Annotated in this window: 106 protein-coding genes, 1 tRNA gene and 5 pseudogenes (2 of these 112 cut by a window edge); 52 read left to right on the forward strand and 60 right to left on the reverse strand. The window is 62.9% G+C overall.

The window, feature by feature from the left end:
• Together DSM43276_RS04235 and DSM43276_RS04240 are read right to left on the reverse strand one after the other, a co-directional pair.
• A protein-coding gene (locus DSM43276_RS04235; RefSeq protein ID WP_078296884.1) for an MlaE family ABC transporter permease crosses the window boundary here: on the reverse strand, positions 1-803 show its 5' portion. 55 nt of this gene lie to the left of the window's left edge; 803 of the gene's 858 nt are visible here — the first part of the coding sequence; the start codon lies at positions 801-803; the stop codon falls past the left edge of the window.
• Position 804: 1 nt separating this feature from the next.
• Complete coding sequence (locus DSM43276_RS04240; RefSeq protein ID WP_078296887.1) at positions 805-1,662, reverse strand: MlaE family ABC transporter permease; 858 nt, start codon at positions 1,660-1,662, stop codon at positions 805-807.
• 431 nt (positions 1,663-2,093) lie between these two features.
• Here DSM43276_RS04240 and DSM43276_RS04245 point away from each other — a divergent pair.
• Positions 2,094-4,479: pseudogene (locus DSM43276_RS04245) on the forward strand (hypothetical protein).
• A gap of 49 nt (positions 4,480-4,528) precedes the next feature.
• Here the strand turns inward: DSM43276_RS04245 and DSM43276_RS24060 are convergent.
• A pseudogene (locus tag DSM43276_RS24060) lies at positions 4,529-4,666 on the reverse strand (glycosyltransferase); the annotation flags it as partial.
• Positions 4,667-5,010: 344 nt separating this feature from the next.
• Between DSM43276_RS24060 and DSM43276_RS04255 the strand changes: the two are divergent.
• Entirely contained in the window at positions 5,011-7,851 is a 2,841-nt protein-coding gene (locus DSM43276_RS04255; RefSeq protein ID WP_078330803.1) for a hypothetical protein, read from the forward strand.
• Here the strand turns inward: DSM43276_RS04255 and DSM43276_RS04260 are convergent.
• From DSM43276_RS04260 to DSM43276_RS04285, 6 genes are read right to left on the reverse strand one after another with little or no spacing between them, the layout of a single operon-like run.
• On the reverse strand, positions 7,848-8,993 hold the full coding sequence (locus DSM43276_RS04260; RefSeq protein ID WP_078330804.1) for a glycosyltransferase: 1,146 nt from the start codon (positions 8,991-8,993) through the stop codon (positions 7,848-7,850). The genes DSM43276_RS04255 and DSM43276_RS04260 overlap by 4 nt on opposite strands.
• 11 nt (positions 8,994-9,004) lie before the next feature.
• Positions 9,005-9,586: a YdcF family protein gene (locus DSM43276_RS04265; protein WP_078330805.1), complete on the reverse strand. Its 582-nt coding sequence runs from the start codon at positions 9,584-9,586 to the stop codon at positions 9,005-9,007.
• Entirely contained in the window at positions 9,573-10,577 is a 1,005-nt protein-coding gene (locus DSM43276_RS04270) for a CgeB family protein (RefSeq protein ID WP_078330806.1), read from the reverse strand. The genes DSM43276_RS04265 and DSM43276_RS04270 overlap by 14 nt, the downstream gene beginning before the upstream one ends.
• Entirely contained in the window at positions 10,574-11,872 is a 1,299-nt protein-coding gene (locus DSM43276_RS04275; protein WP_078330807.1) for a lipopolysaccharide biosynthesis protein, read from the reverse strand. Before DSM43276_RS04275 ends, DSM43276_RS04270 begins: the two co-directional genes overlap by 4 nt.
• A complete protein-coding gene (locus DSM43276_RS04280; RefSeq protein ID WP_078330808.1) occupies positions 11,865-13,049 on the reverse strand; it encodes a glycosyltransferase family 4 protein in 1,185 nt (394 codons plus the stop codon). Before DSM43276_RS04280 ends, DSM43276_RS04275 begins: the two co-directional genes overlap by 8 nt.
• A complete protein-coding gene (locus DSM43276_RS04285) occupies positions 13,046-14,116 on the reverse strand; it encodes a glycosyltransferase family 4 protein (protein WP_078330809.1) in 1,071 nt (356 codons plus the stop codon). Before DSM43276_RS04285 ends, DSM43276_RS04280 begins: the two co-directional genes overlap by 4 nt.
• Positions 14,117-14,921: 805 nt before the next feature.
• Here DSM43276_RS04285 and DSM43276_RS04290 point away from each other — a divergent pair.
• The 4 genes from DSM43276_RS04290 to DSM43276_RS04305 all read left to right on the forward strand — a co-directional run bounded on the left by DSM43276_RS04290 (position 14,922) and on the right by DSM43276_RS04305 (position 19,105).
• Positions 14,922-16,388, forward strand: a complete 1,467-nt coding sequence (locus DSM43276_RS04290) for a sugar transferase (RefSeq protein ID WP_078330810.1) — start codon at positions 14,922-14,924, stop codon at positions 16,386-16,388.
• Positions 16,389-16,809: 421 nt separating this feature from the next.
• Positions 16,810-17,667 carry a glycerophosphodiester phosphodiesterase family protein gene (locus DSM43276_RS04295; RefSeq protein ID WP_234803088.1) on the forward strand — a complete coding sequence of 286 codons (858 nt, stop codon included), beginning with the start codon at positions 16,810-16,812 and terminating at the stop codon, positions 17,665-17,667.
• 42 nt (positions 17,668-17,709) lie between these two features.
• Positions 17,710-18,087 (forward strand): hypothetical protein, encoded by a 378-nt coding sequence (locus tag DSM43276_RS23680; RefSeq protein WP_169899977.1) that lies wholly within the window; start codon positions 17,710-17,712, stop codon positions 18,085-18,087.
• 244 nt (positions 18,088-18,331) lie between these two features.
• Positions 18,332-19,105, forward strand: coding sequence for a hypothetical protein (locus DSM43276_RS04305; RefSeq protein ID WP_157896054.1), 774 nt, complete (start codon positions 18,332-18,334; stop codon positions 19,103-19,105).
• Positions 19,106-19,378: 273 nt separating this feature from the next.
• Here DSM43276_RS04305 and DSM43276_RS04310 read toward each other — a convergent pair whose 3' ends face one another.
• The 7 genes and pseudogenes from DSM43276_RS04310 to DSM43276_RS04340 form a co-directional block, all read right to left on the reverse strand.
• On the reverse strand, positions 19,379-20,335 hold the full coding sequence (locus DSM43276_RS04310) for a GGDEF domain-containing protein (RefSeq protein WP_078330813.1): 957 nt from the start codon (positions 20,333-20,335) through the stop codon (positions 19,379-19,381).
• Positions 20,336-21,015: 680 nt separating this feature from the next.
• Positions 21,016-21,603 (reverse strand): hypothetical protein, encoded by a 588-nt coding sequence (locus DSM43276_RS04315; RefSeq protein WP_078330814.1) that lies wholly within the window; start codon positions 21,601-21,603, stop codon positions 21,016-21,018.
• The gene (locus DSM43276_RS04320; RefSeq protein WP_136628988.1) at positions 21,600-23,162 is read right to left on the reverse strand and encodes a hypothetical protein; all 1,563 of its coding nucleotides are present in this window, start codon (positions 23,160-23,162) and stop codon (positions 21,600-21,602) included. Before DSM43276_RS04320 ends, DSM43276_RS04315 begins: the two co-directional genes overlap by 4 nt.
• An 81-nt stretch (positions 23,163-23,243) precedes the next feature.
• Entirely contained in the window at positions 23,244-23,546 is a 303-nt protein-coding gene (locus DSM43276_RS04325; protein ID WP_157896055.1) for a WXG100 family type VII secretion target, read from the reverse strand.
• Positions 23,547-23,559: 13 nt separating this feature from the next.
• Positions 23,560-23,856 carry a WXG100 family type VII secretion target gene (locus DSM43276_RS04330; protein WP_078330817.1) on the reverse strand — a complete coding sequence of 99 codons (297 nt, stop codon included), beginning with the start codon at positions 23,854-23,856 and terminating at the stop codon, positions 23,560-23,562.
• 153 nt (positions 23,857-24,009) lie between these two features.
• Positions 24,010-24,216, reverse strand: a pseudogene (locus tag DSM43276_RS23970) (hypothetical protein); the annotation flags it as partial.
• 153 nt (positions 24,217-24,369) lie between these two features.
• Positions 24,370-25,056, reverse strand: coding sequence for a hypothetical protein (locus DSM43276_RS04340; RefSeq protein ID WP_136628989.1), 687 nt, complete (start codon positions 25,054-25,056; stop codon positions 24,370-24,372).
• Positions 25,057-25,105: 49 nt separating this feature from the next.
• Between DSM43276_RS04340 and DSM43276_RS23520 the strand changes: the two genes are divergently transcribed.
• The 3 genes and pseudogenes from DSM43276_RS23520 to DSM43276_RS04350 all read left to right on the forward strand — a co-directional run bounded on the left by DSM43276_RS23520 (position 25,106) and on the right by DSM43276_RS04350 (position 26,714).
• Entirely contained in the window at positions 25,106-25,267 is a 162-nt protein-coding gene (locus DSM43276_RS23520) for a hypothetical protein (protein ID WP_157896056.1), read from the forward strand.
• Between the two features lie 69 nt (positions 25,268-25,336).
• Complete coding sequence (locus tag DSM43276_RS04345; protein ID WP_078330819.1) at positions 25,337-25,540, forward strand: hypothetical protein; 204 nt, start codon at positions 25,337-25,339, stop codon at positions 25,538-25,540.
• Positions 25,533-26,714, forward strand: a pseudogene (locus DSM43276_RS04350) (tyrosine-type recombinase/integrase). Before DSM43276_RS04345 ends, DSM43276_RS04350 begins: the two are co-directional and overlap by 8 nt.
• 83 nt (positions 26,715-26,797) lie before the next feature.
• Here the strand turns inward: DSM43276_RS04350 and DSM43276_RS04355 are convergent.
• From DSM43276_RS04355 to DSM43276_RS04370, 3 genes are all read right to left on the reverse strand, one after another.
• A tRNA-Arg gene (locus tag DSM43276_RS04355) sits at positions 26,798-26,870 on the reverse strand.
• Between the two features lie 160 nt (positions 26,871-27,030).
• The gene (locus tag DSM43276_RS23750; protein WP_234803086.1) at positions 27,031-28,446 is read right to left on the reverse strand and encodes a hypothetical protein; all 1,416 of its coding nucleotides are present in this window, start codon (positions 28,444-28,446) and stop codon (positions 27,031-27,033) included.
• Between the two features lie 6 nt (positions 28,447-28,452).
• Positions 28,453-29,385, reverse strand: coding sequence for a tyrosine-type recombinase/integrase (locus DSM43276_RS04370; protein ID WP_078330821.1), 933 nt, complete (start codon positions 29,383-29,385; stop codon positions 28,453-28,455).
• Between the two features lie 638 nt (positions 29,386-30,023).
• On the opposite strand from DSM43276_RS04370, the gene DSM43276_RS04380 reads away from it, so the two are divergent.
• The 4 genes from DSM43276_RS04380 to DSM43276_RS04395 all read left to right on the forward strand — a co-directional run bounded on the left by DSM43276_RS04380 (position 30,024) and on the right by DSM43276_RS04395 (position 34,506).
• Positions 30,024-30,614, forward strand: a complete 591-nt coding sequence (locus DSM43276_RS04380) for a hypothetical protein (protein ID WP_078330822.1) — start codon at positions 30,024-30,026, stop codon at positions 30,612-30,614.
• Between the two features lie 42 nt (positions 30,615-30,656).
• The gene (locus DSM43276_RS04385; protein WP_078330823.1) at positions 30,657-31,205 is read left to right on the forward strand and encodes a DUF6932 family protein; all 549 of its coding nucleotides are present in this window, start codon (positions 30,657-30,659) and stop codon (positions 31,203-31,205) included.
• Positions 31,192-32,187, forward strand: coding sequence for a hypothetical protein (locus DSM43276_RS04390; RefSeq protein WP_169053035.1), 996 nt, complete (start codon positions 31,192-31,194; stop codon positions 32,185-32,187). The genes DSM43276_RS04385 and DSM43276_RS04390 overlap by 14 nt, the downstream gene beginning before the upstream one ends.
• A 216-nt stretch (positions 32,188-32,403) precedes the next feature.
• Positions 32,404-34,506, forward strand: a complete 2,103-nt coding sequence (locus DSM43276_RS04395) for a BbrUII/HgiDII family restriction enzyme (protein ID WP_136628990.1) — start codon at positions 32,404-32,406, stop codon at positions 34,504-34,506.
• A gap of 151 nt (positions 34,507-34,657) precedes the next feature.
• Here DSM43276_RS04395 and DSM43276_RS04400 read toward each other — a convergent pair whose 3' ends face one another.
• The gene (locus DSM43276_RS04400) at positions 34,658-35,713 is read right to left on the reverse strand and encodes a DNA cytosine methyltransferase (protein ID WP_211196707.1); all 1,056 of its coding nucleotides are present in this window, start codon (positions 35,711-35,713) and stop codon (positions 34,658-34,660) included.
• 338 nt (positions 35,714-36,051) lie between these two features.
• Between DSM43276_RS04400 and DSM43276_RS04405 the strand changes: the two genes are divergently transcribed.
• The gene (locus DSM43276_RS04405) at positions 36,052-36,477 is read left to right on the forward strand and encodes a very short patch repair endonuclease (protein WP_078330826.1); all 426 of its coding nucleotides are present in this window, start codon (positions 36,052-36,054) and stop codon (positions 36,475-36,477) included.
• Between the two features lie 26 nt (positions 36,478-36,503).
• On the opposite strand, the gene DSM43276_RS04410 is transcribed toward DSM43276_RS04405, so the two are convergent.
• Positions 36,504-37,511, reverse strand: a complete 1,008-nt coding sequence (locus tag DSM43276_RS04410; RefSeq protein WP_078330827.1) for an HNH endonuclease — start codon at positions 37,509-37,511, stop codon at positions 36,504-36,506.
• Between the two features lie 461 nt (positions 37,512-37,972).
• On the opposite strand from DSM43276_RS04410, the gene DSM43276_RS04415 reads away from it, so the two are divergent.
• Positions 37,973-38,845 carry a PIN domain-containing protein gene (locus tag DSM43276_RS04415; RefSeq protein WP_136628991.1) on the forward strand — a complete coding sequence of 291 codons (873 nt, stop codon included), beginning with the start codon at positions 37,973-37,975 and terminating at the stop codon, positions 38,843-38,845.
• Positions 38,846-39,370: 525 nt separating this feature from the next.
• On the opposite strand, the gene DSM43276_RS04420 is transcribed toward DSM43276_RS04415, so the two are convergent.
• The 4 genes from DSM43276_RS04420 to DSM43276_RS04435 form a co-directional block, all read right to left on the reverse strand.
• Positions 39,371-40,024 carry an NUDIX domain-containing protein gene (locus tag DSM43276_RS04420; RefSeq protein ID WP_078330829.1) on the reverse strand — a complete coding sequence of 218 codons (654 nt, stop codon included), beginning with the start codon at positions 40,022-40,024 and terminating at the stop codon, positions 39,371-39,373.
• Complete coding sequence (locus tag DSM43276_RS04425; protein ID WP_078330830.1) at positions 40,021-41,544, reverse strand: nicotinate phosphoribosyltransferase; 1,524 nt, start codon at positions 41,542-41,544, stop codon at positions 40,021-40,023. Before DSM43276_RS04425 ends, DSM43276_RS04420 begins: the two co-directional genes overlap by 4 nt.
• A gap of 14 nt (positions 41,545-41,558) precedes the next feature.
• A complete protein-coding gene (locus tag DSM43276_RS04430; protein ID WP_078330831.1) occupies positions 41,559-42,443 on the reverse strand; it encodes a phosphoribosyltransferase family protein in 885 nt (294 codons plus the stop codon).
• A 152-nt stretch (positions 42,444-42,595) separates the two neighbouring features.
• Positions 42,596-44,689 (reverse strand): NHL repeat-containing protein, encoded by a 2,094-nt coding sequence (locus DSM43276_RS04435; RefSeq protein WP_078330832.1) that lies wholly within the window; start codon positions 44,687-44,689, stop codon positions 42,596-42,598.
• Positions 44,690-45,211: 522 nt separating this feature from the next.
• Between DSM43276_RS04435 and DSM43276_RS04440 the strand changes: the two genes are divergently transcribed.
• Positions 45,212-45,529, forward strand: coding sequence for a hypothetical protein (locus DSM43276_RS04440; protein WP_078331443.1), 318 nt, complete (start codon positions 45,212-45,214; stop codon positions 45,527-45,529).
• A 99-nt stretch (positions 45,530-45,628) separates the two neighbouring features.
• Here DSM43276_RS04440 and DSM43276_RS04445 read toward each other — a convergent pair whose 3' ends face one another.
• Together DSM43276_RS04445 and DSM43276_RS04450 are read right to left on the reverse strand one after the other, a co-directional pair.
• Positions 45,629-46,156: a hypothetical protein gene (locus DSM43276_RS04445; RefSeq protein WP_078331444.1), complete on the reverse strand. Its 528-nt coding sequence runs from the start codon at positions 46,154-46,156 to the stop codon at positions 45,629-45,631.
• A 318-nt stretch (positions 46,157-46,474) separates the two neighbouring features.
• On the reverse strand, positions 46,475-47,575 hold the full coding sequence (locus DSM43276_RS04450; RefSeq protein WP_078331445.1) for an oxygenase MpaB family protein: 1,101 nt from the start codon (positions 47,573-47,575) through the stop codon (positions 46,475-46,477).
• 87 nt (positions 47,576-47,662) lie between these two features.
• Between DSM43276_RS04450 and DSM43276_RS04455 the strand changes: the two genes are divergently transcribed.
• Both DSM43276_RS04455 and DSM43276_RS04460 read left to right on the forward strand, forming a co-directional pair.
• A complete protein-coding gene (locus DSM43276_RS04455; protein WP_078331446.1) occupies positions 47,663-48,265 on the forward strand; it encodes a TetR/AcrR family transcriptional regulator in 603 nt (200 codons plus the stop codon).
• 98 nt (positions 48,266-48,363) lie between these two features.
• Entirely contained in the window at positions 48,364-49,263 is a 900-nt protein-coding gene (locus DSM43276_RS04460; protein ID WP_078331447.1) for a hypothetical protein, read from the forward strand.
• A gap of 64 nt (positions 49,264-49,327) precedes the next feature.
• Here DSM43276_RS04460 and DSM43276_RS04465 read toward each other — a convergent pair whose 3' ends face one another.
• Complete coding sequence (locus DSM43276_RS04465; RefSeq protein WP_078331487.1) at positions 49,328-50,254, reverse strand: MPT63 family protein; 927 nt, start codon at positions 50,252-50,254, stop codon at positions 49,328-49,330.
• Positions 50,255-50,373: 119 nt separating this feature from the next.
• Between DSM43276_RS04465 and DSM43276_RS04470 the strand changes: the two genes are divergently transcribed.
• The gene (locus DSM43276_RS04470) at positions 50,374-51,369 is read left to right on the forward strand and encodes an immunity 63 family protein (RefSeq protein WP_078331448.1); all 996 of its coding nucleotides are present in this window, start codon (positions 50,374-50,376) and stop codon (positions 51,367-51,369) included.
• 4 nt (positions 51,370-51,373) lie between these two features.
• On the opposite strand, the gene cynS is transcribed toward DSM43276_RS04470, so the two are convergent.
• The 3 genes from cynS to DSM43276_RS04480 form a co-directional block, all read right to left on the reverse strand.
• Positions 51,374-51,814 (reverse strand): cyanase, encoded by a 441-nt coding sequence (cynS, locus tag DSM43276_RS04475; RefSeq protein WP_078331449.1) that lies wholly within the window; start codon positions 51,812-51,814, stop codon positions 51,374-51,376.
• A 36-nt stretch (positions 51,815-51,850) separates the two neighbouring features.
• Positions 51,851-51,979 (reverse strand): hypothetical protein, encoded by a 129-nt coding sequence (locus DSM43276_RS23925; RefSeq protein WP_268807894.1) that lies wholly within the window; start codon positions 51,977-51,979, stop codon positions 51,851-51,853.
• 102 nt (positions 51,980-52,081) lie between these two features.
• The gene (locus DSM43276_RS04480) at positions 52,082-52,576 is read right to left on the reverse strand and encodes a MarR family winged helix-turn-helix transcriptional regulator (RefSeq protein WP_078331450.1); all 495 of its coding nucleotides are present in this window, start codon (positions 52,574-52,576) and stop codon (positions 52,082-52,084) included.
• 54 nt (positions 52,577-52,630) lie between these two features.
• Here DSM43276_RS04480 and DSM43276_RS04485 point away from each other — a divergent pair, with 54 nt between their 5' ends.
• Complete coding sequence (locus DSM43276_RS04485) at positions 52,631-53,041, forward strand: DUF5313 domain-containing protein (protein WP_078331451.1); 411 nt, start codon at positions 52,631-52,633, stop codon at positions 53,039-53,041.
• A gap of 54 nt (positions 53,042-53,095) precedes the next feature.
• Here DSM43276_RS04485 and DSM43276_RS04490 read toward each other — a convergent pair whose 3' ends face one another.
• From DSM43276_RS04490 to ku, 3 genes are all read right to left on the reverse strand, one after another.
• The gene (locus tag DSM43276_RS04490) at positions 53,096-53,287 is read right to left on the reverse strand and encodes a hypothetical protein (RefSeq protein WP_078310421.1); all 192 of its coding nucleotides are present in this window, start codon (positions 53,285-53,287) and stop codon (positions 53,096-53,098) included.
• 77 nt (positions 53,288-53,364) lie between these two features.
• Entirely contained in the window at positions 53,365-54,594 is a 1,230-nt protein-coding gene (locus DSM43276_RS04495) for an Nramp family divalent metal transporter (RefSeq protein WP_078331452.1), read from the reverse strand.
• A gap of 96 nt (positions 54,595-54,690) precedes the next feature.
• Complete coding sequence (gene ku / locus DSM43276_RS04500; RefSeq protein ID WP_078331453.1) at positions 54,691-55,500, reverse strand: non-homologous end joining protein Ku; 810 nt, start codon at positions 55,498-55,500, stop codon at positions 54,691-54,693.
• Between ku and DSM43276_RS04505 the strand changes: the two genes are divergently transcribed.
• Positions 55,490-57,817 carry an ATP-dependent DNA ligase gene (locus DSM43276_RS04505; protein ID WP_078331454.1) on the forward strand — a complete coding sequence of 776 codons (2,328 nt, stop codon included), beginning with the start codon at positions 55,490-55,492 and terminating at the stop codon, positions 57,815-57,817. The genes ku and DSM43276_RS04505 overlap by 11 nt on opposite strands.
• Here DSM43276_RS04505 and DSM43276_RS04510 read toward each other — a convergent pair.
• Both DSM43276_RS04510 and DSM43276_RS04515 read right to left on the reverse strand, forming a co-directional pair.
• Entirely contained in the window at positions 57,785-58,093 is a 309-nt protein-coding gene (locus DSM43276_RS04510; protein ID WP_078310407.1) for a DUF4873 domain-containing protein, read from the reverse strand. The two genes, DSM43276_RS04505 and DSM43276_RS04510, sit on opposite strands and share 33 nt — an antisense overlap.
• Positions 58,090-58,992 (reverse strand): AurF N-oxygenase family protein, encoded by a 903-nt coding sequence (locus DSM43276_RS04515; RefSeq protein WP_078296945.1) that lies wholly within the window; start codon positions 58,990-58,992, stop codon positions 58,090-58,092. The genes DSM43276_RS04510 and DSM43276_RS04515 overlap by 4 nt, the downstream gene beginning before the upstream one ends.
• A gap of 109 nt (positions 58,993-59,101) precedes the next feature.
• On the opposite strand from DSM43276_RS04515, the gene DSM43276_RS04520 reads away from it, so the two are divergent.
• The 5 genes from DSM43276_RS04520 to ppk2 are packed head-to-tail and all read left to right on the forward strand — an operon-like array spanning position 59,102 to position 63,109.
• Positions 59,102-59,752: a TetR/AcrR family transcriptional regulator gene (locus DSM43276_RS04520; RefSeq protein ID WP_078331455.1), complete on the forward strand. Its 651-nt coding sequence runs from the start codon at positions 59,102-59,104 to the stop codon at positions 59,750-59,752.
• Between the two features lie 6 nt (positions 59,753-59,758).
• Positions 59,759-60,508: a precorrin-6A synthase (deacetylating) gene (cobF, locus tag DSM43276_RS04525; RefSeq protein ID WP_078331456.1), complete on the forward strand. Its 750-nt coding sequence runs from the start codon at positions 59,759-59,761 to the stop codon at positions 60,506-60,508.
• A 15-nt stretch (positions 60,509-60,523) separates the two neighbouring features.
• Positions 60,524-61,387, forward strand: coding sequence for an Fpg/Nei family DNA glycosylase (locus tag DSM43276_RS04530; RefSeq protein WP_078331457.1), 864 nt, complete (start codon positions 60,524-60,526; stop codon positions 61,385-61,387).
• 9 nt (positions 61,388-61,396) lie between these two features.
• Positions 61,397-62,146, forward strand: coding sequence for an SDR family oxidoreductase (locus tag DSM43276_RS04535; protein ID WP_078331458.1), 750 nt, complete (start codon positions 61,397-61,399; stop codon positions 62,144-62,146).
• A 54-nt stretch (positions 62,147-62,200) separates the two neighbouring features.
• Positions 62,201-63,109: a polyphosphate kinase 2 gene (ppk2, locus tag DSM43276_RS04540; protein WP_078331459.1), complete on the forward strand. Its 909-nt coding sequence runs from the start codon at positions 62,201-62,203 to the stop codon at positions 63,107-63,109.
• 195 nt (positions 63,110-63,304) lie between these two features.
• Here the strand turns inward: ppk2 and DSM43276_RS04545 are convergent, their stop codons facing one another.
• Positions 63,305-64,357 (reverse strand): NAD(P)H-dependent amine dehydrogenase family protein, encoded by a 1,053-nt coding sequence (locus DSM43276_RS04545; RefSeq protein ID WP_078331460.1) that lies wholly within the window; start codon positions 64,355-64,357, stop codon positions 63,305-63,307.
• 86 nt (positions 64,358-64,443) lie between these two features.
• Here DSM43276_RS04545 and DSM43276_RS04550 point away from each other — a divergent pair, with 86 nt between their 5' ends.
• Both DSM43276_RS04550 and DSM43276_RS04555 read left to right on the forward strand, forming a co-directional pair.
• Complete coding sequence (locus DSM43276_RS04550) at positions 64,444-65,292, forward strand: TIGR03621 family F420-dependent LLM class oxidoreductase (protein WP_234803124.1); 849 nt, start codon at positions 64,444-64,446, stop codon at positions 65,290-65,292.
• A 49-nt stretch (positions 65,293-65,341) separates the two neighbouring features.
• The gene (locus DSM43276_RS04555) at positions 65,342-65,776 is read left to right on the forward strand and encodes a pyridoxamine 5'-phosphate oxidase family protein (RefSeq protein ID WP_078331489.1); all 435 of its coding nucleotides are present in this window, start codon (positions 65,342-65,344) and stop codon (positions 65,774-65,776) included.
• Here the strand turns inward: DSM43276_RS04555 and ctaD are convergent.
• The 3 genes from ctaD to DSM43276_RS04570 form a co-directional block, all read right to left on the reverse strand.
• Positions 65,773-67,452 carry an aa3-type cytochrome oxidase subunit I gene (gene ctaD, locus DSM43276_RS04560; RefSeq protein ID WP_078331461.1) on the reverse strand — a complete coding sequence of 560 codons (1,680 nt, stop codon included), beginning with the start codon at positions 67,450-67,452 and terminating at the stop codon, positions 65,773-65,775. The two genes, DSM43276_RS04555 and ctaD, sit on opposite strands and share 4 nt — an antisense overlap.
• 72 nt (positions 67,453-67,524) lie before the next feature.
• Positions 67,525-68,397 carry an NAD(P)-dependent oxidoreductase gene (locus DSM43276_RS04565; RefSeq protein WP_078331462.1) on the reverse strand — a complete coding sequence of 291 codons (873 nt, stop codon included), beginning with the start codon at positions 68,395-68,397 and terminating at the stop codon, positions 67,525-67,527.
• Positions 68,394-68,888: a VOC family protein gene (locus tag DSM43276_RS04570; protein WP_078331463.1), complete on the reverse strand. Its 495-nt coding sequence runs from the start codon at positions 68,886-68,888 to the stop codon at positions 68,394-68,396. Before DSM43276_RS04570 ends, DSM43276_RS04565 begins: the two co-directional genes overlap by 4 nt.
• A gap of 85 nt (positions 68,889-68,973) precedes the next feature.
• On the opposite strand from DSM43276_RS04570, the gene DSM43276_RS04575 reads away from it, so the two are divergent.
• Positions 68,974-69,543, forward strand: a complete 570-nt coding sequence (locus DSM43276_RS04575; protein WP_078331464.1) for a CGNR zinc finger domain-containing protein — start codon at positions 68,974-68,976, stop codon at positions 69,541-69,543.
• A 51-nt stretch (positions 69,544-69,594) separates the two neighbouring features.
• Here DSM43276_RS04575 and DSM43276_RS04580 read toward each other — a convergent pair whose 3' ends face one another.
• The 3 genes from DSM43276_RS04580 to DSM43276_RS04590 are packed head-to-tail and all read right to left on the reverse strand — an operon-like array spanning position 69,595 to position 72,429.
• Entirely contained in the window at positions 69,595-70,731 is a 1,137-nt protein-coding gene (locus tag DSM43276_RS04580) for a GTP-binding protein (RefSeq protein WP_078331465.1), read from the reverse strand.
• A gap of 22 nt (positions 70,732-70,753) precedes the next feature.
• Positions 70,754-71,641 carry a dihydrodipicolinate synthase family protein gene (locus tag DSM43276_RS04585; protein WP_078331466.1) on the reverse strand — a complete coding sequence of 296 codons (888 nt, stop codon included), beginning with the start codon at positions 71,639-71,641 and terminating at the stop codon, positions 70,754-70,756.
• The gene (locus DSM43276_RS04590) at positions 71,638-72,429 is read right to left on the reverse strand and encodes an aldolase (protein ID WP_078331467.1); all 792 of its coding nucleotides are present in this window, start codon (positions 72,427-72,429) and stop codon (positions 71,638-71,640) included. The genes DSM43276_RS04585 and DSM43276_RS04590 overlap by 4 nt, the downstream gene beginning before the upstream one ends.
• A 128-nt stretch (positions 72,430-72,557) precedes the next feature.
• On the opposite strand from DSM43276_RS04590, the gene DSM43276_RS04595 reads away from it, so the two are divergent.
• The gene (locus DSM43276_RS04595) at positions 72,558-73,067 is read left to right on the forward strand and encodes a helix-turn-helix domain-containing protein (RefSeq protein ID WP_078331468.1); all 510 of its coding nucleotides are present in this window, start codon (positions 72,558-72,560) and stop codon (positions 73,065-73,067) included.
• A 3-nt stretch (positions 73,068-73,070) separates the two neighbouring features.
• Here DSM43276_RS04595 and msrB read toward each other — a convergent pair whose 3' ends face one another.
• Genes msrB through DSM43276_RS04615 form a run of 4 tightly spaced genes read right to left on the reverse strand, consistent with a single transcriptional unit; the run spans position 73,071 to position 76,529 of the window.
• The gene (gene msrB, locus DSM43276_RS04600) at positions 73,071-73,601 is read right to left on the reverse strand and encodes a peptide-methionine (R)-S-oxide reductase MsrB (RefSeq protein WP_078331469.1); all 531 of its coding nucleotides are present in this window, start codon (positions 73,599-73,601) and stop codon (positions 73,071-73,073) included.
• A gap of 45 nt (positions 73,602-73,646) precedes the next feature.
• Positions 73,647-75,284, reverse strand: a complete 1,638-nt coding sequence (pgi, locus tag DSM43276_RS04605) for a glucose-6-phosphate isomerase (RefSeq protein WP_078331470.1) — start codon at positions 75,282-75,284, stop codon at positions 73,647-73,649.
• Positions 75,285-75,326: 42 nt separating this feature from the next.
• Positions 75,327-76,208 carry a hypothetical protein gene (locus DSM43276_RS04610; RefSeq protein WP_234803125.1) on the reverse strand — a complete coding sequence of 294 codons (882 nt, stop codon included), beginning with the start codon at positions 76,206-76,208 and terminating at the stop codon, positions 75,327-75,329.
• A gap of 30 nt (positions 76,209-76,238) precedes the next feature.
• Positions 76,239-76,529, reverse strand: a complete 291-nt coding sequence (locus DSM43276_RS04615) for a chorismate mutase (protein ID WP_078331471.1) — start codon at positions 76,527-76,529, stop codon at positions 76,239-76,241.
• A gap of 340 nt (positions 76,530-76,869) precedes the next feature.
• Here DSM43276_RS04615 and pcrA point away from each other — a divergent pair, with 340 nt between their 5' ends.
• On the forward strand, positions 76,870-79,212 hold the full coding sequence (gene pcrA / locus DSM43276_RS04620; protein ID WP_211196752.1) for a DNA helicase PcrA: 2,343 nt from the start codon (positions 76,870-76,872) through the stop codon (positions 79,210-79,212).
• A 55-nt stretch (positions 79,213-79,267) separates the two neighbouring features.
• Here the strand turns inward: pcrA and DSM43276_RS04625 are convergent, their stop codons facing one another.
• Positions 79,268-80,314, reverse strand: coding sequence for a M23 family metallopeptidase (locus DSM43276_RS04625; RefSeq protein ID WP_078331473.1), 1,047 nt, complete (start codon positions 80,312-80,314; stop codon positions 79,268-79,270).
• A gap of 409 nt (positions 80,315-80,723) precedes the next feature.
• Here DSM43276_RS04625 and sucC point away from each other — a divergent pair, with 409 nt between their 5' ends.
• The 3 genes from sucC to DSM43276_RS04640 all read left to right on the forward strand — a co-directional run bounded on the left by sucC (position 80,724) and on the right by DSM43276_RS04640 (position 83,673).
• Positions 80,724-81,887 (forward strand): ADP-forming succinate--CoA ligase subunit beta, encoded by a 1,164-nt coding sequence (sucC, locus tag DSM43276_RS04630; protein WP_078327467.1) that lies wholly within the window; start codon positions 80,724-80,726, stop codon positions 81,885-81,887.
• A 14-nt stretch (positions 81,888-81,901) separates the two neighbouring features.
• On the forward strand, positions 81,902-82,804 hold the full coding sequence (sucD, locus tag DSM43276_RS04635; protein WP_078327466.1) for a succinate--CoA ligase subunit alpha: 903 nt from the start codon (positions 81,902-81,904) through the stop codon (positions 82,802-82,804).
• Positions 82,805-83,070: 266 nt separating this feature from the next.
• Entirely contained in the window at positions 83,071-83,673 is a 603-nt protein-coding gene (locus DSM43276_RS04640; protein WP_078331474.1) for a hypothetical protein, read from the forward strand.
• Here the strand turns inward: DSM43276_RS04640 and DSM43276_RS04645 are convergent.
• Positions 83,670-84,518: an LLM class F420-dependent oxidoreductase gene (locus DSM43276_RS04645; RefSeq protein ID WP_078327464.1), complete on the reverse strand. Its 849-nt coding sequence runs from the start codon at positions 84,516-84,518 to the stop codon at positions 83,670-83,672. The genes DSM43276_RS04640 and DSM43276_RS04645 overlap by 4 nt on opposite strands.
• 119 nt (positions 84,519-84,637) lie before the next feature.
• Between DSM43276_RS04645 and sfnG the strand changes: the two genes are divergently transcribed.
• The 7 genes from sfnG (at position 84,638) to DSM43276_RS04685 (ending at position 93,854) form a co-directional block, all read left to right on the forward strand.
• Complete coding sequence (sfnG, locus tag DSM43276_RS04650; protein ID WP_078327463.1) at positions 84,638-85,759, forward strand: dimethylsulfone monooxygenase SfnG; 1,122 nt, start codon at positions 84,638-84,640, stop codon at positions 85,757-85,759.
• A 115-nt stretch (positions 85,760-85,874) separates the two neighbouring features.
• Positions 85,875-86,888: a DUF5336 domain-containing protein gene (locus tag DSM43276_RS04655; RefSeq protein ID WP_078331475.1), complete on the forward strand. Its 1,014-nt coding sequence runs from the start codon at positions 85,875-85,877 to the stop codon at positions 86,886-86,888.
• Between the two features lie 26 nt (positions 86,889-86,914).
• A complete protein-coding gene (locus DSM43276_RS04660) occupies positions 86,915-88,198 on the forward strand; it encodes a cell division protein PerM (RefSeq protein WP_078331476.1) in 1,284 nt (427 codons plus the stop codon).
• The gene (gene purN / locus DSM43276_RS04665; protein WP_078331477.1) at positions 88,195-88,893 is read left to right on the forward strand and encodes a phosphoribosylglycinamide formyltransferase; all 699 of its coding nucleotides are present in this window, start codon (positions 88,195-88,197) and stop codon (positions 88,891-88,893) included. The genes DSM43276_RS04660 and purN overlap by 4 nt, the downstream gene beginning before the upstream one ends.
• Positions 88,863-90,443: a bifunctional phosphoribosylaminoimidazolecarboxamide formyltransferase/IMP cyclohydrolase gene (gene purH, locus DSM43276_RS04670; RefSeq protein ID WP_136628992.1), complete on the forward strand. Its 1,581-nt coding sequence runs from the start codon at positions 88,863-88,865 to the stop codon at positions 90,441-90,443. The genes purN and purH overlap by 31 nt, the downstream gene beginning before the upstream one ends.
• A gap of 22 nt (positions 90,444-90,465) precedes the next feature.
• Positions 90,466-92,313 carry an ABC transporter ATP-binding protein/permease gene (locus DSM43276_RS04675; protein ID WP_078331478.1) on the forward strand — a complete coding sequence of 616 codons (1,848 nt, stop codon included), beginning with the start codon at positions 90,466-90,468 and terminating at the stop codon, positions 92,311-92,313.
• 308 nt (positions 92,314-92,621) lie between these two features.
• A complete protein-coding gene (locus DSM43276_RS04685; RefSeq protein WP_078331490.1) occupies positions 92,622-93,854 on the forward strand; it encodes a hypothetical protein in 1,233 nt (410 codons plus the stop codon).
• Here DSM43276_RS04685 and DSM43276_RS04690 read toward each other — a convergent pair.
• The 7 genes from DSM43276_RS04690 to DSM43276_RS04720 form a co-directional block, all read right to left on the reverse strand.
• Positions 93,808-94,410, reverse strand: a complete 603-nt coding sequence (locus DSM43276_RS04690) for a DUF1707 SHOCT-like domain-containing protein (protein WP_078327457.1) — start codon at positions 94,408-94,410, stop codon at positions 93,808-93,810. The two genes, DSM43276_RS04685 and DSM43276_RS04690, sit on opposite strands and share 47 nt — an antisense overlap.
• A gap of 86 nt (positions 94,411-94,496) precedes the next feature.
• A complete protein-coding gene (locus DSM43276_RS04695; protein ID WP_078331479.1) occupies positions 94,497-95,285 on the reverse strand; it encodes an enoyl-CoA hydratase family protein in 789 nt (262 codons plus the stop codon).
• A gap of 18 nt (positions 95,286-95,303) precedes the next feature.
• Positions 95,304-96,473, reverse strand: a complete 1,170-nt coding sequence (locus DSM43276_RS04700) for an acyl-CoA dehydrogenase family protein (protein WP_078310301.1) — start codon at positions 96,471-96,473, stop codon at positions 95,304-95,306.
• A complete protein-coding gene (locus tag DSM43276_RS04705) occupies positions 96,470-98,461 on the reverse strand; it encodes an acetyl/propionyl/methylcrotonyl-CoA carboxylase subunit alpha (RefSeq protein WP_078331480.1) in 1,992 nt (663 codons plus the stop codon). Before DSM43276_RS04705 ends, DSM43276_RS04700 begins: the two co-directional genes overlap by 4 nt.
• 12 nt (positions 98,462-98,473) lie before the next feature.
• Entirely contained in the window at positions 98,474-100,069 is a 1,596-nt protein-coding gene (locus tag DSM43276_RS04710) for an acyl-CoA carboxylase subunit beta (RefSeq protein WP_078331481.1), read from the reverse strand.
• The gene (locus tag DSM43276_RS04715) at positions 100,066-101,214 is read right to left on the reverse strand and encodes an acyl-CoA dehydrogenase family protein (RefSeq protein ID WP_078331482.1); all 1,149 of its coding nucleotides are present in this window, start codon (positions 101,212-101,214) and stop codon (positions 100,066-100,068) included. The genes DSM43276_RS04710 and DSM43276_RS04715 overlap by 4 nt, the downstream gene beginning before the upstream one ends.
• Positions 101,211-102,929 (reverse strand): acyclic terpene utilization AtuA family protein, encoded by a 1,719-nt coding sequence (locus DSM43276_RS04720; protein ID WP_078331483.1) that lies wholly within the window; start codon positions 102,927-102,929, stop codon positions 101,211-101,213. The genes DSM43276_RS04715 and DSM43276_RS04720 overlap by 4 nt, the downstream gene beginning before the upstream one ends.
• Before the next feature lie 312 nt (positions 102,930-103,241).
• Here DSM43276_RS04720 and rpmF point away from each other — a divergent pair, with 312 nt between their 5' ends.
• The 9 genes and pseudogenes from rpmF (at position 103,242) to DSM43276_RS04765 (ending at position 110,470) form a co-directional block, all read left to right on the forward strand.
• Entirely contained in the window at positions 103,242-103,415 is a 174-nt protein-coding gene (gene rpmF / locus DSM43276_RS04725) for a 50S ribosomal protein L32 (protein ID WP_078297068.1), read from the forward strand.
• A gap of 67 nt (positions 103,416-103,482) precedes the next feature.
• Positions 103,483-104,169 (forward strand): response regulator transcription factor, encoded by a 687-nt coding sequence (locus DSM43276_RS04730; RefSeq protein ID WP_078327449.1) that lies wholly within the window; start codon positions 103,483-103,485, stop codon positions 104,167-104,169.
• A 20-nt stretch (positions 104,170-104,189) separates the two neighbouring features.
• A complete protein-coding gene (locus DSM43276_RS04735) occupies positions 104,190-105,725 on the forward strand; it encodes a HAMP domain-containing sensor histidine kinase (protein WP_078331484.1) in 1,536 nt (511 codons plus the stop codon).
• Between the two features lie 41 nt (positions 105,726-105,766).
• Positions 105,767-107,074 (forward strand): S1C family serine protease, encoded by a 1,308-nt coding sequence (locus DSM43276_RS04740; RefSeq protein WP_078331485.1) that lies wholly within the window; start codon positions 105,767-105,769, stop codon positions 107,072-107,074.
• 35 nt (positions 107,075-107,109) lie between these two features.
• Positions 107,110-107,607 carry a MogA/MoaB family molybdenum cofactor biosynthesis protein gene (locus tag DSM43276_RS04745; RefSeq protein WP_078297529.1) on the forward strand — a complete coding sequence of 166 codons (498 nt, stop codon included), beginning with the start codon at positions 107,110-107,112 and terminating at the stop codon, positions 107,605-107,607.
• A 4-nt stretch (positions 107,608-107,611) separates the two neighbouring features.
• A complete protein-coding gene (locus DSM43276_RS23975; RefSeq protein ID WP_078331486.1) occupies positions 107,612-107,815 on the forward strand; it encodes a hypothetical protein in 204 nt (67 codons plus the stop codon).
• 303 nt (positions 107,816-108,118) lie between these two features.
• Positions 108,119-108,790 carry a porin MspA gene (locus DSM43276_RS04755; RefSeq protein ID WP_136628993.1) on the forward strand — a complete coding sequence of 224 codons (672 nt, stop codon included), beginning with the start codon at positions 108,119-108,121 and terminating at the stop codon, positions 108,788-108,790.
• A gap of 171 nt (positions 108,791-108,961) precedes the next feature.
• A pseudogene (locus DSM43276_RS04760) lies at positions 108,962-109,555 on the forward strand (MspA family porin).
• A gap of 285 nt (positions 109,556-109,840) precedes the next feature.
• Positions 109,841-110,470 carry a porin MspA gene (locus tag DSM43276_RS04765; RefSeq protein WP_234879381.1) on the forward strand — a complete coding sequence of 210 codons (630 nt, stop codon included), beginning with the start codon at positions 109,841-109,843 and terminating at the stop codon, positions 110,468-110,470.
• Between the two features lie 26 nt (positions 110,471-110,496).
• On the opposite strand, the gene mscL is transcribed toward DSM43276_RS04765, so the two are convergent.
• The 4 genes from mscL to DSM43276_RS04785 form a co-directional block, all read right to left on the reverse strand.
• Positions 110,497-110,892 carry a large-conductance mechanosensitive channel protein MscL gene (gene mscL, locus DSM43276_RS04770; RefSeq protein ID WP_078329330.1) on the reverse strand — a complete coding sequence of 132 codons (396 nt, stop codon included), beginning with the start codon at positions 110,890-110,892 and terminating at the stop codon, positions 110,497-110,499.
• 9 nt (positions 110,893-110,901) lie between these two features.
• On the reverse strand, positions 110,902-111,576 hold the full coding sequence (locus tag DSM43276_RS04775; protein ID WP_078329331.1) for an SAF domain-containing protein: 675 nt from the start codon (positions 111,574-111,576) through the stop codon (positions 110,902-110,904).
• 63 nt (positions 111,577-111,639) lie between these two features.
• Positions 111,640-111,966 carry an FmdB family zinc ribbon protein gene (locus DSM43276_RS04780; RefSeq protein ID WP_078290535.1) on the reverse strand — a complete coding sequence of 109 codons (327 nt, stop codon included), beginning with the start codon at positions 111,964-111,966 and terminating at the stop codon, positions 111,640-111,642.
• 90 nt (positions 111,967-112,056) lie between these two features.
• The gene (locus DSM43276_RS04785) at positions 112,057-112,626 is read right to left on the reverse strand and encodes a 5-formyltetrahydrofolate cyclo-ligase (RefSeq protein WP_412458660.1); all 570 of its coding nucleotides are present in this window, start codon (positions 112,624-112,626) and stop codon (positions 112,057-112,059) included.
• An 89-nt stretch (positions 112,627-112,715) separates the two neighbouring features.
• On the opposite strand from DSM43276_RS04785, the gene DSM43276_RS04790 reads away from it, so the two are divergent.
• Positions 112,716-113,645: a UTP--glucose-1-phosphate uridylyltransferase gene (locus DSM43276_RS04790; protein WP_078329333.1), complete on the forward strand. Its 930-nt coding sequence runs from the start codon at positions 112,716-112,718 to the stop codon at positions 113,643-113,645.
• Between the two features lie 11 nt (positions 113,646-113,656).
• Positions 113,657-114,544, forward strand: partial view of a molybdotransferase-like divisome protein Glp gene (glp, locus tag DSM43276_RS04795; protein WP_078329334.1) — the 5' portion only. Its footprint extends 420 nt past the window's final position; 888 of the gene's 1,308 nt are visible here — the first part of the coding sequence; it begins with the start codon at positions 113,657-113,659; its stop codon lies off the right edge, out of view.

Raw genomic sequence — 114,544 nt, forward strand, 5'->3', positions numbered from 1 at the left:
ATGTTGACGATGATCACGATCGTGATCGCGGCGCGTATGGCGTGCCCAGCAGCTACGCCCACGCCCTCAGGGCCGCCGCTGGCGTAGAAGCCGTAGTAGCACTGGATGGTCGAGGCGAGCCACACAAAGATGATCGCTTTGATGATGGAGTAGACAATGTCGATACCGCTGACGCCGATACCGAAGTAGTGCAGGTACGAGCCGATGGATCCACCGCTCATGATGCCCACCATGATCTGGCAGGACAGGTAGCTGATGGCAAGGCATGCGACGTACAGGGGAATGGTGACGACGGTGGCCGCCATCAGCCGGGTGGTCACCAGGTAGGGGATCGGGCGGATCGCGATGGAGTCCATGGCGTCGATCTCTTCGGAGATGCGCATGGCGCCGAGTTGTGCGGTGAAGCGGCAGCCGGCCTGTACGGCGAAGGCGAGCGCGGCCATGATCGGGGCCAGTTCGCGGGTGTTCACCAGGGACGAGATGATGCCGGTCGCCGGTCCCAGGCCCAGCAGGTCCAGGAAGTTGTAGCCCTCGATGGCCACCAGTCCGCCAGCGATGATGCCGAGGACGATCATGACGCCGGCGGTACCGCCACCGACCACCAGGGAGCCGTTGCCCCAGGCGACATCGGACAGGTGCCGCAAGAACTCTTTCCGGTAGTGGCGCAGCACGATCGGGACGCCGGCGATCGCGCGGAAGAAGAAGGCGACCATGTGGCCCAGCCGGGTGATCGGCTTCTGCGCCTTGTTGTAGATCCCGACGAAGGGCCGAGCAATCGGGGGTACATAAGTTGATGCGGTCATGTCACAGCCCCGTCCGCGGGAACATCATGATGTAGAGCTGGCTGATGGCGAGGTTGACGGTCATCAGCAGCAGGATCGATTCGACCACCGCCGCGTTGACGGAGTTGGCCACGCCGATCGGGCCGCCCTTGGTGGAGAGACCCTTCTGACAGGCCACCACCGCCACGATGGCGCCGTAGATGACGGCCTTGATGAGAGCCAGGATCATGTCGCCGGGGGTCGCGAAGGCGGAGAAGGTCGTGACGAAGCTGCCTGGGGCGCCGTTCTGCCAATAGACATTGAAGAGGTACGCGCCGAGGAAGCCGACGAAGCAGACGACGCCGGTCAGGGCGATACCGATCATGATGGCGGCGGCGAAACGCGGGACGACGAGCCTGCGGATGACGGAGACGCCCATGACCTCCATCGCGTCGGTCTCTTCGCGCATGGTGCGCGAGCCCAGGTCGGCGGTGATGGCCGAGCCGACCGCGGCGGACATGAGCACCGCGGCCACCAGGGAGGCGGCCTGCCGAATGATCGCGATGCCACTGGCGGCGCCGGCCAGCGAGGTCGCACCGACCTGGCCGGCCAGCAGCGCGAACTGGATCGAGAGGGTGACACCGATGGGCAGGGTCACCAGGATGACAGGGACAACGGCGGTGCCGGCCTGGAAGGCGCCCTGTCTCACGAACTCCTGCCATTGGAACTGGCCGGTGAACAGGTCGATGAAGAACCATTGAATGGTGCGGACGCCGAGCATGAACTGCTCACCGACTGTCTTGAGTGATTCAAGAGGGTGACGCTTGACGTATCCGGTGGTCCAATCCTGGATGGCCGCGACGCCATCAGTGGTGGCGTGGCGCTCGTCCTGTGTGGTCATCGCAGGCGGCCCACACAGACGCAGCTCAGAGTGGTTGCGGCTACGGCGATCAATACAGCTCCCTGTGTGACCTGGAACACAAATCCCAGCAATCTACGAGTACGTCTCGGCCATCATGGGCTATCCGGTTCCTGGATGCACACGAATCGCGAAAATGGATTCACGTGTGAACGTAAATTGACGGTCGTCTACTGGGCTTGTAGTACCCCGTTAGCCGGTCGGTTCGAGTGTTTGCTTTCGGCGTTTAGTTGCTCGCCGTAAACGCTTGTTGACGCATCTAGCAAACTTTCGTCAACCACTTTGCGTGAGTATGGCCCCTGCTGGCGCTGAGCGCAGCGACCGAGGCGACTCTGGGCACGCAGTGTTACCAGACAAATCGCTGGTAGACACGATTTTCAAATGTTCGCTATGAGCTGGGTCACACGTTTACAGTGCTGCTCACGTTGGTAGGTTTCCTCAAAGGAGAGGGTTGCGGTCTTGTCTAAGCGGCATCGGAAGTCATCTAAAAAGGTCGTTGTCCAACGCACCGTCACGGCGGCGGGGGCCGTCGCCGCGACTGCCAGCTTGGCGTTCGCAGGACCAACCGCGCAGGCCGCCGCTGCGGCGCCGGACTACAAGGGTGCGGTCACGGACTATAAGGACGCGCTCAATAACTCCTTATCCGGGACTAATGTGATCGGGTCGGCGGCCGGGGGCGTCTGGAATCCCCTCGCCCAGGGGTCCGGTGGGCTGCTCCCCACGTTCGGGACGAGCCTGACGCACTCAAATCTGACCAAGATCGCTGATCTTCCCGATGTGCTGCGGAACCTCGCGAGCACCCCGCTCCCGACGGCCGTTCCCGGGGTCATTCCGGCGATCAAGATACCCGGACAGGGTTTCGTAGACCTTCCGCTACCGACGACCATTCCAGGTGCGAACCTGGTCAATGGTCTGGCCAACGCGCTGGACACCGTGTTCAACAACCCGATCATCGGACCAATCGTCAACCAGCTGCCGCCCCTGAGCGACATCGTCGACGGGCTGATTGCCGAGCAGGACAAGTTCACGGCAGGTTACAACTGGCCGCTGTTGCAGGCCAGTGGTCTGACGACCATCACGAACACCTTTGTGCAGACGCCGAGTGGACTCAACATCAAAATCCCGGCCGCGCTGGACCCCTTGCATATCTTGCCTGATTCGGTGCGAATCTTGCCCGATGGCACCCTGCCCAACGTGACGGCCTGGGTCCCGATGGGCGCGGGCAACTACACATTCCCGCTCGGAATGGAGACGGGGTGGTGGGCGACAGCCCCCACCCTGGTCGTCGACGGCGGGGCGGTGAACGTTCCGCAGACCGTGCTGTCGATCCCGATGTGGGCCAACGGCATCAAGGCACCGCTTGGGCTGGGACAAGCCGGTCAGTTCAACGCGCACGTTCTCATCCCGACGCAGAACGGCATCTACTCGCCGATCGGCACGACGCTGTCGAACTTCTCCATTCCGATGCTCGGGCTCGGCATGACGAATCTCAACGTGACGACCGGAAACTACATCGGCACCAACGGATTCAACATCAACAACGGGCAGAACGTCATGGTGTTGCAGACGCCGCTCTCTGGGGCGCTGCCGATACCGATCGTCTACTCGTTGGGTGGGTTCAACATGGGGACCGAGGGGATGGGCTTCACTCTGCCATCGCTCTTCGGTGTGGGTCTCATGCCGACATTCCAGCTGGGAACGGCACCCGGAGCCAATACGCCACTCGGAATCATCCCGCCCAATCTGATTCCGACGGGCGGCATCGTGCCAACCCAGCTGATCACCGTCTCTGGCTTGATCAGCACGGCGCTCGGGATCCCTGATCCGACGGTCGAACTCGCGAAGGCGCTCACCCCGCTCTACAAGGGGTTGGTCACGCCCGTCATGACACCGATCTCGGACCTGCTGACTCAGCAGTACGGGAACCTGTTCAACGGAGCGGCATCGAATACCTTGCAGGCATCGAAGTTCTACAAGGACGTGATGACGCAGCTCGGCAGCCTGATCGGCGCGGCCCCGGCGCCGCTCTCGTCTCCGGCGCCGAATGCCCTGGCGGCCGCGGACGCACCCGCGCCGGCGGCCAAACACATTGAGGCTGCCGCGCCGACCGCCAGGGACCTGGGCACCCCGACGGTTCCTGACGTCAAGCAGCTCGACGCCCCGAAACTGGATCTCTCGTCGAACCTCGTCACCGCCAAGGACAAGGTCGTCGAGAAGGCCACGCCTGCGCCACTTTCTGCGCAGGCACCGAGCGCTCTGGAGTTGAGTGCGTCCCCGGTCGGTGAGCCCGCAGCTCAACCCGCCGCCGATCCCACGAAGGACATCGCGAAGGAAGCCGTCAAAGAAGCCCCCAAGGCCGAGGCGAAGGATGATTCCAAAGATAAGGACAAGCCCGCCAAGCCGGTGGTCAAGGAGAAGCTGCAGGACAAGGTCGACAAGGCGAACAGTGCGCTCAAGGATTCGGCGACCGGTGCCATCAAACAGACCCGGGGTGCGATCACCTCAACGGTCACCAACACCGTCGAATCCGTGACATCCGCACAGACCGAATCCAAGGCCGCCGAGGCGAACAAGGATTCCGGCAAGTCGTCCGTGGCCAAGAGCGACTCCGCCAGTGAAAAGCACCACGAGGACTCCTCGGATACTTCGAACAAGGTCACGGCGCCCAGCGATTCGGGCGGTAAGCATCGTGCTCCCGATGGCGGCTCTCATGGATCGAACGCTGGTGGTGGCTCGGACGGTTCGGGTTCTCATAGCGGATCCGGTTCGAGCGGTGGGAAGCACTCGGCGGGCGATTAGGCGCGCACGGCCCCCGGCACGGTGTCGGCGATCCGGGACCGGAACGCCTCACCGTGTCCGGGATTCCTCCGGCGCCTAACGCCAGAACTGTTGTCCCGCAGGCCATTGCCTCGATGGGAACGATCTCGAAGTCCTCGTCGCCCAACATCGCCAGTCGGCAGCTGGCCCGTTGGGCTGCTCGAATGGCGGACAAACGTCCACGACCAGAAGGCAACTCCGGAAGGTGTGGGACTTAGTTAGGTAAGGATAAGTCGAGTATCTGGGCACGGGGAGCTCCTGCAAATTCACTGTGGGTAGACGGTATCGATTTTTCAACTACCAGTTGGGCCGCTCACTTACAGTGCTGCTCAAGTTCCCAAGGAGAGGTGTTGTGTGCTCATGTCGCGTCGGCATAGTCGGTCGTCGAAAGATGTTCCCCATCGGTCAGGGAAGCGCTTCCCCGGCGGTACGTCGCTGGGGTCTGTGCGTGTGATCGCAGAGGCGGGTGGGGGGTCGGCGCCTGTTCGTCTGCCACTTCCTACCTCGCGGGCGATGTTGACGACGACGGCGTTGGTGACCGCGACGGCACTGGCCGTCAGTGTGGCGGCGCCCACCACCGTCAATCTCCCGCGCCCCGATTTCCAAGCCGCCGCAACGCTGGCTCCACGCGCGATGAATCTGGACATTCAACTCGCCTCGATGGTGGGCATGTATGGGGTGGGGCCTGTCTTCCAGGCGTTGCGCCTCGCCGGGGTCGGCAGCCCAGACGCAGTGCTGACCAATGCGGTCGGGCTGCTCAACAATCCCCATCTGTCTTCGGCGGTGAAAACGCTGCTCGACGTGCTCAACACCGTGAGCCCTCTCGAGGCCAAGGTGCCCGGTTTTGGGCCGGCAGGTGTTTACGATTCCGTGAACGAGCTGGGCTACAGCTTGGGCGCATTCAGTGGGCTTGAAGGCGTTGTCGACACCATCAATAGCCCGTGGATCAACTGGATTCCCGGTATCGGGGCGATCAGCAATAACTTGCTGACACTCCTCAACCAGCGGCGCGCATTCATTCTCGGCGATGGTCTCGGCGGCACCGATACTGCGCTCGCGCTACGCCAGATGATCAAAGATGTCGAGTCCGATAGTGCCCTGTGGGGCGACGACAAGCACGGCGTGACCGGGGTTGTCGCCGTGCTGTTCCGCAACACGTCCCGCCCGGGCGGCGGCCTGATGGCGATGGTCACCCCCATCTCGGAGTTGTTCGGGCTGAATCTCAGTAATCCCGACGCAGGCAGCTACACGAATGCGGGTGCCAACGCTGGTCTTGCCACCAAGGTTCTCAACATTTCCGTTACCGATGTCGGGTGGAAATACGACCTGCTTTCGGATGCTCCGTCGACGCTCAACCCACTTGCCTGGGCGAATTCTGTCGCGGGTGTGGTCATGCCTACCTACCTGATCCCGGATAAAGACAAGGCAGTGCCGGTGGTCGCCAACTTGGTCGGCCAGTTGCTTCCCGGGCTCATCAATGCAGGGCTGGTCACTACTGACCCGACGGGCGGGCAGGGGCTTCACCTGCTTACCCAGGGCACGATTCTCGACGCGGTTAACGGCCCACTGAACAGCGCGCTGAATGCGGTTTTGGGTCCGGTCTTCCAGTCGATCCTCGGCGCCGAATTCAAGTTCCCGGTAGAGGGTACTTCCACCTACGTCACCTATGACTCGGGCAATCTTCCGCTGCTGGAGCCTTTCCATATGTTGCCTCGGTTGCTCGGATACGCGGGTCTGGCGGATATCACCACACCCGTTGCCGACTCCTTTGAGAGTGCGCTCACTCAGCTGGTTGCGCTTGGTTATCAAGATGTCAAGGGCACTACCGACGCCAATGGCGTGATGACCTTTACGCGCGGTATGGATATGGCCGGTATGCAAACGGACGTCTTCAGGGCCCCGACCAACATCAACTGGGCGCAGCGCTTTGAAGTCCCGCAGACGGTGTTCAACGCGCTGATCGACGGGTTCAGTAACAATCTGCTGAGCCCGGAGAAGCAGAAACTCACGTTGTTCGGTAACACGGCTCTCGGGGATGCCATCTACAAGAACGCGCTGGTCGTCTCCGTGGCCCATGCGGTGCGCGATGGGCTGGCCCAGCTCAAGAGCCTTGCGAACCCCATGTTCAACCAGGTACAGGCCATGCTCACACCGGTAGCCGACGCACTCGACGTCGCCACAGTTCAGGTGAACAAGGTCATCGATCAGGGGCGCGCCGCGATAAAGGGCCTGAACATCGACGTGAGCAAGCCGCTGTTCGATGCCAATCGCGCGATCAACGAATCAACCAAGTCGTTGGACAACGGCGTCCTTGGCGCAGTGCAGAGTGCGGGTGCTCACGCGTTGGCGGCGCGCTCGCCGGCTGCTCTGATCGCGCTGCCGGAAAGTCTGCCCGCGCCTCAGCAGCTCACCGCAGGAACACCGGATCTTGCGTCACACCTGCTGGGCATCAGCGGACCAGGCAAGGAAAAGGAAGCGGTCGTCGTCAATGCCGACCCCGCGCCGGAGCTCGAGAAGATCGCGTCCGCGCCGCTTTCCCTGCCGAAACCAAGCGTGGTTCCGGACGGTGAGCCCTCGGCACGGTCCGCTACCGAACCGGTCAAGGACATCGCGAAGGAAGGCACCAAGGCCGACGCGAAGGATGACGCGAAAGACAAGGACAGGCCGATCAAGCCTGTGGCGAAGGAGGGGTCGCAGGACAAGGTAGATCAGGTCGACCCGTCACTCAAGAAGCAGGCTACCCACACCCAGAACATCGGCAGTGCCGCCGCTTCCACGATCACCAACACCGATGAATCCGCCACGTCTACGAAGACTGACAGTGCGAAGCCGGCTACCGCGGCTGATAGGCCTAAGGATCCTAAGGGTAAGCAGGACAATGACTCTGGTCAGCATCGCGACGATTCGAAAGGCAAAGACAGGCCCGCCAAACCGGTGGTGAAGGAGAACCTGCAGGACAAGGTCGATAAGGCGAACCGGTCGCTCGCGGATTCGGCGAAGGGCGGCATTAAGCAGACCAGGGGTGCGATCACCTCGACGGTAACTAACACCGATGAATCCGCCATGTCCACGAAGACTGATGGTGCGAAGTCGGCTACCGGGGCCGATGAGGCTGGTTCGTCCAAGGGAACCAAGACCAAGCAGGACAACGACTCCGGTAAGCACCACGACGATGGGTCCACTGCCAACTCCAGCAAGGTGAAGGTCAAGGTCACGGCGCCCAGTGAGTCGGGCGGTAAGCATCGCGCATCCGATGGCGGCTCCACTGGATCGAACGCTGGTGGTGGCCCGGATGGTTCGGGTTCCCATGGTGGATCCGGTTCGAGCGGAGGGAAGCACGCCGCGGGCGACTAGGTGCGTACGGCCCCCAGCACGGTGTCGGCAATCCGGGAGCGGAATGCCTCGGGTGAGAATCCGCATGCTTGTGCGCGGATGGCATCGGTGTTGTAGTCGGCCGGGTTGAAGTCCCGCATCAGCGCGGCCAGCTGTGCCACCACGGCGTCATCCGGGCCGGCCTGCACGTGCTCACCGGTGACACCCGGATCCACCGTGTCCAGGGCTCCTCCCGCGCCCAAGGCCAAGACCGGTGTCCCGCAGGCCATTGCCTCGACGGGGACGATCCCGAAGTCCTCCACGCCGGGCATGAGCAGGGCTCGGCATCGCCGGTACATGTCGAGGAGGACCTCGTCAGATGCGGCACCGAGGAAGGTGGTCTCGGGCCCCGCGATGGCCTCAAGATGTTCGCGGAACCGTCCCTCGCCCAACACCACCAGGCGGCAATTGGCCCGTTGGGCCGCTCGGATGGCCAGGTCTGCGCGCTTGTACGGGACCAGCCTTCCTGCGCACAGGTAGAAGTCCTCCCGGGGTATCGAAGGATCGGGAGAGAACCGGTCGATGCGCACAGGCGGGCTGATCACGGTGGACGGCAGCCCCCACCACTCGCGAATCCGCTCGGCCACGGCGTGTGAGTTGGCGACGACGTGCGACAGGCGAGGTGCTGCGCGTAGTTCTCCACGGCGCGCGAGCCTTCCTAACGCGGACAGGGCGATTCGACCTGCACGGCTTGCCATCTCGTGATCACGAAATGTGCGATCCCATGCCCAGCGGGCCGGGCTGTGCACGTACGCGACGACGGGGGCCTCAGTGGCGAATGCCGCCTGGGTGGCGAACGAGTGATGACTGATCAGCACCGCATCAAGATCATTGCCGAGCGGCAGTTTCCCCAGGGCACTGGGAACCAGGGGAAGCAGTGGTGCGTGCGACCTGCGTCCGGTGAGGGCATATGCATTATCGAGCCAGGTCCCGTGGATCGGCTCGTGCGCTGTGCCGTCCAGTCGGCCCGCGGCCTCCATCACCTGTCGGCGGCACTGGGGTTCGGTGATGGGCGCGAAGACTTTGGCCTGTGGCCAGGTCTTCATGAACTCGGCGACGACCAATTCCGAGCCGCCGAACTCGGTGAAGCGTTCGTGCACGATCGCGATACGCGATGAGTTCATGTGATGGCTCCTCAACATCCGGGGGTCAAAAAGGCCTTCACGTAACTGCCCGACTGGCGGACGAACATCCATGACCAGAAGGCAACTCCGGAAGGTGCGGGACTGGCGACCATGGTGAGCTCGCCATCGAAGCACTTTCCGACGATGTAGCGGGCACGCGAAACATGCGGCGTGAAGGTGATGACGATGATGTGATGCCAGCCGAATTCCTGTGCCTTGGCGCGTATTTCCTGGGCTTCGCCCTCGGTTGTCCAGGGATCGGGGATGAAGCAGCTCACCGTGAAGGTGAAATGACCCTTGCAGTATTTGTCCATGTTGCGGTCATTTGCCCCGGTCGACTGCGCGATCAGCAGGTACGGCGCGTATCCACGCTTCGCGAGGTCCAGCCCGACATCAAAGCGCTCGTAGGGAGTGCCGCCCAGTACGACGATCGCATCGGCGGGCCGTAGCGGATCGGTCTGCGGATTCATGTACACCCGCCAACCAGCTGTCACGAATGCCGCGATGAGCACCGTGATCGTGATGCAGGCCATGAGGATCCGCCTGCGCCACCGTCGTCTGTGGGGTGCTTCCTTCGTGTCACTGAAGCTCATCGATGATCTCCCTGGCACGGTCGACGTATCGGTGCGGTTCCTGCGTCACGCGCAGGTGGCCCGCCTCGGCGATCTTGGCGGCTTGCGCGGGGTGGCACGCACACCAGTGCAGAATCTCGCGAAGTTCGGCCTCGTCGGAGAACAGCAGACATTCGGTTCCCTCATTGAGCAGTTCGCTGTGTTCGTCGGTGCGTTCCCCGACGAACAGCCCTCCGCACGCAGGTATTTCGAAGGTTCGGCAGGTGTGAGTGTCACGGTTGTCGGAGTTCAGCAAGACCAGGTTCGCGGTCACCGATGCCACGGTGGTCGCGAAGTGATCGCCGTAGACGGCCCCGCCAATCGTGGCTCCGGTGGTCCGCAGCGAGGGCATCCGTCGCCAGCCCGGACCACGAACCAGCAGATCCTTTCCATGCTCGCTGCCGAGTTGAGCGATCAGGCCGGATCGGTCCGGGCGTCTGGCTCCGATGAATCCCACAAGGTATTGCTGCACAACTCGTTTGGCGCAGGGGCGATGCCATGCGGGGTCATAGGCGCTGCGTACGAACTTCACCCGACGCGCACCCCGGGCCTGTAACTCGGGCATGTTGTGTTGTTTAGTGGTGACCACCAGATCCCACGCGCTTTCGTGCGTTAGGTAATCGGTCGTCGTGTTGTAGGGGTTCCCAACGTCATCCGGGCTGTAGTGCACGCGGATGGCTGCCGGAACCTGAAGCAGGCGGGCCTGGTCCAGGTGGACGGTCTTGAACCCGAAGAGCAGGTCGGGGGCGAAATCTCGCGCGATACCGTCGATATGGTCATGTACGGAGTTCTGCAGCCAGGGTGCACGTCGGCGCATTCCCTTCGAGTACACCCACGCCGGTGACAACCGGGTGGGCAAGGTGACCCGCGTGGTGTCGACGACGACTACGTCATGGCCGGCCTGGCGGAATCCGTCTGCCATCGACCGAGCGTTACTGCCGACCCAGTCATCTCCGATAAAGAGGATCTTCATCGCGCAACACCTTCTTGTGCCATGTCGGCCTCGACGTCCACGGTCCGCTCCTGTCCTGACAGATGCCTAACGCGGACCAGATACCAGATGGCGACACAGAATTCGGCGCCAATGACACCGCCGATCAATGCCCACACGGAGTGGCTCCAGGACGCAGTGATCAGCCCTGCCACCGAGGCGGCCGTCCCTACCACCGACGCGATGAGAACTCCATGCGTGTCCTGACGCACGGGTAGCAGCGCGGTGCTGATGTATGAACTGATCGTGCTCGCCGGAAGAATGAGAAGCTCGGCGCGTAACAAGCCGACGGCCCCGAGGAATTCACTTCCGAAGATGAGGTGAACGATCGGTGCGGCCAGTGCCCAGAGCAGGGCCGAGGCCAGCACAGCCACCGCGACGGCGCCGCGCAATCCCTGAAAACCGCTGCGCCAGAAGTGCTCGTGCCCGCTGCGCTTGGCCATCCGGGGCAGCAGGACCAACCCGATCATGTCCAGAAGCGATTGCATCGCCCTGACAAGACGGTCGCTCGCCGAGAAGAGGCCCAGCGACACGGCGTCCAGCATGGCGGAGTAGATCGCCGGCGCTCCTTGCCCGTACCCAGTGGTGAGAAGTCGTGAGGTCACGATCGGCCAACTGGTGCGGAGGATCTGGCTAGGTGTGTACGGACGGCAGAGAGCGCCGAAGGTCCGCAGGCTATCCCACCAGGTGCCCGCGACCGTCAAGATGGAGGAGCCCAGCAGGCACAGGATCGCGGTGGAGGCATGGGGGGAGTGCGGTAGCAGCACGATGAGGAGTATGAGATAGGCGATGCGCCCGGAACCCTGGTAGATCGCCGACGCGACAAATCGCCCCTGCCCGATGAGCAGCCAGTCGTCGGAGGTGGCCCAGAGCCCACCGGCGAAGAGCCCCAACAGAATCATGTGGACGTACGGAGGCGCTCCGGCGATCGAACCGGCGCCGAACGCGGCTCCGAGTATGGCCAGGGTCGTAAGCCTCAGGGCCAGGTAGTCGGTACGGACCTGTTGGAGTTCGGCAGGAGTTTCGCGCAGGGTGGGGAGCCGCGCGGCGAGAAATGGTGTCATGCCCAAGTCGACGAGAATAGAGCCGAAGAAGTACGCGGCCATCCCCACCGCCAGCAGACCCATTCCCGCGGGGCCCAGAATTCGGGCGAGCAGTGGCACCGTCGCGAACGTCACGACGTATTGGCCGTACTTGCCGAAGACCACCGCCCCGAAATCCCTGGCCAATCTCAGTATCCGGGGGAGCGTTGGGCTACGTCGGGGCCTCTTAGACACGGCGCTCTTCCATCGATGTTGCCGTGCGGAGGTTGAGGACCTCCGAAAGGAATGACGCGACGGTGTGCGCCGAGTCGGCGATATCGAATCTTCTGGCCCGGGACCGTCCGGCCTGCGCCAACCGGATTCGAAGGTCACGGTCTTCGATAAGACGATCGAGGGCCTCGGTTAGTTGACGGGTATCGCCGGCGTCTACCAGTAGCCCGTGAACTTCCGATTCGATCGTCTCCGCGGGGCCGCCGGGCTGGGTGGCGATCACTGCGCAGCCCGCACGCAGGCCTTCGACGACGACCTGCCCGAACGGCTCGGCGATGACCGAACAATGCACCAGAATGTCGGCGATGGACAGGATGTCGGTGGGGTCATCGATATGGCCGGTGAATGTCACGGGTAGCTGTAGTTCGCTTGCCAGGTCTTCCAATTCGGTGCGAAATGGCTCCTCGCCGAAGAACGTGCCACCGACGAGATATACACGGTGGGGTCGGACCCTGGTGTTGGCCAGGGCACGTAGGAAGACGTCTTGTCCCTTCCACTGAGTCAGCCTGCCGACGACGGCGATAACAGTTTCAGAGGAAGGCCGCTGCGGCGCGTGTTCGGCGTCAGGTGTCCGCAGAAAGTCCAGTCCGGGATATGCCACGACACCCGGACGGCGCCGTGGCCGCAGGGAATCTTCGGTGGACCGGCTGTTGGCGATGTATCCGTCGGCGACGATCGTGCCGAGTGTGCGGACAAGGAATGCCAGTGTGGCACCGAAGTATTCGGCGGATATCCGGTCGTGCACGTGCCATATCAAGGGGATTCGTGCTCGTTTGGCGGCAACGGCCGACATGATGAGCGCCTTCGTGCTCCCCGCGACCAGTACGTCGGCTCCGCGCTCGCGTACGGCCGCACCCAGATGCCACCCAAGGCGAATCAGTGCCACGGCGCCGATGAGCCGGCGCAACCATCCGGAATCACGGATTGTGACGCTCCGGCTATCGAAAGTGTTGGCCAACACTGAAGTTGGTATGCCCTGCGACCTCATCGCACTCACCATCGGACCGTCTTCGGTGTAGATCACCGACGGCTCGATCGTGTGCTCGGCGGGTACGTTACGTAGCGCTGACAGCAATCGCGAGGTCGCCAGCTCCGCGCCGGATGGGGCCGCGGTGTGAGCGACGAATATCGCTCGGATCATGCGCTCAGCTCCGAGTACACGGCGTGGTGACGCTGCGCTGCGGTGGACCAGGAGAAGGTCTCGGCATGCCGGCGGCATTGCTGCGGGGTGGGGAGCACGCCGTCGAGCGCCGAGATAAGGCGTGCCGCGAGTGCTTCGGCATTATCGGAGGGCACGATCAACGAGGGGTCCAGGCCGCGCACCGCATCGGGGAGCCCGCCGCAGTCGGTGACCACGGCCGGCCGGCCGGTGGCCAGGGATTCGAGTGCGATCAGTCCGAAACCCTCAAGAGCCACCGAGGGCACGACGGTGAAATCGGCGAGCGTGTAGAGCTGCGTCAGGGTCAGGTCGTCAACGCGCCCGGTGAACTGGATGCTGTCGTTCAGACGCGCGGCCGCGACTTGTGCCCTCAGGTCGCTCTCGGCAGTGCCCGTGCCCACGATCATGAGGCAGGCATCCGGATGCGCCGATACGACCGACTGCCAGGATTCGATCAGACGGTGTATTCCCATGCGGTGTTCGAGCCTGCGCACGCACAGCACGGTCCGACGGCCGGTGGGTGCATCTAGTCGTGGCAGCAGGCCGAATCTGTCGAGGTCGACACCGGGCGGGATGACCTCGATGCGGTGCGCGGGTATCCGGTAGTCCTCGATGAGAACGTCCCGGAATCGATCCGACAGCACGATCAACCGCTCGGCTCCGGCGTACCGGAGACGCTCGATGACGTACTTGGCGTGTGAGCGGAGGGCCCCCGCCCCCGCGAACCTGCTCTCGGCCGCCCACGGTCCGTGAAAATGCACAACCAGTCGGCTGCGGGTGCGCCATCCGGCGGCCGACGGTCCATAGAGACAGAAGTGGCGATCCAGAATGCCGGGTGGCCGTAGCCCGGATCGGTCGTTGAATGCGGTGAGAACCCGGGAGCGCGTGGGCCCACCCGTGGGGCCCCAGGACCGTCCGCCGTCGGACGGCACCCCGAATGCGGCGGCCGACAGTTCGATGTTGTCGCGGTGTCGCAGCGCCGCGAAAAGGTCTGTGAAGTAGCGATTCAGCCCGCCGGGCAGCGATGAGAACCACTCAGATCCGGTCATGTGCACTCTGATGGGCGGCATGTCAGACCTCGCCTCCGCTGTTGACAGTCCTTGTTCTCGACGGTCGGTGCGACACCTGGGTGACGTCACGCGTCAACCACCGCCACCCACGCCTTCGCCGCCGTGCGCGTTCTCGCTCGGGGGCCGGGCCCCGCGTCTCATGTTTGTTCACTATTCAACCCACACCGCACACATGTACGTGATCAGCGGTAGGTTCATTATCCATGGATACTCATAATGCCCGAGTAGGCCAAATAGCATTCGCGAGTAGCGCGATGCCATTCAGATCTGAAATTCTATGGCGCACCCAACGTTAGATGTGCCCAGCTTTCATCGCCAGACGGCCGACCCATCTCTAGCCTGCAACACGTGGTGCATGGTCCGCAACCCGAGGGCAGAGGCCGCGCCCATTCACGGCTGGATCCGAGCATGTCCTGGTTTTGCCCGCAACTGCGGAGAGGGTAACGGGTGCGGTAGCGCTGTAGTGGGCGACAGCTGGCGAGTTCCACGTTGCTCGTCTCAGCTTGACCTGGCCATGTTATGAAAATGTTACTTGCCGGTGAGCGTTGCGTGATTGGCGTAAAGATTAGCAAAGAGCCACGATCGGAGATGTTTGTTAGATGATTCTTATTTCCCGGCAATAAAACCTTCATTTGTGGCCCTGCAGAGCGTGAAGTAGCGTGACTGTCATCACGTGGAATGTTTCTGCTCGTTATGGAAATCTCAACACGGAAATAGGTCGGGCTCAATTGCCGAAATCGTCCATATGAATCAGCCGATATGAACGAACGGGTCAAGTGCACTTATGGTTTTGAAGAGCATCGTTAGTGACGGAATTCAACGGAGGGTAGAAACACGCCCTGGGGGGCTGTTCTACCTGCACCGACGATGGGCGCCGGCGGCTGACTTGGTGGCCATCGCGCTCACCTCCCTGGTGTCGTACCAGCTGGCGCATCATCTCCTGTCCGGGAGGCAGGACCTGGGTGGCTGGTACGTGGCTACGGATATTGGCATCGCGGTCATTTGGTTTGCTGCGCTATCGCTGCATACGGTGGGGCCCGGTAAAGCCCTGCGGGCAGTGCTCCAGCAGTGGCAGACGGTCTTCAGTGTCACGTTCCAGCTGTTCACGATCGTGCTTCTGACCTATCTCATCTCACGCATCGAGCTACTCGACATGCGGCATCTCGTCATCGAGATACCGCTGGGATTGCTCGGCATACTCCTTGCCCGATATGTGCTGCGGCGTTTTTGGGGCTCGGAGGGTAAGACTTCCGTGCTGTTGGCGGGCGACGACGACGCCGTACGCGAGATGGTCGCCGTGTTCAGCCGACACCGGGGCAGTGGTTTCGAGGTTGTCGGCGTGTGCACCCCGGGAGCTGACCGATGGCTCGGTGAACCGGCGATCGAAGTGGGCGATCATCGGGTGCCGGTGGTCGGCGATGACCGTCACGTTGTCGAGGCGGCGCAGCGGACATCTGCGCAGATCGTCGCCGTCGCCATGACGGATAACCTTGGGCGTAAGGAGCTTTCCCGCCTGGCCTCTGAACTCGGGGATCTGGGAATTGAGCTCGCGGTCTCACCTGGGGACGTGGACGAGACCGCCGTGACGACAGCCGATCGGGGTCTGGAGCGGGTCCACATGTTGGAGATGCTGGCCCCGGGTTATCGCCGTGCGCGTTCGATGTCCAAGGAAGCATTCGACATGGCGTTCGCGGCCGCCGCCATCATGGCCACCGCGCCAGTGATGATCGCGATTGCGACGGCCATCAAGCTCACCAGCACGGGGCCGGTGTTCTACGTGTCCGAGCGAATTGGTTTGGACGGTATGCCGTTTCGGATGATCAAGTTCCGCAGCATGTACACGGGTGCCGACCGTGATACCGCGGCGATGATCGACTCGGCGGGGAGCACACCCGTCTTCTTCAAGGCGAAGGAAGACCCGCGCGTCACCCCGGTGGGGGCGTTCATCCGGAAGTACAGCCTCGATGAGCTTCCCCAGTTCTTCAACGTGCTGTTCGGTGACATGAGCGTTGTCGGGCCGCGGCCTCAGGTGCAGCGGGAGGTCGACGCCTACGACGAGACCATGCGGCGGCGACTACTCGTAAAGCCGGGTGTCACCGGACAATGGCAGGTGAGCGGTCGTAACGACCTTTCGGTCGACGAGTCCATCCGCCACGACATTTCGTATGTCGACAACTGGTCCATGGGCCTCGACATCCGCATCATTTCTCGGACCGTCGGCGCGGTGGTGCGCAGCGAGGGTGCTTACTGACATTCCGCGCGCTCCTGCGTGTCGCGAAGTCCTTACTGGTAAGGCATTCAGCCACCCGTTGCCGTACTGCACGTACGGGTTGTTTCGATGCGGCGACGATAGTCGGCCACCGGCAAATCGGCAGCGTCTCTTTGCGGACCGAATGGTTTCAGCATTCAATCGTTCGATCCACATTAGCGCGAAGTCAATGCGCCGAGTAATCAGTGAGCGTAAGAGGCTTACGTCGAAAACACGGTGTTGACAGTATGACACCCGGTGTCCTACACTTTCCACAAGTGAATTCCTGGCGCAGTGTTAAAGAGGTGAGTTGTCAGTGCTCGGTGCTTGGTCATTAACGTCTGGTTTTGTGGTGGCGGCATTGGCAGTGACTGGATGCGGGCATTATCCCAGTGATGAAAATGGACACGCGACATTTGCAGAAATAGTAGCGCCATCGGTCGGCGATGAGATTCCCTCGGATGCGGGTTCCAGGCCAATGCTGATTGCGCACCGTGGCGGCACGGCTGATTATCCAGAGAACACACTCTTGGCAATTACCAACGCCGAAAAGTCGGGCGTGGATGGGATGTGGATAACCGTCCAGGTCAGTAGCGATGGGATACCGGTATTGTACCGTCCGGTTGACCTGTCGGTATTGACAAACGGTAGTGGCCGGGTGGACTCCAAGACGGTAAAGCAATTGAAAGAGCTAAATGCGGCGTGGAATTTTATCAAAGGCGATATCAACCCCTATCGCCGACAAGCTGTCCGGATACCGACGCTAGAGGAAGCACTCACCACGATCCCGCCGAATATGCCGCTATTCCTCGATCTGAAGCAGACGCCAGCTCAGCCCTTAGTGGATGCGGTTTCCCGAGTATTATTCAGAGCAGCAGCTGTAGAGCGATCAATTATCTATTCGACAGATGCGGAAGTCACTGCATTAGCGGCTCGAAGTGGCCTAGAAGTCGCCGAAAGTCGTGATATGACGCGTCAGCGGCTTTTGAACATGGCGCTGAATCATCGATGCGAGCCAGTCCCAAATATCGGGAGATGGGCGGGCTTTGAGCTCCATCGCGATGTCGTCGTGACCGAGAAGTTCACGTTGGGCACGGGCGCGTCTCATGTTGACGCCGAGCTCTGGGACCCTGCCTCTATCGAGTGCTTCAGCTCGCGGCAGTCTGGCATGAAAACAATTGGATTTTCCGTGAACACCGAAGATGATTTTCGCCTGGCCCGCAAGATCGGCTTGAGTGCCGTGTTAGTTGATTCGCCCCGGGCAGCACGACGATGGCAATAGATGCTGTTCCGCACGGCGACGTTTGGAAGAAATGTTCGCACAATGTCTGACATTCACGTCGACCCATTACATGCTGAACTAACTGAACTACGTTTTATGGCCGGTCGGCCCAGCTTTCGCAGTATCAGTCGGGCTATCGGGTGCAGTCACACAACAGTTGCGAAGGTCTTCGCGCCGGGAGCCTTGCCGTCGTGGGAGATTCTCGATCTGGTTGTGCGTCAGCTCAACGGCGACGTGGAGACCTTCCGTAAGCTGTGGTGTGATGCTGCCCGTAAACAGGAAAATGCAGTCAGCGAGGCCCAAAAGACTGCTTCGGCGTCAACGTGGAGAATCGCCTCCGGGCTCATCCTCGCGGCCGTCGCCGTGGGTGCGGGAACGCTATTGATAGTCATCTACCCGTCGATACGCCATCGGCGCTGAATCGCGACTCGCCGTCTTCCATCTATGCCCTGAAGCAGATTCCCCAGAACTCAATAAACAACCCGTGAGGGTCTGGCGCTCTGCGTGACCCTCGCGGCTCGCAAGAAGCGTGGATCCGATCTGCATCCGCCGCGCGTCCATCGTCTGCCGGAGCCGACTTCTATTAATGCCCCAGATTCATGTGGCACTGAATGGACGCGGTTGGCAATTTGTGGATAGTCATGGCGCTAATCTGTAAAGCTGGATGCAGAATGTGCGCCATAGCAAGAATAATAAGCTGCATGGTCGATCGCAGCGCTATGTCAGGAAGCGGCCTGAAGGCGCACGGTCATCTATGATTAATGCAGTACTAGGTTGGAGCGCTGCCGCACTTCACTGGTCTGAGGCGATGAAATTACTCCTAGGGGTTTCATTAGTCGTATTCTTCTTCATAGCTCCGCTGCTACCAACGGATATCGCTACGGAGAGCGCTTGGGATAATCCCGATCAAGCGCACCTGCCGTTGCAAAACTCTGTAGATCAATCGGCGAGTTTAGTGAGTACCGTTGATATCGGTGATGCCGAAGTCAAAGGTAATGTACTAAGCGATTTGGCTCCGAAATCCGGTGCGCCGTTAGCGCTGGGGCGGACGCAGACCAACCCTATGATTTCGCCCTTAAGTGCTGATGGCGCGCATTTGCCGGCCGTGGTTCCCGGAATGGCGGTCGTACTGTACTTATCTCACGAACGTGAACCCGAGGGTTTGACGTTCAGGTTACGCATGCCTCGGGGAACCCATATGCGTATGGCTGGAGACACGTGGCAGATTGAAAGAGATGTGGTGCCGGGCGGTGCTCCAAGGAGTATTGCGACCGTGTCGGCTCAGCTGACGAATACCGAAGGTGCCGCGGTGCCTATTACGGCAAAAGCTTATTCCTATTTTCGTTTCCGTAAGTTGAATTTACGACCGCGGGCCAAACACTTCGATGTGCAAAGTTTCGGTATATCGATACGTCTCACGTTCAGAGCTGAGGAGTAAATTGAGCACGTATTATCGGCTGTGTATCTCGGATTACGGCCTGGATGGAAATACATCCGTATATGTGGCTAACTGGGACGAAGGACAAGGTCTTGCGGCCGCGTTCGCGGCAGATCATCACTGTTCGATGGTGTCGCGGAAGAAGGAGCCTGACTATGCGGATTGGTGGATGTACAGGGGCTCGTTGCTGGTAGGGATCGTGTCTTTAGAACGGCGCTATCAAATCAGCGATGATCACATTGATGGCTAGTGGCCGCGTGGGACGTGTCCTTATCAGGCCGTGGATCCGCGCGGTGCGCGGTCGCGTTTTGCTTCGTAGAGCCTGAAATCTGCCTCCCGAGCTAGGGATTCGAAGCTGAAATCCTCCTCGTCGGTGGATGACCACGCGATGCCTATGCTCAGGGACGTCTCGGGAGCGCCGGAGGTTATCGATGCATTGCGGATTCGCGCGTTGATCGCGGCGATATCGTCGGGGTTGTCCACGAGGGCGACGACCATGAACTCGTCACCGCCGATGCGGGCGGCGATATCGCCGTCCCGGGTGTTTGCGAACAGTGTGTCCGCGATGGCCTGCAATGTTCTGTCGCCGGCTTCGTGGCCGTAGGTGTCGTTGAGCTCTTTGAACCTGTCCACATCGGCCACCATCACGACAACCGTTGCTGGATCCGTCCGCTTGCGCAGCTCGAACTCAAACATGGATTGCACGCCCCGGCGGTTGAGCAGGCCGGTCAGCGGGTCTCGGTTGGCGGCCCTGACAGCGGCCCGGATCGAGCGTCTACCCCCTTCGATTACCGCCTGGATGAGGATCGGCAGCAGGACCACGGTGGTGAATGCCGGGGCGTTGTAGAGGAACTGATCCAGGAAGGTCGCCGCGCCGGTGTGGATGTTCCAGAACGTGATCGAGCCGAGCACGGCTGACGCGAAGACACAGTGGACGCCAAGCACCCGCCAACCCAGCAGAAACGCGGCGAAGACGCCGACCGTGCTCATGTACAGAATCGGCGCGAGTCGCATCATCGGCCCGGCGTACATCCAGGCAGATACCGCGAATGAGAGGTCCGCCCACACGACAAAGGAGATTGCCCAGCGTCTGCTTGGCCACGGGCGGACCATCCAGCACACACCCACCAGGAACGAGACCGCGATGAGCGATTGGTGGATGATGCGCCCGGTCCCCTGTGGGCCCAGGGGGTGCATATTGACGATGGTCCCCAAGGGGAGGATGGACATACACAGCAACCCGATGGTGACCTTCAAATGCCTCAGGTTTCGTGGGCCGAGAGCGCCTGTGACGAACCGGTATTCCTGCTCGGGGGTTCGACAGCGTCGCGGCCTATGTCTTCGGTTGCTGGGCACGGGCTCATTGTGTGGCAAGAGTCGCGCTGAGTGTTCCGGATGTGGAACTGAGTATTGCAGGCACAGCAATAGTGCGGCCTCGGCGGCAGCTGACTGCGTGCGATCGGTCCGCCAGTTGGCAGTTGTGTGCCCTCGGCAGGATTCGAACCTGCGACACCGGCTTATAGCTCATGGGGTTGGGGCGTTACGCCAGAGTCCGTTAAAGTATTGCAGCACTGGGCAATGCGGGAGTATGCGGTACGGAAGGGTGCATACAAGTACGCGGCGTGTCGCGGACGTTTATACGGGGAAAGTACGGGGTGACCGCTACCCGCCCCCGACGCGGTTGCGGGATTCCGCAAACGGGTTCCTTGAGGAGGTTTTTCGGTGTAGCCCGGAGAACTAGCCGCGCCGGTACTGCCATGGCGGTGGGGTGGCCCGGATGACGTACACCTCGCCGCGGGCTCGGGTCTCAGCGATCAGTTCGCCGGTGACGAATCGGATCCGCACCTCGACGCCACGCTCGACCTGAAACGGTGAGTCGTGTCTGTTCTGAACACAGTTGTGAGAACCGGTCAGCTAGTAGAGAACTTTCCCTCTTCTGGAAGTGAGGATTCCTCGCTGCGCCGCACAGTGTCAGGCTTAGTCGATGCCGCGGGGCTCGACTGCGCCGCCGTGTCGCCTTTCGTGGCTGAGGCGCCGCCGCTGGCTGGTTGTACATCAGGGGCCGTGTCTTGGGTGAGGGGGATCTCGCGAAGTGCCCAGCCTGAGGTGTCGATGGACTGGGTGTTGTGGTACTCGATGAAGAGGTCAGCGACGGCGTCCGGCGAAAGAACCTCATTCTTGTTGACCTCGACGGTCGTACCGTCCTGACGGGCAAGTTGCAGCGGCTCGGTACCACCGCTCGGGTGCCCAAGAGTGAACAGGCGTCCGTCCTTCATCCACTCAACAGTCAAACCATCTGCCGTGCCAGTGGATTGAAGGAAGTTGTCTTCGGGCTCCGCGTACTCGAACTTTGAAACGTTATCCGGCCACTTGAACAGAATGATGAAGAGCGAATCATCGCCGATGCCACGAATAAGGTGACCAAGCTGCATCGGCGCACGACCCGGCTCCTCACCGAGCGGAATGATCGCGGACTCATCCTGAATTGCAAACCTCACGGCACCCTCACCTCTACAACGTCCGTAATCTTGACTGGAACTACGCTACCGTCAGGCAGCTTCGCCGTTCCGTAGGCGGGCGTCTCAGCGCTGACATGCGGATCGAAACCTTTCTGATTTCCAGAGAGTCCTGCTGTTCCGCTCTTAACCTCTACGCCCTTTGCCTCTACATATCCATCCGCTCCTGGTTTTGGGTCTTTGGGCATGTCATAGCCGTCGAACTTGCGTACACGTGGATCACCGTTCGGCTTGGTAGGTCCGGTTCCTTCGGGGAACTTCGCCTGACTCTGATTTGGCACCACTGTGCGATCCGGGTTCGTCTTCCCGTATGACCTAATGCCAGCAGCTTCCTTGTCAGCGGACGGCGCGTCATGCCCTTGGTAGCGCCCCCTGGAGTCGCGTACTTGTTGGTGCATGATGGTGACGCCGTCTGCACCGAGGGCGGCTTGCGAGAGATCAAGGCTAGCGGCGGTGGACATTACAGCGCCGGTGCCGATGATGGCGACTCCTGCGACGTTTGCGGGTACACCGACAATGGCGCCGACCCCCGTGAGGTCTAGGGCGACGCCGCCGACCTCCACTCCCGACCCGAGCGCCATGAGCGCGGCCCCACCGATGAGTGCGGCAGTATCTCCTGGGTGGTGGACCATCGCGTTGCCGTAGGACGCGACGGCGTTCACGACGTCGGCCCCCACGTTGCAGAGGTCGTCACCGATGTCCTGGAGCTCAGCGCCTGCCCAGTCAGCCATGACTTTCCCGAATGCTTCCACCGCAGCAACGATCGGGGCAAGCAACTGGCCGACAGCGTCGGCCTCAGTTTTCAAGTCCCGCAAGACCTGCAGGGCTTCATGTGCGATCTTCTGAAGCTGCTCACCCTTGCCGGTGATGAGACTGATTCCCTCTTGGAACAGTCCGGAAGGAGTCGCAAGGTGCAGCGCTTCACCGATCAGCTTCTTTAGATGGGTGTGGGCATCATCGACGTGCTGGGCGTAGGCGTTGAGCTGCTTGGCGATATCCCCTGCAGCTTTGGACATCCCGGCGGCAGCCTTGGCCGAATCGCTGAATCCAGTACTGACATTGCCCTTTTCGGGGATGTCCTGGCCCTTGGCTTGATTCTCTGGCCCGACTAGGGCGCCGTCGAACGTGTTGGCGGCATTGGAAATGGCCGTCCACTGGCTGGCTGCTGCCCGCATCTTGCCGATATCGCCGTTGGGCCACACCATGCCGATCACGGATTGGATTAAGCCCCACCCGAACGGCGCCTCTGAAAGGCTGCCTTCGCCCTTTGGCGGAACGTGTGACGAGATGGGTTTGGTTGCAGTGGGTTTGGTAGGCGGTCCTCCACCAGGTTTGATCGCCGAGTAGTGGTTGGCGATGGCGTAGTTATAGGCGCTCATCTTCAATAGGTCACCGATGCGGCTGGTGCCGTTGCCGGTGTCCACCAGGGCCACCACCACCGCCGAGGCGGCATCGTCGTACTTCTCACCAACCACCAACCCAGCAGGGTCGGTACCGTTCATCCCACCTGAAGCGGAAAGCGCGTTGAGCGCATTCTGCACCGCCGTGGTGAAAGTGGTGCTCGCGGAAACCGTCGCGCCGCCGGCGGCATCGAGTACCGCGGGGTCAACGGTGACCACAACTCACCCGCGTTTCCACATCGAGGAGTTCGTGTTGATTGCGGCGGTGTAGTTTCCATGCGCGCCGTGGGTGATCTTGCGCAATTCGGCGACAGCTTGACGCATCTCTGCGGCCCCGACTGCCCACTTCTTTTGGGCCTCAAGGTGCCCCGCGGCTGCCGCGCCTTTCCAGTCGATATGCATATCGTTGACCCGCTGGTCCACGTCGCCGATGAATTGCTCCGTCGACCTCTCGAATTTGTCGAGGATCTCGATTACCGACGCCAATGCCGCTGGATCGACGTGGAAGCTGTTATCGCCGCCCATTTCGATTCCCTTCTCAGAGGTGTCCGCTGGCCCGGTGCAAAGTGGCCGCAACTTCATGGACCTTGGACGCCAGCAGCGTCATTCCGTCTACGACGTCCGATGCGCCTTCGTGCCAGTCGGCGAACGCATTGTGAAACTGGCTACCCGGGTCGCCCTTCCATCCGGCCCCAAGGAGCGTGCGGACCTCGTCATCGACCTGGCTGAGCTGCCCTTTGAAACCCTGCGTCGCTGACGTGATCTGATTCGCCAGGGCATACACACGTTCGGGGGTTAGCTGCAATACCTCGCCCGATGAACCCTCAGTGCCCATAGTTAACCCCTCGCACGCTCCGGTCAGATAGCCCGGACACTACATGGCTGCTCGCTGGAGAGCCGCGCGAAGCGAGTAGCTGGGAAGTGGCTGTGGATACGCTGAATGTGTAATCCAAATGCCCGCCACAAGGGGGGCTGCACCCCTCAACCAGCCGCGCCGGTACTGCCATGGCGGTGGGGTGGCCCGGATGATGTACACCTCACCGCGGGCTCGGGTCTCAGCGATCAGTTCGCCGTCCATGAACCGGACGCGGACCTCTAGGCCCAGGCTCGACCTGGAACCGGGCGTACTCCTTGCCCTCGCGCAGGTCGCCGGTGATGGTCTCGGTCCAGACCCCGCGCGGCCCCAGTTGTGCATGACCGTGCAGACTGTCTGGCCGGTGGTGAGCTTGTTGACGTGGAGCTTGACCTCGGACCGGACGTTAGACCTGGGGTCCGACAGGTCGTCGGGCAGCAGTTCTAAAAATGGTGTGGGGAAAGGAACTCACGGCTCAACCAGCGCTGGTCGCGCCTAGTCCACCTCTGTCCACCTGTTGTGTGACGGTGCGTAGTTGCGTTTAACTCCGATGTAGTCGTAGGGAATGGTGATCCATTCAAAGTCGGGTTCCCGCCACAGGGTTGGTTTCCCATCGATAACCATCGAAATCTCCAGGTTCCATAGCATCGCCCTTGTAGTCGCTCGGCCAGATACCCTGAACACGAGGGGATCTCCGGACGAGACGCTGAAAAGTGTGTCCACTTCGACTTCGCTCCCGATCTGGCGGGAGTCGATACACCAAACCCGATTCGCGTCCAGATCGGCTTCGAGGGACAGTGCACGTATTGGTCCCGCAAGTGCCTGGCGTAGGGCTACGCCGGGCACCGCCTCTGCTTCTCTCGCATTCACGGTAATGCCGTCGATCACAGCGGATGTGGTTCCCTTCGCCTGAACAACCAAGAGGAACTCTCCGAGTCCAATTGGCAGTGCCTGACGCTGCTTGATCCACCTGGCCGCAGCGCTCGTTTGATGCACGATCTCATCCGGGTTAGGCGGCGAGCACTCTTGTATGTCAATGACATTGGGCACAAAGAGCGAATAAGTCGGCGACCACTCGCGAACGGTGATCGTGACATTTCGGCTAGGTGTTGCAGCACGATGAAGGTACGACACGGCAGCACCGAACGCCTTGGCGCCCGAAATAATTGTCGCTGGTTCCACAGATTGAACAGTAGGCGTAACCCAAGGGTATGGCGGTGATGAGGGGGCCGTGATCTCAGATCTGGAGACGGGACGCAAGCAGACGCTCGATATCAGTGAGTTGTTATCGCTCGCCGCAGCGCATTGTGTACCGCCAGCGTCATTGCTGTTTCCGGATGACGCGAGTGTGGAAGTCTTACCCGGCAAGTCCGTCTCTGGGCTGGTGGGGTAAGGGTGGTTCATCGGCGCCAAGGGTCATGTTCCCGAAGGTGTCACCTCTGACGAATCTCTGCATGCTCCTTTGCATCTCTTTGAAATTGCAGAGAAAATCGACGAACGTCAGATCATTCTTTATCAGCTGGGTGGCCGCGACCCGGACGTGGAAGTACTGAACGACGAGTCTGCAGCGATCGGCAAGGCCCTTGAGTGCTTCCAGAAGGATTACCGGATCCTGCTCGACTATTGGCAGCGGCGAAAGTCCAGCAAGCGGCAAGGCGATGCCTAGGCAGCGGCTCGCGCCCGGCGAGCATGGCAAGGTCACGTGCACTCGGCGCGATGGGAAGCACTACGCCACAACGTATTTGCGACTGCACACCGGCAGGCGTGTGGAGCGTGAGGCGACGGGCAAGTCTGCGGAGGATGTGCGACGGAACCTTACGGCCAGGATCGCTGTCGAGTTGGCGACCGGCACCGGCGCGGGGGTAGTCAATGGCAAGACGACGCTTGATGACCTATTTGAGGCGTGGGTTGCCGACAAAGTCGCGCAAGGCTCGCTGAGCCCTCAATCAGAGGAGCAGTATCGCCGGGTATGGCGCGGCCACGGTTCTGAACAGCTTGGGCGCTGCGTATCACAGAGCTGACGACCAGCAGAGCTGATGCGCATTTGAAGACCGCTCCCGCGCGGCAGTCATCGCTCCTGCGGACAATCCTCGTTGGCATGTTTTCGATGGCGGTCCGCTTCGACGTGTTGCACCACAATCCGATTCGTGAGGCGCAATCAGCGCCGCGGGGTGAACGTAGGCCAGTGCGCGCGCTGACCGCTGTGGAGCTTGAGCAGGTGCGGCGGGCCGTGGGGGCATACGCGACTCCGTCGGGTCGATCGGGCCCTCCAAGGGGTGTGATGCTGCCGGCGTTCGTGGAGTTGTTGGCCGCGACCGGTGCCCGGCCAGGGGAGGTGCTGGCGATCAGATGGCAGGACGCGGATCTGCTTGCGGATCCACCAGTGGTGACGGTCAACGGGACGGTGATGGATCACGACCGTGTGCCGGGTAAGCCAATCCACAGGCAGGATTCCCGCAAGGGTGGGGCACCACCGATCACGGCACTGCTGCCGAAATTCGGCGTCGAGGCGCTGACGGCTCTAGTCGGGGAGACGTTGTCCACAACACCGTCAGCCACGGTCCTGACCAACCGTGACGGGGGCCTGGTGTCGTTGTCGAATGTCCGCAGCGCTGCGTGAAGCACTAGCGCCGCACGAGGCGTTGCGATGGGTTACACCGCACAGCTTCAGGCGCTCGGTGGCCACGGCGGTTCGTGACGGCTTGGGCATTGAGGCCGCGCAGCGGCAGCTTGGGCACGCCGAGATGGCGACGACCGAGCAGCATTACGCGCAGCGCTGCACCACCGGGCCGGACGCAGGTGCAGTGCTGGAGGAATGGGCAGGTCAGGCCAGGAAGTAGGGCAATGTATGGGGAAAGTGAGGAGTTTGAGACCATGCGGATTAGCTGGCTACCTCAGAAACATCTCTGAACTGCAATCTTTGTGCCCTCGGCAGGATTCGAACCTGCGACACCGGCTTTAGGAGAGCCGTGCTCTATCCCCTGAGCTACGAGGGCGGGGGACCTATGTGAATAGGTGTCTAAAACTCTAGCGGGTCGGCGGACCTGCTCCGAACGTCGGTTGGTAGCGAGTCGAGGGCGTTTCCGATGTTGCTCACGGGGCTCGTCGAGTCCCGTGGGACGCGTGTGACTAATCAGTGGGTAGACGCGTCCCTGGTTAGGCCATGCTGGTTTTTTGACTGCGCCGATGTAGATAGTGGGCGATCGCATTGCGGCCCAGGGCGAATCCGATCATGACAGCGTGTTGGCGCGTGGGGCTGTGCGCGGTAATGCGCCCGCCGTAGAGGGTGCGGTCGAGAGTGTTGTTGAGTGATTCGGCGTCTTCGCGCCAGCCGTAGCAGCGGTCATAGACGCCGTGGCTGCTTTCGGTTTTGGTGTGTTGGCGCAGGTGTTCGGCACGGTTGTAGCCCGTCTTGAGGTCCTTATCGGTGTTGTCGATGCGACCGGACTGGACGGTGCCGCACGTGGTGGCGAAGTCGATGTACCAGCGGTGGGTACCGCCTTGGTTGCGGCGCGGGTAGATCTTGGCGACCGGGAGTGGTTCGTAGGCCATTTCGCCGGTGTCGATGATGCTGCGTTCGTGCAGGCGACCGTCGACGGTCCAGATGGCGTGGGTATCGCGGCATGTGCAGTTGATTTGGGTGAAGAAGGTGGGCTTGGCAGTGCCAGCGTGTGTCGGCACGAGGACGGTCAGGCCCTGCTTCATGGCGTGGTCGATGTGTGTGCCACGAAAGGCTCCGTCGTAGCAGATTCCGTCGACGCGCAGGTCTGGGTGGGCGATGACTTTGTCGAGCATCTTTATCGCGATGCCGGCTTCGCCTTTGTAGCCTTTGCCGTGCGGGACGGGTTCGGTGCCGAGGATAGCGCGCAGATTTCGGGTGTTGTCTGGCCGGGTGGACAGGGTGGCGAACTTGGCTCCGTAGCGGAATTCTGGTGCACCGTCACCGTTTTGGACTTCGTTGTGAGCGACGATCCGGCAGCGGCCCTCAGCGGTGAGTTTCTCGACGGTTTTCTTGCGGAATGGAGGTGGCACGACGGTGCCGTCCCCGACGACGAACTGGCCGCGGGCGGGGTCGGCGTGCGATACCCGCTTGTCGGGGTTCAGGCAGCCAAGGCGGCGGGCCAATTCCGCTCCGGTCTCGCGCAGGCCGTCTTGCAGTTGCTCGATATGCCGGTCGAGCTTGGGCTGGGCGTAGGTGTGATGGTGGCGTCTGGGCGGTTCGGGCCGTGCGCTCTTGCCGTGGTCGGTGGCGTGTTCGCAGATGATGTCCCAGTAGTCGGGGTTGTTCATGATCCGGCTTGCGGCATTGGCCGAGCCGAACGCGCCGTGCAGGGAGGTGTGCAGGATGTGAACCCAGTTGGGATACATCGGTGGCCGCCCGGGCGTGCCTGGTTCACGATCGGGAATGCGGTCGGCGATGGTGTATTGCGCTGGGTCGGAGGCGATCGCGTGGACCTTCTCGATCTCTACCAGGGTGTGATCACCCGGGATTTGAAGCTGCTGACGGCGCCACTGGTCGATCCGGCCAGCACCATAGGTGGTGCGACGACGGCGGTGCGGCGGCAGGGACATGTGTGGTCAGTCGTCCTGGCGCCACTGGTAACCGATAAGTGCCGCAGTGCCATCGAGTGATCCCGAGCCGATCAGCTTGGCCGCCAACTCGATTCGACCGGTCTCCTCGAAGACTTGCCGGGCCGCATATGCGGTCAGCGAGGACGGCTTAATCCCGGTGGTGGCGCTTAAGCCGGCGCGGGTCAGGACATCGCGGACAGTGACACACACCCGGGCCTGACGTTGCGCGTCGGAGCCGTCTGAGCCGGTGCAAACGATCGTCTCGCCAGTGGCACCGTGTTCGGTCAGGTGCGCGATCCGTTGGTCGATGACCCGGCGCGCCCAAGTGTCCAAGGCCAGGCGCCGGGCACGGTGCTTGGTCGAGCCGCGCGCCCATACCGTACGCGCGTCGACATCGACATCACTGATGCGGATATGGCCGAGCTCGCTCGTATGCGCACCAGCCAGCAGCAGTGCGGTTGTAGCGGCATGCCGGGTGGGTGTGCCGTGTTCGCAGAAGAGCCGGACCAGCACCGCCTCATTGTCGGTGAGTGGCCGCAGCGCGGCGGCTTGCCGGTCCGGCACGTCGATATCTGCGGTCGGATCATGCAAGACCAGTCCGAGTCGGCGGGCGGTGCGAAAGTATGCGCGCAAGGCTGCGCGGCGGTTGTGCATCGTGGCTATCGCTGCCGGTGCCACCATGCCGTGACGGGAGCGGCCCTTGGCCGCAACGAATTTCGTCACTAAACCGTGGTCAATCGCGTCGAGCGTGGTGACATCGTGCGCCGCGGCGAAGCGAATGAACCGACGGGCGAGCAGCGTGAATTTGTCGAGTGTCTGTGTCGACATGGCGCCGTCGAGCGCCCAGTCCGCGACGACGAGGTCAACGGTGGTGGCCACGCTGTTCTCAGCCATGGCCGGCCCCCACGGCAGCAGCAGCTCTAGCTGTGCGCTGCTCATCGCACACATCCCGTGTGTGGTGCTGGTCCATCGGTGATCCTTCCGCCATGCTGGTGCGTAAATGCACCAGCATGGTACGGGTCACCCGCGGACGGGCTGTCGAGTGCCGCTTCGGGCGTTATCGTCAGGTGGTGTCGCGCAGCCATGGCGTTCGACCACCCGCCGAGTACGTGTCCGCTGGCATATGGCCAGATGGACAGTTGGTGGCCGACGCGCCACCGGCAGCTGCTGTCGCGCAGCACGTGGCGAGAGCGTTGCGGGCGGCGATGATCGAAACGGGAACTGGTCAACGGCCACTTGCGCTGGCTAGCGGGGTGTCTCACACCACGATCGGGCGCATCCTGGCCGGCACGGTCCTCTGCGATATCGGGACGCTCGCGCACCTCGAACACACGCTCAGTCGACCGCTGTGGCCCCGGACGTCGGCGCGACAGAGCGCCCGATCCGCACGACATGTCGATCGAGCTACGCGACCGACATCTATTGACTCGTGACACGTGTGGCACGTTACAAACCTTGAGTGACATTGCCGCGCATTTGCATCGGCGGGTTGCGCTTGACTCACGTTACAAGTGTCGGAACAATGGGTAGCGCAGGCGCATACGCGCCGAACTGGGACTGACACGGACAGGTGGGCCATGGGCGCAACCAGCAGATCGTTGGTCGAGTTGATCGAGTCGGCGGTGCGACGCCACGATGGGGCGTCCGGGCGGCGATTAGCGGAGATCGCCCAACGCGGCGGACATGAGGTGTCTCACGCGACCTTGAACCGGCTGCGGCAAGGCACTTATGCGTCGCGCCCTTCGGATACATCGATTCGTGCGATCGCCTACCTGGCAGAGGTGCCTGAGACGGTTGCCTTCGCCGCGGCAGGGGTACGCCCACCGATGGCCGATCGATACGAGCCGCCAGCTGAAGCTCAAAGGATGACCACGCCGCAGCGCAAAGCGATCGACCAATTGCTTCGCGCCTTCGTCGGCGACCAGGTTCCAGTGAATCGTGTCGATGGAGTGGACTTCTCCAAACTTCTGGCCGTCCGAGAACAACTTGCCACGGCTGTCGCCGACGACGATGCGGTCGCACTGTTGGAAACAGGTCGCTGTGCCGTACAGGTGATCGACGAGGTGACCGCGGCGGTATTTGCCGCGGCCGACGGTGACAACAGTGCAGATCATGAACAGCAATGGCCGCCTATGGATTCGGCGGCGCTGATAGCGGTCGCGCCGTAGCGTTATTCCCGCGATGGTGAACAACCAGGGGGAGGTGGATCGTTGATACCCGAGTTGAGTTCCGAGCACGGTCTGTTACCAGCCGGACGGTACGGGGCCACTCGCGACGAAGTACATGCCCGATTCGTACATGGACGCGGCGAGCGCCGCACTCAATTGTGGAACCACTGGGAACTGGCCACGAACCTGCTCGGCCAACACGTGCCCATCAACGCCGTGTGGTTGCACGGCACGTTCCTGTCGGATGCGGCCCAGCCGCAGCCGGTGCAGTGCCTGTACTGGGTCGAAGACCTGGAACTTGGGAAGGCACGCCTTGATTCGGTCAGCGGGCCGCTACTGCGTGCGTTCGCTATGCCTGGAGAAGTGCGCAGGATTGTCGGTGTCCAGGTGGACACTCAACTAGTGCCCTGGCACTGTCAGCCCGACCCACAGGACCCCGACGATTACTATGCCCCATATCTACAACGTCGCGGCATGGTCGATGATTTGCTGCAACGCGTCGCCTCGAGACCGGCGGGCGCGATCCGTACCCGTATCGACGCGCTGCCCCGACGTGGCTATTTGGAGGTGATTATCGATGGCTACTCCTAGCGAGGAACTCGACCGTATGCAGGCTGCGATCGTCGCCGCGATGACTGGCCCCAATGCAGATACACAGGTGCCGGACTGGAGTACCCCCGATGATCTGGCGCGTATCGGCATCGAAGCCCTGATTGCCGCCGACCCGTTAGGTCGCACCCTCGCTTCCCGAGGCAACATCCGAATCACCGGCGACGGCGTTACCGGTTCCTCTGCCCGCGTCAACGACGTCGCCCGGATCATGACGGGATTTCAACGCCTGGCCACAGCCGTTGGCGCGGCTCATCAAGGCGACAAAACTCTTGGACGCCAACCCAACGCGGACGTCAAACGCCGCACCGATCTGCTGCTGACCGCTGCACCCGGCCCCGGCTCCATCATCTTGACCGTCACGCCCCGCACGTCGCCCATCGCCGAAACAGGGCACGCCGGCGGAAAAGTAGGCATGTTCGCCGAACTCGAAACCGACGACCAGATGCTCGACACCGCTGTCGCCGCCGCGATCGAGGTTTTCACTGCTGGCAACGACATCGGTGCTGCACCGCAGGACTCGACTTTTGTGCGCCGACTCGGCGACATGGGGCCACGCACCGCGTCGGCCGTGCGTGACCTCGCCAAAACCCTTGATCGCGCCCAATTCGACGTCGATATCACCTGGCGTCAACCCGCCTGCGCCACCCGCCGCGTCACTGTGACCGCCGCCGCCGCCGCTTACATGGCCGCCACCGTCGAACATGCCAACCTAGACGAACAATCCGTCGAAATCATCGGCGAATACCTCACCGTTAGTGCTGTTAGTTCGTGGCTGATCCAACGCGCAGGCACTGACAACGACACCGTCACAGTGAAGCTTGGACGCATTGACCCCAGTCAAACTCGCGGACTGGCCGTCGGAGACCGTGTACGGATCACCGCCATCATGAAAATCGAGACCTCCCCAGGTGGCAACACCAAAACTACTTATACGGCGGAAACGTTCGAGAAACTCGACTAGGCGTAGCCGGCAAACCAAAACGCGTTCCATAGAGCGTGCTCTCGCAACTGGCTTGAGTGCTCTTGTCGCCTGGGCTTCATTCGTCAAACCAGGCCACGCATCTGCTCAGCTACCATCCCTGTCTGATTGGGCGACTTTTGGGTGTCTGCTGACGTAGTCTTGCCGAACCATGGCCATAGGGTGCGCTCCGGGTGTCAGCGTGCGAGGGGAGATCGAGTGAGCGAAACACCACAGGATGGGTCCAACACCTACGAGATGAAAATCAGCATGTCGGTGTTCGAGGCACTGGGCATCAACCTGTACAGCAATGCGGCGGCAGTTCTGGCCGAGCTTGTCGCTAACGGTTGGGATGCAGATGCCAACCTGGTACAGGTGTCTTGGCAAACCGAGGGTGAAGAACCCTGCGTCGAGATACGAGACGACGGCCACGGGATGTCCCGCGAGGACCTTAACGATAAGTTCCTCACCGTTGGATACCCAAAGCGCGCCAACGAGGGCGATAGGAGCTATCAGTACAAACGCCTCTATATGGGTAGAAAAGGGATCGGCAAACTTTCTGTCTTCTCTATCGCTGACACTGTCGAGGTCTATTCAGCCAAGGGCGGGTCTCAGAACGCATTTAAGATCGAGGTGGAGGATCTTAAGGAGAAGATCGAAAAGGATGAGAAATACAGTCCGAAGGAAATCCCTCCTATCGACTCGCTGAAGGGTCACGGCACTGTCATCCGCCTAACGAACCTGCGCCGTAAGCGCATTGACATTACCTTGAATGCCGTACGGAAACGGATCGCGCGTCGCTTTGACGTCTTGACATTGACCCCTCCGCCATTAGAGTCCGAACCTGTTGATGTTGATGCTGTCAACGAGTATCTGAATCAACTGCGAAAGTCTGATAAAAAGAACCAACTACCGCGGACCTTCTATGTGGCTATGAATGGAGATCTGATCACTTTTGATGATCGCGTAGAGCTTAAGAAGCTTGAATTTCTATGGGAGTTCGGCGAACAGAAAATTCCGGCGACAAGTCTGGCCGACGACGTGCAGCGAAGGGTGATCCGGGGAGACGTTAGCGATACCGAATCATGGCAACTCACGGGATGGTTTGGGACAACCAAACGTCCTAGCCAACTTGTTGAAGACTCAGATGCTGGATCAGTTGGCAACATTATGGTGCTCGCCCGTGGTCGCCCAATCCAAGAGGGCATCATTGATCGTCTCGACTTCAATCGCATGTTCGTCAGCTATGTGACAGGGCAGATTCGTGGGGACTTTCTAGACACGGCCGAAAATGATGACATTGCGACAAGCGATCGCCAGCGGCTCATGGAAGACGATCCGCGTGTACTTGCATTGGGGAAGTTCTTACGTGAGGTCTTACTCAAGACGTCAGATGAGTGGTCGAAACTTCGCCCCAAGAAGAAGGCCAAGGAGATCCTAGCGAACAATGCGCCTATCCGAGGCTGGATCGAGTCGTTGCCGAAGTATCAGCGCGACTCCGCAGCCCAACTGATGGGGACGATTGAATCGTTGTCAATTCCGGAGAGTACGGATCAGCAAGAAGATCGGAACCGACTCTTCAAATCTGGGATCATCGCATTCCAGCGAATAGCTCTACGTGAGGATTTAGCCGAGCTGGAACAACTCTCAACTTTGCACAGCGAGAATATTCTTCACGCGCTTGCGACCCTGGACGACTACGAATCGGCCATGTATCTGGATCTAATTCGAGCTCGTGTGGAGACTGTTCAAAGCTTCAAGAACGACGTCGGTATCAATGTCTTGGAGAAGACTCTGCAGGACAAGCTGCATCAGAATTTGTGGCTTCTGGACCCTGCCTGGGATCGGATTCAACAAGATGTAGAGATGGAAGAGCGTGTTTTCGAAATGGCAGAAAAATTCGGAGCTGCACGTCCAGACGAGGACGCGTTGAAGCGTATAGATCTGCGTTATTGCAACGTCCAAAACCGCCACGTGATAATTGAACTAAAACGTCCCCATATCAAGCCCGATGTTGACGACCTTTACGACCAAGGTTTGATGTACGTCAGCGCGCTATCGAAAATTCTCGAAGAAACGGGACGCTCCGATGAGCCTTATGAGCTAATCTTCATTGTCGGTGAGAAACCGACGACAAAGAAAGTTCCACCAGCAAAACTATCAGACGACTATAGTCGGACGAGGCTGGCAGAGATCAGTGGTCGCGTATTTCGATATCAGGAGCTTATTCATAAAGCAGAGGCGCAGTATAACGATTATATCCAAAAGAACAAGGACTTGAACAGCCTCACGCAAGTACTTAATTCACTTGACGGCCCTTGATTCTGTCAACAATTGATGTTGACCAATGCGCGGATTTCCACTCTTCGCGTTCCTGAGATGGATTGCCCTGGTGCTTTGAGTATTTGGTGTAGCTGCCCTCGCAACGGCGAGACGTGCCGCCGGATGCCAATCTTGAAGCGAGGCTTCAAAATTACTGTGGGTTTTCGATTTCGGTGATATGTCGTCTTATTTGCTTTCCTATGGCCTTGCCCAGTGGCGGCGGTACAGCGTTTCCTATCAGTCGGCCTAGTGAGGTGAAGTAGATGGGCTGATCCCGGCGTTGGAATCGGTAGTTACGGGGGAAGCCCTGGAGCATTGCGGCCTCGCGCAATGTTAGTGAGCGATCCTGTTCAGGGTGTCCGAAGCGGCCAGTTCCGAAGTTGAAGGCTTGGGTGGTGATGGTAGGTGCTGGCTCATCCCAGCACATGCGGGCGTAAACACTCTGGAAAGAGGCGCCGGTGTCCTTCTGGTGGCAGGCGGATCGCAAATCCTTGGGCCAGTCACGCCATGTCCCTCCCGGCTTGGATGCTTGGATGCGTCGAAGGTTGATGTCCGTGAGGTTCCGGGCCTTGTGTAGGGGGTCTTTGGTATCTGTTTGGCCGGAAATCAGGGGCGGTAGTTTTTCGATGGTTTGCCGAACGGTCTTGTAGTTCTTTTGGTTTCCTGTCGGGACTGTGATTGGTCCTAGTCGGGATGCCAGCAGCACCATACGGCGGCGGCGCTGAGGGAGTCCGAAGTCCGGTGCGTAGCAGACTCGGTAGTCGACGAAGTATTCCAACTCTTCCAGTTCGGCGACAAAGCGCTTGAATACTTCTGTTGTCTCGATTCGTGGGACATTCTCCATGGATACGATATCTGGAAGTGATTCGGCGATAAGGCGTTTGAATTCGTCGAGCAACGGCCAGCGTTTGTCTTTGGTGGGATCTGCCCCGCGTCGGTGCGCACTGAAAGGCTGGCATGGGGCGCAACCCACCAACACGCGGTACTTCGATTTGCCCCAGTACTTTTGAAGATCTGTTCCCTTGATCGACTCGATGTCAGCTTCCATGAACACCCCGCCGATGTTCTCTTCGAAGGGGTATCGGCAGAGGGGATCGATATCGAATCCTGCCGCCACGGAAAGCCCAGCTTGAAGCATTCCTTGGGACAGTCCGCCGGCTCCACAGAACCCGTCTATGACCCTGATCTGATCGTTTACTCTCGGCACTGCACGAATTTATCCGAAAATTGCCCCGCCGTCGACCCAACAGACGGCTGACAGTTTGGTCGGTACGAGGATAGGTTGGACCATGGGGGTGACGGTGCCATAGGGGTCTGACAGCGCCCTGCGGTCATCGCAAGTCGAGTGGTTGTCGGCTGTTCGAGCGGCGAAACCTCAAGCGCAGAGACAACGTAAGTTGCCAGCTGAGGGGCGTGCGACGGCCGAGGTCGATACGCCGTTTACCTGAGCCCCGCAAGGCGATACCTGGACGACGACGGATCGCGCAGCGATATTCTGCGGTGGTGGCCACATCCTGGGCGTCCAGTGAGCGTTCTCGGGCCGTAATGAAGGGAAATCGGGGCCGCGATACGACTCCCGAGGTCGCTGTACGCAGGTTGCTGCACGCATCGGGGCTGCGCTACCGAGTCCATCAGCGACCGCTACAGGAGTTGAGGCGCACCGCTGACATCGTCTTCCGTCGGAAACGAATCGCAGTGTTCATAGACGGCTGTTACTGGCATGGCTGTCCGGCACACTATGTTCAGCCCAATGCCAACGGTGACTACTGGGCGGCGAAGATCGCCACCAACGTGACGCGTGACCGAGATACAGATAGCGCGCTGGTCGCCGCCGGATGGAAAGTCCTACGATTCTGGAGCCACGAGTCGCCGCACGATGTTTGTCTTCGTGTGCGAGCGGCTGTTCTCGCCGCACCGGACGCTGGTGCTCCGTCGCGGACGACGAGGCGAGGCCTCTCCGGCACGGGCTAGCCAATATGAAGGCAGCCAAAGAAGTTTCATTTACTTCTGGTGGTCTCGATGATTTGGCGTAGCTCTTCCGGTGTCTTCCAACGAGATCGGTCACGATGGATCATCTGGTGGCAGTTGACGCACACGAGTACGAGGTCATCCAGGGTGGTGTTTACCTGACCGGAAAAGTGCAGTGGGATCACATGGTGGACGTGGATGTACCCGGCCCCGAGATCTCCGTAGACTTTTTCGAAGTCGAATCCGCATATCTCACAGGAAATATTGCCCCGCGCCGATCGAGACTGGGCGATCTTGGCATTGCGCATTTTTGGATCGCGTTCCCGCGTGGTGACCAGACGCCGTAGCACCTGGCCTTCCAGTGACGACGCGATCGTTTCACCCATCCGACCCTCTGATCTACCTACATCCGTGGGGTGTTCATAGGAGTTGGACTCGTCACGAAGGCCAACTGCTCTCAACGCCTGTGCGAGTTGATGCATTCGATCCGGTTCTGCCGCGAATGCCGCGACCACATCTGCAGTTAGTCGGCCACCCCGAGTGCGTTGGCCACTGTAGCTGGGGTGCGCTGTGCGGAGATCTTCGAGTTTCCGATGTACGCTGCTAGGGCTCCGAAAGCGTTGTGCGCCTTCGAGTTCAGGTCGCTGACTGCGCAAGAATTGGCTTAGATCGATAACGCGGTCGTCGCGCGATGACATGGCCTGCGACCAGCCGTTCGAGTTCACCAAATCACAGGCGAGGAGGAGTTCTGGCCATTGCCAGTCAACCTCAAGGGTGACGGTGAAACCAAGTGCTTCGAGCCGCTCGGCGACTGCGCGGCCGCCGGTGAAATCGACCGAGCTGACGGAAGTTCCGGTGTCGTACCGATAGGCAACGCCCGTGATGGCTTTTGAGTCGTACACACGTCCGTCGTAGAGGAGGTAGTACTCGAGAGCTTCGCGGAAGCCATTTTCGTCTAGGAAACGATCTCGCCCTAACCGGTCGCACTCGCCGATGGCACGAATAACGCTGTCACGTGTTAGTTGCTTGAGCTCCACAGAACTAGGTTATGAGGTCGATTGGCCATACAGGGGCCAAGTCCAAAAGCGATGGCGGGCCTCCGCCAGGGGCGCCTTCGCTGAACGGGCCGCTGCCATCGCTCATACAGTTGCGATATATTCCGACCAGACTGGTGGCCCTTACGGGCGTGTCGGCAGTCGCCTGATGAGCATTGGCCCGATCACGTGGGCCAGCAAGCCGCCGGTGCGCTCAAGAAGACTGCGACCGAAGCTGGGGCCGTTGCCGAACTGGTCGACGCTCTTGCTTGTACTGTAGGCATCTTCGACGTAAACGTCTGTCTGACGGGTACCCAGCCACCTTCGGAGACGTAAGAGCGGTGGTCTTTCAGTGACCGGATAGGGCCGGACCTGTAGCGTCTTCTCGGAAAGAGAATCTCGGGAGTTTGACTTGATCACGTCGAACCGGGCAGCCGGAGTGTTCTTCGTGCGAGCATTGGTCCGTGGACGCAATGTTCTTTGGCAAAAATAAGGACGTAGTGTTTTTTGGGGACTACGAGTTCTCACGCCTAGAGCGTTACGGAATTGCGTTGGCTAACGCCACCATCCGTCGCCTCCGCGCTCAGGTCGCTAGGCCGTCTGCTGGCCTTCCGACGGTCGAGGGCCCGCATTTCGTGTACGAGCAGGGTCCACAGTTGTTTCTCGGACGTAGAGGCCGAGGTGCATTGCACATCGCCTGGGACACCAACCTCCTCATCGATTACTTCGAGTACGGTCGAGCGCTATGGGAGGGAGAGTCCCTGCCGGAACTGCTGCCTGGTGAGCATGGTGAACAGCTTGAGGCGCTTCAGATTATCGTCACTCTGTGGGTGTTACGCGACATCCGATTCCATATACTTCCGCGCACCATCACTGATTCCAAGAGAAAGGAACTGAGTCCGGAACGCCGCGAGCAGAGGCTGACAGCGTGGCGCGAGTTCTGCGCGGCCGTCAGGATTGTTGCCGACGAAGACGAGTACCGAGGTGAGACACTGATCCTCCCGCGCTCAGCGCTCGACCGTGCGCTCGCTGAAGTCCCGGCTGGCAATGATCGCGAACTCGTCGCGGGCGCGGTGAGAGACAAGGTTCACGTGTTCTTAACCCGCGATCGAGGCGTCCTGAAGGCTGGAAAAGCTTTGCGTCCCTTCGGTCTTCATATCACGAGTCCGCAGGATCTGCTCGAGGATCTCGCGTGCTGCGGCGCCCTGAGCTGCTTGCTAGAACCGGAACACCTCTACTGGCCGATGCCAGATCAGCAACGCGTGGCCCATCTAGTTTCAGCTCTCCTGCGAGCCGACTCAAACCTAGAAGCCGCGAGGCCGGCGAACGATAGTTGATCAGCTGCTAATCCACTCCGAGAACGGCCAGATGCTCTGGCTTCCTGCGCATCTTGACGAACTACAATGCATCCAGAGTCGTGGCCGTACGGCCCGCTCCAACCTCTGCCTTCCGTCATATTTCGTAAACACATTGCGGTGCAGCGTAGTTAGTGCATATCCGGCAAGGATCGAGGAATAGCTGCATGAGTGGAGCTCGCTTCGTTCGCTTCGAAGGCTCTGAACAGTTCAACAAGGCGGCCCTGGGAACTCGCACGGTGCGACTTGCGTGCAGGGCCGGAAGTGGGGCCACTGGGGCGGGAGGTTTGAGCAACAAGGTCCCGCGGTCTGCAGGCCGATGATTGTTGCTGGGGTGCAGCCATATTCGCTGCATTTGACTGACCTGGGGAATACTGAGTGAACCTGAGGTCCCGACGGAGGGTTTCCGCGCGTCCCGCTACAGACGTTGAAACCACGGCAGCGGATGATCGTCGTCGGGCTCTCGTGCCTAGCTCGTCAACCACCGCGTCGATGCGCGCCGAGGATCTACATGGCGAATCGGTAGACGTGTCCGGGTCGGCCGGTTGGTGCTGGCTTGCGGAGTTTGTCGGTTCGGCGGTATAGCGGTGAGCGGTCCAGGCGCTTGCGGGCTGCGCCCGCGGTTGTCGGACCCGTCACGTTCAGGAGTGCCCGTACCTGGGCGAGGGTGGTCTCATCGCCGAGCATTGCGTGTGTGGTGTCCGGGTCAACCAGCAGGCGCTCCTCTAGTCGCCGGATCGCCGCCCTGGCGATCGTGGTGTGGCCGAATGGCATTGCCTCCGGTATCTGGGTTACGGGCACAGCGCCTGTGGCCTCGGCGGGGACGCGGGCCACTACGACGATAGATACGGTGTGTCCGCGTTCGTCGCGGTCTGGGTCGCTGATGACGTCGACGACAGCGACGCCGCCGGTGAGCTCGGTGCCGGCTTTGTCGCGCATGATGCGCTGCGCGCATTGCTCGACGGTTTCGCCGTCCCAGGCGGCCAGCAGCCCACCGGGCAGGGTGGTTTCACCCTTGTGTGGTGCACCGGCACGCTCGATCAGTACGATCTTCGGTTCGGGGTCATCGGTGAGTGCAACGACATCCACGCTGAGCCAAGTACCGTGCACGGGATGATCGTCGGGTCGCACGGCGAGGTTGGATTCGGTCATCGATCTCATGACTGCTCCCTGGCTGTGCCGCTGTAGCGCGCGTAGATACCGGTTTCACGCGCCAACGTTTCGCGCACCTCGGTGAAGCTATACTGCCGCAACAGCTTTCCGTTCTCGAATACCAGTTTCAGTTCATTGTCGGCTTCCTGATCGGCGTCGGCGTGCTCGATCAAGAACGGCTCACCGCTCATCCAGCGGCGCACCGCCAACCGCCCGGTAGCCGACTTCTTGGATCCGTCATCGGTGACCGGGTCCTTGAGGATGTCGCGGCCGACGCCGTCGACCTGAACCCATGTTGCCTTGACGGCCATCTTGAAGGTGTCCCGTGTTTGGTATTGGTATGTGTAGGAGCCGAAGCCGAAAACGACAGCGGTGGAGGCATATCCCTGAGTCATCAGGTTCCGGGTAATCGCGTCCGCGCGCTCATGGGTGATCGAGTCGCCGTAGATCGCTCCGACATGCGTGTCTAGCTCGCGGTACCCCTTGGTGTTGGTGATGGTCCCGAATGTCTCGGCTAGCAGATTGACTACGCCTTTGCGGGCGGCGCTGTCTTCGGGCGCAGCCGGATCCCCGCACAGGATCAGTTCGGGGTCGCCGCTGTCGGGGCGGATCACGAGCTTTCCGTCACGGGCCATGATCTGTTCCTTGCGTGCGGGCAGGTACTCGGTGAGCACCCGCCACAGATCCCAGGTGTCGGAGACGACTGACAGGATTCCTTCGGGATACAGGCTCAGCAGCCGGTCGAAGGTCGCCAGCTCTCCGTCTTGTCCGCCGGCACACATCACGGAGTGTTCGGTGGCCGGAACCGATGCGCCGATCAACGCTTGCCCGTTGCCGGGGTAGAACCGTTCGATGAACCGGATTGCGGGCAGTCCGTCGGTCCCTGCGAAGCTGATCAGGTGGCCGGCACCTGACGCGGCTGCTGCCGCGTCACCGGCCATGCCGCGGTAGGAGAAGTCGTGGCCCTGGAACTGCACCGCGGCTTCGTCACCGGACTCGGCGGCGCGCTCGTCGAGTAGCTTGCGGTTGTTCCAGGCGATGGTGGCGCTGGTGATCGGCTGCCACAGCTCAGCGGAGAGTTGTGTCTCGAAGTAGTTGGTCAGCCAGAAGAACCGTGGGTCGGTGTTCTCTACCGTCAGGTACGGAACCCGCAGCGGGATCAACGATCCCTCACACGCAGCCCGCACCTGCAGCGGCAAGTATCCCAACGCGTGCAGATCTCGGAAGTGCTGAACACCAATGGCATTCGGCCCCAACAGCCCGGTGACGAACCGCTCATATCCGGCCAGAACCGGTTCGAGTTCGTCGTCGGTCAGATCGAAGAACACCTGCCAGTCCTCGATTAACCGCTGCAGATACGCCTGCAGCCCGAAGAAGACCGTGGCGTTGATACCCGCCACCCGCGTGCCGCGCGCGGTGAGGTTGGAGTAGACGAACTCGGTTCCGTCCGGGTACTGGCGCCGGTGATCAAGCTTGTAAGCGTCGGTGGCCAGCAGGGTGTCCAGCGCCCGATTTTGGTTGTCGTTCATGGTGTTTCCTCCCCCTATCGAGTGGTGTTGATGGTGTCCAGGACGTCGAGCACGTGGCGGCGCAGCGGGTGGACCTTGACCGCGCCGTCTTGCGGTGAGCCCATGGCGGCCGCGACCGCCGAGCGTAAAGAGTCAGTGGTGTGGACAGTCAGATAGTTGTCGGCGAGTGCTTCGATGCCCTTGGTGAACCCGCCGTGTGTGACCCACAGATCCAGGTCGAACCCGTCACCAAGGCCTTGTGCCAGTAGTGCGAACGTTCCGCCACCATCACAGATGTCGTCGACCACCAGGTACCGGCCCGGTCGGTCCTGCACCTCGGCGGGGGCTTTGTAGCCCAGTAGTTGTCCGGTGGCAGGGTCGCGCTTCTTGTCGGCCACGGACACCGGCAGCTCCAGTTGCGCGGCGACCGCGCTTGCGCGCCGAAGCGAGCCGGCGTCCGGTCCGATCACCCCGAGGTAGTCGCCGGCGTCGACAGCAGCGGTCACTACCTGGGCCATGTCGATGACGTGAGCCGCGACCGTAGGGTTGACCGCCCGCATCGTGTTCAGCCACACCGGCGAGTGCGGATCGATGGTGACGAGGTCAGTGATCCCAGATAGCGCGGCCAGGCGCGCGTTGGTGTGCGCAGGACAGGGCGTGTCTTTGTCGCCGCGTGCACTCGGCAGGAACGGCATCACCAAGATCCGGTGTGGGAACGCCGCCGTCAGAGCGGCCCAGTTGAACACCACCGTCCAGTCTGGTGCCGCGGTGTGCACCCAGAGCACCTGTACACCCGGGGTGGGGCCTGCACCGGCAATAGTGCGCACCGTCACATCGCCCATCGGATAAGCAAATATCTCGATGGCTGTTGCGTTGAGCTGTCCCCCGGCGTAGGCGAAGAACTCGTAGTCGTTCGTCATGTCGGCAACCGTACACCACTTTCGTACTCTTTGTACGTAAGTAACTGGATCGGCCGCGAGTGGACGAGTTCTGTCACCGACAACGCCCTGAGCGTATGTATAGCGGTTGGGGCTTTGGAAGTGCTGGACGCCACTGCTGGTGAGCCATCCACTCACGCGGGCGATGCGACGGGGAGTTTGAGAACCTGTCCTGAGTCGTCACTGAAGTCGACGTAACCGCTAACGTAGACGTTTCCGTCGGCGTCGACGGCTACATCTAGTGGGCCACGGAGCCCGGTGAACGGCAGCACCGTTGTTGCGTGGGAGCCTGCGGCGAAGGCCACTACCTTGCCACCGGTGTAGTCGGCTACGTATATGGTGCCGCGGCTGTCGACAGCCAGGCCCGACGGCCCTTTGAGTCCGGTCAGGGGGAATTCGGATTGGGTGGTGGAACCGGAACGCAGCGACAGTATTCGTTTGCGAACCTGATCCAGGACATAGACAGTGCCCGCGGCGTCCACCGTCACAAAGGTGGCTTCGTCCAACCCGGTGAACGGCAGCTCTATCGGTGGGGCTTCACCGGCGGCACGCGACAGAACCCGCCCCTTGTCGGCAACGTATACGGTTCCGGCAGTATCGACTGCCACGCCATGACCATGTCGACCGGGGAAAGACAGCTTGGTCGGGGTGCTGGAACCCGCCGTCAGAACCTGCACACCGTCGTAGCCGTTGTTGACGTAAACGGTGCCAGCCGCATCGACCGCCACTCCGTTTCTACCCGGCTCGAATGGCAGCGTGCTCGGAGCCGTGGCACCTACCGGCAGGGACAACACACGGCTGGTTTCGTGAACAGTGTCACTGTCTACGACATACACGGCGCCTGCAGCGTCGACCGCGATGTCCCACGGATAGCTCAGCTCGGTGAACGGAAGGACGCTCTGCGTACCGTAGGAGTGGAGCACCGTGGCCTCGGGTTTTCGCGAGATGGTGGTGAACGTCACGGCTGTCGCTGCGGCAAGCACCATCACCGTTCCTGCTGCTGCGGCTATCACCCATATCCGCTTGCGCCGGGCCGCGTCGACGGGGGCTGTCGGCGGCACGTGCGCTGGTGTGCCCGCCCCGAACGGCAGCTCAATCGGTTGCGGCTGATGCTGCGCCGGGGCCAAGGGACCTGTGACGCCCATCGGAGCCGGGTGCTCTGGGCCCGGCAGGGTCTGTCTGCCGAACCCCGTCCGCGTCTCACACCAGCGTCGGGTGGACCGGGCCAAAGCCAAGGCGATCGCCGCAACCGCATAAACCACCGTGAATACCAACACCGCAATGCGGAGCTCGAGGTCTCCGGGTCGAGGGTTGTCGCTTGCCGTCACTGCCGAAAGCAATCCGGTTGCCAACAGGATGACGACTGCCCAGGTGACGACAACCGTCGTGCGTCCGGAGAGGCGTCGGCGCAGCAACAGAATCCCGCCCACGATCAGCCCAGCGGCAAGCGGCGTCGTGACGGCTGCGCCAACCCCGGCGACGACCCGGGCCGACTCACGTTTATCCGAATCGAGTGCCTCCACCACACCCGCTATAGCGAGAAACAGAAACACCGCACCACCCAGCACACTCAGCACTGCCGCGCCGAGCGCCGTGCCGCGGGTGGGAGGCGGCAGCGAAGGGTCTACAACTGAACCGGGCACCGCTGCCAGCTGCCGTTGTCCGTCAGGCTGGCCCTGGTAGGTCAACCAACGTTTGGTTGACGGTGCAAGCACCAGCCCCAGCATCACCAACGCGACGAGCGCACCACGAATCACCGTTCCTGCACCAGGACCGAAGCGCATGACCTCCACATCGGAGGTCTCGCCCATCGCGCCGACGAGCCTGTTCCAAATCTGGGTGGAGACGACATAGGTGATGATCGGCGCCAGTAGCAAGAAAGCACCCGTCACCGCGACGACCGGGCGGCCGGCCGGTTTGCGACGAAACAGCATGATCCCGCCGACCACTAGGGCCGCCGCCAATATCGCGTTGAGCACCGCGACCACCGTGTTCAGGGTGTCCATCGCATTGAGTGCCGAGGTCGCGTCCTGGGTCAGGTGTCCGTCAAGGCCGCCAAATGAATCATCGGTCACCCACCGCGCGTACACGGACCAGGCGATACCCACCAGGCACATGAACGCCGCAATGAAACATAAGATCGCGGCCCAGCGAGCGGTCTCACGACTTGGCGGCTTGAGCGCTTCTTCGGGATCACCGGTGGGACCCCCCGACTGCACCGTATGCATAAGTCCAGAACTTACCGAGCCCGCTTGGTCTTTCGTGCACCAAATGCGTGACGCTGCATCGCGCAGCGGACGGCATGCGGAGGTTCACGCGTTCCGCAATCGGCACTATCGCGTTCCGGAGCCGAAAACAGCACCACCGCCGAAGAGCCACGAAGGGGTTTTCAACACGTCCCCGAGGGCGGAGGGCGGAGGGCGGAGGGCGGAGGGCGGGGGTCCTATGTGAATAGGTGTCTAAAACTCTAGCGGGTTGGCGGGGTGCTTCGGACGCTGGCTGTTGGGCGAGGCGGGGGTGTTGCCGGTGGTATGGATGTGACCCGATGGGTTCAGCAGGGCAGATGTGACTTGGCGTATGGCGGTAAGGGCTCGACGGCTGATCGTAAGCCTGATCATTGATGGCGCGGTGTTGCGATCGAAGTGGTGGCCTCGTGCCAACGGTTGGAGTAGCCGAGAGGCTGGTCCTGAGCCAGCGCGTCCCACCGCAGTGGTTCCTCGACATCGAGTGATCCACCGAAAGGAGATATCATGAAGCTATTTAGGAATAAACGAGTAGAACCAGCTGCGACTGACTCAAAAGTCTTCTATTCCACGCCTTTTGGCGACACGAACGACGGCCAAAAGAGAGTCTTCATGCTTGAGCGTGCCGGCGTACGGTATTTCCCCGTTTTCCGTAGCGCAGAGTCAATGAACGAGTTCTACAAACGGATGAACCGGGCCGCGTACATGATCATTGAGGGAACCCTGCAGAGCGTGATAGATACCACGCGCTCGATCGAACAAATGAAGGATGTGCGAATCGTAATTGAACCCTTGGGCGAACATCCCATTGAGGTCGACCTCTAACCTCCCGCGCTAGACGCACTCACGCCGCCACTCGGAAGAGATTTCAAGGCCAAGCCGGGCTTCGGCAAGGCGCTTCACCGTTGAATCACGGTGAGCTATCTAGAAAGTCGAGCTGTCTTCTGGGCCGAGCACGAACCCGTGGGGAGCCCTTGAGGTTGACTCGCCAGGTCCTGGGACGATCTCGACAATACAGGCGGTGATCGCCTCGTCAACCGCGCAAGTGCCGGTCCATACCCCGCGGGTGAACACGACCTTGCTACCCGCCGGCAACAGTTTCGCCTGCCCGGGACTGGGCGGAGAGTTGCCGAATTTACCGGCTTCCATGTAGCTCGCGGTCACGCTGCTCTGGCTACTCCCTGGAATCCGCCCGGTGCACGTCGCGATGTCCCACATACCTCGAACATTGATCACCACACTGCAGTTTTGGCCCGCTGGGGTGCTGAACTGCACGCTGCTCACGGCACCGTTATAGCCGCTGGTTGGGATCGCGACCGTATAGTCGGACGTCTTCACCGCGGTATACCGATCCAGATCCGGTAATTGCGGTTCAGCGACAGCCGACGGCGCCAATAACAAGCTGCTGGCCGCCAGCGCGCCGATACATCCAAAAGCCCGAGCGGACGCCATTCCACCACGTTAACAGCGCGCACCAGTCATTAGAGCAACTCCGTCTTGGTGGCGCACTGCCGCTCGCCCAGCTGATCGCAGCGCATCAGTTACCCGGACAGCGAAATATTGGGCTCATGCGCTGAGCAGCCTCAGGAGCAGGCTAGCGTCCAGGCATTGTGGGCGCGTTGCGGAACGACAAACGGGACCACAGCTGATCAGCTTCGTCGGGGTTTTCAACACGTCCCCGAGGACGGAGGGCGGGGAGCTGTGAAAGCTGACCAAACTCTAACGGGTCAGTGCTAGACATTCGTCCCTGGACCGCCGTAGCCCCGGCACTCACCCGAACGGGCAGGTGCCGGTTGGCCGCTCCGGAACGGCAAAGCTGTCCAGCCGGTAGCTGTGGTAGAAGTCGGCCAGCCGCTCATTGCGCCGCGTCAGGGAACGCGAAACCCTGTCGAATTTGCGCTGTGCACTACGCGAACCGTCCAGCTGGGAGCGGGCCGTATCGATGCGAATATTGTTGTACAGCATGGGTTCGATGAGTAACCGCTCAGGCGTAACGCGCCACACCAGCTGCAGCAGCCGGGTGTACAGAGCGAACTCCACATTGTGATGAGGCTTGAGTCGGAATCCGATCATCTCGCGTATCTCGGGATGCATAGCCTTGGCCGAACATACCTGGATTACCCGGCCCGCCATCGGGCGAATCGCGAGCCAGAGGGGCAGCAGGGCTGGGCGCAGGGCAGCAGGGAGCAGCAGCGTCGGCAGCGGCAGTCGCATTAAACCGGAGAACTGCTCGCGCAGAAAGCCGTTGGACTGCAACCTGTTTTCCACCATGTTGTCGTAGTAATCGACGAAGGCGCCGTAGGTCTCCGGGAATTTTCCCTTGGCGCTGGGCAGTTCGAGGTCTTTGAACAGGTAGCGTTGATATTGATACGCGGCTTCCTGCTCTGTGGCAGTCATCGTGTAGCCCGTGCAGTAGGGGAAGGCCTCCATCGTGGCGTTCATTGCGCTGGCCGCGATCCATATCCATAGCTCGGGATCCAATGCGCTGTAACGAATCCCGTCGTACTCACCAACTCCGGTGCCCCGCACATCGCGGTGTCGCTCCTTGAGCCATTGCGCCGTGTCGGCCCGCTGCTGCTGATTGCCGGATAACAGCGACAGCGCGCTCAGCCCGCTCCGGATACCCCGGTCGGTGAAATTCTCGCGGAACCGTCCCGTGCGATCGACGGACGCGGCCACCGGCATCAGGGCCACCTCATCGAACAGCACCCCGCCGAAGACGCCGACAAGAGGACTGCCCAGGTGCTTGCGGAACGCGTCCATGATCCGTGGGCGCGTTCCGTCCACGTGAAGCAAGCTCAGGCCGTCCTCGTGGGAATCCCGGCCCGATTCGTCGTCATGTGTGATGTAGCGCGGCAGTACATGCGTCATTGCATCCTCCGTCGGTGTTAGTAACTGAGTTGAACACTAACATCGCAACATCGGGTTGGGAAGGACTTCTGCGTGAGAGACTGAGCTGTGTCTGCAGATCCGGATCCGACCGGCGAGCGCATCCTTGAGGCCGCGCTGCAGACCATGCTCAGCTTCGGCCTCCGTCGGGCCACGGTCGACGAGATCGCAAGGCGCGCGGGTGTATCGCATATGACGGTGTATCGCCGCTGGTCCAACAAGACCGAGCTGGTGCTCGCCGTCCTCATGCGGGAGGCGCAGACGATGTTCTCCGCCATAGACCGCGACATCGCCGCCCTGGAAAGCCCCGAGGACAAGCTCGTGGCGGGCTTCACCGGCATCTATTGGTATGTGCATACCCATCCGCTGATGCAGCGGGCGGTGGAGACCGATCCGGAGTCGGTGCTGCCGGTCATGACAAGCGGTGCGGGCCCGGCCCTGGATATGGCGACCACATACCTGGCCGGCCACGTGAGCCGAAGTGCCGGTGACCTCGTCGACGACTCCTACGGTGTCGCGGAAGTATTTGTGCGCCTGACACATTCGCTCATACTCGCGCCCAGCCCCCGGCGGGAGCTTGCCAGCAGGGAAGACACCGAGAGGTACGCCCGTCAGTACATCTTGCCTATCGCGCGGGCGTTGGTGCCGGAGCCGAGCAAGGCGGTCCGCTAGCGACTGGCGATATCCGCCGCGAGTGGGCGGCGGGGCCAAGTAATCTTTGTGCATTGACCATGGTCGGGGACATAACAACGAGACATTGGGGGTAGTGGATGGACACGGATATCGGAGCGGGCTCACCGGAAGCCGACGATTCGTCGGACGCCGCGGACACCGCACCGCTGCCGGTCCTGAACGCGCTTCCCGGGATGTCCGAACTCGGCCCGTTCGCTCCGTCGGAGCACGAGTTTGATCAGCCTCCGTTCCTCGAGCAGCCGGCATTCACGGAACCGCGCCCACTCGCCGTGGATCCGGGCAATCAGTACGTGCAGTGGCCGGGCCAGCAGACCTTCAGCACCGCGCCGCCAGCCGCTTCGGGACCGATCAGGCCGACGACTTCGGTCGATTTCTCGTCCTGGGAAGACAAGCCTGAAAGAAGCAAGCGGCCGTTGGTGATTGGTGGCGCGGTGCTGGCGGCCGTGGTTGTTGTTATCGGTGGTGTGGTCGCGGTGTTCGCGGGCAGCGGCGGCGATGCCGCGCCCGCCGAACCGAGCGCGGCCCCGACGACAACGGTGTCCAGCAGGGATTCCGACGCGGAGACGCGCTTGCTCTCCATGCTGCCGACGGGATACGGGCTGTCGGCGTGTAAGGCGGTCGATCCCGCCAATGAGGCGGTGGCACAAGTCAAGTGCGGGCGCAGTGATGATCCAGACGGGCCGGTTGAGGCGAGCTACTCGCTGGTGAAGGATAAGTCCGCGCTCGCCGCCGGGTTGAGTCGTCTGACGAAACGGAACGCGGTGGTGGTGTGCCCCGGCCGGATCCAGTCGCCGGGACCATGGCGTCGCAATGCCACGCCCGACCAGGTGAGCGGCACGGTGTTCTGCGGCAGCAATCAGGGGCACCCGGTGGTCGGCTGGACCGATGAGGAGCGCCTTTTGCTCAGCGAGACGCGTTCGGGCGCGACCGGTCCGACTCTGGACCAGTTGTACGCCTGGTGGTCTTCGCACTCATAACAAAAACCGCCGGCCGCGTGAGGCGGCCGGCGGTCAATGCCGAAATGACTACTTATCCCTCTGTTTAACCCTCGGTGGAAACGGGAGTGCCCTGGCTGCCGGCCGCACGCTGGCCGTGCGGGGTGCTCTCCGAGGCCGGAACGGCGGGAACCGCGGCCACCGGCGGGGTGGCGGTCTGCGGGGCGCCTTCGGCACCCGGCGCGGGAGCCGGTGAGGCAGGCGCGGGCGACGCGGGAGCGGGGGAAGCGGGTACCGCGGTGCTGTTCAACGGCGTGCCCTCGGCGCCAGGCACCGGGGTGGCGGGTGTCGGACCCGGAGTCGCGGTCACCGGTGCCACCGTGGGGGTCGGAGTCGTCGCGGGCTGCTGCTCGTCGACCGGGGTGCCCTGGCTGCCGGCGGGCAGCGGAGTGCCCTGGCTTCCCGCGGGCGCAGCGGCAGGCGCCGGGGAGGTGGTGGGTGCGGCGCTGGTGGCCGGCGCGGGGCTGGTGCCGTGCGATTGGCTCGAACCACCCGAACGCGGTGCGGCAGCGGGGGGAGCCACCTTCCAGGTGAGCAGATCCTCGTCACCGGAGGTGTACGTCACCGTCTCGGGGGCAGGACCGGTCACGTCGAAGTAGATCTTGCCGCTGGTCTTTTCGCCCTGCGACAGGGTCCCCGGGTTCACGCCCTGCTCGGTGGGCACGCCGTACAGCACGCGGTAGGTCTCGCCGTCCTTGGCCTTCGCGTTGAAGTTGGCGACGATCGGGATGACGCTGCCCTGGATAGCCTCGTCGGTGGCAGTGGCTTCCCACAGCGTGCCCTTGGCCTGGTAGGGCAGCTGGTCAGCACTAACCTTGAGGTCGCTGACGGTCCACGCCTGGACGACGTCGCCGTTGGTGAGGCGACCCTGCTGGCCGAGCGTGGTGTCGGCTCCGGCGGTTGGCATCAGGGCCAGTCCGGCCGCTGCTGCGGCCGCGGCCACGGCGGCGGTAATGGGCACGTTGATCTTCACGATGGTGGTCTCCTTGACGTCCGAAATGCTCCCCCCAGCGGGGACGGTCTGTCGTAAAAATAACAGGTCTGGGTGCACCATCGTCGCCCGAAGTACACGATTGCCATACGGTTAAGAACATGACGGTTGATTCCACCGGTCACGAGGGGGCCGCGCCGGAGCCAGACGATTGGCCACCCGACGCACGCACGTTCACCATTCGGGCGGCGGCGGACGATGCAGCGCCGAGCCTGGCTGCTGAACTGCCGATTACCGCAACGGAACTCGGCATGTTGGACGGAGACGCCAACCACCCCGTGCAGTTCTGCAGCGTGCTTCTGGAACCGCCGGTCAAGCACCGGTTCGATACCTCCGATGCCGCCCGGTACGAGCGTGAATATTGCGACCGGGACGACGGTGGCGAGTTCTTCATGGTGCATGTCGCGCTGCTGGGGCCCCGCCGCCCCGGAGTTTCCCTTGCGCCCGGCGCGCGTGACGTTCTCGTCGATATCGCCTATGTGGTCGATTTGTCGCTCGAAGAAGACGGAGTGCTCAACCCTGCGAAAGTGGACTGGGCGGGTGGGGCGATCGTCGATGTCGACGGAGAGATGCCGGCCGAGCAGGCGACCCAGGGGACAGCGGATGAGCAGACGATCGCCGAGTCCGCACCACCGGCCGGTCCGGCGGCGGCAGTGCCCGAGCCGGGGAGCCCGGGGAGTTCGGAGTGGATCCGCGAGCAGCTCGACGTTCGTATCGCGGTGCTCGGTCGTCTCGCTGGGGAAGTCGCGATCTCCGAAGTGCCGGTGCCGACCGAGCTGGCCAAGAGTGAACGGCACTCCAATACCGCTCCGCAGTACGTGCTCGATGGAGCACAGTTCTGGTACCACACGCGTGACCCGAAAACAGGTTTCGTGTGGAAGACCACGACCAACCCGAACGAGCTGATCTATTGGTGCATCGATGATGTGGCCAGAGGGTTGGCATGGCGGTGGACGCAGCAGGCGGCCACCTACAAGACGATGCCGCCGGCCATGGCGCAACGCACCCTGTGGGCGCCGTACTGGCAGCTGCTCATGAACGCGCTCGACACCAAATGGGGGGCCATTACTGGCCGCAACATTCGCGGTCTGCTGTGAGCGATCACCACCGGTAGTCGAGAAACTTCCCGTCGAAGGTCAGGACCACCCGATCGCCGTCCGGGTCGGGGCGGCGCGTGATGTCGACCTTGAAATTGATGGCGCTCATGATGCCGTCGCCGAACTCCTCGTGGATGGCTTCCTTGATCGCCGGGCCATAGACGCTCAGTGCCTCGTAGAGCCGGTAGATCGTCGGATCGGACGGCGCCCCGCCGTCCAGCGTGCCGCGATAGGGCTGGGCACGCAGCGCGGTACTGACCTGCGGCTCCAGGTCGAGAAGCTCGGCCACCTTCGCGGCCTTTGCTTCGGGTACGGGATGCTGGCCCAGTAGCGCGGCAATGGTCCAAATCAGCGGTGAGTCAATCGCTTCCGCGATCTGTTGCCACGTCAGGTTCTTCTCGAGGCGACGGGCGGTGATCAGTTCGGCGGCTTCGTCCTTGGTCATGACGTCAGAAAAACAGACGCCCACCGTCCGCGCAAACTAGCGCTGCCACAGGTCTTTCTGCGCATCGCGTTGGTAGTAGTTCATCGAGTTCTCCCCGCTCGCGGTCCAGAGCATGACCACGGTGACGAGCGTGATCGCGATGAGCACCATTGTGTCGTTAAACATGATGACCTCCTTGGTATATCGATCGGTCTACCTGTGATTGCAGCACGTACACCGATCGGTGTACAGGGATGTGTGGCGGACGCCACACGGCGGCCTTCCGGGCTACTCGGTGTCCAACGCTCCGGAGGCCAGTGCAGCGCTGTTGATCCTGGTCAGCACCGCGTGTAGGTGCTCAAGTTCGGACAGTTCGACGCCCAGGCGTTCCACCACCGCCGCGGGGACCTTAAGCGCCTCTCGGCGCAGCGCGGCGCCCTGGGGGGTGAGGGTGACGCGAGTGGTGCGCTCGTCGGCGGCGCTGCGCGCGCGAGTGATGAGCCCCAATGTCTCGAGCCGCTTGAGCATGGGGGAGATGGTCGCCGAATCCGTTTGCAACAGGGCGGCTATCTGCTTGACGGACAAGGCTTCCCGCGCCTCTTCGCTGCCGCTCTTGGCGTGATCCCAGAGTGCCAGCATCACCAGATACTGCGGGTGTGTGATCCCCAGGGGTGCGAGCAGTGGCCGGTAGACCGCGAGCACCGCGCGATTGGTGACCGCCAGGGCGAAGCACACCTGTCGCTCCAGGGCCAGCGGGTCTACATCGGGTGAGACTGCGGTCATTCTCACTATCCTAACCATTAGTTAGTGCACTAATTATTAGTCTACAATTTAGTTATGGCCGCCGACCGTCCGAATCTTCTTCAGTACATCGCCTACTGCTACGGGCGTCGTCTGCCTGACTCGATGAAGGACTGGGTCGCCCATGATCTGGCGGGCAAGGGTGCGGTGCGGCGGCACATTCTGCGGTGCGCGATTCCGCCGCTGTTCGTCCTCGCGCCGTTCTGGCTGCTGCCCGCCTCGCTATACGTCCACATGGAGATGACGGTGCCCATCTACGTGTGGGTGCTGATCATGGCGCACGCCCTCAACAAGGTGTGGCGCCGCCACCGGCTGGTGCAGCATGATCTGGATCCGGGCCTGGTCGACGTGCTCAAACGTCAGAAAGACGCGTGGATTCACGAGGACTATGCGCGGCGATTCGGACCGCGTTCGGGCGACGGCTACTCCAGTAGCGGGCCCATCTAGTAGTCCGCGCTGTGAAAAATCCGAGCGTTTCGTGGGTCAGTTAGCGGCGCTGACTCAGTCCCAGTCGCCGTGCTTCCAGTGGCCCTTGCCCCAGCCGTTGCCATGTCCGCCGCGCCAGCCGCGATCCCAGCCACGGTCCCAGTTGCCGTCCGCGCAAACGGTCACTCGCGGGTAGGTGTCCACGGAGCCGCAAATGTCTGGATCTGCCTTTGCCGGGGTTGCAGAGGCGATACCTCCAACGAACAAACCACTAGCAACGACTCCAATTGTCAAGGCTGAGGGCAGGATTCGTTTCATGACTCACAGCCTACTGCCAGACAAATCTAGTTTGCAAGGGTAAGGAAAATCAGTACCGCGTTCAGTAGCGTGATGAGCGCGGCGATGATCCAGCCGAGCAGTGTCGTCACGCGATGGTTGACATCGGTACCCATCAGCCCGCGATTGCTGGTCAACCGGATGAGGGGTATGAGAGCGAAGGGGATACCGAAGGACAGCACCACCTGCGACACCACCAGTGCCCGGGTGGGGTCGATGCCCACTGCGAGGATCGCCAGCGCGGGCAGCAGCGTGATAAGCCGCCGCATCATGATGGGGATGGAGCGGCGCAATAGTCCTTGCATGATCATCGCGCCGGCATAGGCGCCGACCGAGGACGATGCGAGGCCGGATGCCAGCAGGCCGATGGCGAACAGCAGAGCCACGGTGGGGCCGAGACTGTCGCGTACGGCGGCATGGGCACCTTCGATGGTGTCGACGCCGTCGCGACCCTGCAGATTCGTGGCCGCCACCAGCAGCATTGCCATGTTGACGGCGCCGGCGAACAGCATCGCCAGGCTCACGTCCCAGCGGGTAATGCGCAGCAGTCTGCGTCGCGGCTCGCCCGCTTCCGGATTCCCGTGCCGGTCTCGGGCCAGGCCGGAGTGCAGATACACCGCGTGTGGCATGACCGTGGCACCCAGCATTGCCGTCGCCAGCATCAGGCTTTCGGCGCCCTGGAAGCGTGGGATCAGTCCCGCGGCCGTCGCGGCCAGTGGTGGCGGTTCCACCACGACGCTGGCGAGGAATCCGATCGCGATGATGGCCAGCAGTGCGGAGATGACGTATTCGAAAGAACGCTGGCCGCGCCGGTCCTGTACGGCAAGCAGCCCCATCGAGACGACTCCGGTGATGACACCGCCGATGAGCAGCGGCAGGTCGAACAGCAGATACAAGGCGATGGCCCCGCCCACAACCTCGGCTAAATCCGTTGCCATAGCGACTAATTCGGCCTGCATCCAGAACGCGATTCGGGTGGGTCGTGACATGCGATCGCCGACGGCTTCCGGTAGCGACTTCCCGGTGACGAGGCCGAGCTTCGCCGAGAGGTACTGCACGAGCCCGGCCATGACGTTGGCGGTGACGATCACCCACACCAGCAGAAAGCCGTACTTGGCGCCGGCGCTGACATTTGAGGCGACGTTTCCGGGGTCGACATAGGCGATGGCTGCGACGAAGGCGGGCCCGAGTAGAGAGATCCCGCGCACCGGTCGCGCTTGCTTGTGCCGCTCGAGCACCCACTCCTCCTAATTTCAAGCACCCCGAATAGAAAAGTTAGAGTACCCGAAACTTTGTGATGCGGCGAGGCCCCACGGGACGGTGGCGCCCGGTGACTAGTTGGTGCTGGCCTTCGCCGCCTGACGCTTCTTGACGCTGGCCTCGAGCTTGGCCAGCAGGTCGGAGACATCGGTGGCGTCGAGTTCGGTGGGCGCCTCTTCCTTGGTGAACGCCTCACCACCTTCGAGCTTCGCCTCCACCATCTCCAGCAGCTGCGATTGGTACGTGTCGTTGTATCGGCTCGGATCGAATTCGTCGGCCATCGACTCCACCACCTGCCCCGCCATCGACAGTTCGGCCGGTTTGATCTTCACTTCCTGGTCCAACACCGGGAAGTCGGGTTCACGAATCTCGTCAGGCCACAGCAGCGTATGGATGATCATCACCTGACGCTCGCCGAAGTCCTTGACGCGCAACGCCGCGAGTCGTGTCTTATTGCGCAGCGCAAAATGCACGATCGCCACCCGATCGGTCTGCGCGAGTGTCTGTGCCAGCAGCACATACGATTTCGAAGACTTGCTATCCGGCTCCAGGTAGTAGCTCTTGTCGTACATCAGCGGGTCGAGTTCGGCGGCGGGGATGAACTCCAGCACCTCGATCTCGCGGCTGGACTCGGCGGGCAGGCTTGCCAGATCCTCATCGGTGATGACGACGGTGCGGCCGTCCTCGGCCTCGTAGGCCTTGTTGATGTCCCGGAACTCGACGATCTCACCGCATTCTTCGCAGGTGCGTTTGTAGCGGATTCGGCCGTTGTCCTTGTTGTGAACCTGATGGAACTTGAGGTCGTGGTCCTCGGTCGCGCTGTATACCTTGACAGGGACGTTCACCAGCCCGAAGGCGAGGGAGCCCTTCCAGATGGAACGCATATCCCAAGTATGGCCCACGCAGCCAACTTCGGGACCTTCTGTGCGCCTTTCCAATGCGGAAAAGGTGCTGTACCCGGATACCGGGGCTACTCCGGCCACGACCAAGGCTGATGTTTTCAGCTACTACACGGCCATTGCGCCCTTCATGCTGCCGCATATCGTGGGGCGCCCGGTCACCCGCAAGCGGTGGCCTAATGGAGTTGGCCAGCCGTCGTTCTTCGAGAAGGACCTGGCGTCGTCTGCCCCCGATTGGCTTCCGCGGCGGCGCATCGAGCACAAATCCCGCTACGTCACCTACCCGTTGATCGACACCTCGGTGGCACTGGCCTGGATAGCCCAGCAGGCGGCATTGGAGGTGCATGTGCCGCAGTGGCGTTTCGCTGGCGAAAATCCCGGTCCAGCAACACGATTGGTGTTTGATCTAGATCCTGGCGAGGGGGTGGTTCTGTCGCAGCTGGCGCAGGTCGCTCGAGCCGTGCGCGATGTACTCGACGATATCGGCCTGACTACCTTTCCGTTGACCAGTGGTAGCAAGGGTCTTCACCTGTATGTGCCGTTGGCGCAACCCGTCAGTTCGTCCGGGGCGGTGACCGTCGCAAAAAAGGTCGCGGTCCAGCTGGAGCAGTCGATGCCGGAACTGGTGACCGCGACGATGACCCGGGAGCTGCGTGCCGGCAAGGTCTTCGTGGACTGGAGTCAGAACAGCGGTTCCAAAACGACGGTTGCCCCCTACTCATTGCGCGGTCGCGAGGCGCCGACCGTTGCCGCACCGCGTACCTGGGAGGAACTGGACGATCCGGAGCTGCGTCAGCTGCGCTTTGACGAGGTGCTGGCGCGCGCCGAACGTGACGGTGACCTGCTGGCAGGACTGGACGATGTAGAGATCATCGAGGACAGGCTGTCCACGTACCGCAGCATGCGCGATCCCGCGCGTACGCCCGAACCCGTGCCCGCCGTCGAACCGCAGGTAGGCCACGACAGTTCGTTTGTCATCCAAGAGCATCACGCCACCGCGCTGCACTACGACTTCCGGCTGGAGCGCGACGGCGTGCTGGTCTCGTGGGCAGTGCCCAAGAATCTGCCGATGGAACCCTCGGTCAACCATCTCGCGGTGCATACCGAGGATCACCCGCTGGAGTACGGAACTTTTGAGGGCACCATTCCGAAGGGGGAGTACGGCGCGGGAGAGGTGACCATCTGGGACTCGGGCACGTACGACACCGAGAAGTTCATCGATCCGCGCGACGACTCCGGCCCCGACGGCGGGGCCAAAGGCGAGGTCATTGTCACTCTGCACGGCAAGCGAATATCGGGGCGTTACGCGCTGATCCGCACCGGCGGCAAGCAATGGCTGGCGCACCGCATGAAGGATCAGCGATCACCCGCCACGATGCCGGCCGGCCTCGCGCCGATGGTGCCGACCACCGGATCCGTGGCGGCCCTGGCGGCCGATGAGTGGGCCTTCGAAGGGAAATGGGATGGCTATCGCCTCATTCTCGAATGCGACCACGGCCAGCTGAGGGCCTTGGCGCGCAGCGGGCGTGATGTCACCGCGGAGTTCCCGGCCTTGCAGCGGCTCGCTCACGAATTAGGCGATCACCGTGTGGTTCTGGACGGGGAGGTGGTGGTTTTGGATCCGAATGGGTTACCGAGTTTCTCGCTGCTGCAAAATCGGACGGCGGGTACCGAGACCCAGTTCTGGGCCTTCGATCTGCTGTATCTGGATGGAAAATCCTTGTTGAGCAACAAGTATCGTGACAGGCGCCGACTGCTTGACGTGCTCGGTGCCAGCACCGAGGAGATGGCCGTGCCGGCACAACTGAGCGGCGATGGCGCTGCGGCTCTGGCGCATTCGCATGACCAGGGGTGGGAGGGCGTCGTCGCCAAGAGGCTGGATTCCAGTTACGCTCCGGGCCGCACTCAGTCCTGGATCAAGGCGAAGAACTGGAGCGGCCAGGAGATCGTCATCGGCGGTTGGCGTAAGGGCAAGGGTGGGCGCAGCAGCGGAATAGGGGCCCTGTTGATGGGGATACCGGACGAGGACGGGCTTCGTTATGTGGGACGGGTGGGTACCGGGTTTACGGAGAAGGAGTTGGCGTCACTCAAGGCGCGGCTAGAACCGCTACATCGCGATGAATCGCCTTTTAGTGCAGCACTTTCCGCGGTCGAGGCCAAGGATGTGCAGTTTGTCGAGCCGGTGCTGGTTGGCGAGGTCCGCTACGGCGATCGCACGCCCGGTGGGATTCTCAAGCACTCCAGCTGGCGTGGTCTGCGCACCGACAAGTCAGTTGGCGACGTCGAGCTCGATCTCGGGTAGCGGGTACGGCGGTGCGCCGACACCCGCCACTGAAAAATGGCCCCACGGGGTCTGCTCGGTGATGCGCCCCGGCGCGCTGGTCTCGCCCACGGCGATGGTGACCTGGGTACCGCCCTTGAGCTCCCCTCCCTCTGGCTTGGCGTAAATCGTTCCCTGCCAGTGGAACTTGCCATCGAGCGGATTGAAGAACCCGATCAGCCGTACCCGGGACTCGACGGTGAACTCTCCCGCGGTGATGACCGCAGGGCCGTCGTACAGGTCGTCGTCATCCATCATGCGACGAACTTTGCTTTGCGCCACAACCAGCGTGACGTTGCACCCATCAGACCGATACCGCTGAGGAAGTTGTACAGCGGTGCGAAACCGAGCTGTTGCGTCTCGCGGAAGTTCTCGTTGCGGTACGCGATCCGCTGGGTCTGATATCCGGGTAACCCGACATTGCGGTACATCTTCGGATTCGTGAACAGGTACATGAAGATGGGGCCACCGAAGCCGTTGACCTGCCGGACGATGAAACGTGCGTACCAGGGCAGTTTGTCAACACGCTGGCGCAGACCGTCGCGGGCGAACTGGATGTGCCGAGCTTCCTCGGTGACGTGAATTCGCATGAGCCGCGCCACCATGGGTTGCAGCTCGGGATCATCCATCATCTCGCGCTGGATGGCGTCGAAGATCTCCTCGCCGATCAGGGCGGCAACCCAGAGCATCGGACCCTTGAGAACCAGGGGCAGGGCGTTGGCCAGCCACCGCTGGTAGAGCGGTAGCCGGTAGGGCTCGACTCCGGCTTGCGATATCGCCTTACCGAACATCGTCATGTGACGGGTTTCGTCGCCGATCTCGGTGAGTGAATAGAAGGTCTCGCTGCTGTTCGGTCTGGCATGCATGAGCGCGCGCAGCAGGCTCTGATTGAGGATGTTCTCGAACCAGATGCCTACCGACAGGACGTTGGCCATCTCATGCTTGGACAGCTCAATCTGTTCGGCGCGTGACATGTTGTTCCAGATGTCGGTGCCGTACAGCGAGATGGCCTTCGGGGGAAGGAAATACTTGTCGGGATCTAACGGTGCGTCCCAGTCCAGGTCGACCATCGGCTGGTATGACCGGCGGACGGAACCTTTGAGTAGCCGGTCTGAGTACTCCTCGCGAGTGGGGCCGTTATTGAGGGTTGCGGTCACCGTTGGCCGTCCTTTCCGTTAGGATGTCAAACGTAAACGTTGCAGGTTGACGCGTCAAGTGAGACGCGAAGTGCCACGTATTTTTTGTGGCGAACGAAAGTAGGCACCGATGAAAGTGAGCCGGTCGAGCCACCGTGGCCGTACCCGCGATCACGGCGAGATTCGCCGTCGCATCCTCGACGCCGCCGAAGAATGCTTGCTGGAACATGGCTACGAGGCACGCCTGCATGCGTTGATCGCCAAGAAGGCCGGCCTATCGCGGCCCACGGTCTACAAGCACGTGGGTGACCAGGCCGCGATCATTGAGGCGCTGTTCCATCGCGAATTTCTGCGTTTCGGGGAGATTCTGGAACCGGTCTTCGCGACGGCCAAGACGCCGCGCACCGGATTCATCGATGCCATCGTGCGCATCGTCCAGCACGGTCGCCATCATCCGTTGCTGCAGAAGGGTCTCAAGGAGAACCCCGAGCAGGTGCTGCCGTACCTGACTGTTAAGGCGCGTCCGTTTATCGACCAGACCACCGTGTTGCTAGCCCCATACTTCCGCAAGTTGCTCACCGAGGAGCAGCTGGCCAGCATCAACGTCAGGGGCGCCGCTGAGTGGAGCTTCCGGATCGCCGCCTCGTTGTTGGTGACTCCCGGTGTTGTCGAGACTCAGACCGACGAGCAGTTGGGCGATTTCATCGGCAACCTGCTCACCGTATCGGCGATCACCGAGGAGATCTCGGCAGTGTTGACTCCCAATTCGGCTGCTTCTTAAGTCGCGATGCGGCGGATTCGCGTCATCGGGATCGGCGCCGGCCATCCCGAATACCTGACCGTGCAGGCCATCGCGGCGCTCAACGAGGTCGACGTCTTCTTCGTTGCCGACAAAGGTGACACCAAGGGCGATCTGGTCGAACTGCGCCGCCATATCTGCGAGCGGTACATCACCGACCCCGACTATCGCTTCGTTGAACTGTCCGATCCGGTGCGCGGCAAGGGGGAGTATCGGGGTGCGGTGGCGCAATGGCATGCCGAACGGGCAGCCTTGTGGGGCAAAGCAATTGCTTCCGAGCTGCCCGAGAGTGGAGTCGGCGCCTTTCTGGCCTGGGGTGATCCGTCCCTCTACGACAGCACGCTGCGGATCCTGGATGCGATCCTGGTCGACGATCCCCAGGCATTCGAGTACGACGTGCTGCCGGGTATTACGGCGATTTCCGTGCTTACCGCACGGCACCGGATTGTGTTGAACGGTATCGGCGAACCGGTGCTCATCACCACGGGGCGCCGGTTGCTGGACGAGTGGCCCCGCACCGGAACAGTTGTGGTGATGCTTGACGGTGATTGCGCGTTCCAGCAGCTGGAGCCGTCGACGCAGATCTGGTGGGGTGCCTACCTGGGCACCGAACACGAACTGTTGGTGTCGGGGGCGGTAGGGGAGGTCGGTGCCCGAATCGCCGAGATTCGTGCCTCGGCCCGTGCCGAACATGGCTGGATCATGGACACCTACCTGCTGCGGTGCGTCGGCGAGTAGAGGCAGACTGAGCTCATGCCCGAACTACCGGAAGTCGAGGCGCTCGCCGATCACCTGCGTCGTCACGCCACCGGGACCACCATCGCGCGCATCGACGTCTCGGCGTTCTCGGTGCTCAAGACCTTTGATCCGCCGATCACCGCGCTGTACGGCCAGACGGTCACCGGCGCGACGCGCTGGGGCAAGTACCTGGGCCTGCGGGTTGGGGACCTGTATCTGATTACTCACCTGTCGCGAGCCGGGTGGCTGCGCTGGTCGGACAAGCTGGCAGCGGCGCCGCTCAAGCCGGGCAAGGGCCCCATCGCGCTGCGGGTTCATCTTGGAACACCTGGCGATGCAGCGGGATTCGATCTCACCGAGGCCGGCACTCAGAAGCGTCTGGCGGTGTGGGTCGTGGCGGACCCGGCCACCGTGCCGCAGATCGCCTCCTTGGGGCCCGATGCGCTCTCTCTGACCGCCAGCGGGTTGGCCGACATCTTGTCCGGCACCACCGCACGTCTGAAGAACGTGATCACCGACCAGCGGGTGATTGCCGGGATCGGCAACGCCTACAGCGATGAGATCCTGCATGTGGCCAAGCTGTCCCCTTTCGCCAGTGGAAAGGCGCTCACGGAGGGCCAACTGACGGCGTTGTATGAGGCAATGCAGTCGGTTCTCACCGACGCGGTGCAACGCAGTGTGGGGCAACAGGCGGCGACTCTCAAGGGGGAGAAGCGATCCGGGCTGCGGGTGCATGCCCGCACCGGGATGCCCTGCCCGGTGTGCGGCGACGTGGTGCGAGAGGTGTCGTTCGCCGATAAGTCGTTCCAGTACTGCCCGACGTGCCAGACCGGCGGCAAGGTGCTGGCCGACCGTCGGCTCTCGCGGCTCCTCAAATAAAGTGGCGACGTGACGCGACAGAAGATCCTCATCACCGGGGCGAGCTCCGGCCTGGGCGCCGAGATGGCCCGTCAGTTCGCCGCGAAGGGACGTGACCTGGCGTTGTGCGCCCGGCGCACCGAGGCGCTGGAAGAACTCAAGGCTGAGCTGTTGGCCGCCAACCCGAGCATCACGGTTGCCGTGCGGTCCCTGGACGTCACCGACCATGACTCGGTGCCGGTGGTCTTCGGTGAGCTGCGCGAGGAGCTCGGCGGTCTGGATCGCGTGGTCGTGAACGCCGGTATCGCCAAGGGCTGGCATCTGGGCGGCGGCAAGTCGTGGGCCAATATCCAGACCATCGAAACCAATCTCATTGGTGCCCTGGTGCAGATCGAAGCAACGCTCGCGCTGTTCAAAGAGCAGGGCCACGGGCACTTGGTGCTCATCTCGTCGGTCACCGCGGCCAAGGGGCTGCCCGGCACCAAAGCCGCCTACGCGGCCAGCAAGGCTGGGCTGTCCTCGCTGGGTGAGTCGCTGCGTGCCGAATACGCCAGCGGTCCGATCAAAGTCAGCACCATCGAGCCCGGCTACATCCAGACCGACCTGAGCGCCAAATCGCCGACCACGCCGATGATGGTGGATACCAAGACCGGTGTGACGGCGATGGTGGACGCCATCGAGAGGGAGCCCGGACGTGCCGCTGTGCCGCGCTGGCCGTGGGCCCCGGTGACCTTGATCATGCGCCTGATTCCGCCGCGGCTGGCCGGACGCCTGGCCTGATCCGGCCAGGGGTTTCCCGCATGGGACTTTGTGCCCACGTGGGATGCTGCATCTATGGGCGAGGAAAAGAAACACAACGCTTCCGTCACGGTGGACTACGCAGCCGAACTCGATGAACTCGCGAGTCTGCGCGGTGGAATCAAACGCAACAAAGAGGCCAAGGATGCCTGGAAGCAGGGCTATCCCTACGACGAGAAACTCACCCGCAAGGAATACGAGAAGGCCAAGCGCAAATTGCAGATCGAGCTTCTCAAGCTGCAGCTGTGGGTCAAGGAGAACGGCGAGAAGATCTGCATCGTCTTCGAAGGCCGCGACGCTGCCGGTAAGGGCGGGTCGATCAAGAGGTTCACCGAGCACCTCAATCCCCGTGGTGCCCGGGTGGTGGCGCTGGAGAAGCCGACACCGGTGGAACAGAGTCAGTGGTATTTCCAGCGATACACGGCCCACCTGCCCAGCGGCGGTGAGATCGTGCTGATGGACCGCTCCTGGTACAACCGCGCGGGTGTCGAGCGGGTAATGGGTTATTGCACGCCCGCGCAATGTGCCGAATTCCTACGCGAGGCACCGGAATACGAACGCATGCTGGTGAATTCAGGGACACACCTGATCAAGTTGTGGTTCTCGGTGAGCCGCAAGGAACAGATGGCCCGGTTCGCGGCCCGGCGCACCGACCCCGTTCGGCACTGGAAGCTCTCGCCGACCGACCTCGCGTCTCTGGACAAGTGGGACGCCTACACCGAGGCCAAAGAGGCCATGTTCTTCTACACGGACACCGACTACGCGCCGTGGACGGTGGTCAAGAGCAATGACAAGAAACGTGCCCGGCTGGAGGCAATGCGCCACGTGCTCTCGCAGTTCGACTACGACAACAAGGACGTGGAGATCGTGGGTGCCCCGGACCCGCTGATCGTCGGACCCGCCTCGGCTATCTTCGAAGAAGGAGAGAAGGCCGCTTCGCGTTAGACGAGTGAAGCATTGAAGCACCGAATGTTCAGCCCTGCAAAGGTTTTCGCGTACTACCTTGTTCTGGAACTGGTCACATCGCCTAACTCGGATCAGGCATTGCTAACGTGCGTGCACGCACATCACCTAAGGGTCGGGAGCTACCGGTTCATCCGATAAGGACGCTGCGTAACGAGCAGTCCTCGGCTCCGCCGTTCATCGGTGGAGCCGAGGATGCGCTCTGCCCGCGATGAGCGGAAGGTCGAGGTACGACTTGAGCCCCGGCGCGGCCTCGCAGACATAGGGCACGGAGTTGACGCAGTGCGCGGCGGTCGCGACGACGCCCTCGTTCGCGACGAGCCCGGCCTCGACACTATGGGGATGAAAGCCGGTGATCGTGCACGATGACGAGGGGGTGCCGCGCACCTCGACCTCGTAGCGCGGACCGCTCGGGCCGAAGGACCAGGCGGGTTCCAAATGTTCTTCGCCCATCAGCCAGTTCACGGCAATTCGCGCGACCGCCTCGTCCCCGATGAATGCCTCCCACGAGAATTGCTGACCGGCAACACATCCGGGTTGGATAGTGCCGATCGGAGACTCGATGTCCGCGGTAGCGACGGCGACCTTCAGATTGGGCCGGATCTCCACCTCTGCGAAGCCCATGCCATCGAGGATCATTCGTAAGGACTGTTTGAAGCCACCGCCCAACAGCTTGGGCATCGGGCCGCTGATTGCTTCTTCGGGTGTGCCACCAAACTTCATGATGTGTCGGATGACATCCGGCGCGCCATAGGTGCGGATATCCGAGTACTCCTCGGCGCGTACATAGGTGACGGCGGAGGTCATGGAGGAGAAGATCAACGGATACAGATCTGTGATACCGCCGGGGTCAATTCCGGTGCCGTGCAGTGTCACTCCGCACTGGCGCGCAGTGGCATCCAGGTCATGGCCGGAGCTGTCCGGGTAGAACCAACCGACCGGCGTGACCACGTTCTTCCCTGAGGCGAGCAATGCCGAGACCTCGGACGGATTCGGGAGCAGCGGGCTGTAGATCACGCAGTCGGCCTCCAGAGCGACGATGTCGTCCAGACTGTTGGTCGCCGCGACACCTATGGGTGCCTGGCCTACGAGCTCGCCGGCGTCGACGCCGGTCTTCTGCGGCGAGTGCACCCAGCACCCCACCAGCCGCAGTTCCGGGTGTGCGAGCACCGCACTAATCGCGGCCCTGCCCACTTCGCCCGTCGCCCACTGGACCACTCGATAGACCATGTTATTGCCTCCTTGCAACCGGTAACCTCAGACCTGCATAACACCAAACAAGTGCTTGGTCCAGATCTTGAGAGGTGGGAATCTCGGTGATTAGACACGGATTTCGGTTTGGGACGAATCTGATCTCCCATGGGGACATTGGCCAGATTCGCGATCAGGTGCGGCAGGCCGAGGATTGCGGTGTTGACGTCATCGTGGTTCCCGACCACCTCGGTGTCGGTGCACCCTTCCCGGTGATGCTTGCCGCCGCGAGCGTTTCGACCAGTATCCGGGTCGGGAGCTTCGTGCTGACTACCGGTTTGTATTCTCCGCGTCTACTTGCGCGTGACATCGCGACGGTTGATCGGCTCACCGACGGTCGTGTCGAGATCGGATTGGGGGCCGGTTATGTCCAGCAGGAGTATGAGGCTACGGGAGTGCCCTTCCTGAGTCCGGCCGGACGGGTGCAGCAGCTCGCCGATGCCGTTGGCGCGGTGCGGGGTCTACTCGCCAGCTCCCATCATTGGCCACGGCCGATTCAGTCGACCGTACCCATCATGATCGCGGGTAAGGGAGACAAAATTCTGAAACTCGCTGCACAGCAAGCCGATATCGTCGCCATCTCCGATGCCAAGACGCGCGCTGATCTCGCCGAACGTGCCGCATACGTTCGCGACGCCGCCGGGCAGCGTGCCGACACACCGGAGCTGAATCTGGGGATCTTCGATGTCGCTATCGACCGCGCACCGGACCTGGCGCTCATGCGCGTCTACCGACCACATGATTCCGATGATCAGTTACTCGCGTCGCCCACCCTACTGCACGGGTCCAAGGGGGATCTTGTCGAGCGGGTCCTCGCGCTTCGCGAGGAACTCGGCATCTCCTATCTGACGTACATGGGAGTAGATCCACGTGGACTCAAGGATTTTCATTCGCTGATCGCTGCGCTCACGTAGGGACCTTCGCATCTAGTTTCGGATGCTGCGGTCGGCGATCATCGGCGTCATGACGCCCGATTCGCAACCCGTGACCCTGCTCGAGAAGTACGAAAGCTGGACGCTGTTGTCGAGCGCCAAGCTGGGCAGATTGGTGGTGGTGATCGATGGCAGACCCGAGATCTTCCCGATCAACTTCGTGACCCAACGTGGCACCGTGCTGTTCCGGACGGCCGAGGGGACCAAGCTTTTCGGTGCGGTGGTGAGCGACGAGGTGCTGTTCGAAGCGGACGATCACAACGATATCGGCGGCTGGAGCGTCGTCGTGCGCGGCGCAGCGCAGGTACTGAACTCGTCGGCCGACATCGACGAGGCCGACCGGGGCGGCCTGTACCCGTGGATCCCCACCGTAAAGCTGCATTACGTGCGGATCATCCCGGCGCAGATCACCGGCCGCCGCTTCGTTTTCGGGCGCGAGCCGGACGGCGGCCATGTTCCGGGCTAGTGCCCGACGTGCGCCTCGGCGCGCATGCGTTCGGACATGTGCGGGTAGTGCAGCTCGAATGCCGGTCGCTCTGAACGGATTCGGGGAAGTTCGGTGAAGTTGTGCCGCGGCGGCGGGCAGCTGGTGGCCCACTCCAGGGAGTTGCCGTAGCCCCACGGATCGTCGACCGTGACAACCTCGCCGTAGCGGTAGCTCTTGAAGACGTTCCACACGAACGGAAGCATCGATGAACCCAGAATGAAGGCGCCGATCGTTGACACGATGTTCAACCCCGTGAAGCCGTCAGTGGGCAGGTAGTCGGCGTACCGGCGCGGCATGCCCTGGTTACCCAGCCAGTGCTGCACCAGGAAGGTGGTGTGAAAGCCGATGAAAGTGAGCCAGAAGTGGAACTTGCCCAGCCGCTCGTCGAGCAGGCGGCCCGTCATCTTCGGGAACCAGAAGTACACGCCCGCGAAGCTGGCGAACACGATGGTGCCGAACAAGGTGTAGTGGAAGTGCGCCACGACAAAGTACGAGTCGGTGACGTGGAAATCGATGGGCGGAGCGGCGAGCAGCACACCGGTCAGGCCACCGAAGAGGAAGGTGACCAGAAAGCCGATCGAGAACAGCATCGGGGTCTCGAAGGTCAACTGCCCCTTCCACATCGTGCCGATCCAGTTGAAGAACTTGATACCCGTCGGAACCGCGATCAGAAACGTCATGAAGGAGAAGAATGGCAACAGCACCGCGCCGGTGGCGTACATGTGGTGCGCCCACACCGCGATCGATAACGCTCCGATACCCAGGGTCGCAAAGACCAGCGTCGTGTATCCGAAGATCGGCTTGCGACTGAACACCGGGAAGATCTCCGACACCACGCCGAAGAACGGCAAGGCCAACACATACACCTCGGGGTGTCCGAAGAACCAGAACAGGTGCTGCCACAGCAGAACACCGCCGTTGGCGGGATCGAAGATGTGCGCGCCCAGGTGCCGATCGGCTGCCAGACCAATGGCCGCGGCAGCCAAGAGCGGGAAGACGAGCAGCACCAGCACGCTGACCACCAGGATGTTCCAGGTGAAGATCGGCATCCGGAACATCACCATGCCGGGCGCGCGCATGCACACGATGGTGGTGATCATGTTGACCGCACCCAGAATCGTGCCCAGGCCTCCTACCGCGATACCCAGGATCCACAGGTCGGCTCCGGCGCCGGGGGAGTGAATGGCATCGGAGAGCGGGGTGTACGCGGTCCAGCCGAAGTCGGCGGCGCCACCGGGGGTGATGAAGCCGGCCATCGCAATGAGGGCGCCAAACAGGAAGAGCCAGAACGATAATGCGTTCAGGCGCGGGAATGCCACGTCGGGCGCGCCGATCTGCAACGGCAGCACCACGTTCGCGAAGCCGAATACGATAGGCGTCGCGTAGAACAGCAGCATGGCTGTTCCGTGCATGGTGAACAGCTGGTTGTACTGCTCGTTGGACAGGAACGCCAGTCCCGGCGTGGTGAGTTCGGCGCGGATCAACAGCGCCATCAGGCCGCCCACCATGAAGAAGGCGAAACAGGTGACGAGGTACATGACCCCGATCAGTTTGTGATCGGTTGTGGACACAAGTCTGTAGATAAGAGAGCCTTTGGGCCCTAGTCGGCGGGGAAAGGGGCGACTTGCCGCCAGTTCGAGAGATGATGTAGCCACAGGAAACCTCCATACGGGACAGTGCGATTCGCCTGTGTACGTGAGGCATTTCCTGCGGACATCATGCCATAGTCACCCCGCGTCGCGCGCCCGCTGTAGATCGGCGATCGAAGACCAGTCCAGGTCGGCCTGTCCGTTGGCCAGCGCCTCATCGAGAATGGCGCGCAGTACCTCACCGAACGGCAATCGCAGACCGGTGTCCGCCGCAACATCGAGTGCGAGTCCAACATCCTTGCGGCCCAGGGTGGTTGTGAACCCGGCGGGTTGGTAGGTGGAGGTGGCGATGAGCTTGCCGTAGCTGCTGTATGCCGGCCCCTGAAACAGGGTGCTGGTCAGCAAGTCCACCAGCAGTTCGGAGTCGACGCCGGATCGTTCGGCCATGCTGACGGCCTCGCTCAACGACTGGATGGCCGACGCGATGAGGAAGTTTCCGATGATCTTGACGACGTTGGCTTGTCGTGGCACATCGCCCAATCGCCAGGTGCGTGCCCCGATAACGTCAAAGAATGGTTGCGCTCTGTCGATCTGGTCGGCGGCACCCGCTGCCAGCACCTGCAGCTGCCCGGCCTGTGCCACGGCGACCCTGCCGAACACCGGTGCGGCGACGTACCCCACGCCATGCTCGGCATGCAGTGCCGTAGCCCTGTCGGCCAGCTGGGTGCTTACGGTGGCGATATTGACATGCAAAGCTCCCGATGCGACAGCGAGAACATTTGGAGTCAAAAAGGTTTCGTTCACGGCTCGGTCGTCGGCCAGCACGGAGAACACCACGCCGGACTCGAAGGCCTGGGCGGCCGACTGAAGCGGGCGAGCGCCGAGGGCCGTGAGTTCTGCGACGGGGCCGGGAGACCGATTCCACACGGATACCTCGTGTCCCGCCTGAACAAGATTGTGCGCCAACGGCTTTCCCATGGCTCCGAGTCCGACGACGGCAATTGTGCTCATTGGTGTGCTCCTGTTTCGGTGGGCCAGTTGGTGAATATTTCGGTGTAGTCGTGGCTCATCAGTTCGATGACGGTGCCCCATGGATCGGTGAGATAGGACATGGTCCACGGTCTGCCCGCAACGACCGGTCGCGGGGCTGTGATGATGCGTCCGCCGCTGGCAGCGGCGGCACACGTTAGCTCCTGCACATCGGGAACGGTGAGGCACAGATGCCAGGTGCCGCGTCGGGTGTAGTCGACAGGCCGGTCCGGCGCCGCGTCGGTGACGGGATCGATGAATTCGAAGAGTTCGACACCCACGCCATTGTCCGTCTGCAGGCCGGCCATTCGGGCCCGGCCGAATCGGGCGTCCAGTCCCGGCGGCAGCTCCCCGGCCGGTCCGGGTTCGAGTATGCGCGGCCCCATGACGCATTCAAATCCGAAGACCTCGCGATACCAGTCGATGGCCGCTGCGATATCGGGAACGGTGATCCCAATGTGATTGACAGACATCCATCTCTCCTCCGCTGGAACTGGTTTAGACGGTTCCACAGTAGGTCACCGCGGAAGATCTGTCGAACCGGCTAAGATGGTTCACATGGCTAGCGTGATGAGAGATGTGGGGGCGATCTTCCGGCTGGACAACGCGGTGCTGGCTTTTCGTTTCACCGCGACGGTTTTTGACCGCGCGGGGGTGGCAACCGAGCGGCTCACCGACCCGGGACGGTTGGGGCTGTGGTTGCAGGCCAACGGGCTGGATTTCTCGGATGTGGCAGTGACCGAAGCCGATTTGGCCACTGCCAAGGAGCTGCGCGAGAGCATTCACCGTGCGGGTGCTGCGGTCGCTGATGGTGGCACGATCGGGTGGGCAGCGGCCCGGACGTTGAATGCGTTCTCCCGGAATGGACATGCGTACCGGTTGTTGGAGAACGGCGAGGCGACCTGGCGGGGCGCGAGCATCGCGGACGCGCTGTCGGTGATCGCCGCCGATGCGATCGAGACACTGGGCGGGCCCGATCGTGATCGGGTGAAGGCGTGCTCGGATGAGCACTGCCACGGGCTCTACGTCGATACCAGCCGCGCCAATAACCGGCGCTGGTGCAACATGAACACCTGCGGGAACAGGGCCAAGAAGGCTGCGATGAGCCGCTTGCGCGAAGAGCGCTGAACCGGATGAGCCGCTTGCGCGAAGAGCGCTGAACCCGATGAGCCGCGTGGGTTAGTGGGCGTGCATGACACCCCAGGCCGGTAGGGGATCGGGGAAGTCGCGCCAGGCCTGCGGTCCGGCCGCCAGTTCCTTGTCGGTGAGCACTGCGGACTCCAGAAGATGCTGCACGCGCGGACGGTCCAGCCGTACCCCGATGAAGACAATCTCCTGGCCCGGCGCGACCTCGGTGCCGTGCCAGAACTGGGCGGGTTCGATCGTCAGGTTCGGCCCCGCCTGCGACCAGATCGCGGCGATATCAGGACGGCTGGCGATCCAGCAGAATCCCTTGCTGCGCAGTAGTCCTTGCAGTGATTCCAGCGCGGTGTTGAGGCGCTGCGGGTGAAACGGGCGGTCCGAGCGGAAGGTCATGCTGCTGATGCCGTATTCCTCGGTTTCGGGTGTGTGCCCGTCGGCGATCTCCTCGTCCCAGCCAGGTGTTTGGGCGGCCAGGTCCGGGTCGAACAATCCCGTCTGCAGTACGAGATCGAGGTCGACGGCGCCGCCGGTGGAGCGCACGATCGTCGCCGACGGATTGAGGCGGCGCAGCAGCGTCTCCACCATTCCGAGGGTCCGTTCGTTGACCAGATCCACCTTGTTGAGGATCAGAACGTCGGCGAACTCCACCTGATCGGTGAGCAGATCAGCGATGGACCGGCCGTCGCCGTCGGCGGCGGCCATATCGCGGTCGGCCAGCGCCTCACCGCGCGCCAGTTCGGGCAGGAAGGTGGAGGCGTCGACGACCGTCACCATGGTGTCGAGTTTGGCGACCTGTCCGAGGCTGGTTCCGTCCTCGAACTCCCAGGTGAACGAGGCGGCTACCGGCATGGGCTCGGAGATGCCCGTCGACTCGATGACGAGCTGGTCAAATCGGTTCTGCCGGGCCAGGTCTCCGACGGCTTCGATCAGATCCTCGCGCAAGGTGCAGCAGATACAGCCGTTGGTGAGCTCGACGAGCCGTTCCTCGGTGCGGTCCAGGTGTCCTGTGCCCGCAACGAGGGCGGCGTCGATGTTCACCTCGCTCATATCGTTGACGATCACCGCGACGCGACGTCCCTCGGTATTGGCAAGGATGTGGTTGAGAAGGGTGGTTTTTCCCGCTCCGAGAAATCCGGAGAGCACGGTTACGGGTAAGAGCTGGGCTGTGGTCACATGATAATGATAACCATTATCATTAAGAAGTCGACGCGAGGATGCCCTTCAGTGTCTCGCGACCCTCGGAATCCAGCGGGAGCAATGGGCGCCTCGGATCCCCGACGGCACGCCCCTGCAGTTCCAATCCGGCCTTGACGGTTGTCGGCAACCCGCCCGCGACGATGAACTGAAGCAGCGGCTTGAGTCCCTGGTAGATCGACGCGGCGTCGTCGTGGCGTCCGGCCCGCACGGCCTCGTAGAGATCCAGGCACGGACTCGGCACCAAACACGTTGCAGCGGTACACCATCCGGACGCGCCCGCGTTGAGCGCATCGAGCACCAGTGGGTTGCTGCCGTTGTAGAAGGGCAGCTGACCGTCGCTGAGGCGTTGGATGCCGAGCATCCGGTTGAGGTCGCCTGTCGACTCCTTGACCATGGTGAAGTTGTCGATATCGCGGAACATCGACACCAGGAGTTCGGGTTTCATATCCACGCCGCTGGTGGCGGGGTTGTTGTAGGCCATCAGCGGAATGTCGATGGCCGCCGCCACGGAGGCGTAGTGCTGTGCGATCTCGCGGTCGCTGAGCTTCCAGTACGACACCGGCAGCACCATCACCGCATCGGCTCCGGCCTGCTGGGCGTGACGCGCACGCCGAATGGTGTTGGCGGTAGTCAGATCCGAGGCTCCAACAATGACGGGAACCCGCTTGTTTACGGCCGCCACGGTGGTATCGACGACGGCGTCGAATTCGCGTTCCTCAAGATAGGCGGACTCGCCGGTGCTGCCCAGCGGCGCGATGGCATGGACGCCATCCTCGACGAGCCGGGACACCAGTTCGGCGAGCCGATCGGTGTCCACGGTGTCGTCGGGAAGGAAGGGAGTCACGGGATAGGCGATGATTCCGTGGAACTGGGGTGTGGAGGTCATGCGGTCTTCCTCAGGGTCTCAGGGTGATTAGTGAGCGCGGTGCGGGCGTAATACGCGAAGTTGGCGATGCTGCGCCCGGGAGTGAGCGTCCAGTCGTGGGCCTCGCGGGCTAGCCGGTCGGGCAGGGGTGCGATGGTTCCCGCCGCCATGGCGGCCAGCTGCAGCTTGGCGCCTCTCTCTATCAACACCGCCAGCGAGCAGGATTCTTCGACGGACGCGCCGGCGACCACATGGCCGTGGTGGGCGAGCAGTATCGCCTTCTTGTCTCCCAAAGCGGCCGAAATGATCTCGCCCTCTTCGTTTCCGACGGGTACGCCCGGCCAATCGGGCAGGAAGGCGCAGTCGTCATACAGGGGTGCGATGTCCATCTGTGACACCACGAGCGGTGTTTCCAGCATGGACAGTGCCGCGACATGGAACGGGTGGGTATGCACGATGCACCGCACATCGGGGCGGGCTCGGTAGATCCAGCTGTGAAAGCGGTTGGCCGGGTTGGCCATTCCTGACCCTTCGAGAACGTTGAGGTCCTCGTCGACGAGTAACAGGTTTTCCTCGGTGATCTCGTCGAACCCGAGTCCGAGCCGTTGCGTATAGAAGGTGCCTGGTTCCTCCGCGCGGGCGGTGATTTGTCCGGCGAGGCCGGAATCGTGTCCGCGGTCGAAGAGCGCGCGGCACGTGAGCGCGACCTTTTGCCGTGTGGTCCACTCCGAGTCGGAGAAGTGCGTCTCCATGCTGCGCTCGGCGCGACCCATCAGGTCGGACTTGGTGTCGTGAAGTGTGCTGGCCATTTCCGTGCTCCTTTCTGGTCTCGGGCTGTTCGATCATCACCCTATGACACTAGGTGTCATATAGTCAACATTGTTGTATGTATGTCGTGATAAGTGGCCGATGGGAACCTTCGTGTCACACTGGCCTGATGACATCGCTGGTGCGCGCGCTGCGCCGGGAACGTGGCCTGACCTTGGAAGAACTGGGCAGCCGCACCGGCCTGACCAAGAGCTATCTATCGAAAGTCGAGCGCGAGCACAGCACCCCGTCGGTGTCCGTGGCGATACGCATCGCGAAGGCCCTCGAAGTCGATGTCAGCCGACTGTTTACCAACGACGCCCACGAGTCCCGGGTGGTAGTGGATCGCGGTGCGGATGAATGGGATGACAGTAAGTTTCACGCGCTGAGCACCGAGATGCTCGGCAAGATCATGACGCCGTTCCTGGCCAGCCCGTCTACGGAATTCGCGGAACACAAGTCTTCCCACGAGGGGCAGGAGTTTGTGTTCGTGCACCGCGGGTCGATCGAGCTGCAGTGCGAGGACGTCAGTTATGTCCTCGATGAAGGGGACAGCGCCTACCTTGACGCCACCCGCACCCACCGGATTCGCCGCATGTCGCAGACGCCGGCGCTGGTGGTCATCATCGCCGCGACGTAGCGATTACGTGGCGCGAAAGTTCATCGCGGCGCCGTTCATGCAATAGCGCAACCCCGTGGGTTTGGGGCCGTCGTCGAAGACATGGCCCAGATGTCCCCCGCACCGTCCGCAGAGCACTTCGGTGCGACTCATCCCCAAGCTGTTGTCTGGTCTTTCCGACACGGCGTGCGGCAATGGCTGCCAGAAGCTCGGCCACCCCGTGCCGCTGTCGAACTTGGTCGCCGATGAGAACACGTCCAAAGCGCAACCGGCGCAACTGAAGACGCCAGCCCGATGCTCGTTGTTAAGAGGGCTGCTGTATGGGGTCTCGGTGCCGGCCTGCCGGAGGATCTGGTACTGGCTGGGAGTCAGCAGCTGGCGCCACTCGGCGTCGGTGTGGGAGATCGCAGGATTCGGTGAGGGCGGAGTCGTCGGATCGGCCACCGCGGGAGCGAGCGTGCCCCAGCCCGCAAGAGCGCATACTGCCGCCACACCGGCGAGCAGCTGCCGCCGGGTGAGGGCCGGGTCAGCGGCCGAAGGCAACCAGTGCCGCATAGAGTTAGAGTAGGCCGCCCACGAACCGCGTGAAAGATCTCGCGGTTACTTGGCTCTGCCCCGCGCCCCGCGGTAATAGCGCACCAGTGCGTCCGTGGAGCTGTCGGTCTGCTCTGCCGGGGATGCGTCGTCAGTGATGACGGGCAGCAAGGCGACCGCCTGCTTCTTGCCCAGTTCCACTCCCCACTGGTCAAAGGAGTCGATCCCCCAGACCGTGCCCGCGGTGAACACCTCATGTTCGTAGAGAGCGATCAGCTGCCCGACCGCCGAGGGTGTCAGTTTGGTCGCGAGAATTGTTGTGCTGGGCCGATTTCCCGGCATCACCTTGTGGGGGACGACACTCGGTGCGGTGCCCTCGGCGGCGATCTCCTCGGCGGTCTTGCCGAAGGCCAGCACCTGCGTCTGTGCGAAGAAGTTACTCATCAGCAGGTCGTGCATGCTGCCGGTGCCGTCGGCGGTGGGCAGATCGTCGGTGGGCTCGCTGAAGCCGATGAAGTCCGCCGGAATCAGCCGGGTGCCCTGGTGTAGCAGTTGGTAGAAGGCATGCTGACCGTTGGTTCCGGGCTCGCCCCAGTAGATATCGCCGGTATCGACGGTCACGGGCGCGCCATCGGCCTTCACCGACTTGCCATTGGATTCCATGGTCAGCTGCTGCAGATAGGCCGCGAACCTTGCCAAGTCGTTCGAGTAGGGAAGCACCCCACGCGACTGCGCGCCAAAGAAATTCGAGTACCACAGACCAATGAGGCCCAGGAGCGCCGGAGCGTTCTCTTCCAGGGGGGCGGTGCGGAAGTGCTCGTCCACGGTGTGGAACCCGGCCAGGAATTCACCGAATGCCTCACGCCCGATCACCGCCATCACGGAGAGGCCGATCGCCGAGTCCACCGAGTAGCGACCGCCGACCCAATCCCAGAAGCCAAACATGTTGGCGGTGTCGATTCCGAACTCCGACACCAGCTTCGCGTTGGTGGAGACGGCGACGAAGTGCTGGGAGACGGCGTCCTCGCCGAGTGCGTCCACGAGCCAGCGCCGTGCCGCCGTCGCGTTGGTAAGTGTCTCCAGCGTCGAGAATGTCTTGGAGGCGACGATGAAAAGCGTTGTCGCCGGGTCCAGGTCGGCGAGTGTGGCCACCAGGTCCGCGGGGTCGACGTTGGAGACGAATCTGGCCGAGATCCCGGCGTCGGCGTAGTGACGCAGTGCCTGGTACACCATCACCGGTCCCAGGTCCGAACCGCCGATCCCAATGTTGACGACGGCGGTGATGCGCTGCCCGGTGGCCCCGCTCCACTCACCGCTGCGTAGCCGGTCGGTGAAGTCGCCCATGGCATCGAGCACCTGGTGCACGTCGGCGACCACGTCCTGCCCGTCGACCACCAGCTGCGCGTCGCGGGGCAGGCGCAGCGCGGTGTGCAATACCGCGCGGTCCTCGGAGGTGTTGATGTGCGCCCCGGCGAACATGGCGTCGCGGCGCTGCTCGAGATTGGCCGCCTTGGCCAAATCGACCAGCAGCGAAAGGGTTTCGCGGGTCAGGCGGTGCTTGCTGTAATCGATGTACAGGTCACCGACCGTGACGGTCAGGTCACTTCCCCGAGTCGGGTCGTCGGCGAAGAATTCTCGAAGATGGGTGGAGGCGATCTGCTTGTGATGAGTTTCCAGTGCCTGCCACGCCGCTGCGAGTGTCATGCGACCGAGCCTAGTAGTGGCGCTCGGAGGCTGCAGGGCTGCCTATTGGTTGGCGCAGGTGACCCATCGGCTGCTGATCCGGGCGAACCCTGCGACACCGGTCTTGGTCTCGGTCTTTCCGCCGGCCGATGCGGTGATCGTCACCCGCGATGAGGCGGTGTCGCCATTGACGACCGACTTTTCGACCTTGTCCACGTTGATCTTCAGATCGTCGGGCTGACCCTCAAGGTCCGCGTCGGTGATCGTCACGCAGGACAGCGCGTTGAGCACGTCGAGGTTTTTGGCGCCGAGCGCGGCATAGAACGCCTTGAGCACGTTCGTGAGCTCGCGCTCCTCCTCCTTGGTCGACTCACGTGGCACCGACGAGGTGGTGGGGCCCGGCACCGAGATGCTGGTGGTCGCGGGTCCCGTGTTCGACGTCGTCGTCGAGGTCGAGGTCGAGCGTCCGGTGCTGGTGGGCGTGCTGGAAGAGCTGGTGGCGATCGTGGTGGTGCTGCTGGTCCTGGTCCGTGACTTTGTGGTGGTCGTCGTCGTGCTGCTGGTCGGCGCCTCGGGGTTCACGAGAGGCACGCCGAGCTTCACGGTGGGGCGCGATAGGGGTGTGTCTTCGATCGTCCGGTTGTTCTCGATCCAGAGCCCTACGGCCACCGCCGTCACCGCGACCAGGCAGAGCGCCAGCACTCCGATGACGATCTTGGTGGCGTGCCTGGCGACGAACCTGCGTGTGGGCGTCGGTTCGGCGGCGACGGCGGCCTCCAGGTCGTAGTCCACCGACTCGTCGTCGCCGTCCTTCGCTGTGCCGTCCTTCGGTGCGGGTTTGTCCGTTGCGACCTCGTCATGGGAGGGGACGTTCTTACCCTCGGCCTCCGGGGTGCCGGCACCGGTGACGTCGGGCTTGTCCTCGGCCTTGTCTTGGTCGCTCAACGGATCCCTCCCTGTCGGTTCCAGCCGGGATTAGTGTCCCAATCTGCCGCGACCCAGGCGCAGCAGCAGCATGGCCAGAGTGTGGCCTTCTTGGCCTAGTTCGCTGAAGCGTTCGAGGACCTTCATCTCGCGGCTGTGCACAAGGCGCGGGCCACCGGAGGCCATCCGGGCCTTACCGATTTCGCGGGAGACCTCGGTGCGCCGCTTGATCGCGGACAGGATCTCCGCGTCGAGCCGGTCGATCTCCTTGCGCAGCTCATCTATATCGGGCGCGGGCTCGGTAGCTTCGCCGATATCTTTTTGGCTGGCGTTCTCGGTCATTTGAGTAGTCATTCTGTCTCACACTTTCTCTTGGAGCGGTTCGATCCGCAATGCCGCCCCGGAATCGGGCCTCACAAGAGAGGAGCCCCGTAGTCCGGTAGCGGACTGCGGGGCTCGTGAATCGGCTAGACCACGGGCACCGGAGTCCGGTACCCGTAGAAAAATCGCTGCTGGTGGTCAAGCACATCGAAGAGTGTAGCCGAGATGCGAGGAACGCTTGCGGGAAGTGCGTCAGGCCGAGATTGTCCCTCGTCAGCGGTAAGTTAGATCGGTCATGGCGAATCTTTCTGAACCAGCACTTTTTGATATGCCCAGCGCCTCGGGTTCCCACAGCGAGGCGTTGCTCGAGGGGCTGAATCCGCAGCAGCGGGCCGCCGTCGCGCACGAGGGGTCGGCGCTGCTCATCGTCGCCGGCGCCGGGTCCGGCAAGACCGCGGTGTTGACCCGTCGAATCGCCTACCTGCTGGCCGAGCGGGACGTGAGCCCGGGGCAGATCCTGGCCATCACCTTCACCAACAAGGCCGCCGCCGAGATGCGCGAGCGCGTCGCGAACCTCGTGGGCCGGCGTGCCAACTCGATGTGGGTGTCGACGTTCCACTCCAGCTGCGTGCGCATCCTGCGGAATCAGGCCTCACTGCTGCCCGGATTGAACTCCAACTTCTCGATTTACGACTCCGATGACTCACGGCGGCTGTTGCAGATGATCGGCCGCGATATGGGCCTGGACATCAAGCGCTACTCACCACGGCTGCTGGCGACCGCCGTCTCCAACCTGAAGAACGAGCTCATCTCGCCGGAGCAGGCGGTGGCCAACCTCAGCGTCGATGATGAGGCCGGTGAGCTACGCCGAATCGTCGCCGATGTGTACGGCGAGTACCAGCGGCGCCTGCGTGCGGCCAACGCTCTGGACTTCGACGATCTCATCGGTGAGACGGTCGCCGTGCTGCAGCAGTTCCCGCAGATCGCGCAGTTCTACCGCCGCAAGTTCCGGCACATCCTGGTTGACGAGTATCAGGACACCAACCATGCCCAATACATACTGGTCCGCGAACTGGTAGGTGCTCACGTGGACCGTACGGTCGATCCGGACAGCCCGGAACCGGCGGAGCTGTGCGTGGTGGGTGACGCCGACCAGTCCATCTATGCCTTCCGTGGTGCCACGATCCGCAACATCGAAGAATTCGAGCGCGACTATCCGAATGCGAAAACCATTCTGCTGGAACAGAATTATCGGTCCACGCAGAACATATTGAGCGCGGCCAATGCCGTCATTGCCAAGAACACGAACCGCAGAGAAAAGCGGCTGTGGACCGATTCCGGCGAGGGCGAGCTGATCGTCGGCTACGTCGCGGACAACGAACATGATGAAGCGTCCTTCATCGCCCGCGAGATCGACGGACTCTTCGATCGCAGCGACGCCAACTATGGCGACGTCGCGGTGTTCTACCGCACCAACAACAACTCCCGGTCGCTCGAAGAGATCTTCATCCGAACCGGTATCCCCTACAAAGTTATTGGGGGAGTGCGGTTCTACGAGCGCAAGGAAATCCGCGACATCGTCGCCTACCTGCGGGTGCTGACCAACCCGGGCGATGCGGTGAGCCTACGGCGGATCCTCAACACTCCTCGCCGGGGCATCGGGGACCGGGCCGAGGCGTGTGTTGCCGTACACGCGGAGACAGCCGGCATCGGTTTCGGGGAAGCGCTCGCGGATGCCGCCGCGGGCAAGGTCGCGATGCTGAACTCTCGCTCCGAGAAGGCGATTGCCGCCTTCATGGACATGCTCGACGAGATTCGCGCCACCCTACGCACCGATCCGGGGGCATTACCGGATATCGGCGATGTGGTCGACGCCGTGCTCAACCACACCGGGTATCGATATGAACTGGAGAACAGCAGCGACCCCCAGGAGCTGGCACGTCTCGATAACCTCAACGAATTGGTCAGCGTCGCACACGAATTCAGTGCGGATGCGGCAAATGCCCAGGCAGCTGGGGAAGACCTGCCGGTCGACGACGAGGATGTCGGCGCGCCCCCGGGGAGTCTCGAGGCGTTCCTGGAGCGGGTGTCGCTGGTCGCCGATGCCGACGAGCTGCCCGAATCGACCGCCGGTGTGGTCACGATGATGACTCTGCACACCGCCAAGGGGCTGGAGTTCCCGGTGGTCTTCGTGACCGGCTGGGAGGACGGCATGTTCCCGCACATGCGTGCCCTCGGCGATCCGGTGGAGCTGGCCGAGGAACGTCGACTTGCCTACGTCGGGATCACGCGGGCGCGTCAGCGGCTATATCTGAGCCGGGCCAAGGTGCGCTCGTCGTGGGGGCAGCCCATGATGAACCCGGAATCGCGCTTCCTGCAAGAGATTCCGCAAGATCTGATCGAATGGCGGCGCACCGATCCGCTGCCAGGGCGCATCGCGACCGGCGCCGGAAGCTACGGCGGCGGGGGCTATGGGTCCAGTGGATCACGCGGAGGCGGCGGCTCGCTGGGTGCTCCGTCCAAAAAGCGCACCAAGCCGCTGCTGGTGCTGGAGCCCGGTGATCGGGTGAGCCACGACAAGTACGGGCTGGGCAAGGTCATGGAGGTGACTGGTGTCGGCGAGAGCGCCACATCGCTCATCGACTTCGGCAGCGACGGGCGCGTGAAGCTGATGCACAACTTCGCGCCCGTGCAAAAGCTTTAGAACAAAAACGCCGAGCGTGAGCGGCGCTGCTCACACTCGGCGTTGAAAGCTATGACTAGTCGCCGAAGCGGCTGAAAGTGATGCCCTTGTTGGCCAACCAGCCCTGCGGGTCGATGCGCTGCGAACCGCCCAGCAGCACTTCGAAGTGCAGATGCGGACCGGTCGAGTTGCCGCGGTTGCCGATGGTGGCGATGCGGTCACCCGCCATCACCCGCTGACCCACCGATACTTCCCAGGTGTTGATGTGGCCGTACAGGGTCACGGTGCCATCCGAATGGCGGATCTTGACCCAGGCGCCGTAACCCGCGGTGGGACCCGTCGCGATGACGACACCATCGGCGGCTGCCACGATCGGAGTGCCGATGCTGTTGGCGATGTCGATGCCGCCGTGCAGGGCGCCCCAGCGGTATCCGAAGCCGGAGGTGAAGGTGCCGTTCGCGGGCATCACGAAGCGTGGAGCCAGCAGACGCTTCTCGCGGTCCGCACGCTCGGAAGCGAAGGCCGTGGCCTTCGCCAGCTGCTCGTCGGTGATCGAGGTGTCGGTGGCCAGCGGAGCGGAGATCAACTGCGGTCCGTGGGTGGCCATCACCGCTGCGGAGGTGCCCAACGCGAGGCTGTGACGATCCGCGGCCGTCGCGGCGTCGTGCTCACTGAGCGCGCTGTACCCGGCGGCCGCAGCGGCACCGGCGGCCATGGCTGCCAGGGCGATGCGCGTCTTGCCTACCTGGCCGATCTCGCGGCGGCGGTGTGCGCCTCCGCTGCTGATCCTGGGCAGCTTGTCGGTGGGGGTGTCGCGAGGGTCTCTGGTGCGTGCGGCAGAAGCGGCGAACCAGTCCGCGGTGGCCTCGATGGAGGCGCGGATCCGGTCGGCCTCGTCGGTGTCTTCTTCCCAGTCCTGCTCGATTTGGGCCAGAGCGGCCTGGTGCTCCGTCTCGGCGCCCTCTTCCGGGGCGTCCTCGTAGACGTCGTAATCCTCAAGCTCGGGGCGATCCAGCGCGTCCTTCAGGCCGAACTCGTCGATCGGCACGATGTTGGTGATCTCGTTCTCACTCGGTGCCGCGCTTCGATCACCACGCGTGCGTGTCGTTCGATGCTGTGTCAATACCCTGCCAGTCTTCCGTTCGGCGTCACGACGTAGCGTGACCAAAACGTGATCTAACCCAAGAGAAGGTAACGGTTGGGCAAGGGGAGTCGCAACTCAATGCGCGGAAACGCATATAAATGTGACTTGTGTCACGAAGTCGCTGATAGGGCTCCCAAGCCCCGGCAACGTTGCCGAATCTCGCCGGGGCTACCTCACCACAGATCACGGGCGTATGGCGACCCCCCGTGACCGAACTGAAACCGGTTACAGACGCGATCGAGTCCTGCCAGCGGGTGGCCGTCCGGTGAATTCTATGAGTGACCAGGTGGTGAATTCGGCCACTTACTCAGAAGTAGTGACGGGCCCCGCTGTGGCCTTGGCTACAGTCCGTAGTGCAATAGTGCCGATCGAAGATGAGGGCTAGTAGATGGATCTTTTCGAGTACCAGGCCAAGGAGCTGTTCGCTAAGCACAACGTGCCGACGACGCCGGGCCGGGTTACCACCACCGCCGAGGATGCCAAGGCGATCGCCGAGGAAATCGGCAAGCCGGTGATGATCAAGGCGCAGGTCAAGGTTGGTGGACGTGGCAAGGCAGGTGGCGTGAAGTACGCCGCCACTCCCGATGACGCTTTTACGCACGCGCAGAACATCCTGGGCCTGGACATCAAGGGCCACATCGTCAAGAAGATCCTCGTCGCCGAGGCCAGCGATATCGCCGAGGAGTACTACATCTCCTTCCTGCTGGACCGCGCTAACCGCACCTACCTGGCCATGTGCTCGGTCGAGGGTGGCGTGGAGATCGAGGTGACCGCCGAGGAGAACCCCGACGCGCTGGCCAAGGTGCCGGTCGACGCCGTCAAGGGCGTCGATCTGGCTCTGGCTCGTGAGATCGCCGAGAAGGGCAAGCTGCCCGCCCAGGTGCTGGATGCCGCCGCGGTAACCATCCAGAAGCTGTGGGAGGTGTTCGTCGGTGAGGACGCCACCCTGGTTGAGGTCAACCCGCTGGTGCGTACCCCCGATGATCAGATCCTGGCTCTGGACGGCAAGGTCACCCTGGACGGCAACGCCGACTTCCGTCAGCCCGGCCACGCCGAGTTCGAGGACAAGGACTCCACCGATCCGCTGGAGCTCAAGGCCAAGGAGCACGACCTCAACTACGTCAAGCTTGACGGCCAGGTCGGCATCATCGGCAACGGCGCGGGTCTGGTCATGTCGACTCTCGACGTGGTCGCCTACGCCGGCGAGAACCACGGCGGCGTGAAGCCCGCGAACTTCCTGGACATCGGCGGTGGCGCCTCGGCCGAGGTCATGGCCGCCGGTCTCGACGTCATCCTGGGTGATTCGCAGGTCAAGAGTGTCTTCGTGAACGTGTTCGGTGGCATCACCGCGTGTGACGCGGTGGCCAACGGCATCGTCGGCGCCCTGAAGACTCTCGGTGACACGGCCAGCAAGCCGCTCGTGGTCCGTCTCGACGGCAACAAGGTCGATGAGGGACGCGCGATCCTGGCCGAGTTCAACCATCCGCTGGTCATCCAGGCCGAGACCATGGACGCCGGTGCTGACAAGGCCGCCGAACTGGCGAGCAAGTAAGGGAGCTTGAATCAATGTCTATCTTTCTGAACAAGGATTCGAAGGTCATCGTCCAGGGCATCACCGGCGGTGAGGGCACCAAGCACACCGCGCTGATGCTCAAGGCCGGTACCCAGGTCGTGGGCGGCGTTAACGCCCGCAAGGCCGGAACCACGGTGTCGCACAAGGACTCCAGTGGCAACGACGTCGAGCTCCCGGTCTTCGGTTCGGTGGCCGAGGCCATTGAGAAGACCGGCGCCGACGTGTCGATCGCGTTCGTGCCGCCCGCGTTCTCCAAGGACGCGATTATCGAGGCCATCGACGCCGAGATCCCGCTGCTGGTCGTCATCACCGAGGGAATCCCGGTGCAGGACAGCGCATATGCGTGGGCTTACAACCTTGAGAAGGGCAACAAGACCCGGATCATCGGGCCCAACTGCCCCGGCATCATCACCCCCGGCGAGGCGCTGGTCGGCATCACGCCGAACAACATCACCGGCACCGGCCCGGTCGGTCTGGTGTCGAAGTCCGGCACCCTGACCTACCAGATGATGTACGAGCTGCGCGATTTCGGTTTCTCGACCGCCATCGGCATCGGCGGCGACCCGGTCATCGGCACCACCCACATCGACGCCATCGAGGCGTTCGAGAAGGACCCGGAGACCAAGATCATCGTGATGATCGGTGAGATCGGTGGCGACGCCGAGGAGCGTGCGGCCGACTACATCAAGGCCAACGTGTCCAAGCCGGTCGTCGGCTACGTCGCGGGCTTCACGGCCCCCGAGGGCAAGACCATGGGTCACGCCGGTGCCATCGTGTCCGGCAGCTCGGGTACCGCTCAGGCCAAGAAGGAGGCCCTTGAGGCCGCCGGTGTGAAGGTCGGCAAGACGCCGTCCGAGACCGCCAAGCTGGCTCGCGAGATCCTGCAGAGCCTGTAACGGGTTACGTACGCAAGGGCCCCGACCGGTTTTCCGGTCGGGGCCCTTGTCGTTTCGCCGTTATCGTGTCGCGCTGATGCTCAGGCTCGGTGAGGTCGGCATTCTGGCCGAAATCGCGCCTCCGGTAGCACCTTTCGCCTGCCTGGAGTCGTCGAATCTACTGTCAGGCGATATCGGGTTTCGTTCAGTGAGATTGTGTGACCTACGCATGAACAATCGGAGGACGGGGCATCGGCGCTCCTGGTGACCGGCTACCTTCTCGGTTCGTGGGCCTCTCGTTCGACACATCCGGTCTGGTGCCGAGCGTTGATGGCTGGTACGACCCGGCGACCGGTGATCAGTTCTGGGTCTCGGATTCGCGAGGCCCCTATCTGTCAGTGCCGCTGGAGGATCTGAGCGTGGTGCGCCGTGCGCTCGTCGAGGCGGTACTCGCGCGGCGCGCGGGAGTCATCGAGGCCTACATTGTTGGCGTCGACACGCTCCCGGGGCTGCTGTACGTGGTGAAGGTTCCGAAAGCTGATGCCCCGCAGGGCCTCACCTTCATGGCATCGATAGTGGTTCCGCGTGCGCATTCGTACGCGATGGTCTGCGGGGCATTCGCGGAGGGGCCGGTGACCGGGGTGCGCGAGGCGACCGTGCTGGAAGAGCTGCTGGCGGTTGGCGATCCGTCATCGCGCATGTGGCCCCCACACCCGTACGCGCCCGATCTCGAGCCGGGCATTCCGTACAACATCGCCGACGAAATACGTTGGGACGATAAGTTTCCCGATCATCCGCTGTCACGCCTACGTCAATGGGTGGCAAGGGTGACGCCCACCATCAGAGTGGGACAGAAATTCGCCGCCTTGCCGCCGTTCTCCGTGCACTAGGCGAATGCTGCGAGTTTTCCGGACAATCGTTCGATGTATGCCCGTACCTCGTCCTCGGAGCGATCAGGCATCCCGAAGATCGCCTCGGTGACACCCAGCTCGCGCCATGCGGCGAGCTGCTCGGGGTCCGGCTTGCCCGCCAGCACGTAGATCAACGGGTCGCCCGCACGGCCTGCCGCCGCCCATTTCTCCTTGAGTGCCACGATCTTGCCGGTGATGTCCTCGTCGCGCGGGGTGGACATCCAGCCGTCGGCGTTCTTGGCGATCCATGTGAAGTTCTTCTCGGTGCCGCCCGCACCCACGATCACCGGCACATGCTTCTGCACCGTCTTGGGCCAGGCCCAGCTGGGGCCGAAGTTGACGAATTCGCCTGAATAACTGGCCTCTTCGTTCTCCCAGAGCCTGCGCATCGCCTCGATGTACTCGCGCAGCATGGTGCGGCGACGGCCGGCGGGAACGTTGTGGTCGGCCAGCTCGTCGGTGTTCCAGCCGTATCCGACGCCGACGGTGACCCGGCCGCCACTCATGTGATCAAGGGTGGCAATCGATTTGGCGAGGGTGATGGGATCGTGCTCTACAGGGATCGCGACCGCGGTGGCCAGCCGGATCTTCGACGTCACCGCGCACGCAGCGCCGAGGGATACCCACGGATCCAGGGTGCGCATATAGCGGTCGTCGGGTAGTTCCGCGCCGCCGGTGCCGGGGTGTGCGGCCTCGCGCTTGATCGGGATATGAGTGTGTTCGGGAACGTAGAAGGTGCTGAACCCGCCGTCCTCGGCCGCCTTGGCGGCGATGTCCGGCGAGATGCCGCGGTCACTGGTGAACAGCACGAGCCCGTAGTCCATCCACCAATTAGAACGTGTTCCAGTTTTGTTGTCGAGAGTGGGGGCTACATCGTGCCGGGAACGGATCACGGTGAGTAAGACGGATGACCGCCCAAAGGGTTCGCTGTTTGCATACCTCCATGACGACCGAACGGATATCTGACCACGTCACATTCGCGTACTGGGTCCCCAACGTCAGCGGTGGGCTGGTCACCAGCACCATTGAGCAGCGCACGGACTGGGGTTACGACTACAACGTCGCCCTGGCGCGCACGGCAGAGAACAACGGTTTCGAATATGCGCTCACGCAGGTGCGTTACGAGGCCAGCTACGGCGCCGAGTACCAACACGAATCCACCAGCTTCTCCCTTGCCCTGCTGCTGGCCACCGAGCGACTCAAGGTGATCGCCGCCGTTCATCCGGGGCTCTGGCAGCCAGGTGTGCTCGCCAAGCTGGGCGCGACTGCCGACCACCTGTCGGGCGGTCGCTTCGCCGTCAACGTGGTTTCCGGATGGTTCAAGGACGAGTTCACCCACTTGGGCGAACCCTGGTTGGAGCACGACGAGCGGTATCGGCGAAGCGGCGAATTTCTCCAGGTGTTGCGCAAGATCTGGACCGAGGATGACGTCGACTTCCGGGGCGACTTCTATCGGATCCACGACTTCACGCTGAAACCGAAGCCGCTGCACACCCCGGAGCTGTTCCAGGGCGGCAACTCGACGGCCGCGCGCCGCAACGGCGGTTTGTACTCCGACTGGTACTTCTCCAACGGCAAGGACTTCGCCGGTATCACGGACCAGATCGTGGAGGTCCGGGATCACGCTCGAACCGTCGGCCGCGAGGTCAACGTGGGGCTCAACGGTTTCATCATCGCCAGAGATACCGAGGCCGAAGCGCGCGAGGTATTGCGGGAGATCGTCGCGAAGGCCAACCGCCCCGCGGTGGAAGGTTTCCGCGCGGCCGTTCAGCAGGCCGGCTCGGCCACAGGAGACAAGAAGGGAATGTGGGCGGATTCCTCGTTCGAGGACCTTGTGCAATACAACGACGGATTCCGCACCCAGCTCATCGGCACCCCAGAACAGATCGCCGAGCGGATTGTTGCCTATCGGCGGCGGGGTGTGGACCTGATCCTGGGTGGCTTCCTGCACTTCCAGGAGGAGATCGAATACTTCGGCGCCAAGGTGCTGCCACTGGTCCGCGAGATCGAGGCGGCCGATGCTCAGGAAACCCACAGCGAATATCGCGTACCGGTTTTGAGCTAACCGATGCGCCTCGGCCGCGTCTCGGCTTGTCCTTGCCCCAGCCGGGGCAACGGTGCAGTAGCGTGGAGGCGATCCACCCCGAGACCACGACCGAAACCGTGATGTAGGAGATGTAATGACGTATTCGACCGGTGGGCCCGGATACCAGCCCGCGCAGCCGTCCAATCCGTACGGCACCCCGTCCTTTGTGGCCGAGCCCAACACGGGCGCGCTAGGGGTTTACCTGCCCGGTGGTGTCTTGGTGCTCAGCCTGATCGGCTTCATCGCCGGTTTCGGGCCGTTTTACACCGGGAAGGCCAGCTCGGGGACGTCGGGAAGCTTCGGCGGGTTCGACCTCCTGGCCTTGTCGCCGGTCTTCGGCTTCGCGCAGTTCGCTCTGCTGATCGCGGGTCTGACCGCGGGTGTCTCGCTCCTGTCCGGCAAGGACGACAAGCAAGCTCCCGTCGCAATCCTGTCGATCGTCGGATTCCTCTTCGTGCTCGGTGGTCTGTTCGGCAACCCGTTCGCGGCCGCCTTCGGTGAGGTCGGTATCGGGTGGGGCCTGATCACGCTCGCGGTGGTGTCCGGCCTGCAGGCCGCGACCGCTGTCTACGCCCTGCTCAGTGAGGTGGGCGTCGTCAAGGCCAAGACTGCTTCTCCGGCGACCAACCCGTTCGGCAGCCAGTACCAGACGCAGCAGGGCCAGTACTACACCCCGCCGCAGCAGCCGCAGCAGCAGCTTCCCAAGCAGGGGCAGGGCTACGGCCAGGCCGGTGCTCAGGGCTACGGCCAGCAGCAGGGCTATGGCCAGCAGGCCGCTCAGAGCTACGGCCAGGCCGGTGCTCAGGGTTACGGCCAGCAGCAGCCCGCTCCCGCCGCGCCACCGTCGTACGGCGGCGGCTACGGCCAGCAGCCGCAGTCGGCGCCTCCGACTCCGCCGCAGGGCTTCAGCAGTACCGGGTTCACCCCGCCGTCAGCACAGCCGACCCAGCAGGCCGGATCGTCACAGCCGACCCAGCAGTACCCCACCTTTGGCGGGGCCAGCGGTCAGGCTCCCGGTGGTGAGCAGCAGGGCGGCGCCGCTACCGGCGGTGGCTCGGCCTCTGCCAGCGGTGACGATCTGTTCGGCACCTCTCGTCCCTCCAACTAGACGGTGTTTACTGCCGTGATCGGCGCGTGAATCAAACCTCGCGCGCCAATCCCGCACAGGCTCGCGCACTGCTGACGGTTGCCTTTGGCCCGTCAGCAGTTGCGTTGGTCATCATTGCGGCAATCGTCTTGGTGCAGTTGGTGATTGCCAACAGCGATATGACGGGGACGTTCGGTGCAGTGGCCAGCATGTGGCTGGGCACCCATCTGGTACCGATATCAATCGGTGGGCGAGTCATCGAGGTACTGCCGCTCTTGCCGACGGCCGCGATGGTGTGGGGTGTTGCCCGAACCGTCGCCTCGACAATCGCACCCACGGCTTCCTGGTACGTGATCCGGTGGGTGATCGCCTCGGCACTGGCCGGCCCGCTCCTGATGACGGCGATATCGCTGGCGATCATTCATGACGCGTCGACGGTGCTGACGCAGCTGCAATCGCCGAATGCCTTGCGCGCGTTCGGTTCTGTCCTCGGTGTTCACGCGACCGGTGCAATTGCCGGCGTCTTACTGCGGGTTGGCAGGCGGCTCATAGCGGTCTTGCAGCTGCCGTCGTGGCCGACGGAGGCCGCCCGTGGCGCCGTCGCCGGGGTGCTCGCGCTGTTCGGGCTGTCCGCTGCCGTGACGGCGGGGTCGCTGGTGGTCCACTGGGCGACGATGGATCAGCTGTATTCGGTCACCAACGATTTTGTAGGTCAGCTGAGCCTGACACTGTTGGCGCTCCTCTACGCGCCCAACGTCATTCTGGGTGCATGCGCGCTGGCGGTCGGATCCAGTGCAAATGTCGGCACCGCGGCCTTCAGTGCGTTCGCGGTGTTCGGCGGCCAGCTGCCGGCGGTGCCGATTCTCGCGGCCGTTCCCACGCCACCGCTCGGCCCCGCATGGGTGGCACTCATGATTATCGGTGCGGTGTCCGGGGTGGCCGTGGGCCAGCAATGCGCACGCCGACCCGCGCCATGGCCCACCGCGATCCACAAAGTGGTCACGGCGGCACTTCTGGCCGCAACATTCCTGGCGATCGTCGGAAAGCTCGCTGGCGGACAGCTGGGGAACTTCGGACGGCTGGGCATCGACCAGGGCACGTTCGGCCCCGGTGTGTTCTTCTGGTTCCTGGTCATCGGCCTATTGACGGTGTTCATGTTGGGTGGAGCCACCCGTCTCCCGGCCAAGGCGCGGCCGGAACCGGAACGTGAGCCCGCGCCGGAACCGGAAAGCGGTCCCGAACCGGAAAGCGATCCCGAACCGGAACCCGTAACAGAACCGGAGCCCGGCCCCGAGAGCGACTCCAGCGACCCTCCGGATCCGGCCACGTGACCAGCCCGGCTACGCTCAGCGGCGTGTCGGTGTCGGATTCTCTTCGCGCAAGCGGCTCATCGGAGCCCCAGCAAGTCGTTGAGATTGCCCCGTCTGCCCCTGCGCGCGTCGTGGTGCTGGCTTCCGGTACGGGAACCCTCCTGCGCTCCCTGCTCGACGCGGCCACGGGTGACTTCCCGGCTCGGATCGTCGCCGTAGGCACCGACCGGCAATGCGATGCCGTCGATATCGCCGCGGGCGCGCAGCTTCCTAGCTACACCGTGCGGCTCGGTGAGTACGGCACCCGCGAACATTGGGACGCCGCGATCACCGAGGCCACCGCCGCGCACCGGCCCGATCTGGTGGTATCGGCCGGATTCATGAAGATTCTTGGACCACAGTTTCTTTCGCAGTTCTTGGGTCGGGTCATCAACACGCACCCCGCGCTGCTGCCGTCCTTTCCGGGCGCGCACGCCGTGCCCGAAGCCCTGGCGCATGGGGTCAAGGTCACTGGCTGCACGGTGCACCTGGTCGACGCCGGGATGGATACCGGCCCGATCCTTGCGCAGCAGGCCGTCCCCGTTCATGGGGATGACGACGAGGCGAGCCTGCATGAACGCATCAAGGTGGTGGAACGGACGCTGCTGGTAGATGTGCTGGCCGCGGTGGCCACCAGAGGTTTGACATGGAACGGAAGAAGGGCCTCCATCAAGTGAGTACGCAGCGACCCGTACGGCGGGCATTGATCAGCGTCTACGACAAGACCGGATTGGAAGAGCTCGCTAGCGGTTTGCACGCCGCCGGTGTGGAACTGGTGTCCACCGGATCTACCGCGAAAACCATTGCCGCCGCGTCAATTCCGGTGACACCGGTGGAAGAGGTGACCGGGTTTCCGGAGGTGCTGGATGGCCGGGTGAAGACCTTGCATCCGCACGTGCACGCCGGCGTCTTGGCCGATACCCGCCGAGAGGAACACCTCACCCAACTCGAGGAGCTGGGCGTCAAGGGTTTTGAACTGGTGGTGGTCAACCTGTACCCGTTTGCCGCCACGGTCGCCTCGGGTGCCTCCGAGGACGAATGCGTCGAACAAATCGACATTGGTGGCCCCTCGATGGTGCGCGCCGCTGCCAAAAACCACCCGAGCGTGGCGGTGGTCGTCGACCCCGCCGCATACGGTGACGTGCTGGCCGCCGTCGATGCCGGGGGGTTCACCCTGGAGGCACGGAAGGTGCTGGCGGCCAAGGCGTTCCGTCACACTGCCGAGTACGACGTGGCTGTGGCCGGCTGGCTGTCGGCTGTCGCGGAGCCTGAGGGCGCGGAATTGCCGGCGTGGATCGGTGGGACGTGGAACCGCTCGGCGGTGCTGCGCTATGGCGAGAACCCGCACCAGCAGGCGGCCTTGTACACCGGCGCCACGGGGCACGGCTTGGCGCAAGCCGAGCAGCTGCACGGAAAAGAGATGTCGTACAACAACTACACGGATGCCGATGCCGCCTGGCGTGCCGCGTGGGACCAGGACAAGGCCTGTGCGGCCATCATCAAACATGCCAACCCGTGCGGTATCGCTGTGTCGGACATATCGATTGCGGACGCGCACCTCAAGGCCCACGAATGCGATCCGTTGAGCGCTTTCGGCGGGGTGATAGCCGTCAACCGTGAGGTGAGTGTGGAGATGGCCGAGCGGGTCGCCGACATCTTCACCGAGGTGATTGTCGCGCCGGGGTACGCAGATGGCGCGGTGGAGGTGCTGAGCCGCAAGAAGAACGTGCGTCTGCTGCGTGTGGCCCAGTCGCAGTCCGGGCGCACCGAGTGGCGACACATCAGTGGTGGTCTGCTGGTGCAGGAGCGCGACGCGCTCCACGCCGAGGGCGATGACCCGGTCAACTGGACGTTGGTCGCCGGCACTGCCGCGGACGAGGATACGTTGGCGGACTTGGTGTTCGCCTGGAAGGTCGGGCGGGCCGTCAAGTCCAACGCGATCGTCGTCGCCTCCGGCGGCGCCACCATCGGTGTCGGTATGGGACAGGTCAACCGCGTCGACGCCGCGCGCTTGGCGGTCTCGCGGGGTGGGGATCGAGTCTCCGGTGCGGTCGCGTCTTCGGATGCGTTCTTTCCCTTCCCAGACGGCCTGGAGGTGCTGACGGAGGCCGGAGTGCGCGCCGTCGTGCATCCGGGTGGGTCGATGCGCGATGAGCTGGTGACCGATGCCGCCAAGGCCGCGGGAATCACGTTGTACACCACCGGAGCACGCCACTTTGCCCACTAGGGTGCATTAAGAGGGAGAGCCAATGGTTCAGCCCAGTTTGGATTGGCCGGGCGAGCCATTGCGCTCGCTGGTGTGGACGCTGCAGGCCTGGGTGATCACCATGGTGATCTTCCTTGCGGTGGCGTTCGCCATCGCTCGCTTCACCCAATGGGGACAACAGTTCTGGCGGGTCAACGCGCCCTTCTTCTGGGGACGCGAGACCTGGCGCACGTGGGCGCTGGTGGCGTTCATGATGTGGCACACCGTGTACATGGCGCGCGTGACGGTCATCTTCACGTACCAGTACAAGGACCTGATGAATGCATTGCAGGTCGGTTCGGAGGCGCTCGTCACTCATGACTCCGGACTGCTGGCGGACGCGCGTCAGGCGTTTTTCACGTCATTCGCGATCAGCGGAGTGTTGGTAGTACTCACCGTGACGTACACGGTGGTGGATCTCTTCCTGCGGAGAGTTCTCGCCATCCGGTGGCGGGTATGGCTCAACACGCGGCTCGTTGACGACTGGATGAGCAAGGATGCGTTCTACCGCAACCGTTTTCTGGACACTCCGGTGGAGAACCCGGACCAGCGAATCCAGATTGATATCGAGACGCACACCACCAAGTCGGTGGATTTGGTTCTCGGCGCGGTGAACAAGACGCTGCTGATTGTCATGTTTACCGGGGTGCTCTGGCAGCTCTCGGGTCCGTTGTTGTTGTGGGGAGTCGAGATCCCGCGCGCCATGGTGTTCATCGCGTTCGTCTTCTCGATCACCGTGACGGTCCTTGCGTTCTGGATCGGCCGGCCGTTGGTGCGGCTGAATTTCTTGAACGAACGATTCAGCGCGAGTTTCCGTTATGCGTTGGTGCGCTTGCGCGACAGCGCGGAGCGCGTGGCGTTCTACCGTGGCGGCGAGCGTGAACGCAGACTGCTGCATGCACGCTTCGCCGACATCATCGCCAACATGTGGCGGATCGTCTTCGCGCAGCTGCGACTAAACGGCTGGAATCGCGGTGTCGGCGATGTGACGACGGGGATGATCCCCTACATCGTGCAGGCGCCGCGGTTCTTTACCGGGCAGATCAAGGTGGGAGACCTGCTGCAGACTGTCGCGGCCTTTGGAAGTGTCTGCGGCGCAATGTCCTTCTTCCGGGACAGCTATGACGAATTCACCGTCTATCGGGCCGCGCTCATGCGTATCGACCAGATGCTCGACAGCGATCACCGCGCGCGCGAACTGGCACGGATTGACGTGACCGAGGTGGATGATGCCCTGATCCTCACCGATGTCGATGTCCGAGATCTGCAGGGACTGGACATGATCGCGGACCTGAGCCTCGAGCTGACCGCGGGTGGCAGTGTCGTCGTCAAGGGCCCATCGGGATGCGGGAAGACCACCCTGCTGCGCAGCCTGGCGCAGCTGTGGCCACAGGCCACGGGCTTGGTCGCCCGTCCTGACGGGTGGGCGACTCTGTTCCTGCCGCAGCTGCCGTACCTGCCGTTGGGCAACCTACGCGAGACCGTGGTGTATCCGCTTCCGGTGGAGGATGTTTCGGACGAGAAGCTGGTACAGGCTTTGCGTGATGTCTCGCTGGGGCACTTGACCGAGCGGTTGGACGAGGAAGCCGACTGGGCGGCCGTGCTCTCGCTGGGCGAGCAGCAGCGGGTGTCCTTCGTGCGGGTGCTGCTGGTACGCCCGACGGTGGTGTTCCTCGATGAGTCGACCTCGGCCCTGGATGAGGGGCTGGAGGACGCGATGTATGCGCTGGTGCGGGAACGGCTACCCGACTGCGTGGTGTTCAGCGTGGGGCATAGGTCGACGATCGACCGTCACCACCAGTCGCGGTTGCAGCTGACGGGCAGCGGCGCATGGGAGCTCTCACCGGTGTGAATCGTCCCGGGTGGGAACTTTTGGCTACGGCCGTACGACTGATCTAGTGACGGCGCCTGCGGGTTGGGCGTGCGTCCACCGCAGTGGCTCCATGCGACGGATGCCACCACGGTGCTTCTGATGAGTTGGGCAGTTAACCGTTGAATGAAAGGAACCGCCATGCGCGATATCGCTGTTGAGATCGTTGTCGAGGACGATGAAATCGTCACCGCGACGGAAATGGTTGCCAGCCACTAAGAGTGGACGTCGGGCGTGCGTGGCCATCCCACTGGCCGCGCACGCCCGTACGCAAGCACGGAGGCAAAACAGTGTTCGTCCATGACCCCCGCTGGCGCCAGTTCGTCGCGGACTGGGCTCCTCGCTATGAAGAAACGGTCTTCATTCCCGAGCTGGTGCCGGACCAGAGCGCGATCGCCGAGCGGATAGCGGCGGCAGTGACTTCAGCAACCACCGCCGACGGAAAAGGATTGCGACTGCGCGCATTCCGGGGCAGCGAGTTCGACTTCAAGCTCACTGAGCGGCTCTCACGCAGCGCGCCGCGAGGCGTGCAGTCCCTGACCGAGTGGCTCGCCGATAACGCCGACGATCGCCCGGCATGCGTCGCCATCAACGACGTCTCCTCGTGGGATCTGGGTCTTGCCGCGTTGGCCCAGGCCGTGGTGGGGAGCCTTGTCCCGGACCGAGACCTGGTGTCCGGCGCCGATATCTACACCTTCGTCGCCGATGTGGAATGGACACCTTTCGGAGTTCACAAGGACGATGAGCCATCACTGATTTTCCACCTGGGTCCGGGTGTCAAGGAACTCTGGGTGTGGCCCGCGGACGGAATTGACCAACATCAGTTGTTCGAGAACCCGTCATTGGGCAAGGTCTCGTTTGACTTCGACCGATTGCTTCCCGGCGCGAGTCGCTACATCCTGCGCCCGGGCGACTTCGTGTGCATTCCCCGTGGGCGCTACCACCTTTTCCGTAATGTGGGTCCCTCGGTGTTCCTGGGCGTCACGCTCTTCCCGCCAAACATCCGAAAATCATTTTCGGACTTGATGATCGACCACTTTGGTGCTCGGCTCGATGCGGCGGGCGAGCCGCGCAGCTTCGACGATGTCCGTCAGGTCGTGATGGAGACGCTCCGCGACCCCGAGGCGATGTCCGGATTGGCGACAACCATGGAACTGGCGGCGGCGAAACAGCGCACCGCCGGGTATCTGCGGGCACCGAAGGTGGTGGCTTTGCGCGGCGGTGATCCTCCCGTTGGGGCCACCTTCGGCTGGGCGTATCCCGGAGTGGTGCAATCAATCGCGGCTGCGGATCGGACCCACCTGGTGGCCCGTGGTCGCGCTATCGCGTTCGGTGGCGTGGTGAACCTTGACGGACTCTTAGCACTGGCCGGGGAGTTCACCGCGACTGATCTTGACGCAGTACTAGCGGAACTGGATATCGACCGGCGCCATCAGGTTGTGAATGCACTGTGGCGCTTCGGCGCTCTGGATCTTGTTAGCGCTCTTCCAGCGACTCGCGCCGCTTGCGCCGCTTCCGCTTGACGTTCACGCCGCCCCACAGTGAGAACCCTGTGACCGTCACGTGCGGGGCACCCTCTACGCCCCTGCCGCTCGCTGAGTGATCGAAGCCACCCATCACCGCGACGCCCGTGACGTCCACGTTGAGCTCGGGCGGTAAGAGGATGGTCTGGCCGCCCATGATGGAGAAGGAACGGATCTCCACCTCCTTGGAGGTGAAGTCGGCGTAGCGCAGGTCCAGCACGCCGCCACCCCAGAGCGCGAATGAGGTGAGCTTGCTGGGCACGTTCCAGCGGCCGCGTCGTTCAAATCCGCTCATGATTGCCATCAGCACCGTCGAGGGGGCGGGCTTGCTGTCTTGACCGCGAACTTGAGAAGTAGCAACCGCGGGCAGATCCGCGCTGAGCTGATCAAGCTCACCGTATGTATTTGCCGAGTACACCTTCGTGAGGCGCTCCTCGAACTCAGAGAGCTCCAGCCGACCCTGCGCGGCAGCGTCGGATAACAGCTGTGCGACGCGCATGCGATCGGCGTCTGCGGCCCGCATCGATGCGGTAACCCGCTCAGGGAGGTTGCTCATCACCGCCGAGCCTACGACGAACGGCGCTTAAAGGCACGCGGTTCATTAGTGTTGCTCAGCGCACTACACGCGTAGTGCCGTCTGGTTCACACCTGCCAGGCGGGTGGACGCTTCTGCAGGAACGCCAGCATGCCCTCCTGCGCCTCGGGAGACACGAACAAACGCGCGGAGGTTTCCGTCAACTCGACTGCACGCGCGTCGAAATCGGCGAGGATCGGCGCGGTGGTGAGTCTCTTCGACTCGGCCAGCCCTTGCGGCGAACCGAGCGCGATGTCATCCACTAACGACGTGACCGAGGCCTCGACTGCCTCGGGACTGTCGACGGACGTGGTCACCAAACCGATCTCCGCGGCCACCCGTGCGTCGAACCTCTCGCCGGTAACGAAGTAGCGCGCGGCCGCCCGGCCGGTGAGCCGGGGCAGCAGCGTCAGCGAGATGATCGACGGCGCGACTCCGATGCGTGCCTCGGTCAGTGCGAAGGTGCTGTCGGGTCCCGCTACCGCGATATCCGCCGCACCCACCAGACCGAAGCCGCCGGCGCGCACATGGCCGTTGACGGCGATGATGACGGGCAGGGACAGCTCAAGAATGTCGCGCAAGAGCGCGGTGAGTTGGCCGGCCCGATCCTTGGCGACATCTTGGGGTGAACCCTCCGAGGCCTCGCTCAGATCGGCGCCCGCGCAGAAGGTGTTGCCGGTGTGGCTGAGCACTACGGCGCGCACGGTCTTGTCGGCAGCGGCGCGCCGCAGTCCCTCGCGCAGTTGCCGCACCAACCCGCTGGACAACGCGTTGCGGTTGTGTGGTGAGTCGAGCGTCAGGCGGGCGGCACGGCCCTCCACCTCGTACTGGACCAGGGTCTCAGATTCTTTCGCCATTCGGCCGGACCTTTCCTTCTAGTACGAGCGGGGTAGGCCGAGGGACGTCTGCGCCACGAAGTTGAGGATCATCTCCCGGCTCACCGGGGCGATACGCCCGAAGCGCGACAGATTCAGCAGGGGTGCCACGGCGTACTCGGAGGTCAAACCGTTGCCGCCCAAGGACTGCACGGCACGGTCGGCGGCGCGGCAGGCCACGTCTGCTGCGGCGTATTTGGCCATGTTGGCCGCCTCCGCGGCGCCCCAGTCGTCGCCGCAGTCATACAGGGTGGCGGCCTTCTGCATCATGAGCTTGGCCAGTTCCAGCTCGACCTTGATCTCGGCGAGCGGGTGCGCGATGGCCTGATGTGCGCCGATCGGGGTCTTCCACACCTGGCGGGTCTTGACGTAGTCGGTGGCCTTGTTCAGTGCGAGCCGGGTGAGGCCAACTCCACTGGCAGCGCCCATGATTCGCTCGGGGTTCAAACCGGCGAACAGCTGCATGAGTGCGGCGTCCTCGGAGCCGACGAGCGCATTGCCGGGCACCCGTACATCGTCGAGGAACACCTGGAACTGTCGCTCCGGGAGGGTGAGCTCCATATCGATGGGCGTGTACTCGAACCCCTTGGTGTCGGTGGGCACCACGAATAGGGCCGGCTTGAGCTTGCCGGTCTTGGCCTCCTCGGTGCGCGCCACCACCAGTACGGCGTTGGCCTGGTCGACACCGGAGATGAAGACCTTGCGCCCGTTGAGGATCCAGTCACCACCGTCGCGCTTGGCGGTGGTGATGATGTTGTGCGAGTTCGAGCCGGCGTCGGGTTCGGTGATGGCGAACGCCATGGTGAAGGTGCCATCGGCCATCGAGGGCAGCCAGTTCTTCTTCTGCTCGTCGGTGCCGTAGCGGGCGATGATGGTGGCGTTGATGGCAGGGGACACCACCATCATCAGCAGCGGGCACCCGGCCGCCGAGAGCTCCTCGAACACGAGCCCAAGCTCGTACATGCCGGCACCGCCGCCGCCGTACTCCTCCGGGATGTTCACTCCCAAGAAGCCGAGCTTTCCTGCCTCATCCCACAACTCGGTCAGGGGAGCGTGAGTCTTGGACTTCTCCAGGTAGTACTCGTGGCCGTAGTTGCCGGTGAGCGAGGCCACCGCTTGCCGCAGCGCCTTGCGCTCATCGGACTCGACGTACGGATTGGTGACGGTCATGACTCTCCTTCGTTGGCGGCCAACTGGGCCAGTACGGTACCTAGCTCGACCTGTTGTCCGGGTTCGACATTGAGGATCTCGATGACGCCGTCGGCGGGGGCGACGATGGTGTGTTCCATCTTCATGGCCTCCAACCAGACGATCGGCGTCCCTGCTGTGACGGTGTCTCCGACCGCGGCACCCAGTCGCAGCACCACACCCGGCATTGGCGCGATGAGCGAGCCCGCCGCAACCTCAGTGCTGGGATCGGTGAACCTGGGCACCACAGTCAGCGCCACCGGGCCCAGCGGTGAGTCGACGTCGACGGTTTCGCCGTAGCGTGCGACGTCGAAACCCCGCCGGACGCCGTCGATCACCAGTGCTACGTGATCCGGTGTCGCCGAGACCAGTTCGATGGCGGGCCAATCTCCGTCGAGTTCCAGCCCGGCGCGGGTCAGGCGGTAGCGCACGCTATGGACGGCTTCGCTGCTTTCGCGATACTCCTTGGTCTGGTAGCCAGATGCCAGATTGCGCCATCCACTGGGCAGATCCGCGCAGACAACGGCATGTGCCCGGTTGGCGGCGGCATCGGCAAGTGCTGCCGCGAGCGCTGAATACTGGTGCGCCGCTTCGTCGGCCAGGGGCTTGGACAGGACGTCGAGCCCATGCTTGTCCAGGAAGGATGTGTCGGTGTCTCCGGCGAGGAACGCCGGATGCCGCAACACGTTGACCAGCAGGTCGCGATTGGTGGTCAGGCCATGCAGGCGAGTGCGTTCCAATGTCGACGCCAGCAGCCGGGAAGCTTCGGTGCGCGTGGGTGCCACCGTGATGACCTTGGCGAGCATCGGGTCGTAGTGCACCGACACCACGCTGCCGTCGACGATGGTCGAGTCCAGGCGTACCCCGTTGCGCCCCGGGTGTCCGGGCACATGGAATTCCGCGGAGGCGCCTGGGATGTCAAACGTGTGCACGGTGCCGCTTTGTGGCTGCCACCCGGCCGCGGGATTCTCCGCGTACAAGCGCGCCTCAATCGAATGGCCATGAATGGCAGGCGGTTCGGCGGGAAGCTTGCCGCCCTCTGCCACCTGGATCTGCAATGCGACCAGGTCCAGACCTGTGGTGCACTCGGTGACCGGATGCTCCACTTGCAGGCGTGTGTTCATTTCCAGGAAGAAGAACTCGCCGTTCTCAGTGGCCAGGAACTCCATGGTCCCCGCGCCCGCATAGCCGATGGTCGCCGCGGCGGTGCGTGACGCCTCGAAGAGCTGCTCCCGCATGCCGTCGATTCGGGTCACCAAGGGGGAGGGTGCCTCTTCGATGACCTTCTGGTGGCGGCGCTGGATGGAGCACTCGCGCTCACCCACGGCCCACACTGTGCCGTGAGTGTCGGCCATCACCTGCACTTCGATGTGTCGACCGGTGCCCAGGTAGCGCTCGCAGAAGACTGTCGGGTCCCCGAACGCCGATTGGGCCTCCCGCTGTGCGGCAGCGATTTCGGCGGAGAGCTTGTCGAGCTCTGCAACGATCCGCATGCCGCGGCCACCGCCACCGGCGGAGGCCTTGACGAGCACCGGGAGTTGATCGGCGGTGACGGTATCCGGGTCGAGCTGTCCCAGCACCGGTACTCCGGCGGCGTCCATGAGTTTTTTGGACTCGATCTTCGAGCCCATCGACTCGATGGCCGTGACCGGCGGGCCGATCCAGGTGAGGCCGGCATCGGCCACCGCACGAGCGAAATCGGCATTCTCGGAAAGAAATCCGTAGCCGGGGTGGATGGCGTCGGCGCCGGTGGCCTTGGCCGCCGCGATGATCAGCTCACCGCGCAGATAGGTCTCGGCGCTGGACGTGCCGGGTAGGTGGACCGCGGCGTCGGCCTCGGAGACATGCGGGCTGTCGGCGTCGGCGTCGGAATACACGGCGACCGTGCCAAGCCCCAGCTTGCGACAGGTGGCGAAGACGCGGCGGGCGATCTCGCCGCGGTTGGCCACCAGAACAGAGGTGATAGTCATTTAACTCTTACCTCACATCCGGAAGACGCCGAAGTTCGACGTCCCCTCGATTGGTCCATTGGCGATGGCGGACAGGCACATACCGAGCACGGCCCGGGTATCGCGGGGGTCGATGACCCCGTCGTCATACAGGCGGCCGGACATGAACATGGGCAGCGACTCGGCTTCGATCTGGGCCTCGATGGCTGCCTTCATCGCGGCGTCCGCGTCCTCGTTGACGGCCTGGCCCCGTGCCACCGCGGCGGCACGGCTCACGATGGAGATGACGCCCGCCAGTTGGGTACCGCCCATGACCGCCGACTTGGCGCTGGGCCACGCGAACAGGAACCGGGGGTCGTAAGCGCGTCCGCACATGCCGTAATGGCCGGCTCCGTATGAGGCGCCGACAATCAGCGACAGATGCGGCACGGTGGAGTTGGACACGGCGTTGATCATCATCGACCCGTGCTTGATCATGCCGCCCTCTTCGTACTCCTTGCCCACCATGTACCCGGTGGTGTTGTGCACGAACAGAAGTGGCGTGTTGGTCTGGTTGGCCAGCTGAATGAACTGGGTGGCCTTCTGTGCTTCCTCGCTGAACAGCACGCCGCGCGCGTTGGCGAGGACGCCGATCGGGTATCCGTGTAGACGTGCCCATCCGGTCACCAATGACGACCCGTACTGCTCTTTGAACTCGTCGAATTCCGAACCATCGACGATCCGCGCGATGACCTCACGCGGATCGAACGGGATGCGCAGATCTCCCGGGACGATGCCGATGAGCTCTTCCTGATCGGCGATCGGTTCGACCACTGCGGCGGGCTTGGGGCCCTTCTTGACCCAGTTCAGGCGCGAGACGATCTGTCGCCCGAGTCGTACGGCGTCCTGCTCGTCCACTGCCAGGTAATCGCCCAAACCGGAGACGCGGGAGTGCATTTCCGCGCCACCGAGGGATTCGTCATCGGACTCCTCACCCGTCGCCATCTTGACGAGGGGGGGACCGGCCAGAAATACCTTCGAGCGTTCCTTGATCATCACGACGTGATCGGACATTCCGGGGATGTAGGCGCCGCCGGCGGTCGAGTTCCCGAACACCAGGGCGATCGTCGGTATGCCGGCCGCTGAAAGCCGCGTGAGATCGCGGAACATCTGCCCGCCGGGAACGAACACTTCCTTCTGAGTGGGTAGGTCCGCGCCCCCAGACTCCACCAGCGAGATCACGGGTAGGCGGTTCTTGAAGGCAATATCGTTGGCCCGCAGCACCTTACGGAGTGTCCAGGGGTTGCTGGTGCCGCCCTTAACGGTGGGGTCGTTGGCCACGATCATGCACTCGACGCCCTCGACCACGCCGATGCCGGTGACCAGCGAGGCGCCGACGGTGAAATCGCTGCCCCATGCCGCCAGCGGGCACAGCTCCAGGAACGGGGAGTCGGGGTCGATCAAGAGCTCGATGCGCTCACGTGCCAGCAGCTTGCCGCGTTCATGGTGGCGGGCAACGTATTTATCGCCTCCACCGGCGAGTGCCTTCGCGGTTTCGGCGTTGACCTCGGCCAGTTTGGTCGCCATCGCCTCGGCGGCGGCGAGGTACTCGGGAGAGTTGGTGTTGACGGTGGTACGCAGGATCGTCACGACTGGTACCCCAGGAGCTTGGCTGCCAGCGAGGTGAGGATCTCGGTGGTGCCGCCACCGATCCCGATGATGCGCATATCGCGGTACTGCCGTTCGATTTCGCTCTCGGTCATGTAGCCCATGCCGCCGAACAGCTGGACTCCCTGATTGGCCACCCACTCGCCGGCCTCGACGGCGGTGTTCTTGGCGAAGCAGACCTCGGCGATGAGATTGGTCTCGCCCGCGATCGCGCGGTCCACCAGGACATGCGTGTAGACCCGTGCGACATCGACCCTGCGTGCCATCTCCGTCAGAGTGTTTTGTACGGACTGGCGGGAGATGAGTGGACGCCCGAAGGTCTCCCGATTCCTGCACCATTCCACTGTCAGGTCAAGGCAGCGCTGAGCACTCGAATATGCCTGGGCAGCAAGGCCGATCCGCTCTGACACGAAGGCACCGGCGATCTGCGCGAAGCCGGTGTTCTCGCCACCCACCAGGTTCTCGGCGGGCACTCGTGCATCGGTGAAGGACAGCTCGGCGGTATCCGAGGAGCGCCATCCCATCTTGTCGAGCTTGCGTGTGACGTCAAATCCGGGGGTGTCCTTGTCGATCAACAGCAGCGAGACCCCTGCCGCGCCCGGTCCACCGGTACGCACCGCGGTCACCACATAGTCGGCGCGCACGCCGGAGGTGATGAAGGTCTTGGCGCCGTTGACGATGTAGTGATCGCCGTCCCGCTTGGCCGAGGTGGTCAGATGCCCGACGTCGGATCCGCCGCCGGGTTCGGTGATGGCCAGTGAGCCAATGAGATCGCCCGCCAGGGTGGGCTTTACGTAGCTTTCGATGAGCCGCTGATCACCCGAGGCGATGATGTGCGGCGTGGAGATGCCGCAGGTGAACAGGGAGGCGAACACGCCGCCGGGCACACCGGCGTAATGCAGCTCTTCGCACACGATCACCGGGTCGATGGCATCACCGCCGCCGCCGCCGACTTCCTCGGGTGCACCGGGACCCAGCAGGCCCAGATCGCCCGCCTTGCGGTGCAATTCACGAGGAATTAGTCCCTCGCGCTCCCACTCGTTGGCATGCGGCAGAATCTCGCGCTCGGCGAAATCACGCACCGTCTCCCGGAGCGCCTTGCGTTCCGGGCTGTTCCACTGACTCATTTGGTGCCTTCCAGCAGGGTTTCGGGGATGTCGATCTCACGCGAACGCAGCCATTCGCCAATACCTTTGGCCTGCGGGTCAAAGCGGGCCTGATAAGCCACTCCCTTGCCGAGGATGCCCTGGATGACGAAGTTCACGGCCCGCAGCTTGGGCAGCAGGTAGCGCGCCACCTCCAACTGCTCGGTCTCCGGCAGCAGCTCCCGCAGCGCGTCGATAGTCAAAGCATGCGCAAGCCAACGGTATTCCTCATCCGTGCGTACCCAGACGCCCACGTTCGCACTGCCGCCCTTGTCGCCGCTACGGGCACCCGCAAGGATGCCCAAGGGGGCGCGGCGTACCGGCCCGGGCGGGAGCGGCTCGGGCAGTGCTGCCGCTGGGGCATCGGCGAGCGGCAGTGTCTGCGCCGCCTGTGCGATATCGATCCGGGAACCGTCGGCGAGGACCGCGACATGCGGAACCTTTTCCGCAGGAACGTATCCCGGAGTGAACACGCCGTACGGCTCGCCATCCTTGGGGGGTGTGGTGACGTGGAAGCCCGGGTAGCTCGCCAGAGCGAGCTCCACCGCGGCGTTGGAGAACTGACGGCCAACCTTATTCGGGTCGGAATCACGCACCATCACATGGAGCAGGGCGCTGGCCGCCTGCTCGGTGTCGGCGTTCGGGTGGTCGGTACGCCCCAGGGTCCACTGGATGTCCTGCGGAGCGCCCGAGGGGGAAGACAGGGCAGACTCAAGCTGCTTGCGGGTCAGGTCGGCCTTGGCGTCGATGTCCAGCCCGGTCAGTACGAAGGTCATCTGATTACGGAAGCCGCCCAATGCGTTCAGCGACACCTTGAGGTCCGGTGGGGGTGCCTCGCCCGTCACGCCCGAGACGCGCACCCGGTCCGGACCTTCCCGGGCCAGCTCGATGCTGTCGATGCGGGTAGTCACATCCGGGTTGGCGTACCGGGCCCCGGTGATCTCGTAGAGCAGCTGCGCGGTCACGGTGCCCACGCTGACCGCACCGCTGGTACCTGCGTGCTTGGTGATGACCGACGATCCGTCCTCATATACCTCGGCCAGCGGGAACCCGGCACGCGAGAGGTCGGGGATCTCGGTGAAGAAGGCGTAGTTGCCTCCGGTGGCCTGGGTGCCACACTCGATGATGTGCCCGGCCGCGACAGCGCCGGCGAGCTTGTCGTAGTCGTCGCGGCGCCAGCCGAAGTGTGCGGCGGCGGGGCCGACGATCACGGAGGCATCGGTGACGCGACCGGTGACCACGATGTTGGCGCCGGAGTTGAGGCATTCCACGATGCCCCAGGCGCCGAGATAGGCATTGGCGGTGAGTGGAGATCCCAGTCCGAGCTCTGCGGCGCGGGGCAGCAGATCGTCACCTTCGACATGAGCGACCTTGGCCGGGACACCCAGTTTTTCCGCGAGTGTGCGGATGGCGTCCGCTAGACCCGCGGGGTTGAGGCCGCCGGCGTTGGCGACGATCGTGACACCCTTGTCCTGAGCCAGCCCAAGGCACTGCTCGAGCTGACGCAGAAAGGTCTTGGCGTAGCCGCGTTCGGGGGCCTTGGCGCGATCTCGACCGAGGATGAGCATCGTCAGTTCGGCCAGATAGTCGCCGGTCAGATAGTCGAGTTCACCGCCGGTGAGCATCTCGTGCATGGCCGATATTCGGTCACCGTAGAAGCCTGAACAGTTCCCAATTCTTACCGGCGCGGTGGTCACAGTGGTCCTCTCGAGGTCGGCGTCGACTGCTCGTGCGCTGCTAAATTACCCCACCCGCCCAAACGTCAATCTGTGGGGCCAACCAAGTGGTTGGCCGAGCAGGATTCCCCGCACAGACACGACGGTTCTGGTGGCGCGATGCGATACGAAACCGCCACTACGCGGCATGTCGGCCTGGATCAATCAGGGCAAATTTGCAGCTCATGTGAGCCACCGGCTATCGTGTGTTGATTGTCGCTCGCTGCGCCCAACATGCTGGCGCGGCGCGGGCGAATGACACAGAAACCTGAGAAATAAGGAGAGGGCGCGACCATGGCCGTCCCCAAGCGGAGAATGTCCCGCTCGAATACCCGTAGCCGGCGCGCGCAGTGGAAGGCGACCGCCACTGAGCTGGTCAATGTCACTGTCGGCGGACAGAACCACAAGGTTCCCCGTCGCCTGCTCAAGGCTGCCCGCCTCGGGCTCATCGATTTCGACCGTCGCTGAACGCTGCGAGGCCTGATTCTCAGGCTTCCTCAGTAATATCTCAGCCGCACGGTTAACACTGGTCCCTGTGCGAATTCTTGTAGTCGATGACGACCGTGCCGTGCGCGAGTCGTTGCGGCGGTCCCTGTCCTTCAATGGGTATTCGGTGGATCTCGCCGAGGATGGCGTCGATGCGCTGAACGTCATCGCCAACGACCGGCCAGATGCGTTGGTGCTCGACGTGATGATGCCCAAGCTCGACGGCCTCGAGGTGTGCCGTCGCTTGCGCAGCACGGGAGACGATCTGCCGATCCTGGTGCTCACTGCGCGGGACTCGGTCTCGGAGCGAGTGGCCGGCCTCGACGCGGGTGCAGACGATTACCTCCCCAAGCCCTTCGCGCTTGAGGAACTCCTGGCCCGGATGCGAGCTCTGCTGCGTCGGACCACCATCGACGAATCGGCCGACGCTGCCACGTTGAGCTTCGGCGACCTCACGCTCGACCCCATCACCCGCGAGGTGTACCGCGGCACTCGGTCGATCAGCCTGACTCGCACCGAGTTCGCGCTGCTGGAAATGCTCATGGCCAACCCCCGTCGGGTGCTGACGCGCAGTCGCATCCTCGAAGAGGTGTGGGGGTTCGACTTCCCGACGTCCGGCAATGCACTTGAGGTGTACGTCGGCTATCTGCGGCGCAAGACGGAAGCCGAGGGAGAGCTCAGACTCATCCACACCGTCCGCGGTGTCGGCTATGTGCTGCGGGAGACCCCTCCGTAATCCCCATGGCGACATTACGAATGCGCAGACCTAGCTCTGCACTGTTCTCTCCGCTGCGGGCAACCAGCTCATCGGTATCGCTGCGTTGGCGGGTGATGCTGCTCGCGATGTCGATGGTGGCGATGGTCGTGGTGCTGATGGCCGTCGCGTCATACCTGTTGGTATCCACTGCGTTGTATCGCGACGTCGACAAGCAGCTCAATGATCGCGCCAACTTGCTCATCGGCAGCGGGCTGCTGTCGGTGGATCCGCGTCGGGCCATCGAGGGCACCGCGTACTCGGCCGATGTCAACGCCAAGTTGATCTTCCCGGGGCTGATCACCTTCTCGGCGACCCAGCAGGGACAGACCATTCCCTACGGCGCACCCGAGCAGGCGGTAACCCGCGGCGAGCTGGAGCAGTCGCTGCGCACCGTCAATCACCAACGCGTGCTTGCTCTTCGGCTCGACAACGGCAGCACGCTGATCATGGCGAAATCGCTCGACCCCACCGATACGGTGCTGCGGCGACTGGGCTGGGTGTTGCTGATCGTCGGCGGAGTGGGTGTCGCGGTGGCGGCCGCGGCCGGCGCAGTGGTCGCCGGTACCGGGTTGCGGCCGGTGGCCAGGCTGACCGACGCCGCTGAACGAGTGGCCCGAACCGACGACCTGCGACCCATTGCCGTCACGGGCAGTGACGAATTGGCGCGACTCACCATCAGTTTCAACACGATGCTGCGTGCCCTGGCAGAGTCGCGAGACCGCCAGGCGCGGTTGGTGACGGATGCGGGCCATGAGCTGCGTACACCGCTGACCTCGCTGCGCACCAATACCGAGCTATTGATGGCCGCCATGCAACCGGGTGCCCCGCGTCTGCCCGACGAGGAGATGGAGGCGCTGCAACTCGATGTGATCGCCCAAATCGAAGAATTGTCCACACTGGTGGGCGATTTGGTTGATCTCGCGCGAGGCGACGGTGCCGACATCGTGCACGAGCCGGTCGACATGGTCGAGGTGGTGGAGGGTGCGCTGGAACGAGTTCGACGCCGCCGCAACGACATCGAATTTGACGTCGTCATGCAGCCGTGGCAGGTCTACGGAGACGCGGCGGGACTGTCACGAGCGGTTCTCAATCTGCTCGACAACGCCGCGAAGTGGAGCCCATCGGGCACCACGGTGTCCGTGCGGCTGGCCCAGGTTGACGCTGCGCACGCCGAGCTGGTGATCTCCGATCGCGGTCCCGGGATCCCGCCCGCCGAACGAGATCTGGTCTTCGAGCGGTTCTATCGCGCCACCCCGGCCCGGGGAATGCCGGGCTCCGGTTTGGGGTTGGCCATCGTGAAACAGGTTGTCCTGAAACATGGTGGCGCCATCAAGGTCGAGGAGACGGAGTCCGGTGCGGTGGTCGACGGTAACCCGGCCCCGGGTACGTCCATGCACGTACTGCTTCCGGGCAGGCCGGGACCGGTCAGGTCGCCAAGTATGGGGGACACGACTGGCCGCCGGAACTCTGTGCCAAACGAGAGGGAGATCTCAGTGGATTCTCAGTCCCCTCCGGCAGCGTGGCACCCGAGCTAGTCGATCGTGAACGCCTATGAAGGACGTGTGAGGAAGTTCCTATGACTAACGACCCCCACGGCAGCTGGTCCTACCGGCCGTCCGGCCCTTACTCCGGACAACACGGGCATCAAGCTCCGACACACCATGCCCAGGCGGGTCACCAGTATCAGGGGCAGGCGTACGGCTACCCGTCTGCGCCGCCGAGCCCGCAGCGCCCCGCTCCGCAGCAGTCTCCAGCGCCGCGGGGCAGGCGCAGCGGCGGGCTCGTGGTGGGTGCTGTCGTTCTGGCTCTGGTCTCCGGTGGTCTGGGCGGGACGGTGGGCGCGGTCGTTGCCGACCGCCAGCACCGGGCACCCGTCGTCACCGGTGGCAGCACCGGCCTGACCCCCATCTCGCCGGGGCGTTCGTCTGCCGCCCAGCCGGTCGCCTCGTTGCCCGCGGGATCCGTAGAACAGGTTGCGGCCAAGGTACTTCCGAGCGTCGTGAAGCTGGAAACGATCATGGGTCGTTCGAGCGAAGAGGGATCTGGGGTAATCCTCTCTGCCGATGGTCTGGTGCTCACCAACGCGCACGTCGTCCAGGCGGCGGGGGAGCCCGGCGCCAAGACCACCGCCACCATCGCGGGCGGCAAGAACTCGCCTTTCACCGTGGTTGGCATCGATCCCGCCACCGACATCGCCGTGATCCGGATCACCGGCGCCTCGGGCCTGACACCCGTCGCACTGGGGTCGTCGGCGAATCTGGTTGTGGGCCAGTCGGTTGTCGCGATCGGTTCGCCGCTGGGCCTGGACGGCACGGTGACCACTGGCATCGTCAGCTCGCTGAATCGCCCGGTGTTCACGGCGGGACAGGCAGGCAATCAGGACACCGTGCTGGACGCGATCCAGACCGATGCCGCCATTAACCCGGGTAACTCCGGTGGCGCGCTGGTCAACTTGAACGGCGAGCTGGTGGGAATCAACTCCGCCATCGCGACCATGGGTGGCGATTCCAGTGGCGAGACGCAGGGCGGATCGATCGGCCTGGGCTTTGCGATTCCGGTCGATCAGGCCAAGCGGATCGCCGATCAGCTGGTCGCCAGCGGCCACGCCACCCACGCCTCCCTGGGGGTGCGGGTTGGCAACGATAAAGAGATCCAGGGAGCCAGGATCGTCGAGGTGGTTGCCGGGGGAGCTGCCGAGAAGGCCGGGATACCCAACGGTGCGGTCGTCACAAAGGTAGACAACCGCCCGGTGAACAGCGCCGACGGTCTTGTGGCGGCGGTGCGCTCCAAGGCGCCGGGAGACAAGGTGACGCTGACGTTTACCGATGGCAACGGTGGGCCGGAGAAGACCGCCGACGTGATACTGGGGGAGGTCGCCCGATGACCCAGATGTCCGTGCGAGCCGTTACGGTTGCTTCCATGACTGAGCTTGAGGTGGGACCGGTGGGGCGATCTCTGGTCGTCATAGTCAACGACAGGACAGCCCACGGCGACCAGGACACCAGTGGTCCGCTGGTCACCGAGCTGCTCTCGGAGGCGGGAATCGTCGTCGACGGTGTGGTGGCAGTCGAGGGGGACCTGGCCGAGATTCAGAACGCCGTCAATATGGCGGTCATCGGCGGTGTGGACCTGGTGGTGACCGTGGGTGGCACCGGTGTCACCCCACGCGATGTGACTCCCGAGGCCACTGCGCCGCTTCTCGACCGTGAGCTGCTCGGCATCGCCGAGGCCATCCGGTCGTCGGGGCTGGCCGCGGGAGTCACCGAGGCGGGTCTGTCACGCGGAGTGGCGGGTATTTCGGGCAGCACCCTGGTGGTCAACATCGCGGGCACACGCGCCGCGGTGCGCGATGGGATGGCCACGGTGACACCGATGGCGATTCAGATCATCGAGCAGCTATCCAGCCTGGAGATCTGAGCGGGTGCAGGCTCCCGAGGGCCGCGGTTGTGACCTTCGCCACAAAAGTGGCGAGGAGGGAACAAGCGCCAGCAATGCGGATATCGACCGGATCTTCGGTCAAGCCGAGCCGTCGCTGGGTCCAGATGAACGCGATGTGAACGATTCGCGCGGCGTGCACGAAAGTGATCAGTGGTTGCGCGATAACGTTCCGCCCCATCACGGCTAAGGAATTCCCGCATATCGAACGCGTAAATCCGGCAGGTCGCCAAGCGTGGATACCCGTTCGGGGTGTCGGTTCCCTCGCGGTGCGCGAATGTTTCCCAGCAAATCGCTCGTTCACCCAATTGTTAACCCGGTGATGTCTTGGGTTTGGCTAACTTCCGGTTCACAGGCGTGCCCGAGGTCGGGTGAGTCGACTTCGACCAGAACGAGTGTTCAGATTGCCGCGCCGTCACCGTGCTGATATCGTCCTTCTGTCCGTCGCTTAGGAAATTCTCATGTTCGCCATGAGGGGACTGTTAGGAACAGAATGAAGCTGTTGAGCAAGGTATCGGGCTGGGCTCGCCACGGTCTGTTGGCGGTTGGCGCCCTAGTCATGACTCTGGTTGCTCTCTTTGCGACGGCGGCGACGGCTCATGCGGGTTTGGATGATGAGCTGACCCTGGTTGATGGCAAGGGACGGACGCTGCGGATTCAGCAGTGGGACACCTTCTTGAACGGTGTGTTCCCGCTGGACCGCAACCGCCTGACGCGTGAGTGGTTCCATTCGGGCCGCGCGGTCTACGAGGTGACCGGTCCGGGTGCCGATGCGTTCGAGGGCACTCTGGAGTTGGGCTATCAGGTGGGTTACCCCTGGTCGCTGGGCGTGGGGCTGAACTTCAACTACACGACGCCGAATACCTCGATTCTTTACGGTATTCCGAACGCCTTCGGTGGCACCCCGGAAGCCTCGTATGTGCAGACCACCAACCTGCTGCCCTCTGCTGGCATCAATGTTGACCTGGGCAACGGCCCCGGTATCCAGGAGGTCGCGACGTTCTCGGTGGCGATCGCGGGCCCCAAGGGTGCGGTCGCGGTCAGTAACGCGCACGGCACGGTGACCGACGCCGCCGGTGGTGTGCTGCTGCGGCCATACGCACGACTGATCAGCTCGGCCGGTGACAGCGTCACCACCTACGGCGAAACCTGGGACATGAAGTAGCGAATCTTCGCTGACGTCTGGACAACAAGCGTTTCCACCTAAGGCTTTCTTCTGCGGGATTGACGGCCTCACCTAGGGCGGGGCGTCATCTCGCGATCAAGGGGATCTCTTGTGCGACGTGATGTGCGCCGGTCGCTCGAATGTGTAGCTACGGTGTTTATTCTTTGTGCGATGGTATTCACCATCATGGGGACTGCGCATGCGGGTTTGGACGATGAGCTGACCCTGGTTGAAGGCAAAGGGGTGGACGCTGCGGATTCAGCAGTGGGACACCTTATGAATGGGTGTTTCCGCTCGACCGCAACCGCCTGACGCGTGAGTGGTTCCATTCGGGCCGTGCGGTTTACGAGGTGACAGGTTCGGGGGCAGGCACAATTGAGGGCACCCTGGAATTGGGTTACCAGGTGGGCTATCCGTGGTCGCTGGGTGTGGGGCTGAACGTCAACGACACGTCGCCGAATGTCTCGGTGCTGCACGGCATACCCAACGCCTTCGGGGGAAATCCCGAGGCCTCGTATGTGTGCAAACCATCAACCTGCTGGCGTCGCCTGGTATCAACGTTGACCTGGGTAATGGCCCCGGTATCCACGAGGTGGCGACGTGTTCGGTTGCGGTGGCCGGCGCCAAGGGTGCGGTCGCGGTGCCCCATGCACACGGGACGGTATCCGGGGCGGCCTGCGGGCGCCGTGAGGTCCTTGTGCATGCTTGCTAAGCGGTGCCGGAGACAGCGTCACCACGTATGGCGAGACCCGGGATATGCGGTAGTCGCCATTGCTTAATGGGTGCGCTGACGTAGCACACGGCACAGTATTGGACGCCATGCACAGTAAATGGCGTCGCGCAGCAAAAAGCGCTGTGTATCTGCTGTGAGTTAGCCTGCCAGAAACATTCGGGAAACTCAGAAAGATGATTTGGCCGTTACGTTTGGCCCGCCTGAGCAACAATGTGGTCCTGGCGAAGTAGGCATTTGCCGCGGCGTACATCCGCCCTGAGAATTGAGGGAACTAAATGAGAACAGTTGGCATCTGGCAGGTCATGCACAACACCCTCATGCGATTGATGCTCGTCGTCGCCGGTGTGGTTGGCCTGGCGGTCATCGGGGCGGGTACCGCGACGGCGGGTTTGGATGATGAGCTGACCCTGGTTGATGGCAAGGGACGGACGCTGCGGATTCAGCAGTGGGACACCTTCTTGAACGGTGTGTTCCCGCTGGACCGCAACCGCCTGACGCGTGAGTGGTTCCATTCGGGCCGCGCTGCGTATGAGGTGACGGGTCCGGCGGCTGACACGTTTGAAGGCACTCTGGAGTTGGGCTATCAGGTGGGTTACCCCTGGTCGCTGGGCGTGGGGCTGAACTTCAACTACACGACGCCGAATACCTCGATTCTTTACGGTATTCCGAACGCCTTCGGTGGCACCCCGGAAGCCTCGTATGTGCAGACCACCAACCTGCTGCCCTCTGCTGGCATCAATGTTGACCTGGGCAACGGCCCCGGTATCCAGGAGGTCGCGACGTTCTCGGTGGCGATCGCGGGCCCCAAGGGTGCGGTCGCGGTCAGTAACGCGCACGGCACGGTGACCGGCGCCGCCGGTGGTGTGCTGCTGCGGCCATACGCACGACTGATCAGCTCGGCCGGTGACAGCGTCACCACCTACGGCGAAACCTGGGACATGAAATAACCGCCCCGGCGGGCCGGGCAGAAGGGCTAGGACGCCTTCTTCTGCTCGGCCAGCAGGTCGCGAATCTCGACGAGTAGCTCTGCTTCGGTTGCCGCCGCGGGGTCCTCGCCGGACTTGGCCAGGCGATTCTTGAGCGTGTTGTAGGGCAGGACGACCACGAAGTAGACAACCGCCGCGATCAGGATGAAGTTGATGGTTGCGGTGATCAAGACATTGAAGTCCAGATACTGCCCGCCGCCGATGCTGACTCTGAGCGCAGGATGATCCGAATCGGGACCGGTGCCAATCCGATTGATCAACGGCTGAATGATGGCGTCGCTGAACTTGGTGACCACCGCGGTGAAGGCCGCGCCGATGACCACAGCGACCGCGAGGTCAATGACGTTGCCGCGCAGCAAGAAATCTCTGAATCCTTTGAGCATGGTCTGACACTAACGCAAGGTCAGCGTTACCGCCTGCACTAGCGCGATCGCGGCGACGCGATTTGCCTGCTGTGGCGGCAATGCGACCATTACCACCCGCTGCGTCCCAACGCCTTTGGTGGCAGGTTTCGGCGACACCAACACGACCACGGCTCCGGTAGCCAGCACGGCGGCCTCGGGTGGTGTGGCGTCTGGCGCACCCGGTCCGTGGTCGGCCACGGTGAGGATGTCGACGATATCTCCGGTGCGGATCATGTCGAGGGTCGCGGCGTCGTCCAGTGGTACCGGGACGATGCGCGCGTCCCCGCCGGCCGCCGACTCGGCCAATCGCGGGCTCAATACCCGTAAATCGGTCAGCATTTCCCCGCGACGAACCGGCCCGGCCAGCGTCGCTCCCACGACGGTTCCGGTATTGGTGCTGGCCCCCTCGGGAAGAATTGTCGTGGAACGCTTTTCAAGTCGGACGTCGTCGCCGGTCAGGATCGTGCCGGGCAGTAGGTCATGGACGGCCACCACCACGTCAGTGCGATCGCTGGCCGGGTCCGGGCGAAATGCCAAGACCGCCGCGAACAGCACCAAGATCGCCGCGGCGAGCCGCCGGGCCAACGCTGTCCGTGCCCAATCGGGGCGAAGTGCTGTCGATATGCGCTGCAGCACAGTGGGATCGAGGGGCGAACGAGCCATGCTTCACGCTAGGACGACATATGTCCCCGCGTCACTAGGCAATGCGCCGCTGTGGATAACTCGTCAGCTGGCGGCGGCGGACGCGGTGGCAGTGGACGTCGAGCCGGAGGAGCTCGATGTCGACGACGAGCTGCTCGCAGAAGTCTCGGACGACGAGGACTTGGATTCACTCTTGGCGCCGGAATCACTCTTCGCGGCGGCGTCCACGCTGCCGGAACGGCTGTCGGTGCGGTAGAAGCCGCTGCCCTTGAACACGATGCCCACCGAGTTGAACAGCTTGCGCAGCTTGCCCGAGCACTTTTGGCACACGGTCAGCGCATCGTCAGTGAACGCCTGGACGATGTCGAACTTGTCGCCACAGTCGGCACATGCATAGGAATAGGTGGGCATGGGGGGTCCTCCAGGAACTGACAAGACATGAAACGCCACTGGCACTCTACCGTTTGGAGTGCCAGGTTCGCCACTGCGCGACCGGGGGATTCAGCCGAGTGTGACCAATCCGTCGGCGGTCAGCGCGTGAGTTACCGGCACATCGTGTGGGCCTGCCGGAATGTCGTCGAGCACCTCGCCGGTGTACAGCGGCGAAATCAGGGCGATCGAGGGCGCGGCGAACCCCAATGATCGGTCGTAGTACCCAGCACCTCGGCCCAGTCGGTTGCCTCGCTTATCCACGGCAAGTGCCGGGATCAACACCAACTCGGCGTCGGCGAGGGTGGCCGGACCGAACACCGGCGGTGCCGGTTCTCGCAGGCCAAAGGGGGCGTCCACCAGACCTCCCGGTCGGTACTGGCCCCAGGTCAGCGCCGCCGGAGTCCCGGTCTCGTCGTTGCGTGCGACCGGCAGCAGAACCTGGACGCCGCGGGCTATCAGGGCGTCGAGCATCTCCACCGACCCGGGCTCAGATCCCACCGGCACATAGGCGGCCACCACCGAAAGCCCCGAGGCCGCCGTCACGACATGCGCGGTGAGCGCATCGTTCTGTATTTCGCGGTCGGCACGCGACATCGCCCGTCGTGCCTGCACAATCTGTTGCCGCAGGGCGTTCTTGATGTTCTCCGGGGTGCTCTGGGGGTCGCCGATTCCGTGACGGTACCGCCTTACCCACGCAATCCCGTGGTCAGTGGTTAGGGTGAGTGGCTATGACGGCCCCTGACGTGTCCATCCCGCGCACCGCCGTGGTGCCCGCTGCAGGTCTGGGCACCCGGTTTCTACCGGCCACCAAGACCGTGCCCAAGGAACTACTGCCGGTGGTCGACACCCCGGGGATCGAGCTGGTGGCTGAGGAAGCCGCCGAGGCCGGCGCCGAACGTCTGGTGATCGTCACATCGGAGGGCAAGGACGGCGTCGTCGCGCATTTCGTTGAGGACTTGGTGCTTGAGGGCACGCTCGAGGACCGCGGGAAGCACGCCATGCTCGCGAAAGTGCGCCGAGCGCCCGGCCTCATCAAGGTGCAGTCGGTGGTTCAGGCCGAGCCGCTTGGCCTCGGACACGCCGTGGGCTGCGTGGAGTCGGTTCTTGACGACGATGAGGACGCCATCGCGGTGCTGCTGCCCGATGACCTGGTGTGGCCGCGGGGAGTGTTGGTGACGATGGCCAAGGTCCGGGCCAAGCGTGGCGGCTCTGTGCTCTGCGCCATCGAGGTGCCGCCCGAGGAGATCAGTTCCTACGGCGCGTTTGACGTCGAGATTGTTCCGGATGCTGCCAACCCAAATGTGTTGCGCGTCAAGGGGATGGTGGAGAAGCCGAAGGTCGAGGATGCCCCGTCGAACTACGCGGCGGCCGGACGCTACCTGCTGGACCGGGTGATTTTCGACGCGCTCAAGCGGATCCCGCGGGGTGCGGGCGGCGAGCTACAGCTCACCGATGCCATCGCGCTGTTGATCGATGAGGGACATCCGGTGCACGTCGTCGTGCACCGCGGATCCCGACACGACCTGGGAAATCCCGGCGGCTATCTCAAGGCTGCTGTTGACTTTGCGTTGGACCGCGACGATTACGGTCCGGGCTTGCGGAAGTGGCTGGTCGAACGGCTGGGTCAGGGGCCGACCACGCTGCCGGATTCGGAGTAAGAAAGGCACCAGTGCGTTCGGTCGAGGAGCAGCAGGCCAAAGTGACGGCGGCTGCGGTCGCGCCGCGCCCGGTTCGGGTGGCGATCGCCGAGTCCCAGGGTTTGTTGTGCGCCGAGGAAGTGGTGACCGTTCGGCCGTTGCCCGGGTTCGACCAGGCCGCCATTGACGGATATGCCGTGCGCAGCGTAGACGTGCAGGCCGCCGGTGGCGTGGTGCGCGTGATCAGCCCGGGTGAGGGCGGTAGTCCGGACGAGGAAGACGACGTCGAGGAATCCAGCGGCGAGATCGGAACGGTCGAGCTACCCGTTGTCGGCACGGTGCGGGTAGGGGAGCGCACGCCCACCCGGCTGCAACCCCGTCAGGCGGTGCGGGTGCAGACCGGCGCTCCGATGCCTACCTTGGCGGACGCGGTCCTGCCGTTGCGCTGGTCCGAGGGCGGCGAGTCGCGGGTCAAGGTGCTGCGCGCGGTGCGTTCGGGTGACTACGTGCGGCGCACCGGTGATGACGTGCAACCCGGTGATGTCGCCGTGCGTGCGGGCACCATCATCGGCGCAGCCCAGGTCGGGCTGCTGGCTGCGGTGGGACGCGATCGGGTGCTGGTGCATCCGAGACCTCGGCTGTCGGTGATCAGTGTGGGTGGCGAGCTTGTCGACGTGGACCGCACGCCGGGGAACGGTCAGGTGTACGACGTGAACTCCTATGCGCTGGCGGCCGCGGCCCGCGATGCGGGCGCCGATGTGAACCGGGTTGGCATCATCAGCGCGGATCCCGCCGCATTCCGCGAGGTGCTTGAGGGGCAGCTGAACCGGGCAGAGGTCGTCGTGGTCTCCGGTGCTGTCGGTGGTGCCGCTGCCGAGGGGATTCGCGAGGCTCTTTCGGCGCTGGGCGATATGGAGGTT

It is taken from the genome of Mycobacteroides salmoniphilum (assembly GCF_004924335.1).
Taxonomy (GTDB): domain Bacteria; phylum Actinomycetota; class Actinomycetes; order Mycobacteriales; family Mycobacteriaceae; genus Mycobacterium; species Mycobacterium salmoniphilum.

Coding starts and splice junctions, on each gene's coding strand:
- DSM43276_RS04240 (WP_078296887.1), bottom strand. CDS start 1,662: ATGACCACACAGGACGAGCGCCACGCCACCACTGATGGCGTCGCGGCC.
- DSM43276_RS04255 (WP_078330803.1), top strand. CDS start 5,011: ATGTTGACGACGACGGCGTTGGTGACCGCGACGGCACTGGCCGTCAGT.
- DSM43276_RS04260 (WP_078330804.1), bottom strand. CDS start 8,993: ATGAACTCATCGCGTATCGCGATCGTGCACGAACGCTTCACCGAGTTC.
- DSM43276_RS04265 (WP_078330805.1), bottom strand. CDS start 9,586: ATGAGCTTCAGTGACACGAAGGAAGCACCCCACAGACGACGGTGGCGC.
- DSM43276_RS04270 (WP_078330806.1), bottom strand. CDS start 10,577: ATGAAGATCCTCTTTATCGGAGATGACTGGGTCGGCAGTAACGCTCGG.
- DSM43276_RS04280 (WP_078330808.1), bottom strand. CDS start 13,049: ATGATCCGAGCGATATTCGTCGCTCACACCGCGGCCCCATCCGGCGCG.
- DSM43276_RS04285 (WP_078330809.1), bottom strand. CDS start 14,116: ATGACCGGATCTGAGTGGTTCTCATCGCTGCCCGGCGGGCTGAATCGC.
- DSM43276_RS04290 (WP_078330810.1), top strand. CDS start 14,922: ATGGTTTTGAAGAGCATCGTTAGTGACGGAATTCAACGGAGGGTAGAA.
- DSM43276_RS23680 (WP_169899977.1), top strand. CDS start 17,710: ATGTCTGACATTCACGTCGACCCATTACATGCTGAACTAACTGAACTA.
- DSM43276_RS04305 (WP_157896054.1), top strand. CDS start 18,332: ATGCAGAATGTGCGCCATAGCAAGAATAATAAGCTGCATGGTCGATCG.
- DSM43276_RS04310 (WP_078330813.1), bottom strand. CDS start 20,335: ATGTCCATCCTCCCCTTGGGGACCATCGTCAATATGCACCCCCTGGGC.
- DSM43276_RS04325 (WP_157896055.1), bottom strand. CDS start 23,546: ATGGGCGGCGATAACAGCTTCCACGTCGATCCAGCGGCATTGGCGTCG.
- DSM43276_RS04330 (WP_078330817.1), bottom strand. CDS start 23,856: ATGGGCACTGAGGGTTCATCGGGCGAGGTATTGCAGCTAACCCCCGAA.
- DSM43276_RS23750 (WP_234803086.1), bottom strand. CDS start 28,446: ATGTCCCTGCCGCCGCACCGCCGTCGTCGCACCACCTATGGTGCTGGC.
- DSM43276_RS04370 (WP_078330821.1), bottom strand. CDS start 29,385: ATGAGCAGCGCACAGCTAGAGCTGCTGCTGCCGTGGGGGCCGGCCATG.
- DSM43276_RS04380 (WP_078330822.1), top strand. CDS start 30,024: ATGGGCGCAACCAGCAGATCGTTGGTCGAGTTGATCGAGTCGGCGGTG.
- DSM43276_RS04390 (WP_169053035.1), top strand. CDS start 31,192: ATGGCTACTCCTAGCGAGGAACTCGACCGTATGCAGGCTGCGATCGTC.
- DSM43276_RS04405 (WP_078330826.1), top strand. CDS start 36,052: ATGAAGGGAAATCGGGGCCGCGATACGACTCCCGAGGTCGCTGTACGC.
- DSM43276_RS04420 (WP_078330829.1), bottom strand. CDS start 40,024: ATGAGATCGATGACCGAATCCAACCTCGCCGTGCGACCCGACGATCAT.
- DSM43276_RS04425 (WP_078330830.1), bottom strand. CDS start 41,544: ATGAACGACAACCAAAATCGGGCGCTGGACACCCTGCTGGCCACCGAC.
- DSM43276_RS04430 (WP_078330831.1), bottom strand. CDS start 42,443: ATGACGAACGACTACGAGTTCTTCGCCTACGCCGGGGGACAGCTCAAC.
- DSM43276_RS04435 (WP_078330832.1), bottom strand. CDS start 44,689: ATGCATACGGTGCAGTCGGGGGGTCCCACCGGTGATCCCGAAGAAGCG.
- DSM43276_RS04440 (WP_078331443.1), top strand. CDS start 45,212: ATGAAGCTATTTAGGAATAAACGAGTAGAACCAGCTGCGACTGACTCA.
- DSM43276_RS04445 (WP_078331444.1), bottom strand. CDS start 46,156: ATGGCGTCCGCTCGGGCTTTTGGATGTATCGGCGCGCTGGCGGCCAGC.
- DSM43276_RS04450 (WP_078331445.1), bottom strand. CDS start 47,575: ATGACGCATGTACTGCCGCGCTACATCACACATGACGACGAATCGGGC.
- DSM43276_RS04460 (WP_078331447.1), top strand. CDS start 48,364: ATGGACACGGATATCGGAGCGGGCTCACCGGAAGCCGACGATTCGTCG.
- DSM43276_RS04470 (WP_078331448.1), top strand. CDS start 50,374: ATGACGGTTGATTCCACCGGTCACGAGGGGGCCGCGCCGGAGCCAGAC.
- cynS (WP_078331449.1), bottom strand. CDS start 51,814: ATGACCAAGGACGAAGCCGCCGAACTGATCACCGCCCGTCGCCTCGAG.
- DSM43276_RS23925 (WP_268807894.1), bottom strand. CDS start 51,979: ATGTTTAACGACACAATGGTGCTCATCGCGATCACGCTCGTCACCGTG.
- DSM43276_RS04480 (WP_078331450.1), bottom strand. CDS start 52,576: ATGACCGCAGTCTCACCCGATGTAGACCCGCTGGCCCTGGAGCGACAG.
- DSM43276_RS04485 (WP_078331451.1), top strand. CDS start 52,631: ATGGCCGCCGACCGTCCGAATCTTCTTCAGTACATCGCCTACTGCTAC.
- DSM43276_RS04505 (WP_078331454.1), top strand. CDS start 55,490: ATGGAACGCATATCCCAAGTATGGCCCACGCAGCCAACTTCGGGACCT.
- ku (WP_078331453.1), bottom strand. CDS start 55,500: ATGCGTTCCATCTGGAAGGGCTCCCTCGCCTTCGGGCTGGTGAACGTC.
- DSM43276_RS04510 (WP_078310407.1), bottom strand. CDS start 58,093: ATGATGGATGACGACGACCTGTACGACGGCCCTGCGGTCATCACCGCG.
- DSM43276_RS04520 (WP_078331455.1), top strand. CDS start 59,102: ATGAAAGTGAGCCGGTCGAGCCACCGTGGCCGTACCCGCGATCACGGC.
- cobF (WP_078331456.1), top strand. CDS start 59,759: ATGCGGCGGATTCGCGTCATCGGGATCGGCGCCGGCCATCCCGAATAC.
- DSM43276_RS04530 (WP_078331457.1), top strand. CDS start 60,524: ATGCCCGAACTACCGGAAGTCGAGGCGCTCGCCGATCACCTGCGTCGT.
- ppk2 (WP_078331459.1), top strand. CDS start 62,201: ATGGGCGAGGAAAAGAAACACAACGCTTCCGTCACGGTGGACTACGCA.
- DSM43276_RS04545 (WP_078331460.1), bottom strand. CDS start 64,357: ATGGTCTATCGAGTGGTCCAGTGGGCGACGGGCGAAGTGGGCAGGGCC.
- DSM43276_RS04555 (WP_078331489.1), top strand. CDS start 65,342: ATGACGCCCGATTCGCAACCCGTGACCCTGCTCGAGAAGTACGAAAGC.
- DSM43276_RS04565 (WP_078331462.1), bottom strand. CDS start 68,397: ATGAGCACAATTGCCGTCGTCGGACTCGGAGCCATGGGAAAGCCGTTG.
- DSM43276_RS04570 (WP_078331463.1), bottom strand. CDS start 68,888: ATGTCTGTCAATCACATTGGGATCACCGTTCCCGATATCGCAGCGGCC.
- DSM43276_RS04575 (WP_078331464.1), top strand. CDS start 68,974: ATGGCTAGCGTGATGAGAGATGTGGGGGCGATCTTCCGGCTGGACAAC.
- DSM43276_RS04585 (WP_078331466.1), bottom strand. CDS start 71,641: ATGACCTCCACACCCCAGTTCCACGGAATCATCGCCTATCCCGTGACT.
- DSM43276_RS04590 (WP_078331467.1), bottom strand. CDS start 72,429: ATGGCCAGCACACTTCACGACACCAAGTCCGACCTGATGGGTCGCGCC.
- DSM43276_RS04595 (WP_078331468.1), top strand. CDS start 72,558: ATGACATCGCTGGTGCGCGCGCTGCGCCGGGAACGTGGCCTGACCTTG.
- msrB (WP_078331469.1), bottom strand. CDS start 73,601: ATGCGGCACTGGTTGCCTTCGGCCGCTGACCCGGCCCTCACCCGGCGG.
- pgi (WP_078331470.1), bottom strand. CDS start 75,284: ATGACACTCGCAGCGGCGTGGCAGGCACTGGAAACTCATCACAAGCAG.
- DSM43276_RS04615 (WP_078331471.1), bottom strand. CDS start 76,529: ATGACCGAGAACGCCAGCCAAAAAGATATCGGCGAAGCTACCGAGCCC.
- sucC (WP_078327467.1), top strand. CDS start 80,724: ATGGATCTTTTCGAGTACCAGGCCAAGGAGCTGTTCGCTAAGCACAAC.
- sucD (WP_078327466.1), top strand. CDS start 81,902: ATGTCTATCTTTCTGAACAAGGATTCGAAGGTCATCGTCCAGGGCATC.
- DSM43276_RS04645 (WP_078327464.1), bottom strand. CDS start 84,518: ATGGACTACGGGCTCGTGCTGTTCACCAGTGACCGCGGCATCTCGCCG.
- sfnG (WP_078327463.1), top strand. CDS start 84,638: ATGACGACCGAACGGATATCTGACCACGTCACATTCGCGTACTGGGTC.
- DSM43276_RS04655 (WP_078331475.1), top strand. CDS start 85,875: ATGACGTATTCGACCGGTGGGCCCGGATACCAGCCCGCGCAGCCGTCC.
- purH (WP_136628992.1), top strand. CDS start 88,863: ATGGAACGGAAGAAGGGCCTCCATCAAGTGAGTACGCAGCGACCCGTA.
- DSM43276_RS04675 (WP_078331478.1), top strand. CDS start 90,466: ATGGTTCAGCCCAGTTTGGATTGGCCGGGCGAGCCATTGCGCTCGCTG.
- DSM43276_RS04690 (WP_078327457.1), bottom strand. CDS start 94,410: ATGAGCAACCTCCCTGAGCGGGTTACCGCATCGATGCGGGCCGCAGAC.
- DSM43276_RS04695 (WP_078331479.1), bottom strand. CDS start 95,285: ATGGCGAAAGAATCTGAGACCCTGGTCCAGTACGAGGTGGAGGGCCGT.
- DSM43276_RS04700 (WP_078310301.1), bottom strand. CDS start 96,473: ATGACCGTCACCAATCCGTACGTCGAGTCCGATGAGCGCAAGGCGCTG.
- DSM43276_RS04705 (WP_078331480.1), bottom strand. CDS start 98,461: ATGACTATCACCTCTGTTCTGGTGGCCAACCGCGGCGAGATCGCCCGC.
- DSM43276_RS04715 (WP_078331482.1), bottom strand. CDS start 101,214: ATGAGTCAGTGGAACAGCCCGGAACGCAAGGCGCTCCGGGAGACGGTG.
- rpmF (WP_078297068.1), top strand. CDS start 103,242: ATGGCCGTCCCCAAGCGGAGAATGTCCCGCTCGAATACCCGTAGCCGG.
- DSM43276_RS04735 (WP_078331484.1), top strand. CDS start 104,190: ATGCGCAGACCTAGCTCTGCACTGTTCTCTCCGCTGCGGGCAACCAGC.
- DSM43276_RS04740 (WP_078331485.1), top strand. CDS start 105,767: ATGACTAACGACCCCCACGGCAGCTGGTCCTACCGGCCGTCCGGCCCT.
- DSM43276_RS04745 (WP_078297529.1), top strand. CDS start 107,110: ATGACTGAGCTTGAGGTGGGACCGGTGGGGCGATCTCTGGTCGTCATA.
- DSM43276_RS04755 (WP_136628993.1), top strand. CDS start 108,119: ATGAAGCTGTTGAGCAAGGTATCGGGCTGGGCTCGCCACGGTCTGTTG.
- DSM43276_RS04765 (WP_234879381.1), top strand. CDS start 109,841: ATGCGATTGATGCTCGTCGTCGCCGGTGTGGTTGGCCTGGCGGTCATC.
- mscL (WP_078329330.1), bottom strand. CDS start 110,892: ATGCTCAAAGGATTCAGAGATTTCTTGCTGCGCGGCAACGTCATTGAC.
- DSM43276_RS04775 (WP_078329331.1), bottom strand. CDS start 111,576: ATGGCTCGTTCGCCCCTCGATCCCACTGTGCTGCAGCGCATATCGACA.
- DSM43276_RS04780 (WP_078290535.1), bottom strand. CDS start 111,966: ATGCCCACCTATTCCTATGCATGTGCCGACTGTGGCGACAAGTTCGAC.
- DSM43276_RS04790 (WP_078329333.1), top strand. CDS start 112,716: ATGACGGCCCCTGACGTGTCCATCCCGCGCACCGCCGTGGTGCCCGCT.